Source organism: Bacteroides sp. OF03-11BH (genome assembly GCF_003604005.1).
In the GTDB taxonomy this organism is placed as follows: Bacteria; Bacteroidota; Bacteroidia; order Bacteroidales; family Bacteroidaceae; genus Bacteroides; species Bacteroides ovatus.
On sequence record NZ_QTMW01000007.1, the window covers coordinates 1 to 115,343 of the forward strand.

Consider the following 115,343-nt stretch of genomic DNA (forward strand, 5'->3'; position numbering starts at 1 on the left):
ACACTTACTTTATTTATCCAAATTTTGCCGTTTTTTTGCGAGTTCTTTGTATATTTGTAGATAACAACCCCTAATAAGTAAGATCATGAAAGAAGAAGATTATAGCAAGGCAATAGAAGTATTCTCCGGATCCCCCTGGGAAGCCGAGATCATTAAAGGGTTATTAGAAAGCAACAATATCCGTTGTGTAATCAAAGATGGAATTATGGGGACATTAGCACCCTATATCGCTCCTTCCGTATCCGTCCTCGTGACAGAGGAAGAATACGAAGCAGCTACCGAGCTTATCAGAAGCCGGGACGAAAAAGGTAGCGATTGATACGGTCCAGTCCTTCTTTGATATTCTCCAATGAGTTTGCATAGGAGAAGCGTACATATCCTTCACCTCCCGTACCAAAGTCCACCCCGGGAGTAATGCCGACATGCGCATGTTCGAGTACATCGAATGCAAAGCGATAAGAGTCGGTAGTAAATTTGCGTGCGTTGGCAAAAATGTAAAATGCTCCTTGAGGTTCTACTTTAATCTCAAACCCCATTTCCCGAAGACGAGTAATCATGTACCGGTGACGCTCATCATAAATCTGTTTCATCCGTTCCACATCCGAATCAGCCTGCCGCAATGCAGCAATCCCAGCCTGTTGGGCAACGCTGGACGCACAAATAAATAGATTTTGCTGCAACTTCTGCAAAGAACGCATACAAGATTTAGGTGCAATCAAATAACCCAGCCGAAGACCTGTCATCGCAAAACGTTTAGAAAATCCGTTCAAGACAAAAGCCTGATCGGTATATTCAAGAATGCTGTGCGCACGCCCTTCATAAACAAGTCCGTGATAAATCTCATCCGAAATAACAGGAACTCCCAGTGCCGCCACTTCCCTCAAGAATTTTTCATCCAGCAACATTCCGGTCGGATTCATCGGAGAATTAATAAAGATAGCCGCTGTATGTGGATTCACACATTTACGAATAGCTTCTATGTCGTATTGCAAATATTCCTTAGACAAAGGAACCAAAACGGGTTTAGCCTGGGTAGCCAATACAAAATTACGGTAACAAGCATATCCCGGATTGGAAAGAATCACTTCGCTATCCGTGTTGCAGAGCAACATCAACGCAAGAAGAATGGATGGAGAAGAGCCGGAAGTCACCACAATGCAATCCGGATCTACCGTCACTCCATATTCCCGTAGATAAAAAGCAGCAATTTCCCGCCGGAGTTCCGGGTCCCCCAAAGAATGTGTATAGTGAGTAAGATGACGATCATAAGCCGCTTTTGCTGCTTCCGACACACAAGACGGTACATCAAAATCGGGTTCACCAACTTCCAAATGAATAATATCAACACCTTGTTTCTGTAATTCGTTTGCCCTCTCCAACACATCCATTACGATGAAGGAGGTCATCTGTTCTACTTGTGGATTTGTATGTTTCATTGTTTATCTTTTCTCTATCTAGCTGCAAAGATAATTCTTTTCAGCCTGTTTTGGTAGCATATCGGCAAAAAGCTCTATATTTGTGCTTTCAAATCGTTAGTAAGGATGAAACAGGAATTTACACGAATCGCAGTAAAAGTAGGAAGCAATGTATTGACACGCCGCGACGGAACGCTGGACGTTACCCGTATGTCGGCACTTGTTGACCAGATAGCGGAATTACATAAGTCCGGGGTAGAAATCATTTTGATTTCTTCGGGAGCTGTTGCTTCCGGACGCAGTGAAGTGCATCCGCAGAAAAAACTCGATAGTGTAGATCAGCGCCAATTATTTTCTGCTGTGGGTCAGGCCAAACTAATCAACCGTTACTACGAACTTTTCCGTGAGCACAATATACCTGTCGGCCAGGTACTGACAACGAAGGAAAGTTTTGGAACTCGCCGCCATTATCTGAATCAGAAAAATTGCATGACGGTAATGCTTGAAAATAATGTCATTCCTATTGTCAACGAAAACGATACGATTTCCGTCAGTGAGCTGATGTTCACCGATAATGATGAATTGTCCGGACTCATCGCTTCGATGATGGACACGCAGGCACTCATTATCCTAAGTAATATTGATGGGATTTACAATGGTTCTCCTTCCGATCCAAACTCTTCTGTTATCCGGGAGATCGGTCACGGCAAAGACTTATCCAACTATATTCAGACAACTAAGTCCAGTTTCGGACGGGGGGGGATGTTGACGAAAACCAATATTGCCCGCAAAGTTGCTGATGAAGGAATTACAGTGATTATTGCCAACGGGAAGCGGGATAATATTCTGGTAGATTTATTACAGCATCCTGAAGAAACTCTTTGTACACGTTTTATACCATCAGACGAACCGGTATCCAGCGTCAAAAAGTGGATTGCCCATAGCGAAGGGTTTGCCAAAGGGGAAATTCACATCAACGAATGTGCGACAGAAGTTCTAAACTCTGAAAAGACTGTCAGCATCCTCCCGATTGGAATCACTCATATTGAAGGTGAATTTGAGAAAGATGACATTGTACGTATCATGGACTTTCAAGGAAACCAGGTTGGCGTTGGAAAAGTGAACTGTGACTCCAAACAGGCACAAGAAGCGATTGGCAAGCATGGAAAGAAACCAGTAGTACATTATGACTATCTATACATTGAATAATTAATAATAAGAATTTCTGTTTTATCCGATTTTAGACTAAAATTAGCTTGTTTCTGTACGGTTTTCACCACAGAGTACACAGAGGTGAATCTTGTTCATGACTGCACGGTAATAAACTGTTTCATCCTATTCTAGCAAGGGGATATTCTCACTGCAATGAGAAAAAGTTCTCATTGTAATGAGTATTTCTTCTCATCCCTATGAGTATTTTTTCTCATAGGGATAAGTATAGTTGAGAATGTTTACGGAAGTTTTTTTGAATTATAATTGTATGAGTTTACCTCATTTCTGCACCCAAATGAAGCTCTTATTCAGGTAGAATATTAGCTTCTTTAGTGAAGATAAGCGCTTTTATTTTCAGTTATATAATGTATTATAGATAGACATCTGCAACATAAATACAGGGACTTTATTTGCAAAAAACTATTAATAGCAGTATATTTGCCCTCTAAACAAACAATATAATCCCCATGCTACTAAAACATTGGAACCTTATACTCATATTTTTAACATTCTCAATTATATCTTGTGAGAGCAGTAAGAATGAACCTGAAGTAAACAGTACACCGTCATTTCCTGTCGGCAGAGAGTTTAATGTCAGTTTAAATATAGCTCCTTTTCTTGAAGTAGCCGAACAACCTTTAAGCCGTTCCACCTCCACGGTGGCTGACGGAATATATGCAGTTAATGTTTTTTGGAAAGGAAAAGGCCTGACTTCTTTTCAGCCCTATGCTTCAGGCCTTTTCGATAATCCATATCGAGTAAAAATCGGGTTAATCGAAGGATATGTGTATCGCTTTGACTGCAGCTTCCTGGGATATAAAGACCGCCCATATTATACAATACAAAGTGACAACATACTTTATGGACTTCCTTTTTCATCTACTCTGCAGAAAGAGGTGAACGGGTTAGTCAACAACGATCTAAAGATTTCAATCAATCCCCTGAATATCAATGGGGCATTTCACCAACATATTTACAAAGGAGAAATGCATATAAAATGCGATAGTACTAGTACTCACCCTACCGTCAAACGCTTTTTCGGCAGTGAGCAATTGGACTTTTCAAATCCCAATATGAATACCTCCGTTTCAATGACATTGAAACGTGCTTATTATTCTATACAATTCGTTACAGACGAACTTGCACCGGGTGACTCCATCAAAATTAAAGCAGCGGACGTTGCTCCATTTTATCTACTATATTCCAAAGATGGAACATCCCGGACGGAGGAACGAATTATCTCTATGTACGATATATCCGACTATTATACGGCCAAACTTAAGGAAGAAGAAACAATCGCTTTCACTATTTCCTACCGCCCGGCCAATGAAGAGAAATGGTATTCTCTATATACCAATCAGAGTATTAAAATGAAAAGAAACAAAAAGAACATAATCAAAATAGTCAAGATAGATGAGCATATAGGGGATGCTACTATCTCTTTTGGTGAAGAAGCAGAAATGGAAGAATCAGAACAAGAAATAGGGAAATAATTATCATACTCAACAACTACTAAAAAAGATTCATATGAAAATCAAACATCTTATGATCGCAGGCTGTCTATTCACAGCTTTTACTCTACAATCATGTATTAAGGAGAAAGATCTGTATCAGGCACCTCCTACTACGTATTCCGAACTTAACTTACAACTGGACGGAGACTACCTCTCAACCGAACTGCCCATGGCACGTGCTACAACTCCAACCAAAATTAATGAAAGTGAAACATTAGTGGGAATCGCCATTACCATGACACCCAAAGAGGGACAGAATCCATCTTCAAAACCATACGCTTATGGTATTTTCCAGTTAGACAAGGCGAAAGATCCCAATAACCTAAAAATAAAAGTTATTGATGGATACACTTACCGCATCTCTTGCTCTATGATTGCAAATGCAAAGGACTCAATCATAAAAGACGAAAAAGGCTTCTTCGGAGCCCCTTTCGATTTGGAACGTAGCGGAAAAATCAAAGGGGAATGCCTGAACAAATTCCTGACTGCCGAACAAGCAGATGGAATCAAATTCTTATACAACATTGAAAACCCGAGAATACAAACGAGAAACGGATCACAAGACGCCTGCAACCGCCCGTTCATCGAACGTTATCATGGATTAAACGATAAAGTGGAAGTGACAGATGGCATGCAAAATCACATAATGCTCTATCGCCGTTTTTTCGGAGTAAAATTCAAACAAACAGGTTTAGAGAAAGGACGTCTTAGAATAAAACTTGAAGACGCACCAAGCATCTATTTGAATGCTAATGCAGATATTCATAAGACTGTTGAATCTGAATTAAAAATGGTCAGCATGAGAAATCTCACTGCCAATATACCTACTGGTGATAATCAACATTTAACAGAGAATGTAAAAGTGGAAGTATTTTGGGAAGAGACTCCAGGAGCAGAAGAAAAGACAATCATCAGTAGCAGTATCACATTCAAGAGAAACTATACCCATTCTATCGCACTAACCAATATTGAACATATAGGAACACCTAGTGACATAGGAATTGAAGTCGAATCAGGAGAAATGGGAGAAGATATTGAACAAGACATTCCATGGCAATGAGATAATGCCAAATAGGAGTTCGAATAACAAGCACTATACCAATATAGTGCATAAATGAAAAATACGAGATTCAGAATTGAGTCTCGTATTTTTTTAGTATTAATCTTGTAAAAAAACCAGTGAATAAGTAAAGAGCAACATTTATTTCTATTTTCAACAAGTTTTATTCACATCATTCACTATATTTGCATAGTTTATCTTTCCATTTAATGCAAAAAAGGAGCAAATGACTACAAATTTAAACGAGACCTTTGCCGCTGTACAAGTAGCAAGTCGGGAATTAGCCCTGCTGAATGATAATGTCATCAATCAGATTTTAAATGCAGTAGCTGACGCAGCAATTGCAGAAACACCTTTCATTCTTTCAGAGAACGAAAAAGACCTCGCACGGATGGACAAAAATGATCCGAAGTACGATCGGTTGAAACTGACGGAAGAACGTTTGAAAGGTATTGCCGCAGATACACGCAATGTAGCAACACTCCCCTCTCCTTTGGGTAAAGTGTTGAAAGAGAGTGTTCGTCCCAATGGAATGAAGTTGACGAAAGTCAGCGTTCCTTTCGGAGTCATAGGAATCATTTATGAAGCACGCCCTAATGTTAGCTTTGATGTTTTCTCCCTTTGTCTGAAGAGCGGAAATGCCTGCATATTGAAAGGAGGAAGTGACGCCGATTGTTCCAACCGGGCCATCATCAGTGTGATTCACAAAGTATTGAAGAAGTTCAAAATCAATCCGCACATTGTAGAATTACTTCCAGCTGATAGAGAGGCTACGGCAGCGTTACTGAATGCTGTGGGCTACGTAGACTTGATTATCCCCAGAGGCAGCAGCAGTCTTATTCATTTCGTACGCGAGAATGCAAGGATTCCTGTCATTGAAACAGGAGCAGGTATCTGTCACACTTACTTCGATGAATTTGGGGATACAAACAAGGGAGCAGACATTATTCATAATGCAAAGACACGTAGAGTTAGCGTATGTAATGCATTGGACTGCACCATTATACATGAGAAGAGACTGGCCGACCTCCCTCTGATTTGCGAGAAACTAAAAGACAGCCATGTCATTATTTATGCTGATCCGCAAGCTTACCAGGCATTGGAAGGCCGCTATCCTGCCGAGCTCCTGGAACATGCAAAAGCAGAAAGCTTCGGCACGGAGTTTCTGGATTATAAAATGGCTGTCAAGACTGTAAAGAGCTTCGAAGATGCCTTAGGACATATTCAGGAAAACAGTTCTAAACATAGCGAGTGTATTGTTACCGAGAACGGGGAACGTGCAGCTTTATTCACCAGAATCGTGGACGCAGCTTGCGTATACACCAATGTGTCTACCGCTTTCACTGACGGGGCACAATTCGGATTAGGAGCCGAAATCGGAATCAGCACGCAAAAGCTACACGCACGCGGTCCGATGGGACTGGAGGAAATCACTTCTTACAAATGGGTCATTGAAGGAGATGGACAAACGAGAAGAAATTGAGACTATACCTATATGTTAAAAATCAAACAAGGTTTTGAGCGAAGCTAATTAAAAATTAAAAAATAAATGATATGAAGAAATTTACTTGTGTACAGGACATTGGCGATTTAAAATCAGCCCTTGCAGAAGCATTCGAAATCAAAAAAGAGCGCTTCAAATATGTAGAACTGGGACAAAACAAGACTTTAATGATGATCTTCTTCAACTCTAGTTTACGTACCCGCCTCAGCACACAGAAAGCTGCCATCAATTTGGGAATGAATGTAATGGTACTGGATATCAATCAAGGTGCATGGAAATTGGAAACTGAACGTGGCGTAATTATGGATGGTGATAAACCGGAACATATATTAGAAGCCATTCCGGTTATGGGATGCTATTGTGATATCATTGGAGTACGCTCTTTTGCCCGTTTTGAAGACTGTGACTTTGACTATCAGGAAACTATTATCAATCAATTCATCCAATACTCCGGACGTCCTGTCTTTTCGATGGAAGCGGCAACACGCCACCCATTACAGAGCTTTGCCGACCTGATTACCATCGAGGAATACAAGAAAACAGTACGTCCCAAAGTAGTTATGACCTGGGCTCCTCATCCACGTCCATTGCCACAGGCTGTTCCTAATTCCTTTGCTGAATGGATGAATGCAACGGATTACGAATTTGTCATCACTCATCCCGAAGGTTATGAGCTTGATCCGCAATTTGTAGGTAATGCAAAAGTAGAATATGACCAGATGAAGGCCTTCGAAGGAGCCGACTTCATATATGCCAAGAACTGGGCTGCTTATTCTGGCGACAACTATGGACAGATATTAAGCAAAGATCGTGATTGGACTGTCAGCGACCGCCAAATGGCAGTTACCAACAATGCTTATTTCATGCATTGTCTTCCGGTTCGTAGAAATATGATTGTGACAGACGATGTCATTGAAAGTCCGCAATCTATTGTGATTCCGGAAGCTGCCAACCGTGAAATCTCGGCAACTGTCGTTCTGAAAAGGTTATTGGAAGGACTGAAATAACCCCAAAAAATAAAGTGCTGATAAATCAGCACTTTATTTCTCTATTTCTTTACCTGCTTCCTGCCAGAAATTAAATCCCTTATCAAGCTCAAAAACTTTATATCCCTTCTCGCTCAAAATTGCCGCAGCCTTCTTGCTTCGTTTTCCACTGCGACAATATACAGCCACCGGTTTGTCTTTTTGCAACAAAGAATCAGCCATTGAAGCAAAAGAGTCATCCATCACATTGATGTTGATCGTCTTCGTGATATGCCCCTCCGAATATTCCGCAAGTGTACGAACATCCAGACGTTGTATATCCTCATTCTGAATAAGAGAATCAAACTCCTCTACATTCATTGATTGAAAATCCCCTTTCTGCTGACAAGAGAAAAGGGAAGAGAGAAATAAAAATATTCCCACGATTAATTGATTCAATTTAAACATATACACTCCATTATTCAATTCTGTCCCGGAGTATAGTCAAACCCAGGATCACAGTACTTATCAGATTCTATCGGAGAACCATCCTTATCGTACGTATAATATTTAAACTTTACCTTTATCGTCCGACCCGGATTCTCTTCATCTATATATTGCGCCAAAGGAACAGAAATGTAAGCACGCCGATTATAGTATTCTCCATCACTGTTCGCATCATGGTATAACAACATATTCACAATGCCATTTGTTTTAAGTTCGGACACATCTTCCACTATACCGAAAACATGTCCCTTGCCCGTACTGACCTTGAGATTCAAAATCATATTCAGATAATCCCTTCCAAGCCAGATACTGACCATCTCTACCGGATCTAGCTTTATACCGTCCTTGTAAATCGGATCATCTTCCGGTTTAGGTACCGGCGTTATGAGCGATTGCAAAGAATATATAGTAGCAGTGTTCTCACCGGAAAGCACCTCATAGTTACTCATTACACGTCTGGAAGTGTTTGGAGAGATAGTAGAACCCGTACGGTCTTCCGAAACAGTCAAGACTTCTCCCTTATCAGGAATAAGCGTTTGTATGCGACCGTCTTCTCCGGCCTCTACAGTCACAAATTCCAGTTTCACCGAAGGATAATAATAGTCATCATCTCCACAGGCAGTCATCAGGAAAAGCAATCCCCACAACCAAACAACATGTAATTTTCTTCTTTTCATCGGCAAGCTGCTAAATAATTAACTAACGGATTGGAATACATTAATAACAACTTCTCACGCAAAAAGTCTTCATCCTTATTCGGAATCTTGATCTTTGCCAATTGTTGTTCAATATAGTTCATAAACTGCTGTTTCTCTTCTTCCGTGTAATTGGACACGAATTCCGTTGTGCCATTCAGCCAATCATACGCCACATAATTTCCCGGATATATCCGGTAATTACGATGGATGCGGCGATCAAGACAGGCAGAAATACGGGCAAACAAATCCGGTTTCGGCAACGAACGGTCCAAGCTTTGCAAGTCATCATTCAAACAAGGAGCAACCTGAAAATGTACCCTGCCTTTATATCCGAAAAGACCTGTCTGCATATTAATCAAATCGTCCTGTGTCGTCTTTTTATATCCTTCGATGTCTCTCTTCAGCTGAAACTCTTGCGCTTTCAGAAAATCACACGGATCATATTCGTATGAAATAGCAAGCGGAGCAATATTCATTTCCATCAGGCGGTCTATCAAATCGCCTTCACCTCCCATTGCCAACATTTTCAATACACTGTCTTGTGTACGGTCATTCGAATCTTTTGCACGTCCTTCACGCTGCGCAATCCAAATAGACTGATTCTTCTCTGAAATGGTGTAATGCATATAACGGGACATACGCGCTGAAGATTCCAACATTTGCCGCATGGTCAACGCCCGCTGTACAATAAATGATTTATTGACACGCACCAGTTTCTTAATCCAGGGATAAATAAGCAAATTGTCGCCAATCGCAATTTCTACCGTATCCATTCCCTGGTCAATCAACAAAATAGAGAGAAAGCCCGAATCAAGAATAATATCTCTATGATTCGATATATACGTATAAGCTTTACTTTTATCCGGTATGGCGGTATGATCCAGTGTCAGTCCGGCAGTATGATCTGCCGCTATCTTCCACAAAATGCCATAACAAAATGCCTCCTGAAAATCAAGCTTAGTCTTACAGGCACGCATTTTTTGCGCCAGAAGTTCAAATGGAACGTTCGGTATAGCACCGGTAGCAGCTTTCTGAAAAGCCGGATCGGCAATCAGTTCCTCAAAGATTTGAGGAAGTTCCTCATCATTGTAAGGACGAATTTCATTAAACTCTGTCAGATCCATAAGTCTCAAGTATTATGTGCTCAAGTATTAAGTAATAAGTATAAAGTATTAGACTGCGTACAAACCGCATGGTTAATACTTTATACTTGATACTTAATACTTAAAACTTGTTTTCAATAATATCAGTCATCACATCCTTTATATCCAGTCCGGCTGCACGCACTTGCTGGGGAATAAAACTGGTAGTAGTCATTCCCGGAGTAGTATTTACTTCGAGAAGATTCAGTTTTTCACCGGCAGTTATAATGTAATCTACACGGATAATGCCGGAACAACCTAATATATCATAGATAGCTGAAGTCAGCATCTGTACGCGTTTGGTCAATTCATCCGAGATACGCGCAGGAGTGATTTCATCTACCTGTCCATTATATTTAGCATCATAATCAAAGAACTCATTGTGCGTCACTACTTCCGTAGGTGGAAAGATGACCGACTTCTCTTTTGTCTTATAACAGCCGCAAGTCAGTTCCGTTCCGTCCATAAACGCTTCAACAATCACCTCTTCCGCTTCTCCGAAAGCTTTAACAATGGCCGGTTGTATTTGTTCTTTTGTCTTCACTTTCGTAACTCCGAAACTCGAACCTCCCAGACTAGGCTTGATAAAACAAGGCAGGCCAATCTTTTCCACTACTTCCTCGTCAGAAACCGATTGTCCTTGGCGCAACAACAATGATTCGGCAATGCGCACTCCAAAAGCCTTCAGATATTGATTGCAGGTAAACTTGTCATAAGTAATGGCAGCCGCCAACACTCCACAACAGGAATACGGAATACGCATCATATCAAAATAGCCTTGCAGCCTGCCATCCTCACCCGGCGTACCGTGGATGGTGATATAAGCAAAGTCGAACACAACCTTCTCCGTTCCGTTCGTAAAACTAAAGTCGTTTCTATCCACCGGCACTTTGTTTCCGTCCGGTAATTGTACTTCCCAGCGACGGCCTTCCATCTCCACGATATACAAATTATACTTTTCCTTATCAATAAAGGAATAAATACCCTGTGCGCTACGCAGGGAAACTACGATTTCAGAGGTATCTCCTCCTGCTACGATAGCGATGTTGCGTTTCATTCTAATTCTCTATTACTTATATAGCCTCTCCACTTCTCGATAAGCCGGGTCATGTCATCCGGAAGTTCGGAAGTAAAATACATCTCTTCACCTGTGACGGGATGCACAAACCCCAATGTCATAGCATGCAAAGCCTGTCGGGGACAAGTGTCAAAGCAATTATTTACAAACTGTTTGTATTTACTAAAATGGGTTCCTTTCAGTATCTCATGACCGCCATAGCGTTCGTCATTGAACAACACATGACCGATATGTTTCATGTGGACACGAATCTGATGAGTACGTCCTGTCTCAAGTATACATTCCACAAGGGTTACGTACCCCAGTCTTTCCAGTACGCGGTAGTGTGTAACGGCATGTTTGCCCACTGTCGGATCGGACATCACCGCCATTTGCATCCGGTCTCTCGGATTACGGGCAATATTACCGACAATCGTTCCTTCATCCTGTTCCATAACACCCCACACCAAAGCACGATATTTGCGTTTGGTAGTCTTATTAAAAAATTGAATTCCCAGATTTGTTTTGGCATCCGGTGTCTTGGCAATCACCAGTAAGCCTGAAGTATCTTTATCGATGCGATGAACAAGTCCCACGTGCGGGTCATTGGCATCATAATCCGGTATATCCTTCATGTGCCAGGCCAGCGCATTGACCAGCGTGCCGTGATAGTTTCCGTGTCCCGGATGCACGACCAATCCCGCCGGTTTATTCACAACCATCAGATAAGGGTCTTCATAAACGATAGTAAGGGGAATATTTTCAGGAATAATTTCATTTTCATAACGGGGACGGTCCATCATCACCGTAATGACATCCAGCGGTTTCACTTTGTAGCTACTCTTCACCGGTTTGCCATTGGCCATAACGAATCCGTCTTCGGCAGCCTTCTGAATACGGTTGCGCGAAGCATTGACAATACGTTCGAACAGATATTTGTCGACTCTGACCATCGCCTGTCCCTTGTCTACAACCACGCGGAAGTGTTCGTAAAGCTGGGATTCGTCACCGACAGGTTCTATATCATCCAAATCATTCTCCAGTTCATCCGGAAGTTCTTCCTCTATCATGCGAGTCCGTTTCTGTTATTTATCTATTAAAACCAACTATCATCTTGAGTAGGTGATGATTCCGACGTAACCGGTTTCTCCGTATCCACGGAAACATCAACCGAGTCCTCTTCTTCCGACATATCACCGGAGCCGTCTCCCACCATCAATGTCAAAGAAGCTCCCAAAGGAATCTTTTCTCCGGCAGCCAACTGACGTCCCTGATACTTCACGCCGTACACCCAGTCTTTCTCACCATTTACCAATTGAATCTGATTCAGTTTAAAACCGGCATTCAGTAACTTGGCCTGTGCCTGGCGGAGCGAGCTGTTGTCCGCCACATCGGGAATGGCACGTAAAGGGACATCCAGGGTATTGACTGTCAGGTATACTGTACGTCCTTCCTTCACTTTTTCACCGGCTCCCGGTTTCAGTTCAAGAATGATACCCGCTGCTTTATCTTTGACATATTTGGTATCAGAAATCACATATACCAAACCGTGATTCCGGAACATCTTCGTAGCTTCTTCCACTGTCATTCCCTTCACATCGGGAACTACCACGCTTTCACCATGATGTGTATGTATATCAAGCCATTTCAACACACCAAATATCATCACTACCATCACCACAATCATGGCGATAATATTCACCCAGAAATATTTATTGGTTTTAAAAGAAAAGAATTCTTTAATAGTCATACGCATTGCTGTTAATATGCGCCAAAGATACGACAAAATAGTTGAACTTTTAAAAAGTAGGCGATGAAAAATGTCCCTACCTATTATGCAAAGACGCTTATCATCGCCAGAATTGCTGCAACTATAATCCCCACTCCTATAGATTTCAACAACCTTATTATAATGATACGGGGTTTCATGTCCCGGATATACTCTACCATCGCGTATGTTCGTTTATGAGTTTTATTTAATCTCACAAAGAAAAGCAAAAAGTCATAAATAAGAGCAAACAATACCGCTTTTTAACATACTATCCCCTTGAAAAACAGAGAAACAAAAAAGGCGAAGATTAAATTCTCCGCCTTTTTTGTTTCCTGATGACAAGTGATTATCACTTTTGTCCGTTGTACTCATCAGAAACAGTCAGTTTCTTTCTGCCTTTCGCACGACGAGCAGCTAATACTCTACGACCATTAGCCGATGCCATTCTCTCACGGAAACCGTGTTTGTTCTTTCTCTTTCTGTTAGAGGGTTGAAATGTTCTTTTCATTACTGTATCTTGTTTTTATGTTATTATTCTACGTAATCGGGTTGCAAAAATAGGCACTTTTTTTAAATTAACCAAGAGATAACTCATTTTTGCTCAAAAGTTTTTGTGTTTTTTACCGATTTAGATTACTTTTGCAGTCGAATTCCTGCGAAAACAATTAAATAACAATAATATAATAAGAAAAATAGCAGTATGATTAATGCTCAAGACATCAAAAACGGAACTTGTATCCGTATGGACGGAAAGCTCTATTTCTGTGTAGAATTCCTGCATGTAAAACCAGGTAAAGGTAACACTTTTATGCGTACTAAACTGAAAGATGTAGTTAGCGGATACGTTCTCGAACGCCGTTTCAACATCGGTGAAAAGTTGGAAGATGTACGTGTAGAACGTCGTCCATACCAATTTTTGTATAAAGAAGGAGAAGATTATATCTTTATGAACCAGGAAACATTCGACCAACATCCTATCGCTCACGATCTGATTAATGGTGTTGACTTCCTGCTCGAAGGTTCAGTATTGGAAGTTGTTTCTGATGCTTCTACTGAAACTGTACTTTATGCAGACATGCCGATCAAGGTTCAGATGAAGGTGACTTATACAGAACCGGGCATGAAAGGTGATACAGCTACTAACACACTGAAACCTGCAACTGTGGAATCAGGTGCAACAGTACGTGTTCCTTTGTTCATCAGCGAGGGTGAAACAATCGAAATCGATACTCGTGACGGTTCTTACGTAGGACGTGTGAAAGCATAATTTGCAAAAACATATAAAAATAGCCGGGAGTCCAAGGACTTCCGGCTATTTTTATATTCATACAGTTCTATTATTTATATCCTGCAGCTTTCGCAATTCTTTTAGGAATTTCTGTATTGTCAATCTTCTCACCAAACAGTTGAGAACCTGCACCAATAGCAAATACAGGAACATAACCGGCAGAGTGCCCGCCACTTACCCAACCTATCATAGCGATTTCATCCATCACTTCCTTTGCACGTGCAGCCATCGGTTCGCTCTTAGAGTACATACTTTCAGCAAATACGACTTTATTCTTCACGAATGATTTCTCAAATTCATCACGCAACGTCTTTTCCTGTTCCCAAGAAAGAGGGAATTGTTTCCAGAAGCCCATTTCTTCGCCGAGGAATGTTTTCATGTCCTCCCAAGTGACTTTATTGCCTTTTGATTTTCTCAATTCACTGATACGTTGTGAAAGTCCGTCAGCAGAATGTTTCTGATATTGCAATGCTTTCAGGTTCAACGCATATTTTCCCGTACCGAGCACGATACCACCTGTTTCATGGTCTGCGGTAATCACAATCAGCGTTTCTTTCGGATGTTTCTTATAGAATTCATAAGCTACTTTGATGGCATTATCCATGTCTTTCACTTCGTTGAACACAGTAGCGGCGTCATTAGCGTGGCATGCCCAGTCTATTTTACCTCCTTCTACCATCAGGAAAAAGCCTTTATTATTGCCTTTAGTAAGAAAGTCAATAGCACTTTCCGTAATTTGTGCTAATGTCAAATCATTCTCTTTGCGGTCAATAGCATAAGGCAGACAAGAAGGATTGGCTCCCTCTTCCTGAATCAAGATCATCTTTTCTGCTTTTGCAGCTTTTGCCTTATAGTCATTGTAACCACGTGCTACTGTATATCCTGCCTCTTCAAAAATAGGGAAAATGCTCGGAGCTTCTTTCTTGTCATAAGTGGTGGTAGGTTTCAAGAAACCACCGCCTGCATAAAAATCGAAATTGGCTTTCGGCAAATCAAGAGCAATTTCATAATTCATATTACGATCGGGTTGATGTGCATAAAATGCGGCAGGAGTAGCATGATCCACACTGACAGAAGTCGTTACGCCCACCTTTTTTCCTGCTTTCTTTGCTTTTTCTGCGACAGTCTGAATAGCATTTTTATCTTCTCCTACAGAAATAGCGCCATTATAAGTTTTCTTTCCTGTTGCCAATGCAGTACCTGCAGCTGCAGAGTCTGTTACTGAATTTTTAGCAGAGAAAGTGGTTGCTACGGTAGCAACCGGAAATTGAGTAAATAACAAAGGCTCGACTCCAATACGACCATTTTGAATTTCCGCCTGATACATCTCCGTACCATTTACTTGATTGACTCCCATTCCATCTCCGATGAAATAGAATACGTACTTTGCCTGCCCGTTGGCTACAACGGAGATAAGGACAAAGAACAGTGTGTAGACTAACTTTTTCATTTTCTAGTATATTTATTTTAGATTAGTTGTCTACAAAGGTAGAAAAAAAAGAGAGATGCACAGTGGATTATTGAACACTAAAAGTAGATATTTGCTTTATACACAAGCATTATTGGCTCGTATATTACGAAGTAATAACATATTGCTATCTGTGAATAACATTATAGGTTCATTACATTCTGCTCGAACATATCTTTATCTCCGGCAGCTTTATTACGCATCCGGCTACGATAATTATAGATAGTTGCCAAAGAATAACCGAGAAAATGAGCAATCTTGTTACTGTCTACTACTCCCAGACGGATAAGGGCAAAGATACGAAGTTCTGTTGTCAGAAGTTCATCGGATTTAGGATACACTCTTCCTTCTTCTACCAGCAAATTATTGAAAGCTGAAATAAAGTTCGGGAAAAGTTTCAGAAAAGACCTGTCGAACTCATTATAGAATTCATCCCGCTCATCCCGGATAAACTGTTCGGACTTGATAGCTTTAAACAAATCTTCGATACGCGATGCCATTGCCAATTTTGCCAATGAACGACGATAAGTTTCCAGTTTGTCGAGATAGTTGACACATCTGTCCAGATAGCGGGCGATATAGACTTCTTTTATTTTTCCGGTTTGCTCCAGTTCCGCGTTGACCGCAGACATTTGTTTATTAGCCAGACTAAGATTCCGCCGCATAACAGACAACTTCTTCATCCAACGATATAGATAGAAAATAGCAATCAGAAGAAACAAAGACAACAAACTGACACTAATCAACATAGCGCGGGAAACGGCACGTTCTTTTTCTTCTTTTAATTTATACGCCTTGTCGATAATCGGAAAAAACTCCGTCACCTCAATAAACCGCAAACGGGCATTACACGCCACAGCATCTTCCATCGAGCAACTCAAGTATTTGTAGGCACGGTCAATATCTCCTGATTCATACATCAGATGCGCGAGTTTCTGCAATGAAGCATACTCCCTCACCGGAGTTTCCAGATCCGCAATGGCAGTCAGAATCAGATAGTAAACTTCTTTTTCGATATCTTTCTTCATACTATAAGCTTCGGAAAGAGTATAATAAATATATACTTTCTGACGTTCATCCTGAATTTCTTTCAAAGCATTGTTCAGCATATCCACAGCGACATCGGCTTTCCCGTTCATTATGCATTTTTCGGCTAAAACAATCGTTTTGTTTGCCTCTGGAGGCATCGCAGCAATAATGGAATCTCTATATAAATCGGTTTTCTTCAAATACTTTTCTTTTTCATTCTTATTGGTCGTATAATCTGCTAACCACCCGTAGCAGGCACGATACGTCTGATAATAAGATAACCGAGTCCACTCATTCAATTTTTTAGGATCAATCCTCTCCAACTGTTCAATGGCTTCTATATACATTCCCATTACTCCCATTACCGTAGCACGATTAATGATGATCTCATACTCCAATTCCGGGCGGTTCAACAATGGAAGGATTTCCATCTCACGGTTAATATAATATAAGGACGAGTCTGCCTGATAATGCAAATAAGCACCAAAAAGAGAGGCATATAATTCATATTTTCGAACAGGATCAGTAGAATGGGCAAGTTCTAATTTCAAGTTATTAATCTCTTTCTCTTTCCGAATCTGGAAAGTCTCTTTCTTGCTTATAACTTCATCCAGCTTTTTAAGAGCAGCCGCATTATCCGTATGCATTGCACACAACGAAAAAGGAAAGAGCAAAAGAAGAAATAGCATATAAAGGGTTAGATTTTTCATAAGGTTCCTTTTTAAAGATGTTACAAATATAAGAAATATAGTAATGAAAACGAAAAATATGGGTATAACTATTTTCATTTTCACTTGTATTTTTCGGCATAAGGTATTAGAATATCCAACTAATTATCAGCAACATAGTCAGATAACAGGTTTATATTTCCATTCTAATCTCACAAAGGTGCACAGCATCCCCCTACATTTGCATCATCGGTTCTCCGAGCAAACAGTTAAAAATCTAGCTACCATGAAACGAAATTTGTTATTTGCTATTTTACTATTACTTCTATCGGGTTATCATCAAGCATTCGCCGCAACCAATATAAAGAAAGTGGCTCCTACCTTTTGGTGGGCAGGAATGAAGAATCCCGAACTACAAATACTTCTATACGGCGATGGCATATCATCCGCAGAGGTAAGTATTTCTTCTAATGACATCACCCTGCAGGACGTGGTGAAACAGGAAAATCCTAATTATCTGATCTTATATTTAGATCTTTCAAAAGCTATCCCTCAGCACTTCGACATTCTCCTGAAACAAGGTAAAAAACAGACTAAAATACCATACGAACTTAAACAGCGCAAAGAGAATGCTTCAGCAGTAGAAGGCTTCAACTCCAGTGATGTACTTTATCTCATTATGCCGGACCGCTTTGCCAACGGCAACCCCTCCAATGATATAATTCCCGGAATGTTGGAAGCAAACATAGACCGCAACGAACCTTTCGCCCGTCATGGCGGTGATTTAAAAGGAATAGAGAAACATTTGGATTATATTGCAGACCTCGGAGTTACGAGTATATGGCTTAACCCGATTCAGGAAAATGACATGAAGGAAGGCTCTTATCATGGATATGCCATCACCGATTACTATCAAGTAGACCGTCGCCTCGGAAGCAATGAAGAGTTTCGCAATCTCGTAAAAGAAGCCAATGCTAAAGGGCTAAAGGTAGTCATGGACATGATCTTCAACCATTGCGGTTCGAACAATTATCTATTCAAAGACATGCCTGCCAAAGATTGGTTCAACTTTGAGGGAAACTACATGCAGACCAGTTTCAAAACTGCCACCCAAATGGACCCTTATACTTCCGATTATGATAAAAAGCTGGCCATTGACGGTTGGTTCACACTGACTATGCCGGACTTCAACCAACGAAACCGTCACGTAGCCACTTACCTGATACAGAGTAGTATCTGGTGGATAGAATATGCGGGTATCAACGGAATCCGCCAGGATACACATCCTTACGCCGACTTTGAAATGATGGCGCATTGGTGCAAAGCGGTCAATGATGAATATCCTTCATTCAACATTGTCGGTGAGACATGGCTGGGCAGCAATGTACTGATCTCCTACTGGCAGAAAGACAGTAAACTTGCTTATCCGAAAAACAGTTATCTTCCTACTGTCATGGATTTCCCACTGATGGAAGAAATAAATAAAGCTTTCGACGAAGAAACCACCGAATGGAACGGAGGACTTTTCAGACTCTACGAATACCTCTCACAGGATATTGTCTACGCCGATCCAATGAGTCTGCTGACCTTCCTCGATAATCACGATACTTCCCGTTTCTACCGTTCGGAGGAAGATACCAAGAACCTGAACCGATATAAACAAGCCTTGACATTCTTACTGACTACCCGTGGAATTCCACAAATATATTATGGAACTGAAATCCTGATGGCAGCCGACAAAGCAAATGGAGACGGATTACTCCGATGTGACTTTCCGGGAGGTTGGCAGAATGACGCCAAAAACTGTTTTGAAGCAACCAACCGTACTCCGCAACAAAATGAAGCCTTCTCTTTTATGCAAAAACTGCTCCAATGGAGAAAAGGAAATGAAGTCATCGCCAAAGGCAAACTAAAACATTTCGCACCCAATAAAGGCATTTATGTTTATGAACGCAAATACGGTAACCAATCAGTCGTTGTCTTTCTGAATGGAAACGACCGGGAACAGACTATTGACTTACATCCTTATCAGGAAATACTCTCCACCTCGTCTGCTCATGATTTGCTCACAGACAAAAAGATTGAATTAAGAAATGAATTAACACTTCCAAGCCGTGGGATATACCTTTTAGCCTTCTAAGCAAGTTCACTACGACTTATATTTATCCAATGAAATCAGATAGATAAACAATTATAAAACAAGATACTAGCATTTATACAAACTTGTATTTTTATTCTAATCAAACAAAAAAGTGAAGGTGGTTGCTACATTTGCAATATCCGAAACAAACAGGAATAGAAATATCGGTTAGCTTACAATTTAATACCATAAATAGAATGAAAAAGAAAAAGTTTTTTTCGATCATCGCATTCCTTTGCATCTCATTCATTGCGAATGCACAACAGAAACTGACCTCACCGGATGGCAATCTGGTTCTGACCTTTCAGGTTAACAAAGAAGGCGCACCAACCTACGACTTGACTTACAAAGGCAAGGTGGTAATTAAGCCGAGCACTCTCGGACTGGAATTGAAAAAAGAAGATAATACCAGAACCGACTTTGACTGGGTAGACCGCAGAGACCTCACCAAGCTCGATTCTAAATCCAATCTTTATAATGGCTTCAAGCTGAAAGATGCGCAAACGACTACCTTTGACGAAACCTGGCAACCAGTCTGGGGAGAAGAAAAGGAAATCCGCAATCAGTATAACGAACTGGCAGTCATTCTGTTTCAGCCAATGAACGACCGTTCCATCGTTGTTCGCTTCCGCCTGTTCAATGATGGTTTGGGATTCCGTTATGAATTTCCGCAACAGAAATCACTGAACTACTTCGTTATCAAGGAAGAACATTCCCAATTTGCCATGGCAGGCAACCATATCGCATACTGGATACCGGGCGATTACGACACTCAAGAGTACGACTACACCATCTCCCGTCTATCGGAAATCAGAGGTTTGATGCAACAGGCGATCACTCCAAATTCTTCTCAAACCCCATTTTCACCGACAGGTGTACAGACGGCACTGATGATGAAAACAGATGATGGTTTATACATCAATCTGCACGAAGCCGCTTTGATTGATTATTCTTGTATGCACCTCAATCTGGACGACAAAAACATGATATTCGAATCCTGGCTGACACCGGATGCAAAAGGGGATAAAGGTTACATGCAGACTCCGTGCAACTCTCCGTGGCGTACGATCATCGTCAGTGATGATGCACGTAACATTCTCGCCTCCCGCATCACCCTCAACCTGAACGAACCTTGTAAGATTGCAGACGCCGCCTCCTGGATTAAACCGGTGAAATATATAGGCGTATGGTGGGACATGATTACCGGAAAAGGTTCCTGGGCTTATACAGATGAACTGACCAGCGTGAAACTTGGCGTTACAGACTACTCCAAAACCAAACCGAACGGCAAACATTCTGCCAATACAGCTAACGTGAAACGTTACATCGACTTTGCCGCAGCCAACGGATTTGATGCAGTGCTGGTAGAAGGTTGGAATGAAGGATGGGAAGACTGGTTCGGCAACAGCAAAGACTATGTATTTGACTTCCTGACTGCATATCCTGATTTCGACGTACAGGAAATCCATCGTTATGCTGCAAGCAAAGGAATTAAAATGATGATGCACCATGAGACTTCTGCATCTGTTCGCAACTACGAACGTCACCTGGATAAAGCTTACCAATTCATGGTAGACAATGGATATAACTCGGTTAAAAGCGGTTATGTGGGTAATATCATTCCACGCGGAGAACATCATTACGGTCAATGGATGAATAATCATTACCTGTATGCCGTGAAAAAAGCCGCCGATTATAAAATCATGGTCAATGCACACGAAGCAACCCGTCCAACCGGTATCTGCCGTACATATCCCAATCTGATCGGTAATGAATCCGCACGTGGAACAGAATATGAATCATTTGGAGGAAATAAAGTATACCACACGACGATTCTGCCTTTCACACGCCTGGTCGGTGGTCCGATGGATTACACTCCCGGCATCTTCGAGACTCACTGTAACCAGATGAATCCGGCAAACAACTCCCAGGTACGTTCAACCATTGCACGCCAACTGGCATTGTATGTCACCATGTATAGCCCTTTGCAGATGGCTGCCGATATTCCGGAAAACTACGAACGCTTTATGGATGCTTTCCAGTTTATCAAAGACGTCGCTCTCGACTGGGACAAAACAATCTATCTGGAAGCAGAACCGGGAGAATACATCACAATTGCCCGCAAAGCAAAAGGAACGGACGACTGGTACATAGGCTGCACAGCCGGTGAAAACGGCCACGACTCCCAATTAACGTTCGATTTCCTGGAACCGGGAAAACAATACGTCGCTACCGTATACGCAGATGCCAAAGATGCCGACTGGAAAGATAACCCGCAGGCATACACCATCAAAAAAGGTATCTTGAATAATAAAAGCAAACTGAATCTGCACGCTGCCAATGGCGGTGGATACGCAATCAGTATCAAAGAGGTGAAAAACAAATCAGAGGTTAAGGGATTGAAAAGACTATAAATAAAGGATAGTCTTAAAAAAAGTGTTTTCAATAGGTATTTTTAAAGAAACTTTTAAGAGAGAGAAATAATATTACTATATTGTTAACTTTAATTTTTTAAATGCATGAAGCAAGTTAAATTTAGAATCGTTCAAACGATTCTCCCCTTGTTAATAGGGATGTTTTTATCACTGGGCGCTTATGCACAGCAAATCACAGTCAAAGGACATGTGAAAGATGCTATGGGCGAACCCGTGATTGGCGCCAATGTCATTGCCAAGGGTACCACAACGGGTACCATCACTGACTTTGACGGTAACTTCACATTGAATGTTCCTCAAAATTCTATTCTGTCCATTACATTCGTCGGTTACAAAGCAGCAGAAATTAAAGCAGCTCCTTCGGTAATGGTCACACTGGAAGATGACTCTCAAGTATTGGACGCCGTAGTCGTTGTAGGTTACGGAACAGTAAAGAAAAACGACTTGACGGGATCAGTTACTGCCATCAAGCCGGATAAAATCAGCAAAGGAGTAACCACCAGCGCACAGGATATGATAACAGGTAAAATAGCCGGTGTGAATGTAATTTCCAGCGGTACTCCGGGTGGAGGAGCTACGATTCGTATTCGCGGTGGTTCATCATTGAACGCCAAAAACGATCCGTTGATCGTTATCGACGGACTGGCAATGGATAATAGCGGTGTGCAAGGTTTGACTAATCCTTTGGCAATGGTAAACCCGAATGACATCGAAACTTTCACTGTTTTGAAAGATGCTTCGGCCACCGCCATCTATGGTTCACGTGCTTCTAATGGTGTGATTATCATCACTACAAAGAAAGGGAAAGCAGGCAGCAAACCACAGGTGAACTATGAAGGTAACGTTTCCGCCGGTATACTGCAAAAGACAATAGACGTAATGGATGCCAATGAATTCAAAGGATACGTATCCAAACTTTATGGTGAAGGAAATGCTCCAAGCCCCTTCGGTGAAGCAAACACTGACTGGCAGAAAGAAATTTTCCAGACAGCCGTTAGTACAGACCATAACGTGACTGTAAGCGGTGGTTTGAAAAATATGCCTTATCGTGTTTCTTTCGGTTACACCAATCAGAATGGGATCCTGATGACATCTAATTTCGAGCGTTATACCGCCTCCGTCAATCTGACACCCTCTTTCTTTAAAGATCACCTGAAGTTCAATATCAATGCTAAAATGATGTGGGCCAACCAACGTTATGCTGACGACGGGGCTATCGGCGCAGCTTTGACCATGGACCCGACCCAACCTGTATATGACTCTTCGGACATGTACAAAAACTTCGGTGGATTCTACCAACCGACCAGTGACGGTAGTTCATATAACGATCCGGAATGGCCGCTTACACTGGAAAGTAATTCAACCGCCAACCCTGTTTCCCTACTGAAACTAAAGAAACATACTTCCAGAAACACCAGTTTTATCAGCAATGTAGAAGTAGACTATAAATTCCACTTCCTCCCTGACCTGCATATCCATGCTAACGTAGGCGGTGACTACTCGGAAGGTAAGGAAAAGAATGTAAATTCACCTTATGCCCCGGGCTCTTATTACTATGGTTGGAACGGGACTGACTACGGCTACAAATATAACCTGTCGGTGAATGCCTATGCACAATATTCCAAAGAAATCGGGGATCATTATGTCGACGTAATACTGGGTGGTGAAGAGCAACATTTCCACTATACCGGATATAAAGTCGGACAAGGAACAAATCCGTTAACAGGCGAAGCCTACAATCCGAATCTGCGCTCACAAACAGCCTGGGGACATCACAGTACATTAGTTTCTTATTTTGCCCGCGTAAATTATACATTACTTAGCCGTTATTTGCTGACAGCCACTTTCCGCCAGGACGGTTCTTCCCGTTTCTCTAAAGACAACCGTTGGAGTAGCTTCCCTTCTGTTGCTTTGGGATGGAAACTGAAAGAAGAAAATTTCCTGAAAAACGTAGAAGTATTGTCAGATCTGAAACTCCGCCTCGGATGGGGTATCACGGGTCAGCAGAACTTAGGCGACGATTATGATTTCCCTTATATGGCACTGTACCGCGTCAACGCAGCCGGAGGTTATTATCCTTTCGGGGATACCTATTATGGCACTATGCGTCCTAAAGCTTATAACGAAGACCTGAAATGGGAAGAGACAACGACTTATAACGCAGGTTTCGACTTTGCTTTCCTGAACGGACGTATCTCCGGCTCGATGGATTACTATTACCGGAAAACCGACGATTTAATCAATACCGTAAAGATTGCGGCGGGGACTAACTTTAATACCCAACTGATCAGCAACATCGGTTCATTAAAAAATACGGGGCTTGAATTCACCATCAATGCCAAACCTATTGTAACCAAAGATTTTGTCTGGGACTTGGGATATAACATCACTTGGAACAAAAATGAAATCACTAAACTGACCGGAGGAGATGATTCTAATTACTATGTAGAAACCGGAGGTGTATCTACTGGTATTAGCGGTGCAACCTGCCAGGTACAGAAAGTAGGTTATCCGATGAACTCATTCTTCGTTTACCAACAAGTGTATGATAAGGATGGAAAACCGATTGAAAACATGTTCGTAGACCGTAACGGAGATGGTGTCATCAACGCTTCGGACAAATATATCTATAAAAAACCTGCCGCTGACGTATTGATGGGACTGACTTCCAAATTCACTTATAAAAATTGGGATTTAAGCTTTGCCCTCCGTGCCAGCCTGAATAACTATGTGTACAATGACGTACTGGCCAGTAAATCCAGTGTCGGCAAGGGAGGAATCTTTAATCATGGATACTATTCCAACCGCCCGACAGCTGCCGTGAATCTGGGATTTGAAGGAAAGGGAGACTATTATCTGTCCGATCGTTTCGTTGAGAATGCTTCATTCTTGCGTTGTGATAACATAACAGTAGGTTATAGCTTCAAAAATTTACTGAAGTCCCAGGCTTATAAAGGTATCAACGGCCGTATTTACGGTACTGTACAGAATCCCTTCGTTATCACCAAGTATACAGGACTCGATCCTGAATCGGTTATCAGTTCAGGAAATGATGCCGGAGTAGCAGGTATTGACAGGAACATTTATCCTCATCCGATCACTATCCTGTTCGGGCTAAGTCTTCAGTTCTAAGATTGTAATTTATTAAAAAGTAGACTATTATGAAGTTCAAATATATAAAATCAATAGTTTCAGCAGCGTTGTTCCTTAGCCTGACCACCGGAATGACCTCCTGTATCAATGACCTGGATATATCTCCAATCGATCCTCAGATGACTGCCACCTTCGACCAAGATATGTACTTTACCAAACTATACGCTTCACTGGGACTTACCGGACAAAAATTGAGCGAAGATCCGGATATCGCAGTAAAGGACGAAGGTCAATCCTGTTTCTATCGCGCTCTTTTCACTAACAATGAATATGGCACTGATGAGATGATATGGACCTGGCAAGAAAATGCCGGTATCCCCGAACTAACTTATATGCGTTGGAACTCCTCTCATCAGCAGACAGAAATATTATATAATCGTTTAGCATATAATATCACACTCTGCAATTTCTTCCTGGATCAGATCGCCGGAAAAGAGGATGCTACCTCCGTTCAGCAACGTGCCGAATCCCGTTTTCTCCGTTCCTTATTTTACTATTATCTGATGGACACCTTCGGAAAAGCTCCTTTCACCGAACACTTCTCCAAAGAGAATCCTCCTCAAAAGACGGCCTCCGAACTGTTCGCTTATATTGAAAGCGAACTGGAAAGCATCGAAAATGATATGAGCGAACCGCGTCAAGCTCCTTTCGGACGTGCCGACAAAGCTGCTTGCTGGTTGCTGCGTGCCCGTTTGTATCTCAATGCCGAAGTATACACCGGACAACCGCGTTGGAATGATGCTATCACCTATGCCGGCAAAGTGCTCGATCCCTCCAATGGATACGGATTGTGTGGAAATTACGAACAACTTTTTATGGCAGACAATGATGAAAATCCCGATGCTAAAAAAGAAATCATCCTTTCTATCCGTCAGGATGGTGTACAAGCAAAGAGTTACGGAGGAAGTTACTTCCTGATTGCTGCAACGCAAAAGAGCGACATGCCGAATCGCGGAACAAATGACCCTTGGGAATGTATCCGTACACGCAAAGCACTGGTTGACAAGTTCTTCGCAAACAGTGAGGATATTCCTTTCACCGAATATACCGATAATAAATGGCAGAATGTGAGAGATGTGCAGGCTGCTGCAAAAGATGAACGCGCCTTGTTCTATACAACCGGTCGCAAAGCCGAACTGGAAAGTGTAGGTAAATTCACCGACGGACTTTCATTTATGAAATGGAGTAATCTGCGCTCGGACGGACAACCCGCTCACGATGCTAAAATTCCTGATACGGACATTCCGTTCTTCCGTTTGGCGGAAGCTTATCTGATTCGCGCGGAAGCCTATTTGAGAGCAGGCGGCGCAAATGCACAACAAAATGCCTGGTTGGATATCAAAGCCCTCAGAGACCGTGCCAAAGCAACAGAAATACCCTCTGCCAATAACCTGACATTAGATTATATTCTGGATGAACGTGCCCGCGAATTGTATCTGGAAGGATTCAGACGCACAGATTTGATCCGTTATGGCTATTTCACCTCAAGCACCTACCTCTGGGATTGGAAAGGCGGTTCCTTTGAAGGAAACGGTGTGAGTTCGATCTATAATCTCTATCCGATACCGAAAACAGAAACGCTGACGAATACAAATATGACTCAGAATCCGGGATATTGATAGAACCTTTATTCACGTTTTAAAGACTGAAAACAATGAAAAACCTATATAAACTATTTACATTGACAATGGGGCTACTAGCTCTGTCCGCCTGTGAAGCAGACCGTGACAGCAACCCTGTGTTGAACGAACCGGATACGTTCGTACTGAATGTGCCAGCTTTTGCTTCCAACAACGTGTACGACCTTAAAAACTCCGAATCATTGGAATTAACCTGTACACAACCGGATTACGGGATTCCGATGGCAACCACTTATTCAGTACAAATTTCACTGGAAGAAAATTTCGTTGACGCTCATGCAGAGACAAATACGGAAGCTAATTATACAACTTTGGGTACTACCCATTCTTCTGCCAAAATGGAAGTGAAAGCTTTAGAATTTGCATTGGCACTGGGAGACTTGTGGAGTGCATCCTCCGATGAAGAATTTCCGACCACTCCCATACCCGTTTATGTACGCCTGAAAGCGGAACTGACCAATAGTGGTCGTGGCATCGCTTTTTCGAATGTAATTGAACTTCCCAAAGTATTGGGATATAAAGCTGTACCGCCTCTCGAATTACCTTCCAGTATATTTATCAATGGCTCGATGGCAGGTAGTAATTGGAGCAACTGGGTGCCTTTGGCAGCAGTAAACGGAATGTCCAAGTTCTTCGGTTTATTCTATTTCGGAGGCACTGATATGTTCAAGTTCGGTACTAAAGAAGGAGAATACATCGGATTCAACGATCCACGTCTGACAATAGCCTCGGATGCATTCACCGGATCGGATGATGGATTTGGCGGACAAAATATCAGCGTTAATGTCACAGGCTGGTATACAGTGATCATGTCTGTAAGCATCAAAGGGACTGATTATGCCTTTACGCTGGATATTGCTCCGGGCGAAGTTTGTCTGATAGGCAATGCTATAGGAGATTGGACATTCGGCGATAAAGGCAAATTCCAAGCACCAACAACGGCAGATGCAGACTTTGTTTCACCGGTATGCACCGGAGGCGGAGAATTGCGTATGTCCGTCAAAGTTCCGGGAGAAGACTGGTGGCGTACGGAGTTCGCTATACCTAATGGAAAAATCGTGTTCCGTGAAAACAAAAGTGTGATTGACAGTTGGTCGGAAATAGGTCCTGAATATGCGATAAACGTTAAGGCAGGGCAGAAAATAAATCTGAACTTTGTTCAGAAAACAGGTTCCGTTACTCAATAATCGTTAACTTTAATAACTGAATATCATGAAAAGATTATCATATATGGCGTGTCTGTTGCTTGCTTCGGCAGCTTTCACCGCTTGCGATGAAGATTTTAAGGACTGGGCTGATCCCCAGTCCAATCCCCAGGAAGAAGCTATAACTGCAATGGTAGATATAACTCCGGTTGCCAGTATGAAACTTGAAGAACAGCCGGGCGATTCTGTGGTAATCGCCTCTGTTTCTTCGATTGCAGAAAACTTCTCACTCACAGCTTGTAATATAGAATTAGTTGCCGAAGGGCAGATATTAAATCTACCGTCAAAAGTAAAAGATGGGAATATAAAAGTCAGGTTGACAGAACTTGACCAAAAAGTGGCAAGTTTGTATAAGTCACAAAAATCTTTAGAGCGCGAAGTCACTTTAAAGCTGACACCGGTAGTCATGACAACCAACGGTGAAGCAACTTCACTGACTGAATACCCGGAAATGCAATCTGCCATCACTCCGGTCGCAACTCCGGCTGTGGATACGGAATACTATATAGTAGGTGATCTAAACAGCTGGCAGATGGACAAATCGACAGCCACAAAGCTCGAAGTAGACAAAGACAATCAGTATCTCTTTTCAGTAGTCGTCGAGTCGGAAGAGAAGTTTGATTTCAAGATTGTCCCGGGAAGTGCGATAGAAGCTCCGGATGCCTGTCAAAGAGCCTTGGGTGCTTCCAAAGTAATAGAAGATCCGGATCCGGGATTATTGGCTTTCAGGGATAAAGAAGGAGCCGACCCGGATAATCTCACCTGCGCCGGCGGAAAGAAAATGAAAATTACGATTAATGTAGAAGATTATACATACACAATCAAGGAGGATCTACCCGAGCACATGTACATCAATGGATCTCCGTACAGTCTTGGGTGGGATTGGGCAGTAGCTCCTGAAATGGTTCCTGTCACACAGACTCCCGGAATGTTCTGGAGTATACAATATTATACGGCGGGAGACCAAATCAAGTTTGCTCCGGTTAGAAAATGGGAAGGAGACTTTGGTTATGACGAAGAAATCTTATCTCCGGAAGCAATTGATTTCGCCGAATTAACATCCTCAGGAGGCAATATTGGCATTGGTAAATCCGGATGGTATCTGGTAATTGTCGCAGTGACTACAGAAGGAAAAACAATTTCATTCCGTTTGCCGGAAGTTTACCTGTTGGGAGGTGTAATTAACAATTCGTGGAATTGCGATGAAACGACCTTGTTCAGGATTCCGACCGATAAAACAAGCGACTTCATATCACCGGCAGCAACCGTTACAGGCATGGCACGTATTTCTACTACGGCTGTAGATGCCGGAGGCTGGTGGAAGAGCGAATTTACACTTGATCTGGCTAATGAAGGCGATGGTACTATCGTTTACCGTGAGAATAAGAACGTATCGGATAATCTAAGCGAACTTGGCTACGAATGTAATGTAAAAGCCGGTCAGAAAGTCCATATTAACTTTACGACAGGCAAAGGTAAAGTCGAATAACTATCAGACACTCTTAAACAGCACAACGAGTAGAATCAATTACGATCATATCTCAAGTCTCCCTCTTCGGGAAAGAGGAGATTTGAGATATGATCGAAATCTGACACACTCAAAGCTAAATATAGTACCACTACATTGGAAGAAGAATTCTAAAATAAGGCTTATGAAAGACTTTAAATATATTTGGCTCCTTTTATTGCTGATACTCAACAGCTTTGGAGCTTGTTCAGATGATGATCCGTTGATGCCGGGCGAGCGTCCTTCGTCCGGAACTGATCCTGCCCCGGAAGAACAAGTTCTCCACGACGGATTTAATTTTGATCCGGCTATTCCTAAAGCGGATGAACCACTGACTATCACCTTCAAAGCACCCGAAGGAAGTAACTTCTATGGTTACGCTGACGACTTGTACTTACACTCCGGAACAGGAGCAAACTGGACAGGTGCACCTACATGGGGAGATAATCAGAATAAATACAGACTGAAAAAGACAAAGGACAATGTGTGGAGTATCACCCTTTCCTCATCTATCCGCCATTTCTATTCTGTTGCTCCATCTACTCCCTTACAGACCATTAACCTGATTGTACGTGATGCGGAAGGTAGCCAACAAACCTACGATTACGCAACTTTAGTAGAAGATAGTCAAAACGGATTTATCTGGGAAGAACCGCAAAAAGCCCCTCTCCCCATATCCGGAGAAGAAAAAGAGGGTATTCATATCCATTCGGCCACTTCGATAACGCTTGTATTATATGATAAGGACAGTCAGGGCGGTCATAAAGATTGTGTATTTGTAACAGGTAATTTCAACAACTGGAAACTGGATAGTCGCTACATGATGAAATATGACGAAACAAACCATTGCTGGTGGATCACTCTGGAGGAATTGACTGCCGGTGAAACACAGTTCCAGTACTTTGTGTACAGTGCTTCGGATGGCGGTACTTACTTGTGCGATCCTTATTGTGAGCAAGCATTGGAAAAGGGAGTGGATACCAACTTTCCCACTGGCGCACAAGCACCTTACGTATCAGTCGTAAGCACAAACCCACAACCCTATCAATGGAGTGCCGGAGAATTTGAGATGAAGAATAAAGAAAATCCGGTTATCTATGAGCTCTTGTTGCGAGATTTTACTTCCAGTGGAAATCTGGCAGGAGCAATGGAAAAGCTGCCTTACTTAAAAGAACTGGGAATAGATGCTATCGAACTGATGCCTGTACAAGAATTTGCAGGTAATGACAGTTGGGGATACAACACCGGACTATACTTTGCACTGGATGCCTCGTATGGAACTCAAAATGAATATAAAGCTTTTATTGACGCCTGCCATCAGAATGGAATCGCCGTTATTTTCGATGTAGTCTACAACCATACGAACAATGATAATCCGTTTGCCCGTATGTACTGGGATACGTTTAATAACCGCCCTTCCACTAAGAATCCATGGCTGAACGCTGTAACACCGCATCAGAAGTATGTTTTTTCACCGGATGATTTCAATCACACTTCAGAACAAACAAAAGCTTTTGTCAAACGCAACCTGAAATATCTGTTAGATACTTACCACATCGACGGTTTCCGTTTCGATTTCACCAAAGGTTTCACACAGAAACAGACAACAGGTGATGATGATTTGGCGGCAACCGACCCTGCTCGTGTATCAGTACTGAAAGAATACTACGAAGCCGTAAAAGCTGTCAAAGAAGATGCAATGGTTACCATGGAACATTTCTGTGCAAATGAAGAAACAACTTTAGCCACAGAAGGAATTCATTTTTGGAGGAATATGAACCATTCTTATTGTCAGTCGGCTATGGGCTGGAAAGATAATAGTGATTTCTCCGGATTATATGACACCACCCGTCCGAATCAATTTGTGGGCTATATGGAAAGTCATGACGAAGAGCGGTGTGCCTATAAACAGATTGAATACGGAAATGGAGCCTTAAAAACCAACCTGTCCGAACGGCTCAAACAGTTATCATCCAACGCCGCATTCTTCTTTACGGTTCCAGGTCCGAAAATGCTTTGGCAATTCGGCGAAATGGGGTATGATATTTCAATAGACGAAAATGGACGTACCGGAAAGAAACCAGTCCTTTGGGAATATCAGACAGAGCGTAAAAGCTTGGTAGATATTTATACAAAACTAATCACTCTACGGACAACACACTCCGATTTATTCAACGCTTCTTCTCAATTTACCTGGAAAGTCAGTTATAATGATTGGGATAATGGACGTACACTGACATTGAAAGCTGTGAATGGGAAACAACTTCATGTGTATGCGAATTTCACCAATGCATCTATCGATTATACTATTCCTGAAGGTACATGGTATCTATATCTGGAAAATGGGAATCCCGTGGAGGGAGAAAAAAAGATCAGTGTTCCTGCACACGAGTTCCGCTTATACACCAACTTTGCCGAATAACGAGCGGGTGTTTTGAGCAGAAAGGAAGATTTAACTAATAAGCATTGAAGATTCTCTAACGACAAAGGCACAAAGATGGCAGGTTATTTTTCTGCTACTTCTTTGTGCCCTTGTTTTATATTTTGTTCCGTATTATGCCTGACCTTTTATTTTGTTGAAACATAATTAGACCTGTGTCTCTCCCTCGATATACTCTTCCAAAAAGAGATTCTCTCCGTCAAACACGGCATAAGAGAAGAAGTTAATCCAGTCTCCCAAAATCAACACACGGGAGGTGGCGCTCAACATCAAATCCAGTTCAATGTGACGATGTCCGTAAATAAAGAAGTTGATATTGGGATGGCTTTTCAAGTAGTCTTTGGTATATAGTACCAAGTGTTCCTTGTTTTCTCCCATATAATCCGGTTCCTTTCCGTCCGCCCGTTTTTGTCGGCTGTGCTTAGCCCATGTTAAACCCAATTCAACACTCCAGCGGGGATGAATAGCAGAAAACATCGTTTGCAAAGTTTTGCTGTGGAACATCGAACGAAGTAGCTTGAACTTCTTGTCCGGATCACCCAAGCCGTCACCATGAGCAAGATAAAACTCCTTTCCGTAGATTTCAGTAGTCAATGGTTCGCGATGCATGATGACACCACACTCTTTGGTGAGATAGTCTCCACACCAGATGTCATGATTACCTATAAAAAAATGCACCTCTACACCCATATCTGTTAGTTCGGAGAGCTTCCCCAAGAAACGGGTGTACCCCTTAGGAACTACCAGCCGGAATTCATACCAGAAGTCGAACATATCTCCCAGTAGATAAATGGCGGAAGCCTTATGCTTTATACTATCGAGGAAGTTCACCAAACGCCGTTCTTGAGTACGCCCGTGCTCAATAGCACGAGAACCAAGATGTGCATCGGAAAGAAAATAAATGTTCTTCATTTAATTACCAGTTACGAGATCTAATAACGAATTACAACTTATAAAATCAGAGCACTGCCTGACATAGAACGATTAAAGAAAACCTAATTCCAATTTGGCTTCTTCACTCATCATGTCTTTATCCCATTCAGGTTCGAAGACCAGATTGATGGTGGCGGAATTCACTCCTTCTACTGACTCCACTTTTTGGCGAATATCCTCCATAATAAAATCAGCAGCCGGACAATTGGGAGCTGTCAGCGTCATATCGAGTGCCGCTTCTCCACTATCGGAGACGTCAATCTTATAAATCAGTCCAAGATCGTATACATTGACCGGAATCTCCGGATCGTACACTGTCTTTAGCATAGCTACAATCTTCTCTTCTATTTCAATTTTTTCCATACGTCCTTATTTATTATGTATCGCAAAGATAGAGATAAAAAATGAAACATAAAAAATTAGGCACGGAATGCGTATCCCGTGCCTAAAGAATATATCATTTACTCTCTATCTCCGGTTACTAAAAAACACACCGGAACAGTAAATTGTTGTAATGAGTAGTCTTAATCTACTTTCTCACCGAAATCTGTCTGTTGTTGCTCCACTTCTTTCAGTTTTAATTCATTCAGTTCACGACGGCGGCGTTCCAACTCCAGTTCAGCATCACTCTTCTTGTCCATGGAGAACGATTCGGATGGCTTAGGCAACGCTTCTTCTTTCTTATCAAATATCAATGGATACATTGGAGCGGAAGATGTTAGTTCCAGTTCACCGCTTACGGGCATCTGTGATCCCTCAAACAAAACACTGGCTCTTACCTTAATCTTTCCGGGAGTCGTGGTCGACTGGATCAATACGGGAGCACTGCCCCATTTCACCGGAGCAGGATTTGCCAATACATTAGCTCCGCCCAAAATACGTCCCTCTCCTTCTACAAAGAACTTGATATAATAATTATTCAAACGCTTTACATTTCCATTCTTATCTGTGATTTCTGCCACAACAGTAACAAAATCAGATCCATCAGCACGCAGTCCGATTCCTTCGTTGTCTACTCTCAAACGAATCTGTTCTGCACGGCGGGCGGGCATTACTTTATGTGTAGCCACCACCTTGCCATCCATCAGTCCCTCTGCCAGGAAATAGACGTCCGCATCATGCTTTTCACGAGTCATCTTCTTATCAACCATAAAGTCAAATATCCCGGGGAAAGTTATTACCGGAGAAGGCATTCCTTTTCGTGTCTTGTCTTTTTTATAGGTATAAGTTTGCCCATCTTTATTCACAGTCAAACGAACTTCATCGCAGTTGGAATACACCGTTACATCTCTGCTTGAGAACGGTGTCATCTCGTGAGCGATATAAACCATCGGTCCGCTTTCTGCCAAACTCTCGGAAACGACAGCCGGACGTTGCGCCTTAAACATATAATAGGAATACTTAGGCTGACGGAATACATCCATCAATCCACCATAGAACGGGTCCGGATGGTATCCCCGCTGATGATCGAACGAATGCCACAAGCATCCGCCCACATGGCAGGGAGACTCTTTATACAAACCATCATAGCAAATGTAATTATAATAAGGAGAAGCGTAATGAGCAGCCTGTATAAGCATAGGCTGTTCTCCCCAGTTACGGGCTGTGCGACTTGGAGAATTGTGCGAACTCCAATCATCGACATTATCTCCCCACTCGCGTGTAAAATATGTAATTTTAGGATCACGTTTTGAAAGATCCATCGGATGGGCAAACTGTACCGGAAAATATTGCGAGCCCTTGGCTTGCACATCACAACCGGAATAGCAGGACGGATAAGGATATTCCTCATCAACAATCCCTTTCACACGCCCGGCAAAATCTTCCGGATACCATGTTTCATTCAAGATCGGTTCCCACAGCCATACACAAGGATGGTTACGGTCACGACGAACCATATTACGTATATCATTATAAACCCGTTTGGCAAAAATGGGTTCGTTATTCCAGAATTGCCATCCCGGAGTATTCACGATAACAAACAGACCAAGTTCATCACAAGCATCCATAAAAGCAGGATCTTGCGGACAATGTGCATTACGGATTACTTCCAGCCCCAAATCTTTCAGTTTCTTGGCGTCACGCCAGTGAATACTATTGGCAACCGCATTTCCTACAACTGCAAAATCCTGATGCCGATTAGCTCCCATCAAAGGTTTACCATAAGGTTTTCCATTCAGCCAGAAGCCATCTTTTCCCTTAAATTCGATACTACGGATACCGACACGACGACGATAACCATCTACTACATTTCCATTCTTATCATAAATACGCACACACAGATTATACAGATAAGGTGATTCAGGAGTCCATAAATGCGGCTGCTTCACTCTCATCTTTCCATTATGACTTGTCGCAGTCCCTTTACGGATATTCAGTTTCACATCTGACGATGCCACTTCTTTTCCTGCACGGTCTACTAAAGAATAGGAAATTTTTCCTGCAAAGCCCTGTTTGTCTTCATTACGTATATGCGCTTTCAAGAGAATATCTGTCGATTGCTCCGATACACGATCGGTGGCAATAAACAGTCCGCCTCCTGCTATTTCGTTCTCGTAATTCGGATCCGTGATAAACACATAATTATGTGCAATCAGCCAGCAATCCCGATAAATACCTCCCAAGTAGGCATAATCTAACACATCTTGTGGTTTTCCAGGCGCATAGGTCGGATCGTCGCTATTATCAGCCCACACCGCAATCACATTGTCCTCTCCCCACTTCAATGCATCAGTCACATCTACCGATACGGGAAGATAGCCTCCAAAGTGCTCTGCCAATAATTTACCGTTTACATAAATCTTACTTTTACCCATAATGGCTTCAAAGTGGAGAAACAGTTTCTTTCCTTTCAATGCTTCGGATGGAGTAAAGTGTTTACGATACCATACTTCCCCCTGATAATTGATGCAACCACTAGCCTCAGTAGGAAGATACTCAATACCATTAGGTAAAGACACCACCTGCCAGGCTTTGTCGTTAAATTCTTTTGCTTCGGCACCCACCGCACTTCCTTTATAAAAACGCCAGGCAGGATTCATCGAGTACACATCACGCCCGGTATCCGGCAACCGGAAGAAACCGGCTGTTGAAAATTCCGGCTCATGGGCATAGCCCATAAAAAACAGAGATAAAAGCAGTAAGCTAACAAAGATTCGTCTCATATAAAGTTTTATTTTACGATGAATGTCATGTTGTATGTCGCAATCAACCCAAAGATGTCTTCGACACACAAAGATAGTATATTCCAGATACGAATCCCCCTATTTGTCCTCTTCATATACAAAACAAGGATAAATAAGGGGATTCAAACTAATACCTGTCAGTTATTATTCATCCGGTTGAATGAGTAAAGGTACTCTAGCACTGTCGGTTCCTGTATTTTCAACATACTTGTAACCAGAGCCAGCTATCGCTTGATTCATGGATGCAATTTTATCAATCAGGGCAGCAGCATCGCTTACCTTAGTTGAAGTTGGTAAGTTTCCACCCGGATTCGAAACTCCGTCGGACATAAAATAACATTCGTTTGCTGTCACTGATCCCGTTGATATTCCACAAATGGTAACAGAAGCAGTGCCAGAAAGCACAGAAGTTGAATAACATCCTGTCAAAGTTCCACCATTTTTCACCAAACCGCCAATATTTCCGGACGCTTTGGCCACTATTTCACTAGCAGCAAACGAAGCGGTTACAGGTCCTTCGTTTCCTCCCACCAGACCACCGGCATTCACAGCTGTAAATGCAGTAATAGTCATCAAAGAATAACAGCCAGTTATGGTTCCCTGAACATTCCAACCCACAAGTCCTCCGATGGCACCTTCACCATTACCTCTATATACAAAGGATACCTCCTTGTCAATCGAAGAACCTTGTATTTGTGCCTTAGACCACCATCCGTTCACACCTGCCAATCCACCAGCATTTACTTTACCACCGGCAACAGTCAGTACCACATTACCTTTTACCTTACAATCCTTTATCATTGACGCACCAGTCTGATTATGTCCGGTAATAGCCCCCAACTTAGCATCTGTTCCATTGACAGTCAACGCTCCTCCATCAATGACGCAATTCTGAATCGTTCCGGTATTTATTGCTGCAAATGCTCCAGCTGCGCCTGACACTTGTTTCACCGTTACATCTTTAAGGGTTAAATTTTTAATGATACCATTATTAGTTATAAACAAACCGGCATCGTTTCCTGTTGCTTCAATTGTAAGACCGGAAATAGTCTTGCCATTGCCGTCCAATATACCTTTAAACTCCGTAACCGGTACCCATGCCTCTTTAGTCGACATATCAAGATCAGCATCTAATGTAATTACCGTAGCAGCATTCGTCATAACAGTCGGTTCACTTGCCAAATTTATCAACCCGTCTTCTTTCTTGACTAAATACTTACCCGCTTCAGTCTCCTCATATCCCAAGTCTGCCACCAGCATAAATGATATACCATATCGCTTTCCAGCCACATATTTATATTCATCTCCTGCTACCACCGATTCGGCATTATAAAGTTCACTGATCTTTCCTTTTTTCTCTATTGTTTCCGTAGAGGAAGAATCTCCCACTTTTTCTATCGTAGCAGTAAAAGTTAATTCTGTATCCTTTGTCATGTCTGCTATCGGAAAGAAACTCAAATAACCGTATGCAACTTCATTCTTTGCCATTTCCAAACTTGTCATAGACAAAGTCAGACTATTACTTTTATCACCATACGTTTTCTCTTCTCCCGAAACTGTCAACGTTTTTGGGAAAATAGCAGCATCAGCCGAAACAACCACCTTTGTCACTTTATAGGCATCCGGTCTTCGATTGGTGAATTTAAACTGATAAAGAGCTGTCAAATGTTCAAACTTAAGATTGGTGACGGTAGTCCCATTCACCGTGCCTTTAGCAAGCATGTGCATCGTATTCTGCAGCTCTGCTTTTTGGGCACTTTGCGTAGCATCTCCCAACGTAAAAGTGAAAACATTCCCTGAAGTCGGAACATCTTTTTTCGGATAGATTCCCCAAACAGTAGCTCCCTCTTCAAAGTTACCATTCCCTGCAAATTCCACATTTCCAGACGGTTCACTCTCATCATAATTTATGGTTGTGAAATCATAGCCATTTGTTCCATTCCAAAGTGTAACCTTATCATCGGCATTCCACATAAAGGAACTACCGTCATCTTGTACGTTGGCACGTGTAGACGATTCTTTGTCCGTATTTTCATACCCCCGGATAGAAGCAACAACCACATAAGTCTGTGATTCTCCCCGTTGCAGTTCATCCCCACCTTCAATGAAAACATCTTCTTTACAAGAGCTTAGGGTGGCTGCACTTAGCAGCCCGATCCCTAATAAAGAATAGATTTTATTCATGATTTATTTTTTTCTGTTATCAGTTATTTAAATATCACCACCATCTCCAAAATCTGATCCACCGAAGCCAGGTTCTTTCACAGCCCCCTGTAGAATCAACGGACAGTATATATTAGTTCCGGCATCCTCATTCACTTTAAAGCTAAAACCAAATTCTGGATCCTTGGCTTCTATTGCCAAATTCATCTGACGTTTCTTATCCTTGAGTTGAGTAGCTGTTACCTTACTAATTCCATTTACAGATCCGCTTCCTACAGGATTAGTCACCGTCTCGCCTACGAAATAACACTGGTTGATTCCTGTTGAATTCGAAGCGACGAAAGCTCCCAATTTATTACTTCCAGCATTATTAGTCACATTTATCTGCGTGGTCGAGTAGCAAGCCGTCACAGTAGCATCAGCATTATTAATGGTATTCTGTGCAATGAAACCGCCAGTATTATTATAGATAGTTCCACTAATTGAACCGGCTACATAACAGGCCAGAACCGTACCGTTACTATTAGCCCCTATAAGTCCTCCTACTTGTCCGGAACAAGAAACCTCAAGTTTGGCTAATGAGTAACAACCTTTGACTTTACCGGAGTTGTTCCAGCCAACAAGTCCGCCGACACAGGATGCACCACTAGAGTTACTAGGATGCTTGATTGTTACATCTGCACCGACATACGAATTTATAATAAGAGCCGTTCCATTAAAATGCTCACCAACCAAGCCACCATAATTAGAATTACCAGCACCACTCAAATTAAGGTTAATAGTTCCACTGATAACTTGACAACCTTCTATTCTTCCTTCGGAGTTTCGACCGATCAAACCACCAAAAACTACCGGTTTTATAACGGTTGCAGTCACTCCCTTGACTGTACAATTCTGAATGACACTCGTTGAACTTTCGGCAGCCAATGCTCCTGCTCCCTCTGTGATATCAGCAGAGAAACTTACATTTTCCAAAGTCAAATTCCGGATAGTTCCCGTATTGGTAGCAATAAAACCTTTATTAGCTATTTGCAAATTGCGGATGGTAACACCATTACCTTCAAATACACCTCCAAACGCACTAATAGGTTCCCAAAGTTCATTACCCATATCAATCACTTTTATTCCATCCCCTGCCGGTTCATCGATATATTCTTTTTCTAAAGTAACAGTTGCCTTACGGTATTCATCCGCAATTTTATTCCATCCGAATAATCCAGTCTTATTATAGATATGAATATTTCCATCATCATCGATCATATAGCCCTCATCAGGAATTCTGAAACGATAATCTACCTCAAAATCCATTTTATAATGCTTGCCGGCTGCAAACTGATTGGCAGTAGCATCCATATCAAGTCCGATGTTATCCTCCAAATCTTTGACTTTTACTTTTTTCAGCAGGATAATATCCTGTTCCACTTCATTATTCAAAACGCTTACTGTAATATTCAGTTCGGTCGTACTTTTCATCAACCGGGTATCACCATAGGTTGTAGGTAATATATTCAAATACCCGTTTAATGTTTCATTCTGCGCCAATGCTTGTCCACTCATGTCAAGTGTCAGTTTGTTACGCATACCTGAAAGACTCTGTACCACTCCGTCTTCGTCGATCTTCAACTCTGCGGGAAATACATCATCATCACTCTCCAGCGTAATATAGCGAATCTTCAGTTCCCGGTCCGACGTGTTTTTCAAACCAAACTGTATCAATGCAGTCAATGGTGAAAACGTTAATGCAGGAATCTTATTATCAGTCACATCCCCGGTGGCAACCATATAGGTAGTGGCTGCCAGTTCTGCTGTTTTTCCAGTCTGAGTAAATGTCTCCGGCATAGAAAAGGTAGCCAGGTCATTAAATGTTTTTGCTTCTTTCCGTGGAAATACCGCAATCAGCTTATGGCCATTTTCTACAGCAGCTTTTCCTGTGAATTCAGCAGATTTGTCAGGTTGGTTGTCATTATACCCCGGGGTGATAGAGAAATCATAGCCGGCTCCGAAGTTGCGATTCCATAATGTAACAGCATCTCCTTTATTCCATGTATACACTCCATTCTGCAAATTGCTGCGACCCAAAGGGGCGGACTGTTTAATAGAAGCTATAAATGAATAATCAGTCAGATTCTTGTCGGTTTCGTTCCCTTCACCGTTATTTTCATTCACTATCTTGTCCTCTTCGCAAGAGGTTAGTGCCATTGCGCCCAGCAGTGCAACGCTCAATAAGTGATAAACCTTTTTCATAACTATATAAAAGTTTGTTCGATTAAATATCTTTATTTCAACAACCATTAATACATTGGTTTGTTACGCGTTGGAGTACCACTTCCAAAATAGTCGTAGGTTGGCTTCTTATAGAAACGTATCCAGTCGATTTCCATACGTGGCGTATCATTGCTAGACTTACTTTCCTGATAAGAAATATGCTTAAAGTCGTTTGCCCAACTACCATCTTTAGCAGCCTGTTCTGCCGCAGCGTCACCAAGCGCCCATTCATTACATCCGGCAAATGTCAATAGTAAATGTAACCCTTCCGTATTGTATTTGTCCGTAAACGGCCAATGTGTAGACGAGTTCCATGAAGCCGTTCCATTAGCTATTCCGGTATAGCTGCCGTCAGTCCTCATGCGTACATTCTCTTTACCATTAATACCTAAAGCAATCTCGTTATTATCTCTCCATTCCATCCAATAGATATCGAATTCATCCATATCCGATATTATCAACTGTCCTGAAGACGGTTTATACTTATCACCGGATGAAGTGGATATATCATTCCAGTGGAAAGTCTGCCAAGCGCCATTCGGATTCGCATTGGTAGCCGGATTTTCCAGAAGATCAACCTCACCATAGGTAGACCATTGCACACCTCTGATATTTCCTTGGAACCAGACTGCCGAGTTGAAAGAGTGTTTCTTTCCACGCACACGGATTCTAACTTCCACACGAGTGCCCGGCAAAACGCGTACATTGCTGGATTCCCAAGAATCAGCACCCGTAGGCACACCATCAAACTTACTTGCATAGAGGGAGGAAACTCCAAAATCTCTTGTTCCCGTAATTTCCCCTGTCACACTGATTCCCGGATCATACGCACACCACATTTTCAAATATCCATCTTGAGTCATCGTTGCATATTTCTCATTTACAACCGCTTGTACTTTCTGTGTGTTAGCCACATTCTGTGCCGCCATAAAACGTGGAGGACGATTACCATACTGATTGGGGAGTCCGGTACCTTCTGTCAAAGCATCAATCGGATGGAACTCATAAGAATTCAGGAATGTCCATCCTTCAGCAGCTAACGCTTCATTCGGATGCGGATCACCCTCCTTTATCAATAGTGCTGACGCAGCTCTGACCTCATCCCATTTTTCTACAGCCTTTTTATTGCTGGCTGATACAAATATCTGATCCGGATCTGTATAAACCCATTGCTCATTGGTTAACTCGGTGCCCGGAGTCAAACCTGCATCCGTATCAGTAACCTTAATTTCCAACTCGTCCCCATATACCGGATGAATTTCAGAATCGGTAGCAAAAGACATAGACACAGAAGTGAAAGTATTCGGTCCTTTCTCTCCTTTCACCCATATAAGTTCAGATTCAGCTGTTTTATACCCGGCTTTCACCACCAATTCGCTCGGCAGATTCTCATATTTATCCGCATCTTCACCCGCATCAATATGAACGACTACATCTTCCTTAGCTGACGCTCCTACCGTAGCGACCAGAATAAATGAGCCATACTCTTTCACCGTATTGTCCGAATTGTTCTTCAATGACAAGATGGTGTAGTGTTTATCAGATACCACAATCGGACGTTCAGCCGCATTGATCTTGTATCCTCTGACATAAGCGGTGATAGTACCCGATATAGGATATTTAGCCAGATCGTTCTTTACCTTAAATTCGGTAAATCCCTGTTTCTCACCTTTCTTCATAAAAAGATGACCGGCAAAGCCTTCAAAGACATCAGATACAGGGACATCCTTTCCTTCTACATTCTTACCTGCAAAAGTCAGAACAACGTCTATATCTTCTTCGAGTGCCAACTGATTGTCTTGCTGATCTACCTTCACAGTAAAGGTCACATTATCTCCGATAGCAGCACTTTGAGTACTGATTTCGGCCACCAGATTCCGGGCTTCTCCGATAGAGATAACCGTCTCGGTGTCATTACAGCCTGTCATTACAAGGATAAACAGGCAAATTGGTAATAATCTATAGAAATATTTCTTCATAATCTATCCTATTATATCATTATTAATGATTACCATTTCGGGTTTTGTTTCAACTTTTTGTTCAATTCCAATTCTGAAGGAGGGATCGGTAACAGATAATCCCTATCTGCATGGAATTGATATCCGCTTGGCAGAGTCCCGGCCATCGGATCCGCCCATTTGTTATCATCAAGGGTCAGACGCTCTCTGATTCTTTTCTGATTATCCGGACTGTAAGATTTGAATAAAATAGATTCATCACCTACATAAGCACCTTTACCACGCTTTCCAACAATCAGTTTATCGGCTTTCCAACGCATGAGATCATCCAGCCGGAAACCTTGCAAAGCAAGTTCAGAACGGCGTTCACGACGGATTTCCTGTAAAACAGGAGTCAATGTATAACCGAAATCGGTGAAATTAGCATCCTTTGCCGGTGCCAGATATTTCACTCCTGCACGTTCACGAAGCGCTTTCAATGTCTTATTCGCTATATCATCGCTCCACATTTCCAGTTCAGCAGCAGCTTCTGCATAAGCCAAAAGACCTTCGGCATAACGAATAATAGGTAAAGCAGTCTCACCATTACCACTTACAAAGGTGGTATCTATTCCCAAACGGATGTGATAACCCGTCAAAGAACGTGTGTTTCCATCTCCTGCCAATTTAGGAGGACTAATAGTATTCTTCTTCTCATCCGTATATTCTTCCAGATGCATTGGGGTCGCAGTAGTGGCAGAAGCAAATTTGGCACCTTCATTCATCACCGTTTGAATCAATCTAGGGTCACGGCCTTCAAATGTTTCCTTAAAATCCTTAAATTTCTCATTTGTCGGATCAATAAATGTTCCATCGGCATTCAGATAATTATCCACCAGGCTTTGAGTAATTCCGGCAGCTCCTTCCGAGTCGACAACACCTGCCTTCAGATTACCGTTGACATCATGAAAGACTCCTTCATCACTCGAATATTTCCTCCACAATAGCACTTCGCCCATTCCTGACAAATCTTTGCTATTGAACAATGCCGCAAAAGCATCTCCCGGATTTTGCCCGGTTTTATACAGATCAATGCCACAACCGAACAGTTCATTTCCCCAGTTAATAACTTCACCCAAGAAATAATTTGATTCGTTAGTGGAAGATGCAAAATCATCGCTGCTGTGATACTTTTCCCAAGTTCCTTCATACAACGCCACATTCATTGCCAAAACCATGGCAGCTTCTTTATTGATACGAATTCCGGAATATTTACCGCGCGAATGCAACAGATTCTTCGCCTCAACCAAATCACTCAAAATAAATCGGGCTACCTCATTACGTGTCTTTGCGGGAATCTGTAATCCTGCGATTGTCGCATTCTCATCCCAAAAAGCATCCATTACCGGAATAGAACCGAATTTCTTCAATAAATCGAAATGCCAATAGGCACGTAAAAAGTAAGCCTCCCCTTTCAACGACAGTACATCTTCGTTTTCCTGTGCTTCGGGTACTTTATAATTATGGAAAAAATAGTTCACTTTACGCAGGTTCTGATAACCAGTCTGCCAATCGGAAGCTCCGCTAAACTGGTTATTCTGTCCATGCAAACGGGCATCATACTTTTCTGCAATAATATTGTCACTATTCTTTTCTTCACTGCGAACTCCCAAACCGAACTTACTAAAAGACGGCAACGTCATATATAGTCCGTTAATATAGTTTTCAACCTGTATGGCACCTGTCAGAAAATTACCGGCTTCCGGCTTGGTTATCGGTTCCCTATCCAGAAAATCAGAACAGGATGAAAATGGTAATATTGAAGCGGCTACAAAAGCCATTATATATATTCTTTTCATATCTTATGGTTTAAAAGGTAAATTCAATACCAAATACGTAGTTTTTATTCAACGGATATACCTTTCCGTTACCATTTTGCTTCATTGGGGAAGTCAATCCCGGAGCAGTTTCGTTACTACCCCCAGCCCATGTATTTACCTGATTCAAGGTTTCAGGATCGAATACGTCCGGCAAATTGTCAATCGTGAAGAGATTATCACAAGTGAAATACACTTTCAAGTTCTCCAATCCCATCTTCTTAACCAGTTTAGGCTGGAAGTTATAAGAAATCATCAAGTTTTTGAGTCGCATATAAGCTGCGTTCAATAAATAACGTGAAGTGTTGTAACCTACGTTCGCATTATATTCAGGACTGTCGGGTTTTGTCAGACGCGGCAGGTAAGCCCCCGGGTTGTACACATTATAATAATCCAAATGTTCTTTAAAGAAGTTGGAATCACCGCTAAACAGATAAGTACTTGCAGCCATCGGGAAATCACGTTTCATGACTCCCTGGAACAATGCGGAAACTTCAAAACCTTTATAACCGGCATGTAAGTTCAGACCGAAGGAGTAACGAGGAGTCGTATTACCGATAATTTTCAAATCACCGTGATCTTTCAATGTACCCGAACCCGGATCAATTTTACCATCACCGTTCGAATCGATATATTTCAAATCACCACGTTGCCAATCCTTATTCGGTTTGAAGAAAGACATGTCTACTCCTCTCAGATATTCATCCACTTCCTGGTTGGTGAGAAACAGATCATTTGCTTCATATCCCCAGATTTCACCTAAATCCATTCCCTGGTAATAACCTTTGTTACGAACCAGACCGGTGTGGTTGTTATAAATCAATCCTTCCGGATTATTGTATTTGGTTACCACTGCTTTGTAGTCAAAGATATTGAAACCGATTCCATAACTGAAACCATTCTTCAGCTGGTCAGACCAGTTAACCGACAATTCCCATCCACGGTTACGTAGTGTTGCATTATTTACTTTAGCACGTTGGTCAACAGCAATACCGCCAATATCAGGAATTGCTTCAGCCGGGCCAATCATGTCTTTGGTCGTACGTTGGTAAATATCCGCCGTAATCGTCAAACGATTGTTAAGCAAAGTCAGGTCGAAACCTAAGTTGGCATTATCCACTTTTTCCCATGTAATGTACGGGCTTACCATAGAAGGTGTTAAAGTGACTGTACCACGTACCGGAGTAGCCGAAGTGACACCGGAAAGCAACCATGCATTTGAATAGTCCGGTCTCAATGTCATGAAGTTCAGATAATCATATAGTCCGGCTCCATTCTGATTGCCTAAACGTCCGTAAGACAAACGCACTTTCAACTGTGAAACAGGCAAGCTCCATTGCTTGAAGTAGTCGGTACGGGCAATGTCATAACCGGCAGAGAAAGAAGGGAAAAATCCCCAACGATTGCCGGAAGCGAAACGTGACGAACCATCATAACGTCCGCTAAATTCCAGAAAATAGACATTCTGGTAGTTCCAGTTCAAACGGGTATAGAATCCCATGGTTGCCCAATGGTCACGCGCTTCACTATTATAGGCTTTTCCGTTTGCATTGTCAAAAGAGAATGTATCATCGCTCATCACTCCGTCTTTATACGCATACATGCTTGAGTTTTGCTGCACTTCCATCTGGAAACCGGCCATTGCCTTAAAGAAATGGTCACCCCATTGATTCGTATATGAAGACGACACACTGGGAGACAAATAATAGTTGAATTGATTTCCACGAGTCATTGATCCCCACAAAGAATTCGAATATTCGATACCGGGATAAGAATATCCCTGCCGGGGAGCGGTAACATTCTCTATGGTTCCGTCGGGCCGTGTGGTACGGGGCTGCTTCTGCAAGAATTCATCATTCTGCACATCAAAACGAACTTTCATCTCTCCGATAATGTCCCAGCCTTTCAGAGGCGTAACAGTAGCTGCAAAAGTCATGGCATCAGAAATGCGGTTCTGCGAATAGCCCACATTGTCCAGATACAAAGCTTCATTCCATGAAGGAAGATTATAAAGCCCGGAAATAGGAACTTCAGTCACCATATTAGGCTGCGAACGAGCTATCTGATGATAAAGAATAGACATATCGGGGAGCGGGCGGGAAATCAGATTCAACGTGATATTGTTATTGAAGTTAAACTTCAACCAGTCATTCGGCTTGATCTGAAATTTGGTATTCACGTTGTATTTATCCAGAGAGTCTTCTACACGATCCAGCAAACCACCCTGGTAAGTATAACCCAGACCGACATAATAAGTCACTTTGTCCGATCCACCGGAGATACTTAGATTGTGTGAATGACGCAAAGATTTGTTTTTATAGAAATAATCAAACCAGTCGGTATTGGCATACTGCGATTCACCGCCACGCCAACCGGTATTCTCCTGATTGGCGGTAATACCGAGCAGACCTTCACCATAGGGGTTCTGCAAAAACTGATTCATCAAATCAATAGTCTCCTGTGAGAAGTATGGAGACTCACCAATTGCCGAACGGTACGCATTTTTATAATTGGCAAACTCTACAGAGTTCATCATCTCGGGCATGTTGATAGGTGCACTCATACCCACAGAACCGCGATAAGTCACCCGGGCTTTATCCTGTTTACCGCTCTTGGTCGTTACTAACACCACACCATACGCAGCACGAGCACCATACACGGCTGCTGCAGAAGCATCTTTCAATACACTGATACTTTCTATATCGGCAGGATTTACATTCTGCAAGCTCTGTTCCACACCATCCACCAATACATAAGGCTCTCCACCATTAATAGAACCGATACCGCGAATATTAAATTTGATTTCTCCGCCAACTTCACCACCGGTACCGCTTTCAGAAGCATCCGAAGCAAAGTTCAAACCAGCCACATTACCTTGTAAGGCGCTGGTTACATCCGTCACAGGACGGGTAGCGATTGCATCCGCATTAACTGTTGCTACAGCCGCTGTAATAGTATTACGTTTCTGTGTTCCCATACCGACTACCACCACTTCATCTAAAGTTTTGGAGTCTTCCTTCATCACGAACCGATTTCCTGTTAGCTTAGTGATTTTCACTTCCAAAGGAGCATAGCCCACATAGCTGACAGTTATCGTTGTACCTACTTTACCGTTAATTTTAAAGTTTCCATCCAAATCGGTAATGGTACCATCAGTAGAACCTTTCACCATAACGGTTGCTCCGATTACGGACTCGCCACGTTCGTCTACCACCTTACCAGTGATAGTGCCCTGTTGAGCAAAGAGCTCCACAGGGAAGAACAGTAAAAGCATTGAAAAGAGACACACCAGTTGCATCCTAATCTGCATTTTCTTCATAACATTATATTAAAGTTAATACTAAAAGTTTTTTTGAGTTCCATTTGCCAATAGCCCACACTATCCGGCATTGAAATACACCACAAAAATAGATTGATTGGCAGAATGGCGAGTTCATAAAATCGCCAAAATGTTTCCAAAAACATCCATATTCCGTTTTTGAACGTCTTTGTGGCGGTTTTTGGAAATATTTCTTTTGTTTTAGCGGAATTAATCATACTTTTGTTTCACTAATCTCCCCTTAATAATCTTGACTGATGAAAAAAAGTATTTGGATAAAACACTTTTTCTGCTTACTGGCTTTTCTTATCGTAGGCACATTTCCAGCAATAAGTATAGGTAACCATTACGACTTTAAACTGATTGGTTCCCAAAACGGAATGCCGTCTATCATCAGCTGTATCTATACCGAACAAAAGGGATTCATCTGGATCGGTACTCCGACAGGACTAATCAGATTTGATGGAACGGAACTCAAAAAGTACACCGCACAACCTGATAATGAAAATTCCCTGCCTAATGACAGTATCCTGCAAATTATTGAAGATAATCAGCAGACAACCTGGATACTGACCACCACAGGAATCGCCCGTTATTCTCTTATTCACGACAACTTCTTTATCCCCAAACTAAATAATCAGCCCATCATTGCCAAATCGATCTGCAAAATAGCAGACGGGCTTCTGTTCGGAGGGATCAACAAGATATATAAATATTCTTATGCCACCAACACGATTTCTCTCATACGGGAATTCAAGACCGACGAGCCGTTCATTATACGATCCATACAAATGTGGAAACCCGATACCATATTGTGTCTAAGCTGGCAACAGGGAATACTGCAAATGAACCTCAAGAATTTCGAGATAACCCCATTTCCTTTCCAATACGGGAACGACAACGTAGGAATCATCATAGACTCCCAACAAAGAATATGGCTGTCAACCTACAACAATGGCGTCAAGTGTTTCTCCGCCCAGGGAAAATTGATAGCCAGCTATACCACTCAAAACTCCCGTTTGAGCAGTGACATCGTATTGTGCATGACCGAATTCAAACAAAAAATATGGATGGGAACAGACGGGGGAGGTATCAATATCCTCGATCCCACAACCGGCAATATTACCGTACTCGAACATATCTCCGGAGATAATCATTCCCTTCCCACAAATACAATACTCTGCCTGCATAGCGACTCTGCCGGAAATATATGGGCGGGAAGTAAACGTGAAGGGGTTATCAACATTCGTGAAGTATCCATGAGAACTTACACTAATGTTGTGTTAGGGCACAACAAAGGATTAAGTCAAAGTACGGTATTACAACTATATCAGGAACCGGCTTCCGAAGAACTCTGGATCGCTACGGACGGAGGAGGTATCAATAAATTCATTCCTTCTACAGAAACATTTGTGCACTATCCCGACACTTGGGGAGACAAGATGGTCTCCATCACCGACTTCACACCCAACGAATTGTTAGTATCTGCCTTTTCCAAAGGTATCTTCATATTCGATAAAAAGACAGGAAAGAAGCGTCCTTTCGCTATTATGAGCCCTTCATTAGAGCATCACATCCGCTATAGCGGACAGCCAATCAACTTATACCGGGATACTCCCAATTCGATCTTAATATTAAGTTCGCCTCCTTACCGCTACCATACTTCCACCCGGCAACTCACTCCTGTCCCTTGTGCCAAAGAAGTGAAAATAAAAGGCTTGTTGAGTTCCATTGGATATGATTCCACTGCCATTTACCTGAACGATCCTTATAATATATATAGACTGGATCGTAAAAAAGACACAGTGGAGATATTTGCAAGTGCTCCACAGGGATTCTTCAATGCTGTATCCAGGGATGACAAGGGCGTATTCTGGATTGCAGGCACCCGTGGCCTGTACACCTATCACCCTGATACCCGCAAATTCGAAAGAATTCCTACCACCTTATTTAATGAAGTAAATACCGTGTTATGCGACAATAAAGGAAAAGTGTGGATAGGAGCTGAACAGAAACTCTTTATATGGCTCACCGATACCAAACGTTTTGTATGGTTCGGAGAAGCGGATGGAATTTCCCCCAATGAATGCTTGGCCGAGCCCCGTCTCATTTCCCCCAAAGGCAACATCTATATGGGAGGTGTAAAAGGATTACTATGTATCAATGCAGACACTCAAATAGAAAAGAGTAGTGACTCTCCGGAAATACGCCTTGCCGAACTAACCATAAACGGAGAGAACAGGATGTATCAGCTCAATCAAGACAAGATATCCATCCCCTGGAACAGTAAAAACATTAAGATCCGTGTCATGACTTATGGTGCGGACATTCTCCGGCTCAAAGTCTATCATTTCCAAATGGGAGACCTTAAAACCGAAGGCTACAACCCTGAATTGATGATCCCATCTCTTGCTCCGGGAAGTTATCCCATCATGGTGAGCTGTAACACACAGGAAGGAAATGAAACAACTCCCCAGTTTCTTTTCACATTAAACGTACTGCCACCCTGGTACAGAAGCTGGTGGTTCGTTTCTCTCTGCATCATTGCTTGCATAGGCATTGTGGTACAAATTGTTTTCGTTCTGCTTCGACGCAAAGAAAACAAGATGAAATGGATGATGAAAGAACACGAGCAGAATGTGTATGAAGAAAAAGTTCGTTTTCTGATTAATATCAGCCATGAACTGCGAACTCCGCTCACACTCATATATGCCCCGCTAAGCCGCATATTAAAGACACTTCCTTCTACAGATGCCATTTATCCACCGTTGAAGAATATACATAAACAGGCTCAACGGATGAAAGATCTTATCAACATGGTGCTGGACGTACGTAAGATGGAAGTAGGAGAAACCAAGTTGAAACTCCAAGCCTATCCATTTAACTCATGGATAAAGGAGATTGGTGCCGATTTTACGGACGAGGGAGCTGCCCAGGAAGTGCAAATAGATTATCAGCTCGACGACAGCATAAAAGAGGTGGTATTTGACAAGGGTATGTGTACAATCGTAGTCACAAACTTATTGACGAACGCACTGAAACACAGTCCTAAAAACACAACCGTCACTATCCGTACCAGCAAAAATGACTCATACGTCCGTGTTTCCGTTTTGGATCAGGGAGAAGGTATGCAAGAGGAAGACATGGAGAAAGTATTCATCCGTTTCTATCAAGGCAAGCAGGAAATTGGCGGTAGCGGAGTCGGACTTTCATACGCCAAGATGCTGGTAGAATTGCATAAAGGTAAAATCGGAGCCATGAACAACGAAGCGGGAGGAGCCACTTTCTTCTTCGACTTGCCTTTGGGATTGGAGTCGGGCGAAGTCATCTGCCAGCCGAAACCTTACATCAATGAATTGATTACACCGGACGTAGATCATGAGATCAACGCTCCCGAGACACTCGACTTCTCTACGCAGAATTACACAGTGCTATTGGTAGACGACAATCATAACCTGACAGATTTCCTCTCCAAAGAATTGAAATCCTTATTCAAAGCAATTTATATAGCACATGATGGCCAGGAAGCTTTCGAAATAGCGCAAAAGCAAGTTCCGGATATTATAGTGAGCGATGTGATGATGCCGGTTATGAATGGATACGAACTGTGCAAAGCGGTAAAAGAGAATATCGGCATCAGTCATATTCCTGTGATTCTGCTCACGGCACGCAATGATGAACAGAGCCGACTGTATGGGTATAAAATCGGGGCGGACGCTTATCTGGGAAAACCTTTTGAGATAGACACTCTTGTTAAGATTATACAGAACCGGCTATACAACCGGGAGCAAACGAAAGAGCACTATCAACATATAGGCAACTTCCCTCAACCGCTGGAGAGTACTTTCAGCCAGGCGGATGAAACGTTCTTGTTAAAGTTTAACAAGCTCATTTCCGAGAATATCAGCAATCCGTCTTTAGATATTCCTTTTATCTGCAGAGAGATCGGAATGAGTAAAACATCTCTTTACAACAAGTTGAAGGCTATCACCGATATGGGGGCAAATGACTATATCAACAAATTCAGGTTGGAGCAAGCCATTACTCTGATAAAAACCACCGATCTGACATTTACTGAAATATCAGATCAGATAGGTTTCACTACTTTACGTTATTTCAGTACTGCATTCAAACAGTACACAGGCTTGACGCCCACGCAGTATAAAAATGAATGCAGGAGTGAGAATAAATAAGATATTCTCACTTAAATAAGGTAGTATTACTAATTAGAGTAGGCCCTCATCTGCAAAGCTGAAAAATCCGTCTTCACAAACGATGACGTGATCTATCAGACGGATATTCATCGTTTCCGCCGCTTTATGGATATGCTCTGTCAAACTCCTGTCCGGTTGGCTGGGATGAATATTTCCCGAAGGATGGTTATGCACCACCGCGATTTGTGTAGCTCTTTGCAGCAATGCTTCCCGGAGAATGGTGCGCACATCGGTATAAGTTCCGTCTATGCCACCAGTACTTATACGTACCTTATCAATTAGTTTGGTTGCCTGGTTCAATAGGAGCACCCAGAATTCTTCCTGTTCCAAGTCACACATGATCGGTTGGAAAATATCATAGATATCTTTTGAGCAAGTGATTCGAAGTCTCTCTTTGGTTTCTTGCAGCTTTCTTCGTTTGCCTAATTCCAAGGCTGCCATCACTGTAATGCTCTTTGCGGGTCCCATACCTTTGAAAGAGGAATAGTCACACACTTCCCATTTTGCCAATGAATTCAGATTGTTATCACAAGACAGGAGCAGGCGTCTCATCAATTCGACAGCACTTTCTTCCGTATTTCCGGAGCCAATCAATATAGCGAGTAGTTCGGCATCACTCAATGCGGCTGCTCCCTTCTCCATCATTTTTTCCCGTGGGCGGTCTTCCAGTGCCCACTGGTTGATGGATAGTTTGTGTTTACTTTCCATTATTAATCAAATTAAGTCACAAAGATACTCCTATATAACTGAAAAAATGAATTTTGGAAGCTATAAGTCTATTTTTAGAATCCCTTTACTTCCAAATATCGTAGTTTTGCGCTATCAAGATTAATATATAAACATCTAATAAATATGAAAAAGAGAATAAGCATCTTATCCATCTTACTACTATTAGGAATGACAGTATACGCTCAAACGGATATCCCGCAGGTGATTCCCTCCTTACAACATTGGAATGGGGCAAAAGGCAAACTGACACTACCGGAAACAGGAAAGATTATAATCGCTCCGGAAGCAGAAAGCCTGTTGAAAGAAACTGCGGAAATAATGGCAAAAGACTTAAAAGATATGTTCGGCTGGAATTATCAGGTAACCTCCGGAAAACCGAAAAATCATTCTATCTATCTGTCAGTGAAAAAATCGCCTTCATCATTGGGAGAAGAAAGCTATGAACTGGATATACGCAACCATGTAACCATCGAAGCCTCCACCGTAAAAGGAGTATTCTGGGGAACTCGCACACTGTTGCAAATGATCCATAACCAGCCTTTTGGACTCATGAAAGGAAAAGCATTGGATTATCCGCAGTATGCTCACCGCGGACTGATGATTGACGTAGCCAGGAAATTTTTCACAATGGACTATTTGCAGGATTACGTAAAAATTCTCTCGTTCTATAAAATGAATGAACTGCAAATACATCTGAATGATAATGGTTTCGTTGAGTTTTTCGATAATGACTGGAACAAAACATACGCCGCCTTCAGATTGGAAAGCGACCGTTTTCCGGGACTCACATCCAAAGATGGTTCCTACACCAAAGAAGAATTCCGCAACTTCCAGCAAATGGCCGCACGATATGGAATCAATATCATCCCAGAAATTGATGTTCCGGCACACTCACTCGCTTTCACTCATTACAATCCGATACTGGCAGCCGACAAAAAAGAATATGGTATGGATCATCTCGACCTCTATAAAAAAGAGGTATATGATTTCCTTGATACTTTGTTTGACGAATATCTCTCGGGAGATCACCCGATATTTGTCGGACCGGACGTACATATCGGCACTGATGAGTACAACCTCAAAGAAGCGGAACAATTCCGCTATTTCACTGAATACTATCTGAAGTATATCACCAAATATGGAAAAAATCCGCGATTATGGGGAAGTCTGAAACACATGAAAGGAAATACCCCCGTAAATCTGAAAGGAAAAACGGTCAATGCATGGAATTATAGCTGGCTAGACTTAGAAACCGCACTGCAGGAAGGAGCCAAAGCGATTAATACATGCGATGCATTTCTATATATCGTACCAGCCGTGAATTACTACCATAACTTTCTGGATCATCAATGGATATATGAGAGTTGGTCACCACGAATGATGCAAGAGGGAGAAATGATAGAGCAGTCTACTAATTTATTAGGAGCCATGTTTGCTGTATGGAACGACCGTGTCGGAAATGGAATCAGCCAACAGGATGTACATATACGCACCTTTCCTGCCATGCAGGTTATGAGCGAGAAACTTTGGAAAGGAGAAAACACAAGAAACATACCGTTTGAAACCTTCGAAACGTGGTGCAGGACAACACCGGAAGCACCGGGCGTAAATCTACAGGCCAGCATAGATGACAGAAAAGACCTAACGCTTTCCGGCCAGGAAATTATCCTGCAAGGTAACGACTCGGTTCTTACCTCTATACCCGAAATCGGTTATCCATATAGTGTGGAATTTGAAATCTACGCAGATCCAAAGCCCAATATCGATGCGGTCTTATTCAAAGGTCCCCATTCTGTTTTCACCGCGAACTGGCAAAATACGGGTAAATTCGCATTCTCGCGCGACGGCTATGAATTCATCTTCCATTCCTATCGTTTGCCTGTGGAAAAATGGACAAAGGTTCGTGTAGAGGGAGATGCCAAAGGGACCTCACTTTACATAAACGGAGAGCTACAAGAACGTTTGGAAGGACGAATCGGTGTAGTTTACAATCAGAAAAGCCTGCGTAAAGACAGCATTTGGTATCAGGAAACACTTATCTTCCCATTGAAACAGATAGGCGACAAATTGCTGGGGTTTAAGGGAAGAATAAGAAATGTGATTTGCACTCCACTAAATGAAAAAAGATATAGCCTATAAAAATTTCTTCGATTGCATCCATTACTTTTTTTCCATGAAAGTATAACTTGTCTGACACCCGGGTGTCAGACAACATTCCTTTTAAACAAAAATAGGAATGGTAATAGGCAAATAAAAAATGGATTACTTATAAAAATTCTTTTGGAAAGCCTCAAACTCATCCTTCCCTCTGATACAACGCTGCCACCATGCGCGCCAAAAGCCTGTACCATAGCCGATAAGCTGTATAAATGCGGCGGCAATGGAATAAACGCCAATAGACAGACTTTTATTCTGAATAGTAGAATCAATGCATACGAGTAATGCATAGAGAATGATAGGCGTGAAACTGAAGAGGCAGAAGGGGGTTCCTAATAATAGAAGCGCCACTCCCAATGTAAATACGGCTGGAAGCAAATGCACCAGTTTCAGAGAATCCGGATATTTCTTATAAAGATTAATACGGGCAATGCCGGAGTTATGCACCTGCTTGAAGAATTTTTTCAAGTCAGTCCGACGTTTATGATATACCCAGGCATCAGGAAAAAGACGACAAGTGTACCCATTCTTAAAGATACGGATACTGAAATCAATATCCTCCCCAAAACGCATCTTTGAAAAACCTCCCAAAGCCTCGTACACTGCCCGGCGAACTCCCATATTAAAACTACGGGGATAGAATTTGTCCATCTTCTTTTTTCCGCCACGGATACCTCCGGTCGTGAAGAAAGAGGTCATGGAATAGTTAATTGCCTTCTGAATATCAGTGAAAGAATCGTGTGCACGGTCGGGGCCACCAAAAGCATCGGCAGGAGAAGTGGTGAGCTCCTTCTCTACCGCATCGAAGTAGCCTTCGGGAAGGATGACATCAGAATCCAATATAATAAGGTATTCGCCTTCGCTACGTTCTGCTCCGTAATTACGGGTTTGTCCCGGACCGGAATTGGGTTTAGAGAAATATTTTATATTCAACCGATCTGCATACCGGTCTACTACTCCTTTACAGGGAATGGAAGAACCATCTTCAACAACAACAACCTCAAAACCCTTAAAGTGTTGTACAGTAAGACTTTGCAATAATTCATCCACTTCATCGGGACGATTATAAACGGGAATTATGACGGAGTAACGCATATCAAAAACGGGATATAACTATTTGATATGCAAAGTAAGACAAAAAAAAGATGGACTCGAAATCGAGTCCATCTTTTTTTTGTATATCAGCAATAAAATTATTACTTATTCAGGATATCCATTGTATCCGATGCGATCAACAGTTCTTCATCTGTTGGGATCACTACTACTTTCACTTTAGAAGCAGGAGTAGAAATGATTGCTTCTTCACCGCGAACCTTAGCATTTACTTCGTTATCAAGTTCGATACCCATGAATTCCATATCCTTACAAACTTCACGACGACATTCCATCTGGTTCTCACCTACACCACCAGTAAACAGGATAATATCCACACCGCCCAATGCAGCAGCATAAGCACCGATATATTTCTTAATACGGTAATAGTACATCTTCTCTGCAAGGATAGCTTTCTCATTGCCAGCCGCACAAGCAGCCAAGAGTTCACGCATATCGCTTGATACACCCGAAATGCCCAGTACACCGCTCTTCTTGTTCAACAGATTGGAAACACCGGTTGTGTTCAAGCCTTCTTTTTCCATGATAAATGTTACTGCACCGGCATCAATATCACCGCTACGAGTACCCATCATCAAGCCTTCCAATGGAGTCAAGCCCATAGTAGTATCCATACATTTACCATCTTTGATAGCAGCGATAGAACCACCGTTACCAATGTGGCAAGTGATAATTTTCTGTCCTACCGGATTTACACCCAAGAATTCACATACACGTTTTGACACATAACGATGAGAAGTTCCGTGGAAGCCATAACGACGTACACCATACTTTTCATACAGTTCGTGAGGAATAGCATACATGTAAGCATAATCCGGCATTGTCTGATGGAAAGCCGTATCGAATACACCTACCTGCGGAATGTTAGGAAGAATAGCAGAAACTGCATTTACCCCTTTCAAGTTAGCAGGATTGTGAAGCGGAGCCAAGTCATTGCAAGCAGCGAAAGCTTCCAGCACTTCCTTGTTCAGCAATACAGATTCGCTGAAACGCTCGCCTCCGTGTACCATACGGTGACCTACTGCATTGATCTCATCCAAAGATTTAATAGCGCCGTATTCAGGATTAATCAGCGTGTTCAGGATAAACTCTACTCCTACTGTATGTTCAGGAATATCTTTCTCCAATATTTTCTTTTCACCATTCGGCAAAGTAAGTTTCAAGAATGATCCTTTCAGACCGATTTTTTCGATACCACCTTGTGCAATCACCTCTTTGGTGGTCATATCGAACAATTTATATTTAATAGATGAACTTCCGCAGTTCAATACCAGAATCTTCATGTCGTTGTCGATTTATACTTAATAGTTTATATCTAATACTTATTTATTCGCTTTTGCTGCAATGGCCTGATTAGCTGTGATAGCAATCATGCGATATACATCTTCGATAGAACAACCACGAGACAAGTCGTTTACCGGACAGGCAATACCCTGAAGAATCGGACCAACAGCGTCAGCATGTCCCAGACGTTGAACTAATTTATAAGAAATATTACCAACTTCCAAACTTGGAACGATCAGCACATTTGCTTCTCCGGCTACTGGAGAACCCGGCGCTTTGCTAGCACCCACTTCCGGTACAAGAGCAGCGTCAGCCTGCATTTCACCATCCAAATCAAGAGTAGGAGCCATCTCTTTTGCAATCTTAGTAGCTTCTACCACTTTATCCACTACTTCGTGTTTAGCGGAACCCTTGGTTGAAAAGCTCAACAGAGCTACTTTCGGATTTTCAATACCGGCAACGGCTTTCGCAGTCTGCGCAGTACAAATAGCAATCTGTGCCAGCTGATTAGCGTCCGGAACCGGAGTTACAGCAACGTCACCCATGACCAAAATGCCATTCTTTCCGTATTCAGGAGCATGAGTCAAAAGCAACATAGCACCAGACACGCAAGTGATTCCCGGCGCAGTCTTGATAATCTGCAAAGCAGGACGCAATACATTACCAGTAGTGTTACGGGCACCAGCCAACTGACCGTCAGCATCACCGCTCTTAATCATTAAACAACCAAAGAATAAAGGATCATTCGTTAACTTGCGGGCTTCTTCGATAGTCATCCCCTTCTTTTTACGAAGTTCACACAACAACTGCGCATATTCTTCGTGTTTCGGAGAAGTTTCAGGATCAATGATAGTAGCTTTACCGATGTTTCCCAATCCCCATTTTGCAGCAAGTTCATTAATTTCTGCCGGTTTACCCAGTAAAATTAGATCGGCTACTTCGTCTGTCAAAATCATATTGGCAGCTTTCAATGTGCGTTCTTCAGTTCCTTCCGGAAGAACAATACGTTGGCGATTTGCTTTCGCACGCGCCACGATTTGGTTGATTAAATTGAGCATAGATATATTGAATATTATTATAAAACGTCCTTACAATTTGTAATTTGCGGTGCAAAAGTACTCAATTTTGCAATATCCACATTACAATTTCGCCTATTTTTCTCTTCCAAGTCTAAAATATTGTAATATTTAACACTGTACTCCTATTTTTCATACCTTTGCAGCGTTTTCAAACAAAATCAATAGGTTATTAGTTATGATACGTCAGTGCGCCATTTTATTTGGCTGTTTGGCTTTGGGTGAATTAATAGTTTATCTTACGGGTATCAAGCTCCCCTCCAGCATCATCGGTATGCTGCTGCTCACCCTCTTTTTAAAATTAGGTTGGATTAAGTTACACTGGGTACAGGGATTGTCCGACTTTCTGGTTGCCAACTTAGGATTCTTTTTCGTTCCGCCCGGTGTGGCTCTTATGCTATACTTTGATGTCATTGCGGCAGAGTTCTGGCCGATAGTGACAGCGACCATTATCAGCACCGCGCTTGTACTTGTCGTTACGGGATGGGTACATCAAATCGTCCGCAAGTTCAGGCTGGCACGTCAGATTAAGCTGGCGCGCAAACTTCACCTGACGGATTTCCATCTGTCGGAGAAACTGCACCTTAAAGATAAAATCAACTTAACGAATAAAGACAAATGAGCTTCTTAGAGAATAATTTCTTCCTGTTGGCTATCACCTTCGGGATTTTCTTCTTTGCCAAATTGCTTCAGAAGAAAACAGGACTGGTATTATTAAATCCTATATTGCTGACCATCGCCCTATTAATCATCTTCCTTAAAATGACAAATATCTCATACGAGACCTATAATAAAGGAGGACATTTGATCGAGTTCTGGCTCCGCCCGGCTGTTGTTGCTTTAGGCGTACCTTTATATCTTCAATTGGAAATGATAAAAAAGCAGTTACTGCCTATCCTTCTGTCTCAACTGGCAGGCTGCATTGTCGGAGTTATTTCAGTAGTGCTGATTGCGAAGTTCATGGGAGCTTCCCAAGAAGTAATCCTGTCTCTGGCTCCCAAATCGGTTACGACTCCGATTGCGATGGAAGTAACCAAAGCCATTGGCGGTATTCCGTCACTGACGGCGGCAGTTGTTGTGGCAGTAGGTTTATTAGGAGCGATCTGTGGTTTTAAGACCATGAAAATCATGCGTGTAGGCAGTCCGATCGCCCAAGGGCTTTCGATGGGGACAGCCGCTCATGCTGTCGGAACTTCCACCGCAATGGATATCAGCAGCAAATATGGAGCATACGCCAGTCTGGGACTGACACTGAATGGAATCTTCACTGCACTGCTCACACCTACGATCCTTCGATTATTAGGTGTCTTGTAAAAACAAAATCTCTTGATTTTCCGTTATATAAAGAGTTAAACGCAAAAAGCAATTTTATGATTCCATTTAAAGATATCACATTAGCAGACAAAGACACAATCACCTCATTCACGATGAAAAGTGATCGCCGCAATTGCGATCTTTCATTCTCCAATCTTTGCAGTTGGAGGTTCTTATATGACACTCAATTCGCAGTGGTCGACAACTTTTTGGTATTCAAGTTCTGGGCGGGAGAACAACTTGCTTATATGATGCCCGTAGGCACAGGAGATTTGAAAGCAGTATTGTGGGAACTGATAGAAGATGCCCGCAAAGAGAACCAGCATTTCTGTATGCTGGGAGTGTGCAGCAATATGCGCGCTGATCTCGAAGCTATCCTTCCGGAACAGTTCACTTTCACAGAAGACCGCGACTATGCGGATTATATTTATTTGAGAAGTGATCTATCTACGCTGAAAGGGAAGAAATTCCAAGCGAAAAGAAATCATATCAACCGGTTCCGCAACACTTATCCGGATTACGAATACACACCGATTACCCCGGACCGTATTCAGGAATGTCTGGATCTGGAAGCAGAGTGGTGTAAAGTGAATAACTGTGACCAACAGGAGGGGACAGGCAACGAACGTCGCGCCCTGATTTATGCTCTCCACAACTTCGAGGCACTCGGACTGACGGGAGGTATCTTGCATGTGAACGGTAAAATTGTCGCATTCACATTCGGTATGCCTATCAATCATGAAACATTCGGCGTACATGTAGAAAAAGCGGATACCAGTATTGAAGGTGCGTATGCCATGATTAATTATGAATTTGCCAACCGGATTCCCGAACAATATATCTATATCAACCGGGAAGAGGATTTAGGTCTCGAAGGTTTGCGCAAAGCCAAATTGTCTTACCAACCGGTGACGATTCTGGAAAAATACATGGCTTGTCTCAAAGAGCATCCCATGAATATGGTTAAATGGTAAACTCTTTATAAATATGATGATAAAGGAGCAAGTAAAAGCATTGTGGAAAGTCTGTTTTGACGATAGTGAAGAATTCGTCGAGATGTACTTCAGACTACGCTATAAGACAGAGGTGAACGTTGCCATCAAAAGTGGTGATGAGGTAATCTCTGCCCTTCAAATGCTTCCTTATCTGATGACTTTTGGTGGAGAGACTGTACAGACCTCCTATATTTCAGGAGCCTGTACGCATCCCGATTTTCGAAGCAAAGGAGTCATGCGCGAGCTTTTATCACAGTCTTTCGCCCGGATGTTACGGAATGGAGTACACTTCAGCACATTAATACCGGCAGAACCCTGGTTGTTTGATTATTATGCCCGTATGGGATATGCTTCGGTATTCAAGTATTCAACTAAAGAGATCGTTTTGCCCGAGTTTATCCCTTCTAAAGAGATAGCGGTCAGTGTTGTTTCAGAATATCAGGAGGAGGTCTATTCCTATTTGAATAAGAAACTTTCCGAACGGGCTTGCTGTATTCAGCACACATCGGAAGACTTTCAGGTTATTATGACCGATCTTGCCATTAGTGGAGGTTATTTATTTGTAGCCAGACAGGAAAACGAAATCAAAGGAATAACCATTATATATAAAGGAGACAAACATATCATTATCAATGAGCTTTGCGCTGAAAATAAAGATGTGGAATATAGCCTGTTGTATGCTATCCGGCAACACACCGGATATAAGTGCATGGTTCAAATCTTGCCTCCCGAAGAGAAACAGCCTCAACATCCGCTAGGCATGGCACGTATCATCAATGCCAAAGAAGTGCTGCAAATCTATGCCGCAGCTTTTCCCGAAGATGAAATGCAGTTGGAATTATCGGATAAACAATTATCTGTCAATAACGGTTATTATTACCTGTGTAAAGGGAAGTGCATGTATAGTACCGAGCGACTGCCCGGTACGCATATACAGATGAATATTAGCGAATTAACCAATAGAATACTTCAGCCGTTAAAGCCATATATGAGCTTGATGCTGAATTAAATTTTAGGCACGGCTTACACGGATTACGCTGTTGACTTATATTAAGGCATGCCTCTAAGAGCTGCGAAACCCGTGTAATCCGTGCCTGTATTTATTTATTCAAATAACGAACCCGTTCGCAGGCTGCCAATAGAAACGCACCTACTCCAAAATTCGAAGTGGAGTTTGCGTCTACCACCTGACCGGGTATCGCTTTCTCACCAATCGGTTGCACATAACCAATCTTGCCATCAGGCTGCAAAGCAACTGTTGAGAGATATTTCCATGCTTTTTCAACCACCGGCTGATATTCTGCAGCATCTAGGAAACCGTTATTGATTCCCCATTGTAAACCATAGGTAAAGAAAGCCGTCCCACTGGTTTCCGGTCCCGGTGCATGCAATGGATCGAGCATACTGCGTGTCCAGTAACCTTCCGGCTGTTGACAAGCAGCAACCGACTTAGCCAGAGTACGGAAACGATCTATATATTCCGGACGATACTTATCTGTTTCAGGAAGTTCTTTCAAGACTTTTGCCAATCCGGCCAATACCCAGCCGTCTCCACGTGCCCAAAAATCCTTTTTGCCGTTCACACTTTTGTGTTTAGGATACACGTATTTTCCATCCCGGTAATAAAGTCCGGCCTCTTCATCATACATAATACTATCAGCATAGGCGAGGTATTCATGCAGTTTCTCCAAATAGAGCGGATTCTTAGTAATGTTATACATCTTTGTCATGACCGGCATGACCATATATAAGCCATCTGCCCACCACCAATAATCATGATTGGGGGTACTCATCTGATATTCCATCACTTCGCGGGCACGGGCTATTTTCTGTGTATCCGGTTCCATATTATAGAGATCGGCATACGTCTGAAAACAAATCTGATAGTCACCGAAAAGCACATAATCATCACTTTCACCGTAACTGTACTTCCAGTTTTCCTTATGATCTGATTTTGCCCCTTTCCATTCATTGTATTCCGCCCAGGCTTTCGAGTATTCCAAGTACTCCGGCTGCTTAGTCAAAAAATAAGCTTCCATATTTCCGGTGTGATAGGCGGCATTATCCCAAAAAGAACGTCCGTGTTCCGGATGATTCGTCTGCCAATAATTATTCACTTTATGAATAGTGTTTATCACTTCTTCAGCAGAAGCATCCTTCTTATCCGTACAACTTGCACAGATTGCACCGCCTAGAAAGAGTGCAGAAAAAAGAGTTACATATAGTTTCTTCATATCTTTATTTATTTGTATCCATATTCGTTTCCAATACATATATCATTTGAGGCTCAATTTCCGCTGTGCGTTCACCGTCTCCCTGACGGGTGTGTTGTACAAAGAGATGCAGTTTCCGCTGCTTTTTCCAAAGTTCCGTATCATGAGAGGGTTCCCAGGCATCCACCGAAAAATCCGTCAGATCCGTTATCGTCCACTTACTCGTACCCACATCAGTCGCATGTGCCATCGACACACGGCTTCCCCGTTCTTCGTCACGGAAAATATAAAAGACTTCTCCACCTTCTACCACAATACGCGGACGGGCAATAGGGATCATTTTCGTACCTCCACCCTTCAAGGTAAAAGGTGTCTGGCGATCGGTTATCTGCCGTTGATGCCACATCTTCCCGTCATTCCAGACGATGCGGTATTGAGGAACATCACTGTCGGATTCCCGCCAATAAGTAGCTATATACGGATTTCCTCCTGCATCAGCACTCATGCTCGTCTGATTAATCAACTCACAGTTTTGAGGTAAACGACAGGCATACTCCGCATTGGACAATTTGATCGGGAGTTCATATCGTTCTCCACTCGTCTTATACCAAGTTACCCCATTATCAAAAGAACGGGCATAACAAATATCATGGTTTGTTTCCACATGCCAGGTCTCGCGCCATACCCATGAAAGATGAATCGTCCCTTTCTCATCAACATATAACTGCCAATAGGCATTCCGTTTATTTTCTCCGTCGATCAGTATATCCTGCACACGAGTCCATTTGTGTTCTTTCAGCGAATAACGGTTCATTACCAGATTTCCACGACCCGAAGAACCGGAGCGGTAAACAAACAATAAATCTCCTCCGGATAAAGGATAGAACTCCGGATAGGTGACATTTCCTTCGTCAACTCCGGTCATGGGCATTTTATCCCCCAGTTCCAAAGAACCGGGAGCAATGCTCCGGCAGTAATTCAATGGATGTCCGTGATGGTCAAAAGATACGTGCATGTATCCTTCTCCATCTATCATCATACTAATTATATTATGAGCATCCTTCACATTTCCCTGATATTGGGTGCGATGTAATGTCCATTGTTCCGAATCCAGTTTCCGCTTTCCAAGTACCAGATAGCCATCGTTATCGTAATAACTGATATATTGTTCATCACCGTGTGTAACCAGCGAATTATTCCGAAAGACCGTCGTATTGACCGAAGTACAGCTATACCCCTTTCCCACTTCAACCAAATGCTGGGAACAGGCAATAACGGGAACGAGCATTATTCCGCAAAGTAGTAGCAGTATCCGTTTCATATTTATTTTTTATTTGTCAAAGATAGAAAGGTTCCATTTTTCATGCCAAGGGATAGTTATTTTCCCATCTTTTACCAACACAGGCAGCCATACATAACGGGAATCTTCCAAATCCTTCTTCTTCCAACGGTCGAACATGGCAATATATGCATTCTTCTTTCCGACAACAGGCTGGACATAAGTACTCTGGGCATAAAACGTTTTATCCGCATCCGGTCCCGTACAAGGATTTCCGATTGTCTTCCATGTTCCCATAATAGAATCGGCTACTGCGATCTCGGCTATATTAGGATCCCAGCCAGTACAACCGGAACTTAACATATAATATTTACCATTATATTTAAATACTGCCGGAGCCTCTCTCGATTCTTTTACGAAATTGCGTGTAAAACGTCCGCTCGGTTTCAGATAATCATCAGTCAGAAGGCTGATATACATCGTTTCATTATTTTCTGAAGAATAAAACTGATAAGCACGTCCATCATCATCCACAAAAACAGTCTGATCGCGGCTCATCGCATTGTTCGGACGAAAACTTCCCTGATAAACGAACGGACCGACAGGAGAATCGGAAACTGCCACTCCGGCACAAGCCTTACTGTAATCAGCACTTTCCACATGGGCCCACATTACAAATTTGCCCGTTTTCTTATTATAAACCACTTTCGGACGTTCCAATACTTTGGAGGGATGCAGGTCATGATTCGGATCGTCTTTAACTGCCGGAAGTACAATACCCTCAAATTTCCAATTCAGCAAGTCTTTAGAAGAGTAACAACCTACTCCGGTCACATCCGTACGATAACACTCCCACGTAGCCCAGTCAGGCAAAATGGTTTTCCCTTTCTTGTATTCGCCATACCAATAGTAAGTGCCGTTATGATATAAAAGTCCACCACCATGGGCATTGATCGGATTCCCGTCCGTATCTTTCCAAACTTCACCGGGGATAAACTCCGTATACTTCTGTGCATGCACTGATACAGGCAGTAATGATATACAAACCACCCCTAATAATATAAACTTAATTATTCCACAATGTCTATTCATATTCATGATATTAAATAAGATTTCTTGTCTACAAAGATAGATGATACATAAAATATAAAGGTCTACTTATATGTCAAAAAAGGGCTAAAAACAATCATTCTCTATTAAATGTATGATATTATGGAGAATTTGTACTTCGAACTTAGTCCTCATTTATTATATAATACGATATAAACGAGGATTCCACTTATTAGCCCACTCCATAAAAGAGTTCGCTCGCTTTCAATCAAAGTCAATTCTCTGATCGAGCAAGTCATTTATATATACACATAAAACACCTTTCTTATATTCCATCCTCAAACGAACCTCCCCATATTTCTGCGGAGTATACCACTTGCCACCGGTTCCACGAGCCTGTGTTTTCCAACAATCCGATGTTCCCAATACATTTGTGCTGGTATATACCTTCCCTTTATATCTGATTTCAGGTTTCATCGTTTCTCCGTTTAGATAATATTCCAGATCACCGAGTTGCAACAAGCAACCTTGATAATTATCTGCGCCAAGAGTAATCGTCTGTTCCAGCACAAAAGGTTTTTCAGGATCAAATCGTATTTCTTTGCCGGATGCCGCTATCATCTTCTTCTTTTTTCTATCGGGGAATCCTTTGAAGTCGCAGGCTATTCCTGTAGAATAGCCTTGTGGATGTTGTAAACTGACAATCCAATCATAATAGTTGCCATACATCCAAGTCAGCCGCAATGGGGTACCCTCTGAAGCCGGTATCATATAAGGACGGACATTATTCAGTTGCGAGTCTTTTGTGACTGCCTCCTTAGAAATAACCTCTCCATCTTCACTCATGATAAATCTTACAATCTCATACACCTTACCATATTTTCCCTCTACCGGTAATGAGCAATATACCTCATTAACATTCGACGGATCGATAGCCATACCGGCACTATAACACTTTTCTAAATTCGGCGTCTGATGAAAATGTCCACCGGCATTAATAAGAAAAGTCTTTTTCCACTCGTGTCCGTTCCATTTTGCATAGTAATAATCATGAGATTCTTTATTATCGCTGATACGTACCATTGCTATCACCGGATTTCCGTTCCTGTCCGAAGCTATTTGCCATACCCAGTCACGTTCAGAAGGATTATCCACTACCGTAGACGGGTATTGTTTCGCATAATCACCTGTCTTGTTCACCTTAAATGTGCCGTCGGCAATAGTAGAAAGTACGGTTCCCCTGACATCAGTCAACTGCAATGTTTTGATATCGATATAATTAAAATAAAGGAAGTTGGGAAGTTCATTATCCGGATGTCCCGTGGTGTAAGTCAAATAAATCTTATCTTTCCCGTTAGACATGTATTTCGCATACGGACGGGCGCCGGTAGATTGTACGATTTGATACGGTCCCCATACTACATCCACCTCATCTTTGTCGTCCGGTAATGAAAGCTTGGCAATAGTCGGATGCCAACCGATTCCACGCCAGCATAAATAAATATGTTCAGGATCATCCGACAGAATAAACGGAGAAGGATAAGTCGTATTATTTTTTGTTTCAATCCTCTTTTCTTCACCTAAAGTAGTAATATCCCCCGGTATTCGGGAGACTCTGTAATAAAAACAAGGTTCATCCGTATGTCTTGAATAGAAAATCATGATTCTTTCATCGGGCAATACAAGAAAAGTGGGATTGTTATGATCGTCCGGCTGAAAATACGAACGGATCAATACTTCTTCCTGTTCCTTCTTTTGAAAGTCATACTGCATCGCCTTTATATTACCATGAATATCGATGTAACCGATATATGTCTTATTTATAGTTCCCTCCTTGTTTTCATAATGCAAGGCTCTCGGATCGGCAAACCAACACCAAGCTCCTTCAGCTGCAACTTGATACCCACCGCCAGTAGGATTATTTTCTGCATTTTGGGCATTCAAATGAAAGCTACACAGATATAAAACGACAAAAATCCAAACAATCTTCTCTTTCATGATAGCAATATGTTTCTTAATTAAATATCAGTTACTTGAATGGGATTCATTACTCAAACGAAATAGTTTTTATTTCACCGTTTGATAAACAAACCGTCACCTGTTTCTTATCCTCTGACACATGGACAGATTTCACCGGTGTCAGCTCTTTTGAAGTAAAACCTCTTTTCTCATTCTTCTTCCATAATTGAAGTGTCACATATATTTTTTCACCGGATAACTGATCGGAAACCATATTTAATGCACATTTCTCACTTACAGGATGCACTCCCTCCGGATATACCGTATATGTTTTCTCCCAACCTGTCAATGGTATCATTGCCAATTCATATTTTCCGTTAGAGAGTACCGGAATATTCTGTTTACCCACCTTACAACCTGTTTCCTTTATATCGGAATCCAGACGAGGCAGGGAATAATGTCCCAAACAAATCTCCGCCGGTTCTGAAACAGTCACCTTATCTACCCGCAGAATTCCATCCGGCAGAGGAATATCCGCCAACTGATACTTCACAGTGCTATCCGTTTCGAGCACAGCGTCACGACGATAAATTCCATTTTCGAAACTTTTGAACGTATACAACCGCAACACTTCCCATTCCCCTTTTTTATTCCTTGTTCCATAATTCATGGAAATCTCCCCATTCTTCCCATCTGCCATCCAGGGGAACTCTGTATGGTAAGCCAGTTTATTATAATTTTCGGTACTCCGGATTTTGCCACAGTCTCATGACACCATGAACGCATTTCAGATCCGCCACAATTCGGGTAATTGGTTATCAATAGATTAGTTCCCTGCTGGAACTTATTATACACTTCCCCTTTTTTCAGTTCTTTCTCCCAAGGACCGTTATTTTCTGTAGCCGACCAATAGTTAGAGTTTTCCGGCAACAACAAACTAAGAAAAGCTTTTCCGCACCAATAAACACTACCCCGGCAACTATAAATCTGAACAGCAGGAGCAAAAGGTCCGTAGAAACCCATTGTCGGAACACCATCTTCCAGAAATTCCGGACGTTCTAAAAATTGCAACAACGTAGAAGAAGCTATCCTTCTCATCCATCCATAATTCACATTACCACTTTTGTCATATTCATACAAAGACAAAGGAGCAGTAACGGCAAAACGATAACAAATACTCCGTCCCCACATATTCATCCTGCCATCACGGCTGAACAGAAATGGATAATTATCAACCATGTCATGCTGATTTTCCATAAACTGCCTTGCATATTGAGGGTATTGTTTCTTCCCGAACATTTCCGCCCAAATAGGTCCGTAAGTCTGATAAGCCCACGCACTATAATAGTCATAAGCCGGAGCGTCATTGTACCAGCCTTCGCCCCGATAGCGTGCGAGAAGTTTTTGCAGGTTCGACTCCAGATAGCTTTCATTCACGGCATATCCCTGATCTTTCAGAAAACTCAAGATAAAGACATTGAAAAACATCCAGTTGGAACCAATAGTCGGTCCCTCTCCATAACTCAACATGGTAGCAGCCAGTGAATCTTTCTGTTTCTTAGTGAGAGGATTCCATAACACTTCCTGTGCAGCTTTCATCGAGATTGCCAAAGAGCCCAGTTCCAACAATGTCTGACTGGGACCTCCCGTACGATGCGGAATATAGCTCCTACTTTCAGGGTTAGAGATATTTATCAGTTGATAACGATAATAGTCTGCCACTTTTATCCCGTTCATCTCCAGTTCTGGATTATCTTTCAAAAGAGGAGCAGCTACAAATAGAGTCCGTGCCAGACCTTCCAGCTTTGCTACCGGAATTTCTCCCGTATTTCTCGGATATGTTTTATCCAGCTGTTTCGGAAAATACATTTGATCGTCTAATGTATGTATATAGTTAAATGCACCTTTTAATAAATACTCGCCTGCCTGTATCCAGTGCTGACGAGTCATTCCCGTATAAGGGCTTTTCTGATAATCCGGCTGCCGGACGGTGAATATGTTTTCCTGCGCAAAGACCACAGAGAGTTTTAATGATAAAATAGCAAACAATAAAAATAATGCAAATCTTGCTTTCATGGTAATGATATGTTTATAATGTCAGATTCATCGCAAAAGTAAAGCTTTATATACAAACATTCGTCTGAATATCATTCATAAAAGCCCAAAATTAAGTCAAAATGCCACTTTTTATCAGCTGAATGATAAATAACTGCCTTTAACAGATAGAAAAGTCGTGCTTCATAAGCCGACTTTTTTTATCTTTGTAATCTTGAAACATAGCCATGACTACCAATAGTTTGAGAAACATACGGATTCTGCTCTGCTTATTTTTCTGTTTCAGGATGACACCGTTCATATATGCCGGTGAATTCCTGTTCACCACCATCAATGCGTCGCAAGGATTGAGTGATAACCAAATACGTTATATCCTCCAGTTGCCCGACGGAAGAATGGTATTCACCACCAGCGGTAATGTAAATCTATACGACGGTGTACATTTCAGCTATCTTCACCGCACCACGGAATACGTATATCCATTAAACCAATATAACGGGCATTACCGCATTTACCAGAGTGGGGATTCTCTGTTATGGATTAAAGATACTCACAAACTGATGTGCATTGACCTGTACAGAGAGGAATACATTCCTGATTTAGATGCTTACTTTAAGAACAGAGAGATACAAGCCCCCGTAGAAGACCTTTTTGTAGACGATTCAGGACACATCTGGCTACTCATAGCTAACGAATTACTGGAATTAAACAACAAGACCCGTATAACCTTGCCCGGCAAGTATTCCGGAAAATTGCAGGACCTGAATGCCGACAGTACCTCCCTATATTTATTCTATGACACAGGCGAAGTGTCCTGTTACCACATAGCCGACCAAAAAACCGTATACAACATAGCCGCTTATCCTGCATCCGAACAGGCTGAATATCAAAATACTTCTCTCGTCGTCAAAAGTGCAGACGGCTTCTATCAACTACGCAACGGGCGTAAAGGCGGTTTATTCTATTTCAATAGCCACAAGCGCACATGGAAAAAACTCTTCGAACAGAACTATACTCTCAACACCCTTATCATTACCCCTAATGGTGAGAAAGCCTATATCAGTTGCGTTCACGGGTTTTGGATGATTGACCTCCACACAGGAACACAAAAATACATCCCCCTATTGGAAACCGGAAACGGACAGATTGTCTCTACCGAAATCAGCACTATCTTTCAAGACCGACAAGGAGGGTTATGGCTCGGAACTTTCAATCGGGGATTATTATATCATCACCCGTCCATGCATAAACTGACTCATATAGGTCGCAATGCATTTCCCGTCTCCCCGGAAGAAGAAATCAATATTGAATCTTTCGCCGAAGATAAAGATGGAAATATCTATCTGAAAGCTCATTCCCGAATTTATCGACTGACAGCTAATGAACAAAAATCCTATGTATTAAAGTCAGCAGCTATCCCGTCTGTCTCTCCTGAAATACTGAATCGGTTGAACCCCAACAAGAACCATCATTTCAGAAATAAAGTATACAATACATTATATACCGACACACGCGGATGGACATGGGCAGGAACTCCTGACGGACTGGAACTTTTTACCAGCGAAAACGACTCTGCCCCACGTATCTTCTATCGTGAAAACGGATTGAGCAATAACTTTATCCAGGGCATTATTGAGGACAAATATCGAGACATCTGGGTAACGACCAGTAACGGTGTCACACGCATCCACATAAATCCGGAGAATAAGAACATCAGTTTCACCCGGTTCAATCAGTTGGACGGTGCTTTGGACGGCGAATACATAAAAGATGCCGTATTCAGTTCTTCCGACGGCACTCTCTATTTGGGTGGTATTGATGGCTTTAGCATATTCCATCCCGACAAGGACTCCATTCATCCGATGCTTCCTGATCCGCCGGTTTTCACAGCCTTACGCTTGTATGGAGAGAAAGTGAATACAGGAAAAGAATATGGCAACCGCATCATCCTGTCCAAGGCTGCTCCTTATACAACCGAAATCGAACTGGACTATAACCAAAACTTCCTGACTTTCGAATTTTCGGCATTGAATTATATCAATCATGAACGCACATACTACCGTTATCAACTGGAAGGTATCGACCCGCAATGGATGAGTACATTTGCAGGAAGACAGGGAAATGCGACCGTGGGGAAAGGTCTTCTTCAAGCTGTTTACACCAATTTACCACCGGGAGATTATACATTCAAAGTCATGGCTTCGGACAATCCTCTTCAGTGGAACGGCAAAGTGACAGCAATAAAATTAACCATCCATGCACCGTGGTGGAAAACAACCACGGCTTATATCCTGTATGCAGTCATTTTATTACTGATTGCTTTCACCGGTATCCGGTTGTATATCTATTGGAGCAGAAAGGAAATGGAACGCAAGCATAAAGAAGAGATTCTATTACTCCGTATCCGCAACCTGATCGAACAAAATAATTCTCTAACCTGTGGCATAGAAGAAACGTCTCCCGACCATCAGCAACAGGATACGGAAGAATCTGCATTTCTGGCACAAGCCATCAAACTGGTGGAACAGAATCTGCACGTCAATGGCTATTCGGTGGAGCAACTAAGCCGCGACCTCTGTATGGAGCGAACGGGATTATACCGCAAACTGGTGACTATGCTCGATCAGTCTCCCAGCCTCTTTATCCGTAACATTCGCCTGCAACGGGCAGCACAACTGATAACAGAGGGCAAGCTAAGCATTACGGAAATTGCGGAACACACAGGTTTTAGCAGTTCCAGTTATTTAAGCAAATGTTTTCAGGAAATGTATGGATGCCGCCCGTCAGAATATGCCGAAAAAGTGAAAAAATCAACGTGATTACTGTTTGTTTCAACCTGATTGTTGTCTGTTTTACTTGCCTCTGCCCTACTTTTGCTGCATCATAAAGCACTTAAAACCATGAAAATGAATCTTATTAGAAAAGCCGGTTTCTTGCTTGTATGTGCAACAATGGTTGCAGCAGGCAATGGTACAGCACAAAATGTACAGCGTACCTCACAAGGCATCAAGTGTGCCACACAGGGGATGGATGTCAACGTAGAGTTTTATTCACCCACCATTGTCAGGGTTTATAAGACGCCCAGTCAGAAATCTTGCAATAAAGAAAGTCTGGTCATTGTCAAAACGCCCGAGTCGACTCCTGTTTCTTTCGGTGAAAAGGGGAAAAATGTGACATTAAGCAGCCGTCTTATCCAAGTGGAAGTGAACCCGGAGACTGGTGGTATCCATTTTTTCGATTCGTCCGGCCAACGTCTGTTGACGGACAAGGATTACGGAACACAATTCACTCCTTTCAATGATGCAGGTGTTCCGTCTTTCAATGTCCGCCAGGCTTTTTTGCTGGATAAAGACGAAGTAATCTACGGTTTGGGACAGCAGCAGACGGGTAAAGTGAACCAACGCAATCAGAAACTGTTTCTCCGCAATCAAAATATGAGTATCTGCATTCCATTCATTCATTCCGTCAAGGGATATGCCCTTTATTGGGATAATTACTCTCCTACTACTTTCCTCGACAATCCGCAAGAGATGTCGTTCGACTCGGAAGTAGGCGATTGCGCTGATTATTATTTCATTTACGGCGGCAATGCGGACGGTGTAATAGCCGGAGTGCGCGAGCTGACCGGTCAGGCCCCGCTCTATCCGCTCTGGACACTGGGATTCTGGCAATGCCGCGAACGCTATAAAAGTCCGGACGAACTCTGCGAAGTAGTAGACAAGTACCGTGAACTGAAAGTACCACTGGACGGTATCATCCAGGACTGGCAATACTGGGGATGCAATGAAAACTGGAACTCGATGAAATTCCAAAACCCACGCTATATCAACAAAATGGGTGATCCGGAATACATGAAATTCCTCCCGAACGGAGAAGACAGAAATGCTAATTATGGAACGCCACGCATCAAAAGTCCGAAAGAAATGATCGACTATGTACATAAACAGAATGCACATATCATGATTTCAGTATGGGCCTCGTTCGGTCCGTGGACAGAGATGTACCAGAAAATGGATAGCCTGAAAGCATTGCTTCACTTCGAGACATGGCCTCCCAAAGCCGGAGTAAAACCTTACGACCCGTTCAATCCGACAGCACGCGATATGTATTGGGCAGAAATGAAAAAGAATATCTTCGATCTCGGAATGGATGGCTGGTGGCTCGACTCTACCGAGCCGGATCATCTGGAAATCAAGGACAAAGATTTCGATACCCCCACTTATCTGGGTTCATTCCGCAGAGTGCACAACGCTTTTCCTTTGATGTCCAACAAGGGTGTATACGGACATCAACGTGCCACCACTTCCGACAAGCGGGTATTCCTGCTCACACGTTCGTCTTTCCTAGGACAGCAACGTTATGCGTCACATTCATGGAGCGGCGATGTAGTCTCCACCTGGGAAGTGATGAAGAAACAACTGGCGGCAGGACTAAATTACTCACTATGCGGCATACCATACTGGAATACCGACCTAGGCGGATTCTTCGCACGGAAATACAACAATAATGTACACAATATCGCTTATCATGAATTGCACGTGCGCTGGTATCAGTGGGGAGCATTCCAGCCGATCATGCGTTCACACAATTCCAGTCCGGTAGCTGTGGAAATATACCAGTTCGGCAAGAAAGGAGACTGGGCGTATGACGCACTCGAAAAATATACTCACCTGCGCTATCGCCTTTTGCCCTATCTCTACAGCACTTCATGGGAAGTTACCAACAAAGCGGGCAGCATCATCCGACCACTCATGATGGATTTTCCTAAAGATAAGAAAGTACTCGAGATGGATACAGAGTATATGTTTGGCCGTAATTTCCTTGTCCGCCCCGTAACTGATTCGCTTTATACATGGCAGGACGACAAACAGAACGGCTATCAGAAGAATATGAATAAGATAGGAAAGACAGATGTTTATCTACCCGCAGGTGCCCAATGGATTGATTTCTGGACCGGGAAAAGCCTGAAAGGCGGACAAACCATCCAGCGTGAAGTGCCTATCGACATCATGCCTGTCTATGTCCGTGCTGGTTCTATCCTACCCTGGGGACCGGCTGTACAATATTCCACCGAAAAGAAATGGGATAATCTGACACTTCGCATTTATCCGGGCGCCGACGCTGAATTTACTCTTTACGAAGATGAGTTCGACAACTACAATTACGAAAAGGGAGCATACACTACCATTGCCATGAAATGGAATGATAAAGACCGTACCCTGACGATTAACGACCGGCAAGGTAACTACAAAGGAATGCTGAAAAATCGTAAATTCAACATTATCATTGTAGAACCGGGAAAAGGTTGTGGTGACGGTGATGCTACGACATTCGATCAATCTGTTTCTTATAGGGGAAAGAGAGTAGACTTAAAATTATAAAGTTTCAACTTTATTCCCACCATCTCACACTGGGGAAATAAACAGTAACCAATCGGTAAATTTCCCTCTAACACCTGTTTTTCAATTTTACAAGTACAGCCTTCACCCTTCACAATGCCCTATTCATCGGCATTAGCGGGTGAAGGCTGCTCTTTCATCCGCCTTTCACCCTCCGTTTTCTTAACCCTGTATAATTCTTCTCCACCTGTTACTTCTAAAAACATATCTAACCTGTTTCCCACTCATTACTAACCAACTTCTTTTTCATTAATAACAAACTTTCTTTTGATTACTGGTAAACTTCTTATTACCAGTATGTAAACTTGTTTTTCATTAAATGCAATCTATAATTGCAAGTTGCGTTTATAAAAACAAAAGCTTTGATTATATAAATGCAAGTTTCATTTATATAATCAAAGCTTGCATTTATAGTTTTCTTATGATGCAAAGAAAGTTTGGTTCCTATACAAAGGAAGTTTATCCCTTATAGAAAAGAAGTTTTCCTATAATAGTCTGGAAGCTATCTGCTAACACTTCTTCTGCCAACTATAGATAAAAGATTTAGCAGACTAGACAATCTGTGAAAACCAGGGTAGAAAGGTGAAAGGAAAGTGAAAGCCTGCCCTTCACCCGCTAATGCCGATGAATAGGGCATTGTGAAAGGTGAAGGGTATTTTCTTGAATTTCCATAAGATCCCGCAACGATTCAAAACGAAACTTTCCGGGAACTATCGTTTCAAATAAGTCTTCTAAAACGAATGTACTCTTCCTTCAACAATGGCAAATCTATACAGAGAGAAATTATCAATCAGCCATTATCTTCACATCAGGCGACGGAACACGGAACCAATACTCCACCCATCGTTTTTCTTTATCGGGCATTGAGAACGATAACTTAATCAGATTGTCGTGGAGACGTTCAACACTAATTTCATTCTCTGTTCCCGGAACGAAAACAGGATCGGACGATTTTCCCAATATCTCGACATACACGCTGTCTGAAGGCAAACGATACTCTCCCTGGGAAAATATAATGGCATTCGATTTCGCATCCCTGCCACGTGTCATGATGTTTATAAATGTTTTATCGGCAGAAATTACTTTTAAGACCGGTAATAATGCAATCCGAAAATCATGTGCACCGGGCTGCACAAGACAGCTTTGCCATACTCCCTCCAGACTCTTATTAGTGACTTCCTGACCGCTAGGGACAGTAAGTTCAGGAATATTCATATTCGGAGTATTGCCATTTTGCTTTTTCGACAGGCTGAACATTACAGGAATAGTGAAACGCACTTTGACAGCCTTGCCATCCGCCATTCCGGGTGACCATTTAGGCATTGTTTTCACCACGCGCAAAGCCTCTTCATCCAACAGGGGATCAACTCCTCTCACTACCTTTCCCTGTCCCGGTGTTCCATCTTCCATCACTACGAACTGGATAATCACCCGACCGGAAACTCCTTTCTTCTGGGCTTCGACAGGGTATTTTACGTTAGTTGCCAAGTATTTCATCATGGCTTGCATGCCTCCCGGAAACTTCGGCATCTCATCGGGAATTAAATAAACTCCCTCACTATCTATTCTGGGGACTGACTCTTTCTGTGCAAACAATGGCAAACACAGAAACAACGCAATGAAAAGACTTACTAGTTTGGTATGCATGGTTTTCCATTTTAAGGTTGAACAATAAACGAAGATAACATCTTTACGCTAAAAGACCAACAAAAAAATCGTTTATTTTCCTCATACACAGCAGTTATTTATTGCACAATAAATACTGTTGCCACCAAGCCACAAGTAAATAACAAATAAAAATGTGAGTTCGGGATAAGGGTATTTATCCCGAACTCACATCCAAAAGAAATATCATCTAGTTGTTCACCAATACAACACCTCCCTGTGGAAGGATTTCCAGTTGCACTTTTCCGCTTTCTTTTACTTTCAACGTCACAAGTTGAGGTTCTCCTTTTTTATCATCCTTATACAGAGAAACGGTTTTTCCGGCAAACATATCTAAATCCAGTTTCAACTTTACGATTTCTTTCCCGGCATTCACAGCAGCCAGATACCAGGTGTCACCGTGGCGACGTGCCAAGACTACATATTTTCCCGGATATCCGTCAATGAAACGTGTTTCATCCCACGTGGTAGGAACCGTTTTCATATAGTCCACACAAACAGGGGAAACATCTTTCAGGTTGTTGGGAGCAAGCGCAAAATTCTGTACCGGATTCTGGAATAATACGGTAGTGGCTAATTGAAATATATCAGTAGTACGGCGGGTAGTTCCTCCGTCATTGTTGCGATTCAGCCGTTTGTTCAGGAAACAACCACCGAATTCCATGCAACCCACCGCGTTGCGGATAAACGGATGCAGACAGGCATTGAAAGCCTCTTCATCACAGAAGTGCTGGCCGAAAACCATATTTTCGGAGGCCAGTACAGCCTCGCTGCCTACATAGTTCGGGTACATACGTTCCCATCCGCGAGGGATGGTGCAACCGTGGAAGATTACCATCAGACCGTGGTCGTCAGCATCACTCAAAATATCTTCATACAGGCGCATCGTTTCCTGCTTGTCGCCACCAAAGAAATCAACTTTGATTCCTTTCACTCCAAGACTTTGCAACCATTTCATTTCACGTTTGCGGATAATAGCATTGTCCATGTGATTCACCGGCCCCTGCTCAATATCATTCCAATAGCCGGAAGAGCTATACCATAAGAAGAGTTCAACTCCTTTGCTTCGTGCGTATTCTATCAAAGATTTCATGCGGTCACGGCCGATGTTCGTATCCCACCAGTTATCGATCAAGGCATACTCATACCCCATTGCAGCTGCAAAATCAATATAGCGCACCTGATCGTCATAGTTAATACTACCATCCTGCCAGAGAATCCAGCTCCATGTGCCGCGTCCGAAACGGTAGTCATGCTTCGTTTCATAAAGAGGACGTACGACATCCCAGATAACGGTTGTTTCCACAATCGGTTTCAAGGTTTCGCCAACAGTTATGGTACGCCAGGGAGTAGCACCGGGAAGGGCAAACGCCGGAGCAGAAGTTCCGTTACCGTTATTTTCTGCTGCCATCGGGAAAGCAACCGTATACAGATTACCTTCGCTTACATCGCTCAAACGAGAACCGCAATAACGACTGTCTACACCTGTTTCGCTGACTAATACCCAACCATCGTCACCGATACGGAACAGACAAGGGAACGTGTAGCCATGCCCGTACTGCGAACGGTCACTCATGGGAGCATCTGCCTTATACTCTTCCTCATAACTGGGTTTGGTACGCTTCCAACCTATCATGGCATCGCTTTGCGGACATAAGAAAGTAGTTGTTTGTTGCGGAAAGCGAAAGCCGGTTTCTTCGGCAGTTACCGTTACACTTCCTTTTCCATCCTGACGCGGAAGAGTATAGCGAAAAGCTACATCGTGATTGCTGACACGAAAGACTACATCTATTTTCTGCCCTTTCGAATTCTCAAAATTACAAATCAGTTCGTTTGCCTGATAATGCACTTTGGAGGTTTTAATACGATCCTGATGATAGACAGTGTCAATCGGAGTAACAGCGTGTCCTGTCAGTTTCATTCCTTTTACAAAGTCACCGATATTCGTATTCATACCCAAAGGAGATTTCTCCAACATTGTCTTTCCATTGTAGGTAATCGAATAACTTGGCTTTTCGGCTGGAGAAGCAGATACAACCAATTGCAGTTTTTCATCCGGCCCTTTCACTACCACTTCCTGTGCTATCAGAGAAGTCAGACAGCAACTAGCCAGCAGGGTACTTATTATCTTCTTCATATTATTTATGTCGTTATTATCTTCACTTTTTTCTGTTATTTCTCATTTGCCTTCTTTATGCGGATCACCGTAAAAGAATAGGCAGGTAATTGATAGTCAAACTTTTCTGCTACTTCCATTGTGTCTTCAACAGGTAGCGGGGTATCGGTCGGTTTGCCGGTCAGTACGGTTCTTTTTGCAGAAGACTGTATAGCACCGATTCCGGAAAGGTCGACATTCGTATTCACCTCTACGGGAAGTAAATTGACCAGCTTCACAATCACGTCGCCACTTGCCGAGTCACGGACAATAGAAGCGGCAATGCGTTTCCGCACTTGATCGTCTCTATTATCAAGAGTGATCTTTGACGGCAAATATTCGTTTCCGGCATTCTGTCCGTAGAGTTTCTGAACATAGTAGCCGGTGGTAGGTTTCACTTCCCGGTTATTGAAGTAAATCAAATCCGGATTCCACTGGGTATGTCCTTCTTTTGCGAGAAGAGGGGCATAGGAAGTCATGTGTACAACATCTCCATTACGTTCCAAGGCAGCAAGATAAAGAGCTTCTGTCAGTGCTGTTTCGATATTCGCCTTTCGTCCCGGTATGTGAGTTGCATATTCGCCCAAGTATACTTTTGTCTTTTTCGAACGATCGTATTTGTCGTAGAAATCCTGGTTGTTCAGGAACCATCCCGGAGTCTGGTAATAATGTTCGTCGACCATCGGAATACCCAGTTTGTCCGCCAGCTTCCATCCTTCCACGTAGTCTGTACCCTCATTGAACGGTCCCACTGTACCGACAACAATCATTTCAGGATATTTTTCTTTGATGGCATTGAAGATCATTGTGAAGCGTTCTTCGAAGATATCAGTGATAAGATCTTCATTTCCGATACCGATGTATTTCAGATTGAAAGGTTTCGGATGCCCGGCTTCGGCACGTACCTTTCCCCATTTGGTCTTCTTAGCGTCACCGTTTGCCCATTCTATCAGATCAAGAATATCCTGAATATAAGCTCCCATTTCGCTCATCGGGATACCACCTTGTTGTCCTCCTCTCAAGTCGCCGTGACAGGCAGAGTTCTGGCAAGGAACACCGGCCGCCAGCACTGGAAGCGGTTCCGCACCAATATCTTCGCAAAACTGGAAATATTCAAAATAACCCAATCCCATGCTTTGATGGTATCCCCAAAGGTTACGCTGTGCTTTTCTTGCTTCCAACGGACCTACTGTATTTTTCCATTGATAAATGTTTTTCAAGCCATCACCATGAGCCACACAGCCACCGGGGAAACGGATGAAACGGGGATGAATATCAGCCAACACTTGAGCCAGATCTTTGCGAAGCCCGTTCTTACGTCCTTTAAATGTATTCTGCGGGAATAGGGAAATCATGTCCAGATTCAATTCACCAACAGATTGAGGGATGATTTCGAGATGAGTGTCCGCAGTAGCTTTAGCAGTTATCACCGCTTTATATGTTTTCCATTGACGGGAAGACACTGTTAGAGAAGTTTCTCCACACACATTTCCTTTTCCATCTACCAGACGAACCTGCAATTTATTTGATTTACCCTGCGGAACCCGGGCGAAGATGGAAAAATCATATTTCTCTCCGGTGTTCAGTGCGATTCCATCAAAACCTGTATTTTCTAATGCAGCTCCCGGTTGTTCTACATTCAGCACGGCATAATGTGGGTTATTGATATGAATAGGGTCGGTAGTATCAATAGTGAAAGTCGTTTTCTCTCCTTTCAGTGCCCAGGAATGAGTGCTGTTCCAGTTCTTATCTCCTTCCCTGTCCGAAGGGTCGTACTCGAAGTCGCGGTTTTGGATAAGTTCTGCATAGAGTCCTCCGTCTGCCGAATAATTGATGTCTTCAAAAAAAGCGCCCAGCAATACATCACTAATGGCTTTTGCGCCTTCCGGTTGTACAGTGACCGTTGCTTTTACAGGCTTCAAACCGGCAAAACGTTCTCCATCCTGTATCGGACGTTCTCCATGTAATGAGTTCCGATATTGATTCCAGCCATAATTTTTATCCAATCCATCCACCAAGGTCCAAACTACCCGGTTGATATTTCCTTTCTGCTCTTCTCCGGCAACAATAGCTTTCACTCTCACTCCGTCAAAATCCGGCGTAGTACGGGGATATTTCTGACTGGTCCAGTTGATTAAATCCTTGGAAGTAGCCTGGCCGTATCCATCATGGTCATTCAGTTTCCAGGTACAAATCCATTCGCCATCGGACGATTGTTTCAAATAAGGATCGAGCATTTTCTTCTGTGATCCCCAGCGGCTATAATCGCACCGGAGATATCCGTAGTTCCGGCCAATTTCAAACCAGTTTTCTTTATCTGTACTCCAGGCAAAACGGAGTCCGCTGCGTCCGTCGTCTCCGGAAGTTGCAAAAGAAAACAGATAAACCGAATCGGGTGTACTCGTCATTTCTTTGATTGCAGCTAAAGTGAGCTGCTGGAACGACAAAAACAAGACAACTAAAAAGAGGAATAATTTTCTCATGGTATATATTGCATTAAGATTATCAATCGCAAAGTTAAGATTTTCATCATTCTAACAAGCGTGTTTCATATAATAATTGTCAATTATACACTTAAAAATATATAAGAAACAAGTAAACAAGGGTAAAATATACACTTTTCCCCATATCGTATACTGTTTTCCTGGATTACAACTAGTTGAATCCATCTTATCAGAATAACTCAAAAGAAAACAAAAGGATGGGAATACTCACTGGGAAGCGAAGATTACCCGCCTGAAAAACAATTGGTTTAACAAATCAGGGACAGGTGTTTTTCTCCTGTCCCACGAGATATTTTAGTTCAGAAACCTTCGGGTTTGCCATAGGCCTTGAAGAGGCGTTTCAACTCTTTTGGGGTAATCGGTATGACAGTGCCATGGCGCGGATGGAAATCCATACTGATAGCATGGTCAATCACTTTGAAATGTTCCAGATCGGAACTTTCGGTAAACTGGTATTTACCTTTCGTATATACATCATACATCAAAATATACTTATCGGAACCAACCAGCGGGAAAATACCCGAACCTTCTACCGGATCCTTCGTCTGCTGTTTATAGTCATCCGATTCTGTCCATTGGCCGGAGGTTAGAGAGGAGGTAGTGGCCTTTTTAATTCCATTTCCATTCCCTTCCGTTTTGTAGAACAAATGATAGAGTCCATCTTTGTAAATAATGTCGCCGTCAATACATGATTTTTTGTTTTCCGGAAGAAACAGTGGCTTCGGTTCTCCTTCTATATCGGTAAAATCTTTGTCGGCATAAGCATAATAAATGATATCGGGACCATTGCCATGTTGCATGGACCAGTAAACCATGTACTTTCCTGCTTCCCTATCATAAATAGTTTGTGGAGCCCACACACGTTTCAGATCCTCCTGATTGGGATATTTTTTCTGGATATTCACGATATTGGAAGTCCAGTGTACAAGGTCTTTTGATTTCAATAATATCATGGCACGGTTAGAACTCCATCCATTGCCGGACACCATATCTGTCACCACCATATAAAATGTCTTCCCATCTTCACAGCGCAAGATATGGGGATCACGTACTCCACCTGTTGAACTAATCACACGGGAATCAAGTACCGGCTGATTTCCATTCAAGGCTTTATAATTATATCCATCGAGGCTAACAGCCATCCGGACGGCTTCTTCACTCATGCGATTGCCGGTGAAGTAAACAAACAGGTAAGCAGATTGCTGGCAATACCCAGTCAACACTCCCACAAATAGGAATGCGAAAAGAATTATATTTTTCTTCATATTCATCATCATTTCAATGCTTTTTCATCCATTGTTTTATTCTTGTTCATTCACTGTTTAGTAGTTGAAATCAGCAGGTTTCACATATACACGATATTCCTTAATCATACCCGGATACCCTTTTTCGGCACGAGGCAGATAGCGGAAACCGGTCACATTTTCCACTTTGCTCAAGTCAATTACCAATTGATGAGGATAAGGAACATTGTCCACTGTCATCCAGAAAGTGGATTCCTGCAAGTCGAATATCTTGTCGGCTGTACGGTTGCCACTACGCGTTTCTTCACTATCGGCATAACGAATCTTCCAATGTTCGCGGGATACCGGTTTACCATCAGCTCCCAGGACATCAAACTCTGCTATCGCTGCGATGTTATCATTTGCTTGTGGAGAAAGTGCTTCCAGACAGAAATAACGTCCTTTCACCGGAGTGGCAAATCGCACTTCCTGCCAGCCGTTACCCGGAGTGAAAGCTCCTTCATGGCCCACTTTCTCACCCGTCAGTTTCAGTTTTTCTCCATCCTTGCGGTGTGTTTCGGGAGCTTTTTCACGAAGCACATCGAGAATTGGTTTCTTCAAACCTTTGATGGAAGCCCGGGTAGGACCTTTCAAATCCAGAACGAGGATTTCATTCTCTCCTTCTTTCAGCCAGCACCCCGGCATAAAGAGAGTCTGCTGCGGACCGATTTCCCAGAAACGCCCCATTGCATGACCGTTCACCCAGACCATACCTTTTCCCCATGTACTCATATCCAGGAAAGTATCTCCTACTTTATCCAGTGTAAAGGTGCTCTTATAATAGGCAGGCATAGTCGGTAATATCTTTGTATCGCTATATTTCTTATCTTTTATAAAGGAATAATCTACCGGGAAGTTATATACAGTCCAGTTTTTCAATTCCTTAGTCTGGTTACCCGAAATAAGTTCCACCTTTTCGGTGATCCCTTTGCGGTCGTGGATGGATTTGTCAAAGTTAACACGTCCCATTGCTTCCACAAGAATATCCAGTTGTGTGCCTTTTTTCAGCGCGGGCAAGGTCGTTGTAAATTCTCCCTTACGACGGTCCAAGCGTGCCAGCAGTTTACCGTCGGCATATATCTGCGCCCAGTCGTGCACTTCCGTAATTTTCAAAGTGGTGCCTGCAAGAGTCGTTTCGGGCAATGTGGTACGATACAGAATCGTTCCCCATCCCTGGTTGAATTGTTCCATCGGTTGAATATCCACCGTTTGTTTTGCCTCCGGCAGATTTGAGAAAAGCGGAGCCACTTTATGGAAGTGAAACTCGGGGATTTCAATAACAGGCAGAGCTGCGGGCACTGCGGGCAACGTCTCACCTGCCGGAAGATAGTTTTTCAACAAGTCACGAAGCAAGAAAAACTTGTCGGTCGTCCATCCGGGTTCGCTAATCGGAGCATCATAATCGTATGAGCTGCACATGGCGGAATAAGCCGGGTTGTTCGCACCTCCCCAATGTCCGAAAGTCGTTCCTCCGTGAGTCATATACAGACTGAAAGAGATGTTCCGGTCGAGCATATCCTTGATGCCCTGTACCATATCTTTTGCAGGACGTGTCTCATGTTTGCGTCCCCAGTGGTCGAACCATCCGCTCCAGAACTCGCTACACATCAACGGAGTTTCAGGACGAAGTTCTTTGAGTTTTTTAAATTGCTGGTCGATATTGGCACCTGTTCCAAAGTTCACCGTCCAAATCAGGTCATCGAGCGCGTTATTGGTGAAGTTACTGCTCCAGTCACATTGAAACAGAGGTACATCGGAAAAACCGGATTCACGAACCAGGTCGCGCACGGCAGAGACATAAGGTTTGTCGATTCCATAAGAACCGTATTCATTCTCTACCTGTACCATGATGATATTTCCCCCTTTATTCACTTGCAGCGGAGCCAGTTGCTTACCGACCTCTTTCATAAAGATGCCTACCCGTTCCATATAATAGGGATCGAGCGTACGCAAGGCTATATCTTTTTTCTTCAACAGCCACCAGGGAAGTCCCCCCATCTCCCACTCCGCACATACATACGGACCAGGACGGACAATGACATACATACCGTGTTTCTGTGCCGCACGGCAGAAAGCTGCAATATCATTCTGACCGGAAAAATCAAACTTTCCTTCTTCCTGTTCATGGATATTCCAGAAAATATAAATACAAATAGTATTCATGCCTAATGCCTTGCACATCTCAATGCGATGTTCCCAATAAGCTTGCGGGATGCGGGTGTAATGCAACTCGGCAGCCTTCACCACAAACGGTTTTCCATCCAGCAAGAATGTGTTCTTGCCTGCCTCAAACTTCCGTGCAGTAGTTTGCGCCTGTGCAGTACTAAAGAAAATAACTGTAAAAAGTACCAGTAAAGCAATCAATCTGTTTTTCATGGTTTATTCAAAAATAGAATTTTAATAGTATACGGCAAAGGTAGGCGATTCACCTAAAAAGGAGGGCATAATTATCATTCAAAAAGGGTTGGAAATAAAGCAAAATAGCGCCAAATAGCAGATAAAACAACAATGGTCGGAAGATGAGAGGCATTTTACCATGCTCATCTTCCGACCATTTGTCCGGTATGTGATTACAATAAAATCAGTTTTCTTTTGTCAATAGACTTTCCAGTTCTTCCGCATTCAGGCGGAGATAGAATTGTCCGCGATAGGCTACGGAGATAGCGCCCGTCTCCTCTGAAACAATAATGGCATGTGCATCCGACTGTTGAGAGATTCCCATCGCTGCGCGATGCCGCAAACCAAGTTCCTTCGGTATATTCAAATCATGGGAAACAGGAAGGATACATCCCGCCGCCTTGATACGTTTTTTGCTGATAACCATCGCTCCATCGTGCAACGGGCTATTCTTGAAAAAGATATTCTCGATTAAACGCTGATTGATTGCCGCATCAATCAATTCGCCCGTACGAACGACCTCATCTAAAGGAGTATTATGCTCAATGACAATCAATGCGCCAACTTTTTGTTTCCCCATGCTTAAACAAGCCATTACCACGGGCATGATATCATCGTGCTTCAACGATTCTTTCTTCGATCCGCTAAAGAGACGGGCCAATGCACTGACATGCCGGTGAGATCCCAAAGTCAAAAGGAAACGGCGTATCTCATCTTGGAAAAGCACAATCAACGCTATTACACCCACATTCATCAATGTGTCGAAAATAGAACCCAACAGTTTCATCTCCAGCACTTGTGTCACCACCAGCCAGATCAGAATAAAAACCAAAATTCCGGTGAATACCTTGATGGAGCCGGAAGCTTTCATCAGTTTGTAGGTATAGTACAAAACAAAAGCTACCAGCAGGATATCGATAAAATCTTTTATGCCAAACTCAAAAAACATGCACCCTCCTCTTATTTGTCATATCCACTCTCTATTTTTAATTTCTCTGTGATCCGGACAGCTTCCACCGCCTCACGCACATCATGTACACGCAGGATGTGCGCTCCTTTCATTAACGCAACAGTGTCCAATACGGTTGTCCCGTTTAACGAATCTTGCGGGGTTCCTCCCAATAATTTATAAATCATTGATTTCCGCGAAACTCCCACTAAAACGGGAAGTTCGAATATGTGGAATTCTTCCAGATGCGCCATCAGTTCATAATTATGCTCCAATGTTTTTCCGAATCCGAATCCCGGATCGAGAATGATATCTTTCACTCCCAAGTCGCGAAGTTGCTGCACTTTACGAGCGAAATACAGGAAAACGTCTTTAATCAGGTTATCATAAGACGGTTCTTTCTGCATACTTTGGGGTGTTCCCTTCATATGCATCATAATATAGGGCACTCCCAAGTCGGCTACTGTCTGAAACATCCGGTGGTCCATTTCACCGGCAGCTATATCATTAATCATAGCAACTCCATAATCTTTCACACATTCTTCGGCTACATCAGCCCGGAAAGTATCAACAGAGATAATAGCTTCCGGATGATTATGGTTCAGGATTTCCAGACCGGTACGTAGTCTGTTCATCTCTTCTTCAGCAGAAATATGTTCGGCATTCGCCCGTGAAGAATAGGCGCCTATATCAATTATCGAAGCACCTTCATCAAGTATCTGACGGGCCCGGGCAGCAATGTCCTCTTTGGTCTGCATCCGGCTGCCGGAATAAAAAGAATCGGGAGTTACATTCAATATTCCCATCACCTGCGGAGTAGCAAGATCGAGCAACCGCCCTTTTACATTTATATAAATAGGAGATATAGGTTTCATCATTGACAACATTCCTTTTAGATCGCCTACAAATGTAGATAAAAAAAGCAAGTATTCGTACTAAAAAGAAGAAATAAACGTATATTTGCAAACTATAGAAGAAACCGAAAAATTCATACCATGAGCCGATTAACCCTATTTCACGTAGGATTTCTTTTCCTCATTTTGTTCTTTACCACTACTGCTAAAGCTCAAAAAGAGGCTGAAACTTTCAATGTTGACTCTACTCTCTATGAATATTATCAACGTTGTCAAGAATACTTATTAGAGCCTGTTGTACTTAATATGTCCGACACTTTATTCCGAATGGCTGGCGAACGGCAGGACGAACGAATGCAGGCAGTAGCCATAGCCACTCAACTGGATTATTATTATTTCCAGGGAACCAATGAAGACAGCGTAATCCACTATACCAACAAAGTAAAAGAATTCGCCAAGGCCACTCATCAGCCTAAATACTATTACTTCGCATGGGCGAACAGATTAATCACCTATTACCTAAAAACAAGCAGAACAAACATAGCACTTTATGAAGTGCAAAACATGTTAAAAGAAGCTCAAGAAGAGGATGATAAGACCGGCCTCTCCCGTTGCTATAACATCATGTCGCAAATCTACACCATCAAAAGATTCGATTCAATGGCGTTCGAGTGGCGATTGAAAGAAATCGAACTGACTGAAAAATACAAGATCGAAAACTACAACATCTCCCAGACCTATGCCCAGATAGCCAACTATTACATCAACCAGAAAAAGCAAAAAGAAGCATTAGCTGCTGTGGAAAAAGCCATTGCGACTGCCAATTCCTCTACGCAACAAATATCTGCCAAGTTGGAATTTGTAAACTACTACAGCAAGTTCGGCGACTTTCAAGCTGCCGAAAAATTACTGAAGGAGTGTCAGGCGGCATTTGAACAGGACAAAAGACTGGAGTCTATCAAAAAGAGACTGTATAATATAGAATGTTTATACTACCAGCAGACCAAACAATATCAGAAAGCGCTGGAAGCCGCAAAGATGCAGGAAAAAGAAGAACGTCGTTTAAGCGAAAGCATACTTAGCAGCATCCATTACCGCACACAGGGAGAAATCTACCAAAAGATGGGAAATATGAACCTGGCGGTCAAATATCTGCAAATGTACATCAACACGGATGACTCTTTGAAAATAGCCAATGAACAAGTGTCCAGCAGCGAATTCGCCACCTTATTAAATGTAGAAAAGCTCAATGCCGAAAAGAAAGAACTCATGCTTCAAGCACAAGAGAAGGAGTTGCATAATAAAACAACCTTGATTATTTCATTGATTATTTTATTAGGTATCTTATTCATATTCCTTTATAGAGAAAATTTCCTGAAACGCAAACTGAAAGTTTCGGAAGCCGAACTTAAAACAAGGAATGAAGAACTTATGGTATCGAGGGAAGAATTGCGTAAAGCCAAAGATATAGCGGAAGCAAGCAGCCGGATGAAAACAACGTTTATCCAAAGCATGACGCACGAAATCCGCACACCGCTCAACTCTATCGTAGGCTTCTCGCAAGTATTAAGCGACCATTACAGCAATAGTCCGGAAACACAGGAGTTTGTCAATATCATCAAAAGTAACAGCAACGACTTGCTTCGACTGGTGACTGATGTGCTCACGCTGTCCGAACTGGATCAATATGAACAACTGCCCACTGACGCCGAAACAGACCTTCATGCGATCTGTCAACTTGCATCTGAAGTTGCCAAAGATAACACGCAGAAAGATGTGGAGGTTTTATTCGAACCTGAAAGAGAAAGCCTGCTCATACGCAGTAATTCGGAACGTATATCACAAGTATTGAACAACCTGGCACATAATGCCGCTAAATTTACGACTCATGGCAGTATTCGCATCGTTTATTCCGTATTGGAAGCTGAAAAGAAAATTGAAATCAGTGTGACCGATACAGGAACAGGCATCCCGAAAGACCAACAGGAAGCAGTATTTGAACGTTTCTACAAAATGAACTCTTTCACGCAGGGCACCGGGCTCGGACTTCCGATATGCCGGAGTATTGCCGAAAAGTTAGGAGGCAGCCTCCGAATCGACACTTCTTACACAGAAGGATGCCGGATGATCCTGACTCTTCCTTTGATATATGCCTAAGCAAAAAACTGCCCGAACTCCCATCAAATCCGAAAGAATAGCCTATCTTTGCAACGTTTTAAATAAAAGATCAGGTTATGAAACTTTCTGCTCTTTACCAGATTTTTCTGGATTGCCAATCAGTAACTACTGATAGCCGGAACTGTCCGGACGGTTCTTTGTTTATCGCCTTGAAAGGTGAGTCGTTCAACGGTAATGCATTTGCCAAATTAGCACTGGACTCCGGATGCGCGTTTGCCATTATCGATGAAATACAGTATGCCGTAGAAGGCGATCAACGATATATACTTGTAGACGACTGCCTGCAAACCATGCAGCAGCTTGCCAACTATCATCGCCGCCAACTCGGAACGCGAGTGATCGGCATTACGGGCACTAATGGGAAGACAACCACCAAAGAGTTAATTTCCAGCGTTCTCTGCCAAGCCCACAATGTACTCTATACTTTAGGTAATCTCAACAACCACATCGGCGTACCGACTACCCTGCTACGGTTAAAACCGGAACATGACCTTGCCGTCATTGAGATGGGCGCCAACCATCCGGGGGAAATCAAGTTTCTTTGCGAAATAGCCGAACCGGATTATGGTATTATCACTAACGTAGGCAAAGCTCATCTGGAGGGATTCGGTTCTTTCGAAGGAGTTATCAAGACCAAAGGAGAGCTTTATGATTTCCTCCGCAAGAAAGATGCCATCACCTTTATCCATCACGATAACCCCTATTTGATGAATATCTCACAGGGACTGAACCTGATTTCTTATGGAACAGAAGATGATCTCTATGTCAATGGCCGGATTACCGGCAATTCGCCTTATCTTGCTTTCGAATGGAAAGCCGGTAAAGACGGTGAAGCCCATCAAGTCTGTACACAATTGATCGGAGAATATAATTTCCCCAATGCCCTGGCTGCAATCACTATCGGACGTTTCTTCGGAGTGGAAACAAAGAAGATCGATAAAGCTCTGGCAGAGTATACGCCACAGAACAACCGTTCCCAACTTAAAAAGACAGAAAATAACACGCTTATCATCGACGCATATAACGCAAACCCAACCAGCATGATGGCTGCCTTGCAAAACTTCCGGAATATGACAGTTCCCCACAAGATGCTCATATTAGGAGATATGCGCGAACTGGGTGCTGATAGCCCGGCCGAACACCAGAAAATCGTTGACTACATCAAAGAAAGTAATTTTGAGAAAGTATGGCTCGTGGGAGAACAGTTTGCCGCAAGTGAACATTCTTTTAAAACTTATGCAAATGTGCAGGAAGTTATAAAGGATTTGCAAGAAGATAAACCCAAAGGATATACTATTCTCATTAAAGGTTCCAATGGAATCAAACTTAGTTCAACGGTAGAATTTCTATAAAGCCGGAATGATAAACGGTGAACGGTAAACGGTGAATAATGGATATGATATAGTCAACCATTATTCACCGTTTACCGTTCACCGTTTATCATTCACCGTTGTTGTTCATAGGTTGCCTTTTACTGCTTATTTATTTTCATCCTCGGTCGTACGACATAATAGGCCACTAAACTAGCCAGAACCGCCCCTGTTGTATTGGCCGCAAAATCCAACCAGTCTCCACCCCGGTAAGTAGTACAATATTCCTGCAACAATTCCACACAACCACTAAAAAGTACAGGGCAAAGGAATGCGCCTACCCATGCATGCCATATCGGAGCATTGTCCCTGCGATGTGCACGCAAAAATTCCAGCCACAGCATCCCCGACATACCCAAATACATACAAACATGAACCAGTTTGTCGAGGTTGGGAATTTCATCTAAATCCGTCTTAGGCGGTTTAAAGAACGACAGATAAATCACTGTCAGAATGATAAAAAGCGAGATTGGATATTTCTTAATATAAGATAGCATATCTAAATAATGTTACAATTTTCGTGCAAATATAAGTATCATTTTCTATATTTGCGCTCTAATACGTATATTTTATAACGATTTGTAAGATAAAACAAGATTTATGGCAAAAAATGATAGAGCAAACTTCGGCAGTAAATTAGGAGTCATACTCGCTTCTGCCGGCTCTGCAGTCGGATTGGGTAATATATGGAGGTTTCCCTATGAAACAGGAAACCATGGAGGCGCTGCTTTTATATTGATCTATTTAGGCTGCATTCTTCTTCTGGGATTGCCTATTATGATTGCCGAGTTCCTGATAGGACGCCGTTCGAGAGCTAACACAGCTAGAGCATATCAGAAATTAGTACCTGGAACACATTGGCGTTGGGTAGGACGCATGGGGGTATTGGCAGGCTTCCTGATACTTAGTTATTATGCTGTAGTAGCAGGATGGACACTCGAATATATTTTTGAAGCTGCTACTAATGGCTTTGCCGGAAAAACCTCCGGAGAGTTCATATCCTCTTTTCAACAATTCTCCAGTAGCCCATGGAGACCGGTTGTATGGTTGGTGGCATTCTTGTTGATTACTCATTTCATCATTGTGAAAGGGGTAGAAAAAGGAATCGAAAAGTCCTCCAAGATCATGATGCCTACCCTGTTTATCATTATCCTCATACTGGTTGTTTGCTCGGTCACTCTGCCGGGAGCCGGTGCAGGTATCGAATTCCTGCTCAAGCCCGACTTTAGCAAAGTGGACGGAAATGTATTTTTGAGTGCCATGGGACAAGCGTTCTTCTCATTGAGTTTGGGAATGGGATGCCTTTGTACGTACGCCTCCTATTTCAGTAAAGAAACCAACCTGACCAAAACAGCTTTCAGCGTAGGAATCATTGATACCTTTGTGGCGATACTAGCCGGATTTATCATCTTCCCGGCAGCTTTTTCCGTAGGCATACAACCTGATTCAGGTCCGAGTCTGATCTTTATCACCCTGCCTAATGTATTCCAACAGGCATTTAGCGGAGTTCCCATACTGGCATATATATTCTCTGTCATGTTTTATGCGTTGTTGGCAATGGCTGCTTTAACTTCTACCATTTCCCTGCACGAAGTAGTAACCGCTTATTTACATGAGGAGTTCAACCTCTCCCGTGGAAAAGCAGCAAGGTTAGTCACCGGCGGTTGTGTCTTCCTCGGAATATTCTGTTCACTATCACTGGGAGTCATGAAAGGATTTACCGTTTTCGGACTGGGCATGTTCGACCTCTTCGACTTTGTAACAGCTAAAATCATGTTACCACTGGGCGGATTGTGCATCTCCCTCTTTACCGGATGGTATCTGGACAAGAAGATTGTATGGTCGGAGATTACCAATGACGGTTCATTAAAGGTACCGGTATACAAACTCATTATCTTTATATTAAAATATATCGCACCAATCGCCATCTCACTGATATTTATCAATGAACTGGGATTAATCAAGCTATAATGTGGAAAGACTTCCTTTATTATACTAAAACAGAACGACAAGGCATTATCGTCCTTGTCGTTCTTATTTTAGGAGTATATGCCGCCCCTAAACTCTTCTCCTTTTTCACACACGCTGAAGATACCGACTGCAGAGAGAACGAGAAGTTCGATAAGGAATACAACGACTTTATTTCCTCCCTCCGGGAAACCAAACCTCACCAAAAGTCCGGTCATTCTTTTCAATCATCCCCTCAAAGGGAAATCAAGCTTGCGATGTTTGACCCGAACACCGCAGACTCCACTACTTTTCTTTCGCTTGGATTACCATCCTGGATGATAAAGAATATCCTGCACTATCGCTATAAACAAGGTAAATTCCGCCACCCGGAAGATTTCCGAAAGATATATGGACTCACGGAAGAACAATACCAGACTCTTCGTCCTTATATACAAATTACAGAAGATTTCAGTTCGACAAATAAAGACACGGTACGATTGTTAACCGCACCAAGCATACAACGGGACACCCTTGTGAAATATCTCCCGGGAACTGTCATCAGTCTCAACTCCGCAGATACCACCGAACTGAAGAAGATTCCGGGAATCGGAAGCAGCATTGCCCGGATGATTGTGAATTACCGCGAACGGCTGGGAGGCTTTTTCCGAATAGAGCAGTTACAGGAGATTCATCTAAAGGCAGAGAAACTCCGTCCGTGGTTTTCCATTGACACCCATCAGACACGCCGCATCAATGTAAATAAAGCCGGTATGGAACGAATGATGCATCATCCATACATAAACTACTACCAAGCAAAGGTTATCATAGAATATCGGAAAAAGAAAGGATTCTTAAAAAGTCTGAAGCAATTATCTCTCTATGAGGAGTTCACTCCTATTGATCTTGAACGGCTAGAGCCCTACATTTGTTATAATTAATAAAAAAAAGATGCATTCCTATCACACCAGACAAGAATGCATCACACACAAACAAAACAAACACTCTACTATCATCTTCACAGACTTCCGTAGAGAAGCGACTATAAATATATAGCTAAAAGATAGAACACTTGCAAGGCTCTACCTTTTTGGTATACATTTTTAGAAATTAGGTTCTCTAATTAATCTTTTTTAATCATACCATCCACCATATGAACGGTCCGGTCCGTAATTTTGGCAAGCCCCTCGTCATGCGTCACAATGACAAAAGTCTGCCCCAGCCGGTCCCTCAAATCGAAGAACAGTTGATGTAAATCTTCTTTATTATGTGTATCCAGACTACCGGATGGTTCGTCTGCCAGAATAACTGCCGGATCGTTGATTAAAGCCCTCGCTACCGCTACCCGTTGTTTCTCACCTCCCGACAGTTCATTCGGTTTATGAGAAGCCCGGTCAACCAGCCCCATGAAATCCAGAATCTTCATAGCGCGTTCATGCGCCTCCTTCGAAGCTACCCCCGCGATTAGGGCGGGAATCATCACATTCTCCAATGCCGTGAACTCCGGCAGTAGTTGGTGAAACTGGAAAACAAAACCAATATTCTTATTACGAAATGCAGATAGTTCTTTCTCTTTCATCCGGCTCACCACTGTTCCGTCAATCTGTACCACACCTGCGTCCGGTTCATCTAAAGTGCCCATTATCTGCAATAACGTAGTTTTACCCGCACCGCTCGGGCCTACGATACTAACAATTTCTCCTTTGTTGATTTCCAGATCAATGCCTTTCAACACCTGTAATGAGCCGAAACTCTTCGTAATCCCTTCTAGTTTTATCATAATAGCCTTATAATCGTTTAATGACATATTCAGCCAGATAACACCCAAACACGGCCGGCATATAACTAACTGTTCCACATGTCGATTTCTTATTCTGTTCATCCTCCGTCAGCAATACCGCTTTCGGATCGGCTTGCTCCGTACTGAATACCACCGGAAGTTTCCGTTTCATTCCCATCTTCTGCAAACGCTTTCGCACAGCCTTACTCAAACCGCAATGATACGTCTCCCAAAGATCGGCAAAACGAACCTGAGTAATGTCACTCTTCGCCCCTGCTCCCATACTGGAAACTATCTTTATACGACGTTTCATCGCTTCATAAATCAGAAAGCATTTCGGACTGATCGTATCAATAGCATCTACTATAAAATCATATTTATCGGCATCCAGCAGTTCCGGTATATTTTCATCCTTCAGGTAAACAGGAAGGACAGTCAGCTCAATCGCCGGATTTATATCTTTATAACGGGCTGCCAACACTTCCGCTTTCGTCCTCCCCAGCGTGGAATGCATGGCCGGCAACTGACGATTCATATTAGTAGGCTGCACTGTATCGGCATCTACAATCGTCATCCGCCCGACACCTGCACGGCAAATCATCTCGGCGGCATAAGCACCTACTCCACCCAGTCCCACGACCAATACGTGCGCGTTCCGGATGCGTTCCATCTTTTCCTCTCCTAACAGGAGTTCCGTTCTCTGTTGCCAGTCGTATCTTTCCATTAGTTTTTCTTTAACCATTTATAGAACCATTTGCCGACCTTCTCATAATGTTGAGACTCATTATGTCCACGAGGATCGGAGAATGACACAATTTCCTGCGGTTCGCCAAACTGGTCGGGATACAGGATTATCAAACTATTATTAGAGAAATATTTTCCTAATTGTGCCGGGAGACGTTCAAAAGAGGGATCATAAGAGATAGATCCGCGACGGGCAGAGATAACTACCAATAAATGGTCATAATTCACCTGCCCTGTCAACAGCAAGAGATCCTCCCACTCCTCCAATATGGAGAATTCCGTCGGAGTACCTGCATGTCGCTTTTTCACAAGTTGCTGAACACGCATCAATGTACGCTCATTGGCAAAAAAATGCACCCGACAGCCCAGGATACTTCCCATACGGCAGAAGTGTTCCACCCATTTAGAGAATCCCGATTCATATTCAGCCTTTGGCGGAACGGCAATATTGATTCGACGCAGGGTATTAACAGGCATCAGGAATTTGGCAATCATCACTTCACGATGCGTACCTTTCAACAGACTTTCGGCCAGATGTCCGAAGAAAGAGTCGACAATATTTGCTTTCCGGTGCAGACCGATCACAATATCCGTAGCTTCATACTCCTTGATTGTATGGATAATCCCCGAAGCAATATTCAAGTCATAGCGACTCACCATCGTAACAGGCACATCAGCGGCAGCGGCAATCATGGCCGCCTTCTCCAGATTACGTTTACCCTGCTGCTCTTTCTTCTCCGAACTATTATTGTCATTGATAACGTTCAATGCCACCAATGCATTTTTCTGCTTGGCATCCTTTATTACTAAAGCCAGATTAATCAAATCTTCAATCGTCTCCGGGTTAGCCACCGGAATCAAGATTTGTTCCGTATTTACTTTCTTAGCTTCTTCTTCCGCCTGCACATTTTCATCCAGAGCAAAACGACGTGCCGAACGTTCGGTTACCAAAGAACTGATGACACAAGTGAAAAGTATCATCACTACCGTACCGTTCAATACATCATCATTCAGCAACCGTTCTCCATTCTCCATAATGATTTCATGACCGATCAACACTGCTGCCAGTGTAGCTGCGGCCTGCGCATTACTTAAACCGAATATCATGCTCCGTTCATTCGACTGCATCCGATAGATCTTTTGTGTGATCCAGGCAGCCAGCCATTTACTAAAGGTTGCCACCACTGTCATCACAATAGCCACTTTCAATGCTTCACCTCCGGTAAACAGGCTTCTTACATCAATAATCATTCCGACACCAATCAGAAAATAGGGAATAAACAGTGCATTTCCCACAAATTCCAACCGGTTCATCAAAGGAGATACATGAGGAATCAGGCGATTCAATACCAAGCCCGCCAGGAAAGCTCCTAAGATTCCTTCCATTCCTACAAATTCCATCAATCCTCCTCCGAGGAAAACCATCGCCAGCACAAATACAAACTGCATCACGCTGTCATCGTACTTCCGGAAGAACCAGCGTCCGATACGGGGGAAAAAGAACACAATCAGAAATCCGAGGAAAGCCACTTTTGCCACAAGAAATACCCAGAACCAGCCATCGACAGTTCCCTTAAACATGCCTCCTATGACAGCAAGAATAATCAAAGCAAGGGTGACGGTGACAGCAGTACCACCAATGGTGATATTGACACTGCGCAAACGAGACAGTCCGTAACGACTAATAATAGGATAAGCAATTAAGGTGTGAGAAGCATACATACTTGCCAACAATACCGCCGTGAGAAAACCATATCCCAGCATACTCATACTACTCCATATTCCCAACACCATAGGAATCAGAAAAGTGAGCCAGCCGAACACGAAACTTTTCGTCCGGTTCTTCTTAAAGTCCTCCATATCCATCTCAAGACCGGCAAGGAACATGATGTAATAGAGCCCTACTTTGCCGAACAGTTCAAAACTACTGTCTCGGTCGAGTACATGAAAGCCGTGTTCGCCAATCAAGACACCCGCCAGAATCATGCCTATAATATGAGGTATATGGAGACGCCCCAAAATCATCGGAGCAAAAAGAATGATAATTAGTACCAAAAAGAACACCCAGGTCGGATCAGAAATCGGCAGCGTTAAATTGAGATCAAACAGGTTCATAGGCTGTGTTTTTTAGGAATTTTCTGCAAAGGAACAAAAAAGTTTGCAGAATCCAATGAATGTCTAATGGTCATTTCACTCCAATAACCACGTCCAACTATACGGAAGCATGAGTAATCCGCCGAAAAACTGAAATATTTCTCTCAAAATCGATGTTTATATGCTAAATTGTTATAATTTTGCAGCCAAATCTTTTCTATTCGACAGGATAAGGAGAGAAATTCAATATTCACAATTTAACAAAAGAAAAAGATGAAAGTAGCTATTGTTGGCGTAAGCGGAGCCGTAGGACAAGAGTTCCTGCGCGTGCTCGATGAGAGAAACTTCCCGATGGACGAGTTAGTTTTGTTCGGTTCTAAACGTAGTGCCGGAACAACATATACTTTCCGCGGTAAACAGATCGAGGTGAAACTCTTACAACACAACGATGACTTTAAAGGGGTAGACATTGCTTTCACTTCTGCCGGTGCAGGAACATCTAAGGAGTTCGAGAAAACAATTACCAAGTATGGTGCTGTGATGATCGACAACTCCAGCGCTTTCCGTATGGATGCCGATGTGCCTTTGGTGGTGCCTGAAGTAAATGCAGAGGATGCATTGGAACGTCCGCGCGGCGTTATCGCCAACCCTAATTGTACGACTATCCAGATGGTAGTTGCACTGAAAGCCATCGAAAAGCTTTCTCATATAAAAACCGTGCATGTGTCTACCTATCAGGCAGCAAGTGGTGCGGGTGCCGCTGCCATGGACGAATTGTACGAACAATATCGTCAGGTATTGGCAAACGAACCTGTGACTGTAGAGAAGTTTGCCTATCAGTTGGCTTTCAACCTGATTCCGCAGATCGACGTGTTTACAGAAAACGGTTATACGAAAGAAGAGATGAAGATGTATAATGAAACACGCAAGATCATGCATTCTGACGTAAAAGTTAGTGCAACTTGTGTACGTGTTCCTGCATTACGTGCTCACTCTGAAAGTATTTGGGTAGAAACTGAACGTCCAATTTCCGTAGAAGAAGCTCGTGAAGCGTTCGCTAACGGTGAAGGTCTGGTGCTGCAGGACAATCCGGCTGAAAAAGAATATCCGATGCCGTTGTTCCTGGCAGGTAAAGATCCGGTATACGTAGGCCGTATCCGCAAAGACCTGACAAACGAAAACGGATTGACTTTCTGGATTGTAGGTGACCAGATCAAGAAAGGCGCTGCACTGAATGCTGTGCAGATTGCCGAATATCTGATTAAAGTAAAAAATATCTAATACAATAGACTGGATATAATATCCGGTCAATGATAGATAAGCCAAATAAATCAACCGGTTTGCAATGTGATAGTAATCGCAATGCAAGCCGGTTTTTTATTCTCCAAGCTGCAATTAGAGGGAAAATACCTATTCGTAGGTAACGAGTCACTAGTTGTAGGTATCAGGATTTGCCAAAATAACTATTTATAGCGATTGATACAAACTCGTTTTTTATCGAATTTTGCGCAAAACTTATCTATGAAGTATTGTCTTTTTAATATAGCATTCTGGGGGCTACTATTTTTCAATTTATTTGAGGCCGCAGCTAATTCAAACATCTATACAATCTCGGGACGTGTGACCGAGGCAAAAACGAATTCCCCTTTGCCTGGTGCTTCTATTCTCATTAAAGGTACCTATTTGTGGACCGTATCCAATCAGAAAGGAGAATTTACGATACAAGGAGTACAGGAGGGAAAATATAATCTGGAGGTTTCTTTTCTTGGTTATGTACCGGCAACAATTCCCGTAAATGTGCGCAGCAATATCAATAACCTTCCTATCATACTCAAAGAAAATACACTTGCACTGGATGATGTAGTCGTTACTGCACAAGCACCTAAAAATGAATTAAACACGACGCTCACCATCGGAAATCATGCATTGGAGCATCTACAGGTATCCAACGTGAGCGATATCTCCGCTCTCCTTCCGGGAGGAAAGACTAAAGTGCCGGATCTTACCGCCAATAATATCTTCTCATTACGCGACGGAGGGTCAACAGCTGGTAATGCCACATTTGGAACAGCCGTAGAAGTGGATGGGGTTCGTATTGGAAACAATGGTTCGTTTGGCAATATGAGCGGAGTGGATACCCGGAATATCACTGTTGCAGATATTGAATCGGTGGAAGTCATCACCGGAGTGCCTTCGGCAGAATATGGAGACTTGAATAGTGGTATGGTCAAGATTCACACCCGGAAAGGGAAAACACCCTGGAACATATTGCTGTCTATCAATCCTCGCACCGAACAGGTTTCATTTGCTAAAGGATTGGATTTAGGAAACGATAAAGGAGTCATCAACATAAACGGTGAGTGGACCAAGGCTACTCAAAAGTTGGTATCTCCCTATTCTTCTTATACAAGAAGGGGATTCTCTGCCGGATATAGCAACACGTTCCTCAACGTATTAAGATTCGACATCGGTGTTACAGGCAATATCGGAGGAATGAATACCAAAGATGATCCTGATGCCTATTCGGGAGAATACAACAAAGTGAGAGATAACGTATTCCGGACAAACACTTCACTGGCCTGGCTGCTCAACAAATCGTGGATAACCAACCTCAAGTTCGACGCATCGATATATTACAATGATAATAACTCCCACGCGCATACGTTCTACTCGTATGCATCGGAGCAACCGGCTGTTCATGCCACGGAGGAAGGATATTTTATGGCAAACAAACTGCCATATACTTACTTTGCCGACCAAATCATCGACTCCAAAGAACTGGATTATGCCGCATCGTTAAAATATGAATGGAACAGACGGTTTAAGACTGTAAACAGCAACCTGAAAGCGGGTGTTCAATGGAAAGCAACAGGCAATGTGGGTGAAGGAGAATATTACAAAGACCCAGCATTGGCTCCGAACGGTTATCGTCCCCGTCCTTACACTACTTATCCATATATGCATAATGTTTCGCTTTATGCAGAAGAAAGTCTGTCATTTCCTGTGGGAAATACCATGCTTAGACTGATGGCAGGGGTACGTTGGGAACATTTGTTTATCAAGGGAACGAAATATAAGAACCTGAATACTCTTTCACCACGTTTCAATGCCAGATGGCAGTTGAACGAACATATCGCTATCCGTGGCGGTTGGGGAATTACCGAAAAGCTGCCCTCTTTCTACACCTTGTATCCCAAACAGGAATATCGGGACATACAGACCTTCGGCTTTTCCTATAATAAGATTGAATCATCTTATATATATTATAGTCAGCCCTACACGTTATTGCACAATGAAAACCTACGCTGGCAACGGAATCAGAACGCAGAAATCGGTCTGGACGTCAACATTGCCCGTACCCGGATTTCATTAGTCGGTTATTTCAACCGTACCAAGCTGCCGTATAAATACGCAAGTACTTATACTCCGTTCTCCTATGATGTGCTCCAATTGCCGGATGGATTCACTATGCCGACTAACCCGCAAATCAATGTAGATAACCAGACAGGGATGGTTTACATACGCGACAATGCATCCAGTTACTGGACTCCTATGGATGTCAAAGTGACCGACCAGACTTTTGTAAAGTCAACTTCTCCCGACAATGGAATGGACGTGATTCGTCGCGGAGCGGAAATGATTGTTGATTTCCCGGAAATTACTCCGATTCGCACGCAATTCCGGGTAGATGCCGCTTATACTTATACGAAATACATCGACAACTCTTTATCGTATTATTATCAGAATGGATGGTCGCACACCAGTCTTGCCAATCGTTCTTACCAATATGTAGGTATCTACGCCAACGGCGACAACTTATCGACTACTGCCAACGGCAAGCGTACCCACTCGCTGGATGCCAATATCACAGCCATCACCCGTATTCCGAAAGCCAGACTGATTATCTCGTGCCGACTGGAAGCTTCGCTTGTGAAGCGTTCGCAGAACATCTCCGAGTATCAAGGAAAAGAATATGCTTTCAATGTGAGCGAAAGCAGTAATACCCAAACCGGGGGAAGTATCTATGACGGTAACTCTTATACCGCTATCTGGCCGGTAGCATACCTCGACCTGAATAATGAGATGCATCCTTTCACATCAGCAGAAGCCGCGAATCCGGCATTCTCCTACCTGATACGCAAATCGGGCAATGCCTATACATTTGCAGCAGACGGATATGATCCTTATTTTTCTGCCAATATCAATATCACCAAAGAGATTGGAGACTATGTATCTCTTTCTCTCAATGCGATTAATTTCACCAACTCACGGCCTTATGTAAAATCTCATGCAACGGGTGTAAGCGCTCTCTTCACCCCGGATTTCTATTATGGACTTACTTGCCGTATCAAATTCTAACTATATGAAACAATTCATCTACATATTATTACTAACAGTGACTGGCATCTTTGCGGGATGCACAGATATCGATAAAGAGAATCCGTATGACAACCAGTTGCACAGCCTGCAGGTTACTGCCGTATATCCGGACGGATACACGGATCATCTCCGGGAAGGAGTGACCGTAAAGATTGAAGATGTCGACCGTGGAAATTCTTACAAGGCTAAAACCGACAAGAATGGAGTGGCGCAATTCTCTTTGACCAAAGGTATATACCGCGTACAAGTCAGCGACAAAGGCGGAAAGGATATTTTCAACGGATTAGCTGATAATGTCAAACTAACCAGCGGAGACATGTCTCTTAATCTCCCGCTCATTCATTCCAAGGCCGGGACGATCATTATTAAAGAGATTTACTGCGGAGGATGCACAAAGTTACCGCTGGAAGGAAATTATCAATCCGACAAGTACATTATCCTGCATAATAACGACTCGGAAGTGCAATATCTGGATAGTTTATGCTTCGGAGCACTCGACCCTTACAATTCACAAGCCACTAATGTATGGGTGACACAGGATGAAGCAACCGGAGCAACTATCTTCAAGGACTTTGCTCCCATCGTTCAGTGTATCTGGCAATTTGGCGGTACCGGTAAAACGTTCCCGCTTCAGCCGGGAGAAGATGCAGTGATTGCCATCAACGGAGCGGTTGACCATGCGGCACAATATCCGCAATCTGTCAACCTGAACAAACCCGGATATTTTGTATGCTATAATAATGTTTATTTTCCGAACACACAGTATCATCCGGCTCCGGGCGACCAGATCACACCGGATCATTACCTGAACGTAGTGTTGAAGACTGGCCAGGCGAACGCCTATTCATTCTCGATATTTTCTCCTGCCGCGGTTATTTTTAAAGCCAAGGATACCACGATACAGGACTTTGTTCTTAAAGAGGGAAGTATCATACAAAAACCGGGAAGCACTACGGATCAGGTGATAGCGGTACCACTCGATTGGGTGATTGATGGCACGGAAGTATATTATGGCGGTTCCTCCAACAATAAAAAGCGTATTTCTCCATCCATCGATGCGGGATATGTCACTCAAAGTGCCACATACAACGGACGCAGTTTATACCGTCATGTGGATGAAGAAGCGACACAGGAAGCGGGTTACGAAGTACTGGTAGATACAAACAACTCTTCTACCGATTTTTATGAACGGGAAAAACAATCTTTGCATGAGTGAGATGAAGAAAATATATATAACAGGTCTTTGGATTCTATGTCTGACATCCGGAGTTTCGGCACAGACTTATGACATCATCGAACGGCGTAACTCCTGGAATGCCGGGGCAAATGTCACAGGTATCATGATGGACAGTATTTCTGCTTCCTATGCCGAACTGTACGGAAAGAATAACCACGGTGATTTCCGCAACTATTACGAAGCAAAAGAAGCATGGAGTGCCGGAGCGGTAGCAAAGTCCATCACTCATCTGAAAGGTTATTCACTGACGGGTTCGTTCTCATTCGATCATACTTCAGGCAAGGATATGAGCGGTTCGATGTTTATCCACCCAGGATTTTATCCCGTAGACCTCCTGGAGTTCACACCCGGACGTAAAGACTTGCAAACTTACACTTTCATGGGTGGTATTGCAACTGATATTTCACCCAACTGGCGATTAGGAGGAAAGATAGACTTTGCCGCTTCCAACTATTCCAAACGAAAGGACTTGCGGCATACCAATTACCGACTGGATTTGAAAATAGCCCCCAGCATCATGTATCATTCGGGAGATATGGCGATCGGCTTTTCCTATATTTTCGGTAAAAACAGTGAATCTGTGAAAGCAGAAGTCATCGGTACAGCCGAAAACTCTTACAATACTTTTCTGGATAAAGGACTTATGTATGGAGCTTACGAGGCATGGGACGGGAGTGGAATCCATCTTAGTGAATCGGGCGTCAACGGTTTCCCCATCAAAGAATTGTCGAACGGGGTAGCCTTGCAACTTCAATGGAAAGGATTTTACGGAGATGCTGAATACACGTATTCTTCAGGTTCTGCCGGTGAAAGAGATGCTATCTGGTTTAAATTTCCAACCCACCGGATTACCTCCCATTTGAGTTATCATTTCAAACAGGGAAAGAAAGAGCATTTTCTGCGACTGAATTTGCAATGGTCACATCTGGTCAACAATGAAAATGTGATAACCAAGGAAACGGTAAACGGGATAACGATCACTCACGTACACGGTTCCAATCGTATTTTTGAGCAGGATGTTTTCTCCGTCCATCCCGAATATGAATGGATTAGTCCCCGCACGGAACTTCGCCTGGGAACGAATATATCAACATTCAGACGACTGACCACACAGATGTATCCTTATGTAGCTTCGGAAAAGATGCTTTGTAGCCGGACTTATATCTCCAGCGTATTTCATCTGGGGAAACTCGACCTGAAAGCGGCTGCATCCTTTGCCATAGGAAACTTTACCGAGAAAAACAGGACTACGGCAACAGATACGGAACCGGGTGACCCGCCTTATCGACTGACTGATTATTACAATCTGAAAAATGAATATACAACTGCCCCACAGACGACTTTTCACCTCGGATTGCGCTATCATTTCAACTATGGAGTTTATGCGGAAGTACAGGGTAGTTATACGCACGGTTTCAACCTGCAATATATAGATGGTTCGAACCGTTGGAACGAGACTATCAAATTAGGATATACTTTTTGAAAACAATGAATATATAAACTAAATTATTAAGCAATGAAAAAGAGTTTGACATTTATCTTCGCAGCAGCGCTTTTGGTATCTTGCCAACAGGAAGAGAACGAAGCTACGACTCCTGCAAACAGTCGCATTACTATCTCTCCTATTATTACACGTGCTACGGAAGTTAACTTTGAGACCGGAGATAAAATCGGTGTTACAATCACCCAAAACGGTGACTTCGTATATGCAGAGAATAAACAGATGACATACAGTGACGGAGTATTTGCAGGCGATTTACTCTGGTACCCGGAAGGAAATGACAAATCGCAAATAGTAGCCTATTATCCCTATAAAGAGGGTAATACTCCGGCTTCATTTACTGTAGAAACCGATCAGACTAGTGGATATGGAGCGTCAGATTTTATGGCAGCAAAGAAATCGGATGTACTTCCGACTACCAACGTTATAAGCATGAACTTCAAACACATGTTTACTAAATTAGTGATTAATGTAACAAAGGAAATAGAAGCTAACATCTCGTCCATCACATTGAAAGGTTCTATCCCGACTGCAACTCTTGATTTGAGTGCTCTCACAGTGACTGCTGATGCAAACGCCTCCGCAACAAGCATTGTTGCACAAGCCGTTAAAGCGAATGAGACATACCGCGCCATTATCGTTCCCCAAACAGTAGCCTTGACGCTTGAAGTAGCAACATCTGACGGCAAGACCTTGTCACAGAAGCTCACATCTACCACTTTGGCACAAGGAGGACAATACAGTGTGAACATTCGCGTGTTACCTGACGATATAGAAGTCAAACTTAGTGGTGACATTGAAAACTGGACAGATGAGGGTGAAATTGGAGCTGATAATGAGATTCCTTTCGAGGAACATCTCGATCAGAACTATTTCCTGTATGATAATGTAAAATATAAGACTGTAACTCTCTCAAACGGTACGACATGGATGGCTGAACCGCTTATTTATTTACCGAAAGGGTATACTCCTTCAAGTGATCCAACTGCTGATAGCCATGTTTGGTATCCGTATGAAATCACAGCCGACGGTGCAACCGTAGCTACAACAAAAGAAAGTGCCATAAAAGAATTAGGTTATCTATATGATTTCCAGGCTGCACTGGGTGGTAAAGAAATTACTGATAGTAATCTGACCTCCTTTGAAGGAGCACAAGGAATCTGCCCGAAAGGATGGCACATACCGACACGTCTGGAGTACTTTAATCTGGTAGGAAAAACAACGAATGATGCCGACGGCAAGGTACCGGCTGATGGTGATAAAGCTCTTTTTTATGATGCAGCTTATGATGGAGCCAAAATATCATCACTGATGGATGCAGGATTCAATTACCAATTCTCCGGTGTTCGTATGGCAACAAGTCTTACAGGCGTCGGCAGCTACCAAAAAACTGCAATAGCAGATGACGCCAAGATTCAAGCTGCGTGGCATGGAAAACCGGCAATGAATTATCTCATGACTTCGACCGCCTACAAACCCATATACAATAGTACCAGCGGCCTACTAACCAATATACAGTTCTTTGGATTAATGAGTACAATCAATGCAACCAAGTATCCGGAAGGCAGATTATCATTATCTTATGTTAGCATTAAAGCCGGTATGCAAGTTCGTTGCATAAGGGATCAAGCCGGCAACTAAAAGACTAATATTTGTTTCATGCCTTGAAACCTTTAGTTTCTCGGTGAGAAACTACCAGTTTCAAACTGGGAAACTAAAAGTTTCAAGTAAGGCTACCCCCCTCGCCCGTAAGGCGAACTACGATAAGCTATAAACAAACGAAAAACAGATTACAAACTATATAAAAACGAAGCAATAACAATGAAAACAAAAAAGCTAACAATCGCAATTGCCATCATGGCAATGACTTTTATCGGAACTTCATGTGGTAACAAACAACAGAAAAGCGCATCAGAAGCGACTACAGAACAGTCTGCATCTTCCGCCTTGGAAATTGATTCTCTTCTTGCCAATGCCGAAAGCCTTGCAGGACAAGAAGTGACCATTGAAGGCGTCTGCACACATACCTGCAAACATGGCGCAAAGAAAATCTTCCTGATGGGTAGCGACGATACCCAAGTGATCCGTGTAGAAGCGGGCACTTTGGGGACATTCGATCCTAAATGCGTGAACTCCATCGTTCGTGTTACCGGAACACTGAAAGAACAACGCATTGACGAAGCCTACCTCCAGAACTGGGAAGCGCAACTCAAAGCACAGGCTGCCGAGAAACACGGAACCGGTGAAGCCGGATGCGACTCTGAAAAGAAAGCACGTGGTGAAACAGCCAACAGCCCTGAAGCCCGCATTGCAGATTTCCGTGCAAAAATAGCCGACCGCAAGGCAGAAACAGGAAAAGAGTATTTATCTTTCTATTTCATGGAAGCTGACTCGTATGAAGTGGAGTAGTAACATCCGTAAGTGGAGTCGGCTCATACACCGTGACTTATCATTTTTCTTTTCCGGAATGGTATTGATATATGCCATTTCCGGAATTGTAATGAATCACCGTGACACTATTAATCCGAACTTCTCCATCACACGGAAAGAGTATAAGATAGCAGAAAAGCTACCGGATAAAGCAGGAATGAATAAGGAGAAAGTGCTCACTCTCCTGGAACCATTGGGAGAAAGCGGCAACTATACCAAATATTACTTCCCGAAAACGGACGTAATGAAAGTATTCCTGAAAGGTGGCTCCAACCTTCTAGTAAACGTAAAGACAGGGGAAGCGGTATATGAATCCGTCACCCGCCGCCCGCTTATCGGAGCAATGTCCCGTTTACATTACAACCCGGGACAATGGTGGACTTACTTCGCGGATATTTTCGCCATCGCTCTTATTATCATTACTCTCTCCGGCATCATCATGCTGAAAGGGAATAAGGGCATTATCGGCAGAGGAGGGATCGAAGTCATTGTCGGAATCTTGATTCCCATTCTTTTCCTTTTCTTCTTTTGAATAGAATAACAGATTAAATCAAATGGAACATATTATCGAATGTAACAATCTGACGCACTATTACGGCAAACGGTTGATTTACGAAAATCTTAGTTTCACAGTACCCAAAGGACGCATCCTGGGACTGTTGGGAAAGAACGGTACAGGCAAGACCACCACTATCAATATCTTGAGCGGTTATCTGAAACCCCGTTCAGGGGAATGTCGCATCTTCGGACAGGAGATTCAGACAATGGCACCGGCTCTGCGTCGCAATATCGGACTGCTCATCGAAGGTCATGTGCAATATCAATTCATGACCATCACCGAGATAGAGAAATTCTACGCAGCTTTCTACCCCGGTCAATGGAAAAAGGAAGCGTACTATGAACTGATGAATAAGTTGAAAGTCGCTCCCGGACAACGTATCTCACGTATGTCATGCGGACAGCGCTCACAAGTTGCCCTCGGACTTATCCTTGCACAAAACCCGGAACTTCTAGTATTGGACGACTTCTCACTCGGACTCGATCCCGGTTATCGCCGCTTGTTTGTCGACTATCTCCGTGACTATGCCCGCTCGGAAGGGAAAACCGTCTTCCTGACCTCACATATCATTCAGGATATGGAACGACTCGTTGATGACTGTATTATCATGGACTACGGAAAGATACTGATTCAGAAACCAATCGTCGAATTACTGGAAAAAGGACGTCGCTACACTTTCACTATTCCCGAAGGTTATGAACTTCCTGCGTCTGATGATTTCTATCATCCTTCTGTCATGCGAAACCAGTTGGAGACTTTCTCCTTCCTGCAACCGGCAGAGACAGAAGCAAAACTGAAATCAATGTCAGTACCTTACACTAATTTTCATAGTGAACAGGTAAATTTGGAGGATGCATTTATCGGCCTGACAGGCAAATACTGATTAAATTAAGAATAAAAATTGGCTACTCGTAACCCACAAATCATAATTCATAAATCATAAATCCTCAAAAATGTACGCTATATTTTATAAAGAATGGATAAAGACACGGTGGTATTTTCTGCTTGCCGTGCTCGCCACACTCGGTTTTACAGGCTATTGTATGCTTCGCATCAACCGGGTGGTAGAAATGAAAGGGGCTGCTCATGTATGGGAAGTCATGCTGCAACGCGATGTTATCTTCATTGATATGTTGCAATATATCCCCCTGATTGCCGGAATCCTGATGGCAATCGTGCAGTTTGTCCCCGAGATGCAACGCAAATGTTTGAAACTGACTCTCCATCTGCCTTATCCGGAACTAAAAATGACGGGCAATATGTTACTCTCCGGACTCATATTGATTCTTGTCTGTTTTGCTTCTAATTTCCTGTTGATGGAAGTATACCTGAACGGAATACTTGCCCATGAACTGAAGAACCACATATTGCTCACCGCTTTAACGTGGTATCTTGCCGGGATTTCCGGCTACCTGCTCGTCGCATGGATCTGCCTTGAACCGGCATGGAAACGTCGTATTCTGAATCTCATTATCGCTGTATTGTTACTACGGATCTTCTTTCTGTCGCCCACACCGGAAGCATACAACAAGTTCCTCCCTTATTTAGTGGTTTATACTTTGTTGACAGCTTCTTTCTCGTGGCTTTCTATCGTACGATTTAAGGCCGGAAAGCAGGACTAAACAATTAAAAATTAAAGATTAAAAATTAAAAGATTGAGAAATGAGACGTTTCAGTACCATACTATTATATGTAACCATCGCTTTCCTGCTTCTTTGGCAGTTGCCTTGGTGTTACAATTTCTTTGTCGTAAAGCCGGAGAAGACTCCCTTTACCCTATATAGTTTCGTCATTGGCGATTTCGCACAGATGGGACAGGAAGAGGGAAAGGGAAGCGTGCGTCGCGACTTGGCAGGAAACATTTATTCGGAAGCTGCTTTCGACAGCATCCTGCCTATGTTTTACTTCCGCCAGTTGATGTCTGACGAGCGTTTTCCAGATACCATTCAAGGAATCGCAGTGACTCCCAAAATGGTGCAGACGGAAAACTTCAACTTCCGCAGCGTTCCTTCGGATATCAATGCGCCTTCTATCGGACTTTACCCGCTAATGGAATCCATGTCAGGACGTGTGGATTTAAAAATGCCGGATGATGTATTCCGCATCACCTCCAAAGGGATCGAATTCATCGACATGGCTACCAACAGCGTGAAGGAAGATAAAAGCCTTCAGTTTACCGAAGCTATGACTAAGAAAGATTTTCGTTTCCCGGCAACGGAGATTGTAGGAAATCCGACGGTGAAAAAGGAGTATGACGAAGGTTACCTTCTATTGGATGCCGACCGCCGTCTGTTTCATCTGAAACAGGTGAAAGGGCGTCCGTATGTCCGTGCCATCACCTTGCCTGAAGGACTGACGTTAAAGCATCTGTATCTGACCGAGTTCAGAAACAAAAAGACGCTTGCTTTTATGACCGATGTCAACAACGCCTTCTATGTGTTGCAGAATCGGACGTATGAAATCGTAAAAACAGGAATCCCGGTATTCAATCCCGAAACGGATGCACTAACCATTATCGGTAATATGTTCGATTGGACGGTACGTGTGACTACTCCGACCTCTGATAATTATTACGCATTGAATGCCGACGATTATTCATTGATTAAAAAATTAGAGAACGCATCGTCTACTCATTCCATGCCCGGTATTACTTTCACATCTTATACTGATAAATATGTAATGCCACGTTTCGAATAGTATTCCCATATTGAATGTAACAGTTGTAAGGGACTATCAAAAGTCAATCTATTAAATATGACTTAGGGTAGTCCCTTACTGTTTTCTTCCCATGCGTGTATAGGAAACAAAAAGAATTACAATCTTTTCTTCTGTAAGTATGGGCTTTTTCCGGCAAGAAAGTTTATCTTTGCCGACTCATTCAAATATTCAGACCGCAATTGCTTCTGCATTATACACAAACAAATACGGTAAAACGAAAAAACTCAAATTAAAAACCGTATGAAAGTTTACAAAGCATTTGCTTTCCTAAGTATCTTCATCATATTGTTCTATAATTGTTCGCTCCCTACTGATGACGAAGAAAAAGGAGATTCAGAGGAAGAGGATACAGTTACCTCCGAACTTCCCTGGGAAGGAGAGATGGACAAATTCACCATCAATTCTAAAGAAGGAATCCATCTGAATGATCCATACGAAGACGCCGGAACAGCTTATGTCACCATTCCTTCCACCTCTGTAAAAAATACCCGTTGGGAATTTGGAGTTCACCTCACCTTTAATCCTTCCGCTAACAATTATGCACGATTTTATCTGACTTCTTCCTCAAACATTCTTTCCGAGAATTTAAACGGTTATTATATTCAGATAGGAGGAGCCAAAGATAATGTAACTCTTTATCGTCAAAACGGAGACCAATCTAAACTACTGGCTTCGGGAAGAGAGTTGATGAAAGGAGACTCTTCACCGAAACTATATATAAAAGTAGAACGTGACAATAATGGTTACTGGACTTTTTGGACACGACGTGAATCCGAGAATGAATACGTAAAAGAAAAACAAATAAAAGATACCGATATACAAACTTCCCGCTACTGCGGTATATACTGCATTTACACCAAAACCCGCTGTAAAGGATTTACATTTCATCACATACAGCTATCTAATAACGTAGAAACGGACACTACACCTGATGAAACACCCGATCATCCCGGAACAGACATTCCAGATAATCCGAACACCCCCGAATTACCGAAAGATGTGAGAGGTATGCTTCTTTTCAATGAAATCATGTATAATAATGCCACTGATGGTGCAGAATATATAGAAATCTACAATCCGACTGAACAGGCTATCATTTTACCGGTACTTTATCTATATAAGATGTATAAAGACGGGGCAATATACAATACTACCATCCTTCAAAATGAAAGTCCTTCTACTCCCCTAACCATTCCTGCCAAAGCATATCTTTGCTTCACGAAATACTTCAACAGAGTCGTTCAGAAACATAAAGTCGGTGGAGAAAATATAATAATTATACCGAACTTCCCGGCACTGAACAATAATGGCGGGTATCTGGCACTTTCAAGTAGTAAAGAGACTGCACCAGGACATACTTTTGACACTTGTTGTTTTAGAGATGAAATGCACACCATTGATAAAATAACCGGCGTTTCACTCGAAAAGAAATCCCCGGAGTTACCCTCTCTCAATAAGAATTGGCATTCATCAAAACATGCAACCGGAGGCACACCCGGAATAAAAAATATGTAAGAGTATGCATATCTATGATAAATTCCCTACATTTGTAGGCAAAGTAAACAAGTTCCGGATATTTATCCTCAAACGAATTTAAACAGCAGATATGAGTCCAGCCGTTATATCTATTACTATTGTGGCATACTTTATAATCCTGTTCACTATCTCTTATATAGCAGGACGCAAAGCCGACAATGAAGGATTCTTTGTAGGAAACCGTAAATCAGCCTGGTATATCGTTGCCTTTGCCATGATCGGTTCCACCATTTCCGGAGTCACTTTCGTTTCCGTTCCGGGTATGGTACAGGCAAGTAGCTTTTCTTACCTGCAAATGGTGCTGGGATTCATAGTAGGACAAATTATCATTGCGTTTGTACTCGTTCCTCTCTTTTATCGTATGAACCTGGTTTCCATATATGAATATCTGGAGAACAGGTTCGGAAGCTCTTCCTACAAGACGGGAGCCTGGTTCTTTTTTATTTCAAAGATGCTAGGGGCAGCCGTCCGACTCTTTCTCGTATGCCTGACATTGCAGTTTCTTATCTTCGATCCTTTCCATCTTCCATTCCTGTTGAACGTAATTCTTACGGTATTTATCGTATGGCTTTACACTTTCCGCGGTGGAGTGAAATCATTGATATGGACGGATGTTCTAAAAACATTCTGCCTGGTAGTGTCGGTTGTACTTTGCATCTATTATATTGCTTCCAGCTTGCATCTGAATTTCAGTGGTTTGGTTAGTACGATTTCAGACAGTGACTTTTCCAAGACATTCTTTTTTGACGATGTTAATGACAAACGATATTTCTTCAAGCAATTCCTGGCAGGAGTATTCACCGTTATTGCCATGAATGGGCTCGACCAGGATATGATGCAGCGCAATCTTAGCTGCAAGAACTTCCGGGACTCACAGAAGAATATGATTACCAGTGGAATCTCACAGTTCTTTGTCATTCTGCTTTTTCTGATGCTGGGAGTACTGTTATATACGTTTACAGCACAGCAAGGCATTGGGAATCCGGAAAAAAGCGACGAGTTGTTTCCGATGATTGCTACCGGAAATTATTTTCCCGGCATAGTCGGAATATTATTCATTATCGGACTGATAGCCTCCGCCTATTCTGCAGCGGGTTCTGCCTTGACGGCACTGACCACTTCCTTTACTGTAGATATTTTACATGCACAGAAAAAAGGAGAGGCGGCACTTAGCCAAATACGCAAACATGTACATATCGGTATGGCAGTTGTGATGGGAGCAGTCATTTTCGTATTCAATCTGCTGAACAACACGAGTGTGATTGATGCGATTTACACACTGGCCAGTTATACGTATGGCCCTATCTTAGGACTGTTCGCTTTCGGCATCTTCACCAAGAAACAAGTTTATGATAAATATATTCCGTTGGTAGCTATCGCTTCTCCTATTCTTTGCTATATCCTGCAAAGAAATTCGGAAGCATGGCTCAACGGTTACCAAATTAGTTACGAGTTGTTGATAATCAATGCCCTGTTCACATTCCTTGGACTTTGTTTGTTCATCAAAAGACAAGACAAAGAAACATCTTACACAACTCATACTACAAAACAAAAAGTAAAATAATGAAAACAACAATCAACTGTTTTCTTCCTTTCAGCCGGTTGGAAGAAACTGTGCAAACAGTTAAGGAGTTACGTGCATCGACGCTGGTAGACAAAATTTATTTATTGGCATCGCCAATTACCAATGTCTGTATTCCCGGATGCGAACTCATCTCTGTAGAGAAAATGCAGTCTACACAAGCAATGCGAGCTATTGCAGAACATTCTGATAAAACATATACCTTGCTCTATACCAAACACACTGCACTAAAAATAGGCATGTTCGCTCTTGAAAGAATGGTTCAAGTAATGGAAATGACCCAAGCTGGCATGGTATATGCAGACCATTACCAACAGATAGACGGTGTGCAAAAAACAGCTCCGGTCATTGATTACCAACCCGGTAGCCTGCGTGACGACTTCAATTTCGGCTCGGTTTTACTGTTCAATGCCAACGCATTCAAGGAAGTTATAGAAAATACGGAAGAGGAATATCAATATGCAGGCTTGTATGATTTGAGACTCAAAATATCCCAAAAGAGCAAACTGGTACATATCAACGAATATCTATATACCGAAGTAGAAAGTGACAAGCGGAAAAGCGGTGAGAAGCAGTTCGATTATGTAGACCCTAAAAACCGTCAGGTACAGATCGAAATGGAACAGGCATGCACCAACCATTTGAAGGAAGTTGGCGGATATCTTTATCCTATCTTCCGTCCTGTAGACTTTTCTTCCCACACTTTTGAGTATGAAGCTTCTGTCATTATACCCATACGCAACCGTATTCGCACAGTCAAAGATGCCGTACGCTCGGCACTGAACCAGCAAACGACCTTTCCGTTCAATGTCATTGTCATCGACAATCATTCGACAGACGGGACCAGTGAAGTTCTCCGTGAACTTAGTTCGGACAAGCGGCTGATTCACGTCATTCCCGAAAGAGATGACCTCGGTATAGGCGGATGTTGGAACATAGGTATCCATCACGAGAAATGCGGAAAGTTTGCCGTCCAACTTGATAGCGACGACGTGTATAAAAACGAACATAGCCTGCAAATCATTATTGATACTTTCTATAAACAGAAATGTGCAATGGTAATCGGCACTTATATGATGACTAACTTTGATATGCAGGAAATTGCCCCCGGCATCATCGATCATAAGGAATGGACACCCGACAACGGACGAAATAATGCATTACGTATCAACGGTCTGGGAGCTCCCCGTGCATTCTACACGCCCATTCTTCGGGAAATCAAAGTCCCGAACACAAGCTATGGAGAAGATTATGCCCTTGGATTGAAAATTTCACACGATTATCAGATAGGTAGAATATACGACGTGATTTACCTTTGCCGCCGTTGGGACGGCAACTCGGATGCTGCACTGCCTGTTGAGAAAATCAACCAGAATAATCTATATAAAGACCGGCTTCGTACGTGGGAATTGGAACAGCGCATCCTGCAACAAAGAACGACATTAGAGAAAATTCAGCAAAAAATCGAACAGTTATTCCAAAAGCAAACTCTTTCTTGGGAACTAGCCAAAGAGAATTACCAAGCACTGGAACAGTATCGGTCACGAACAAAAAAAATATCCAAGTGGTTTGGTAACAATTGTTTAAGTGCGAAACTATTCTTTAATCCGAAACGTATTCTTTCGGCTACCGCACAGACAGATACTGCCTCCATTCACTCACGGCCTTGCTTCCTCTGCCAAACAAACCGACCGCAGGAACAAGAGTTCATCAGTTATGGAAATTATCAGATACTGGTTAATCCCTATCCCATATTTAAACACCACTTTACAATTGTAGATAAGGAACACAAGTCACAATCCATAGCCGGGCGTTTTAAAGATATGATAGAACTCACCGACATTATGGAAGAATACTTCCTTTTGTATAATGGACCGGAATGTGGAGCTTCCGCTCCCGATCATGCCCATTTTCAAGCTTGCAGTAAAGAGGAAAGTATGCAGGGATCATATTACGATCACATAGAATTAATAGATAACGACAAGGTGCGAATTAGTTATGAAGATTTTCCGTACAGTTTCATCAGGATTCAGGCGAAAAATAAGAAAACAATGTCGAGAACCTTTCATCTGATTTACGACATCTTAGCTGCCAATAATAACGGAAAAGAACCAATGATGAATATTCTTGCCTGGTATGGTTTGGAACGCACCAAAGAGGATTTTAGAGAGCGCTACGAAGAAGAATTTGAATCAGTGGCCGAACACCCTTACAATTGTGTTATCTTCTTACGCAGCAAACATCGTCCTGATTGCTATTACGCAAAAGGAGACGAACAAATTCTCATCAGTCCTGCTATTGCTGAAATGAACGGCATATTCCCTATAGTACGTGAAGAAGATATGAAGAAACTGACTCCTGAAAAAGTATATGATATCTATCGGGAAGTATCGATATCTAAAGAAAAGCTACAAGAAATAATAGAACGCATTAAAGCCGCCTTATGACAGAGCCTCAAATAGCAGTTGGCATTCTTTCCGGGAAAGAGATTGAATTCTCTTTCCCGGAAAAATTTAATTCTTCTGTCGGAACGGAAATTTCCGGGACACAGAAAGTTATTTATCAGGATGGGAAGATTCATTGGCAAGGGAAAGAATATAATGAATTATCTTTCACTCCCCAACAAGGTGCACATGCTTTCTTTGAACTGAAAGATGTAACCATCGGAATCAACTTCCATTGGGAACGCAAAGAAGTCCAGAAATTCAAAGGGGAATTAAAGATTATCATCGAAGGAGAACAACTAACCGCCATCAATGTGATTTCCATTGAAGAATATCTTACCAGTGTAATTTCATCCGAAATGAGCGCAACAGCTTCTTTAGAACTACTAAAGGCTCACGCCGTCATCTCCCGAAGCTGGTTACTTAATAAGTTGAGAGTTGAGAATGGAGAGTGGAGAGTTACTGTGCAGCCGGATAGCGCAGCCCACTCTCCACTCTCCACTCTCCATTCTCAATTTATAAAATGGTATGACCATGAAGCGCATAGAAATTTCGATGTATGTGCCGATGATCATTGCCAGCGTTATCAGGGAATTACACGAGCCTCAACACCACAAGCCATCGAAGCAGTCTCCGCCACGCGGGGGGAAGTGCTGATGTATAAAGGAGCGATTTGTGATGCCCGTTTCTCTAAATGTTGTG

Annotated in this window: 77 protein-coding genes and 1 pseudogene (1 of these 78 running past the window's edge); 40 read left to right on the forward strand and 38 right to left on the reverse strand. The window is 42.6% G+C overall.

Annotated features, from left to right (window positions below; genetic code table 11):
* The first annotated feature begins 85 nt into the window (after window positions 1-85).
* Window positions 86-319: a DUF2007-related protein gene (locus DXA54_RS07155; protein WP_004299777.1), complete on the forward strand. Its 234-nt coding sequence runs from the start codon at window positions 86-88 to the stop codon at window positions 317-319.
* Here DXA54_RS07155 and DXA54_RS07160 read toward each other — a convergent pair.
* The gene (locus DXA54_RS07160; RefSeq protein WP_008649595.1) at window positions 288-1,436 is read right to left on the reverse strand and encodes a pyridoxal phosphate-dependent aminotransferase; all 1,149 of its coding nucleotides are present in this window, start codon (window positions 1,434-1,436) and stop codon (window positions 288-290) included. The genes DXA54_RS07155 and DXA54_RS07160 overlap by 32 nt on opposite strands.
* Window positions 1,437-1,541: 105 nt before the next feature.
* On the opposite strand from DXA54_RS07160, the gene proB reads away from it, so the two are divergent.
* From proB to DXA54_RS07185, 5 genes are all read left to right on the forward strand, one after another.
* Window positions 1,542-2,624: a glutamate 5-kinase gene (gene proB / locus DXA54_RS07165; RefSeq protein ID WP_008649592.1), complete on the forward strand. Its 1,083-nt coding sequence runs from the start codon at window positions 1,542-1,544 to the stop codon at window positions 2,622-2,624.
* 470 nt (window positions 2,625-3,094) lie between these two features.
* Window positions 3,095-4,120, forward strand: coding sequence for a hypothetical protein (locus tag DXA54_RS07170; protein WP_120079139.1), 1,026 nt, complete (start codon window positions 3,095-3,097; stop codon window positions 4,118-4,120).
* Window positions 4,121-4,154: 34 nt separating this feature from the next.
* Complete coding sequence (locus tag DXA54_RS07175; protein WP_004299773.1) at window positions 4,155-5,201, forward strand: hypothetical protein; 1,047 nt, start codon at window positions 4,155-4,157, stop codon at window positions 5,199-5,201.
* Between the two features lie 226 nt (window positions 5,202-5,427).
* On the forward strand, window positions 5,428-6,684 hold the full coding sequence (locus DXA54_RS07180; RefSeq protein ID WP_004299772.1) for a glutamate-5-semialdehyde dehydrogenase: 1,257 nt from the start codon (window positions 5,428-5,430) through the stop codon (window positions 6,682-6,684).
* Window positions 6,685-6,755: 71 nt separating this feature from the next.
* On the forward strand, window positions 6,756-7,712 hold the full coding sequence (locus tag DXA54_RS07185; RefSeq protein WP_120079140.1) for an acetylornithine carbamoyltransferase: 957 nt from the start codon (window positions 6,756-6,758) through the stop codon (window positions 7,710-7,712).
* Window positions 7,713-7,745: 33 nt separating this feature from the next.
* On the opposite strand, the gene DXA54_RS07190 is transcribed toward DXA54_RS07185, so the two are convergent.
* The 7 genes from DXA54_RS07190 to rpmH all read right to left on the reverse strand — a co-directional run bounded on the left by DXA54_RS07190 (window position 7,746) and on the right by rpmH (window position 13,353).
* Window positions 7,746-8,138, reverse strand: a complete 393-nt coding sequence (locus DXA54_RS07190) for a rhodanese-like domain-containing protein (protein WP_120079141.1) — start codon at window positions 8,136-8,138, stop codon at window positions 7,746-7,748.
* A gap of 14 nt (window positions 8,139-8,152) precedes the next feature.
* Window positions 8,153-8,854 carry a hypothetical protein gene (locus DXA54_RS07195; RefSeq protein ID WP_004299769.1) on the reverse strand — a complete coding sequence of 234 codons (702 nt, stop codon included), beginning with the start codon at window positions 8,852-8,854 and terminating at the stop codon, window positions 8,153-8,155.
* Window positions 8,851-9,999, reverse strand: coding sequence for a 1-acyl-sn-glycerol-3-phosphate acyltransferase (locus DXA54_RS07200; protein WP_004310509.1), 1,149 nt, complete (start codon window positions 9,997-9,999; stop codon window positions 8,851-8,853). The genes DXA54_RS07195 and DXA54_RS07200 overlap by 4 nt, the downstream gene beginning before the upstream one ends.
* Window positions 10,000-10,099: 100 nt before the next feature.
* The gene (locus DXA54_RS07205) at window positions 10,100-11,074 is read right to left on the reverse strand and encodes a D-alanine--D-alanine ligase (protein WP_004299767.1); all 975 of its coding nucleotides are present in this window, start codon (window positions 11,072-11,074) and stop codon (window positions 10,100-10,102) included.
* Complete coding sequence (locus DXA54_RS07210) at window positions 11,071-12,144, reverse strand: RluA family pseudouridine synthase (RefSeq protein WP_004299766.1); 1,074 nt, start codon at window positions 12,142-12,144, stop codon at window positions 11,071-11,073. The genes DXA54_RS07205 and DXA54_RS07210 overlap by 4 nt, the downstream gene beginning before the upstream one ends.
* 26 nt (window positions 12,145-12,170) lie before the next feature.
* Window positions 12,171-12,824 (reverse strand): PASTA domain-containing protein, encoded by a 654-nt coding sequence (locus DXA54_RS07215; RefSeq protein ID WP_032842956.1) that lies wholly within the window; start codon window positions 12,822-12,824, stop codon window positions 12,171-12,173.
* A 370-nt stretch (window positions 12,825-13,194) separates the two neighbouring features.
* Window positions 13,195-13,353, reverse strand: coding sequence for a 50S ribosomal protein L34 (rpmH, locus tag DXA54_RS07225; RefSeq protein ID WP_004299762.1), 159 nt, complete (start codon window positions 13,351-13,353; stop codon window positions 13,195-13,197).
* A 192-nt stretch (window positions 13,354-13,545) separates the two neighbouring features.
* Here rpmH and efp point away from each other — a divergent pair, with 192 nt between their 5' ends.
* Window positions 13,546-14,112 carry an elongation factor P gene (gene efp, locus DXA54_RS07230; protein ID WP_004299761.1) on the forward strand — a complete coding sequence of 189 codons (567 nt, stop codon included), beginning with the start codon at window positions 13,546-13,548 and terminating at the stop codon, window positions 14,110-14,112.
* Window positions 14,113-14,182: 70 nt separating this feature from the next.
* Here the strand turns inward: efp and DXA54_RS07235 are convergent, their stop codons facing one another.
* Window positions 14,183-15,583, reverse strand: coding sequence for an alkaline phosphatase (locus tag DXA54_RS07235; protein ID WP_004299760.1), 1,401 nt, complete (start codon window positions 15,581-15,583; stop codon window positions 14,183-14,185).
* A gap of 161 nt (window positions 15,584-15,744) precedes the next feature.
* The gene (locus DXA54_RS07240) at window positions 15,745-17,340 is read right to left on the reverse strand and encodes a DUF6377 domain-containing protein (RefSeq protein WP_004305037.1); all 1,596 of its coding nucleotides are present in this window, start codon (window positions 17,338-17,340) and stop codon (window positions 15,745-15,747) included.
* 244 nt (window positions 17,341-17,584) lie between these two features.
* Here DXA54_RS07240 and DXA54_RS07245 point away from each other — a divergent pair, with 244 nt between their 5' ends.
* The 7 genes from DXA54_RS07245 to DXA54_RS07275 all read left to right on the forward strand — a co-directional run bounded on the left by DXA54_RS07245 (window position 17,585) and on the right by DXA54_RS07275 (window position 31,800).
* On the forward strand, window positions 17,585-19,438 hold the full coding sequence (locus DXA54_RS07245; RefSeq protein ID WP_004299758.1) for a glycoside hydrolase family 13 protein: 1,854 nt from the start codon (window positions 17,585-17,587) through the stop codon (window positions 19,436-19,438).
* A 197-nt stretch (window positions 19,439-19,635) separates the two neighbouring features.
* Entirely contained in the window at window positions 19,636-21,852 is a 2,217-nt protein-coding gene (locus tag DXA54_RS07250) for a glycoside hydrolase family 97 protein (protein WP_004299757.1), read from the forward strand.
* Between the two features lie 105 nt (window positions 21,853-21,957).
* Entirely contained in the window at window positions 21,958-25,005 is a 3,048-nt protein-coding gene (locus DXA54_RS07255) for a SusC/RagA family TonB-linked outer membrane protein (RefSeq protein ID WP_004299756.1), read from the forward strand.
* A 29-nt stretch (window positions 25,006-25,034) separates the two neighbouring features.
* A complete protein-coding gene (susD, locus tag DXA54_RS07260) occupies window positions 25,035-26,645 on the forward strand; it encodes a starch-binding outer membrane lipoprotein SusD (RefSeq protein ID WP_008649576.1) in 1,611 nt (536 codons plus the stop codon).
* 35 nt (window positions 26,646-26,680) lie between these two features.
* On the forward strand, window positions 26,681-27,853 hold the full coding sequence (locus tag DXA54_RS07265; protein WP_004324583.1) for a SusF/SusE family outer membrane protein: 1,173 nt from the start codon (window positions 26,681-26,683) through the stop codon (window positions 27,851-27,853).
* A 25-nt stretch (window positions 27,854-27,878) separates the two neighbouring features.
* Window positions 27,879-29,360 carry a DUF5115 domain-containing protein gene (locus tag DXA54_RS07270; RefSeq protein ID WP_032842945.1) on the forward strand — a complete coding sequence of 494 codons (1,482 nt, stop codon included), beginning with the start codon at window positions 27,879-27,881 and terminating at the stop codon, window positions 29,358-29,360.
* A gap of 163 nt (window positions 29,361-29,523) precedes the next feature.
* Window positions 29,524-31,800: an alpha-amylase family glycosyl hydrolase gene (locus DXA54_RS07275; protein WP_004305044.1), complete on the forward strand. Its 2,277-nt coding sequence runs from the start codon at window positions 29,524-29,526 to the stop codon at window positions 31,798-31,800.
* Between the two features lie 165 nt (window positions 31,801-31,965).
* On the opposite strand, the gene DXA54_RS07280 is transcribed toward DXA54_RS07275, so the two are convergent.
* The 8 genes from DXA54_RS07280 to DXA54_RS07315 all read right to left on the reverse strand — a co-directional run bounded on the left by DXA54_RS07280 (window position 31,966) and on the right by DXA54_RS07315 (window position 47,497).
* Window positions 31,966-32,730: a UDP-2,3-diacylglucosamine diphosphatase gene (locus DXA54_RS07280; protein WP_004299751.1), complete on the reverse strand. Its 765-nt coding sequence runs from the start codon at window positions 32,728-32,730 to the stop codon at window positions 31,966-31,968.
* A gap of 72 nt (window positions 32,731-32,802) precedes the next feature.
* A complete protein-coding gene (locus DXA54_RS07285; RefSeq protein ID WP_004299750.1) occupies window positions 32,803-33,114 on the reverse strand; it encodes an iron-sulfur cluster assembly protein in 312 nt (103 codons plus the stop codon).
* A gap of 161 nt (window positions 33,115-33,275) precedes the next feature.
* Window positions 33,276-35,915, reverse strand: a complete 2,640-nt coding sequence (locus tag DXA54_RS07290; protein WP_032842943.1) for a glycoside hydrolase family 2 protein — start codon at window positions 35,913-35,915, stop codon at window positions 33,276-33,278.
* 165 nt (window positions 35,916-36,080) lie between these two features.
* The gene (locus tag DXA54_RS07295; protein ID WP_008649573.1) at window positions 36,081-38,120 is read right to left on the reverse strand and encodes a GLUG motif-containing protein; all 2,040 of its coding nucleotides are present in this window, start codon (window positions 38,118-38,120) and stop codon (window positions 36,081-36,083) included.
* Window positions 38,121-38,147: 27 nt separating this feature from the next.
* Entirely contained in the window at window positions 38,148-40,343 is a 2,196-nt protein-coding gene (locus tag DXA54_RS07300; RefSeq protein ID WP_032842940.1) for a hypothetical protein, read from the reverse strand.
* Window positions 40,344-40,390: 47 nt separating this feature from the next.
* On the reverse strand, window positions 40,391-42,343 hold the full coding sequence (locus DXA54_RS07305) for a DUF5006 domain-containing protein (protein ID WP_008649571.1): 1,953 nt from the start codon (window positions 42,341-42,343) through the stop codon (window positions 40,391-40,393).
* Between the two features lie 29 nt (window positions 42,344-42,372).
* Window positions 42,373-44,160 (reverse strand): RagB/SusD family nutrient uptake outer membrane protein, encoded by a 1,788-nt coding sequence (locus DXA54_RS07310; RefSeq protein ID WP_004299745.1) that lies wholly within the window; start codon window positions 44,158-44,160, stop codon window positions 42,373-42,375.
* Window positions 44,161-44,170: 10 nt separating this feature from the next.
* Window positions 44,171-47,497: a SusC/RagA family TonB-linked outer membrane protein gene (locus tag DXA54_RS07315; protein ID WP_120079142.1), complete on the reverse strand. Its 3,327-nt coding sequence runs from the start codon at window positions 47,495-47,497 to the stop codon at window positions 44,171-44,173.
* A gap of 257 nt (window positions 47,498-47,754) precedes the next feature.
* Between DXA54_RS07315 and DXA54_RS07325 the strand changes: the two genes are divergently transcribed.
* Window positions 47,755-51,690, forward strand: coding sequence for a response regulator (locus DXA54_RS07325; RefSeq protein ID WP_120079143.1), 3,936 nt, complete (start codon window positions 47,755-47,757; stop codon window positions 51,688-51,690).
* A 33-nt stretch (window positions 51,691-51,723) separates the two neighbouring features.
* On the opposite strand, the gene radC is transcribed toward DXA54_RS07325, so the two are convergent.
* Window positions 51,724-52,419 (reverse strand): RadC family protein, encoded by a 696-nt coding sequence (gene radC, locus DXA54_RS07330; RefSeq protein WP_004299741.1) that lies wholly within the window; start codon window positions 52,417-52,419, stop codon window positions 51,724-51,726.
* Between the two features lie 144 nt (window positions 52,420-52,563).
* Between radC and DXA54_RS07335 the strand changes: the two genes are divergently transcribed.
* On the forward strand, window positions 52,564-54,579 hold the full coding sequence (locus DXA54_RS07335; protein WP_004310642.1) for a family 20 glycosylhydrolase: 2,016 nt from the start codon (window positions 52,564-52,566) through the stop codon (window positions 54,577-54,579).
* A 123-nt stretch (window positions 54,580-54,702) separates the two neighbouring features.
* Here the strand turns inward: DXA54_RS07335 and DXA54_RS07340 are convergent, their stop codons facing one another.
* The 3 genes from DXA54_RS07340 to pta all read right to left on the reverse strand — a co-directional run bounded on the left by DXA54_RS07340 (window position 54,703) and on the right by pta (window position 58,052).
* The gene (locus tag DXA54_RS07340; RefSeq protein ID WP_004305053.1) at window positions 54,703-55,692 is read right to left on the reverse strand and encodes a glycosyltransferase; all 990 of its coding nucleotides are present in this window, start codon (window positions 55,690-55,692) and stop codon (window positions 54,703-54,705) included.
* Between the two features lie 101 nt (window positions 55,693-55,793).
* The gene (locus DXA54_RS07345; RefSeq protein WP_004305054.1) at window positions 55,794-56,993 is read right to left on the reverse strand and encodes an acetate kinase; all 1,200 of its coding nucleotides are present in this window, start codon (window positions 56,991-56,993) and stop codon (window positions 55,794-55,796) included.
* Window positions 56,994-57,032: 39 nt separating this feature from the next.
* Window positions 57,033-58,052 carry a phosphate acetyltransferase gene (gene pta / locus DXA54_RS07350; protein WP_004305055.1) on the reverse strand — a complete coding sequence of 340 codons (1,020 nt, stop codon included), beginning with the start codon at window positions 58,050-58,052 and terminating at the stop codon, window positions 57,033-57,035.
* A 196-nt stretch (window positions 58,053-58,248) separates the two neighbouring features.
* Between pta and DXA54_RS07355 the strand changes: the two genes are divergently transcribed.
* From DXA54_RS07355 to DXA54_RS07370, 4 genes are read left to right on the forward strand one after another with little or no spacing between them, the layout of a single operon-like run.
* A complete protein-coding gene (locus DXA54_RS07355) occupies window positions 58,249-58,692 on the forward strand; it encodes a CidA/LrgA family protein (protein ID WP_004305056.1) in 444 nt (147 codons plus the stop codon).
* Window positions 58,689-59,384 carry an LrgB family protein gene (locus DXA54_RS07360; protein WP_004305057.1) on the forward strand — a complete coding sequence of 232 codons (696 nt, stop codon included), beginning with the start codon at window positions 58,689-58,691 and terminating at the stop codon, window positions 59,382-59,384. The genes DXA54_RS07355 and DXA54_RS07360 overlap by 4 nt, the downstream gene beginning before the upstream one ends.
* Window positions 59,385-59,440: 56 nt before the next feature.
* Window positions 59,441-60,358: a DUF2156 domain-containing protein gene (locus tag DXA54_RS07365; RefSeq protein WP_008649570.1), complete on the forward strand. Its 918-nt coding sequence runs from the start codon at window positions 59,441-59,443 to the stop codon at window positions 60,356-60,358.
* 13 nt (window positions 60,359-60,371) lie between these two features.
* Window positions 60,372-61,388, forward strand: a complete 1,017-nt coding sequence (locus DXA54_RS07370; RefSeq protein ID WP_120079144.1) for a GNAT family N-acetyltransferase — start codon at window positions 60,372-60,374, stop codon at window positions 61,386-61,388.
* A gap of 91 nt (window positions 61,389-61,479) precedes the next feature.
* Here DXA54_RS07370 and DXA54_RS07375 read toward each other — a convergent pair whose 3' ends face one another.
* The 5 genes and pseudogenes from DXA54_RS07375 to DXA54_RS07395 all read right to left on the reverse strand — a co-directional run bounded on the left by DXA54_RS07375 (window position 61,480) and on the right by DXA54_RS07395 (window position 68,956).
* Window positions 61,480-62,613, reverse strand: a complete 1,134-nt coding sequence (locus DXA54_RS07375) for a glycoside hydrolase family 88 protein (protein ID WP_004305060.1) — start codon at window positions 62,611-62,613, stop codon at window positions 61,480-61,482.
* A 4-nt stretch (window positions 62,614-62,617) separates the two neighbouring features.
* A complete protein-coding gene (locus tag DXA54_RS07380; protein ID WP_004322201.1) occupies window positions 62,618-63,913 on the reverse strand; it encodes a BNR repeat-containing protein in 1,296 nt (431 codons plus the stop codon).
* A 9-nt stretch (window positions 63,914-63,922) separates the two neighbouring features.
* Window positions 63,923-64,963 carry a glycoside hydrolase family 43 protein gene (locus DXA54_RS07385; protein ID WP_004305062.1) on the reverse strand — a complete coding sequence of 347 codons (1,041 nt, stop codon included), beginning with the start codon at window positions 64,961-64,963 and terminating at the stop codon, window positions 63,923-63,925.
* 222 nt (window positions 64,964-65,185) lie between these two features.
* A complete protein-coding gene (locus DXA54_RS07390; RefSeq protein WP_008649565.1) occupies window positions 65,186-66,919 on the reverse strand; it encodes a BNR repeat-containing protein in 1,734 nt (577 codons plus the stop codon).
* A gap of 49 nt (window positions 66,920-66,968) precedes the next feature.
* Window positions 66,969-68,956, reverse strand: a pseudogene (locus tag DXA54_RS07395) (DUF2264 domain-containing protein).
* A gap of 206 nt (window positions 68,957-69,162) precedes the next feature.
* Between DXA54_RS07395 and DXA54_RS07400 the strand changes: the two are divergent.
* Both DXA54_RS07400 and DXA54_RS07405 read left to right on the forward strand, forming a co-directional pair.
* Window positions 69,163-71,754 (forward strand): helix-turn-helix domain-containing protein, encoded by a 2,592-nt coding sequence (locus DXA54_RS07400; protein ID WP_004305065.1) that lies wholly within the window; start codon window positions 69,163-69,165, stop codon window positions 71,752-71,754.
* 81 nt (window positions 71,755-71,835) lie between these two features.
* Window positions 71,836-74,316 (forward strand): glycoside hydrolase family 31 protein, encoded by a 2,481-nt coding sequence (locus tag DXA54_RS07405; RefSeq protein WP_004305066.1) that lies wholly within the window; start codon window positions 71,836-71,838, stop codon window positions 74,314-74,316.
* An 804-nt stretch (window positions 74,317-75,120) separates the two neighbouring features.
* Here DXA54_RS07405 and DXA54_RS07410 read toward each other — a convergent pair.
* The 7 genes from DXA54_RS07410 to folP all read right to left on the reverse strand — a co-directional run bounded on the left by DXA54_RS07410 (window position 75,121) and on the right by folP (window position 86,165).
* Entirely contained in the window at window positions 75,121-75,981 is an 861-nt protein-coding gene (locus DXA54_RS07410; RefSeq protein WP_004299723.1) for a TonB family protein, read from the reverse strand.
* Window positions 75,982-76,189: 208 nt separating this feature from the next.
* Window positions 76,190-78,136, reverse strand: a complete 1,947-nt coding sequence (locus DXA54_RS07415; RefSeq protein WP_008776462.1) for a glycoside hydrolase family 97 protein — start codon at window positions 78,134-78,136, stop codon at window positions 76,190-76,192.
* A gap of 35 nt (window positions 78,137-78,171) precedes the next feature.
* Window positions 78,172-80,637: an alpha-L-arabinofuranosidase C-terminal domain-containing protein gene (locus tag DXA54_RS07420; protein ID WP_120079145.1), complete on the reverse strand. Its 2,466-nt coding sequence runs from the start codon at window positions 80,635-80,637 to the stop codon at window positions 78,172-78,174.
* A 320-nt stretch (window positions 80,638-80,957) separates the two neighbouring features.
* Window positions 80,958-81,935, reverse strand: a complete 978-nt coding sequence (locus tag DXA54_RS07425) for a glycoside hydrolase family 43 protein (RefSeq protein ID WP_008649558.1) — start codon at window positions 81,933-81,935, stop codon at window positions 80,958-80,960.
* Between the two features lie 45 nt (window positions 81,936-81,980).
* Window positions 81,981-84,317, reverse strand: coding sequence for a beta-galactosidase (locus tag DXA54_RS07430; protein WP_055167523.1), 2,337 nt, complete (start codon window positions 84,315-84,317; stop codon window positions 81,981-81,983).
* Between the two features lie 205 nt (window positions 84,318-84,522).
* Window positions 84,523-85,287, reverse strand: coding sequence for a diadenylate cyclase CdaA (cdaA, locus tag DXA54_RS07435; RefSeq protein ID WP_004309664.1), 765 nt, complete (start codon window positions 85,285-85,287; stop codon window positions 84,523-84,525).
* Window positions 85,288-85,298: 11 nt separating this feature from the next.
* Window positions 85,299-86,165 carry a dihydropteroate synthase gene (gene folP / locus DXA54_RS07440; protein ID WP_207903493.1) on the reverse strand — a complete coding sequence of 289 codons (867 nt, stop codon included), beginning with the start codon at window positions 86,163-86,165 and terminating at the stop codon, window positions 85,299-85,301.
* 117 nt (window positions 86,166-86,282) lie between these two features.
* Between folP and DXA54_RS07445 the strand changes: the two genes are divergently transcribed.
* Together DXA54_RS07445 and DXA54_RS07450 are read left to right on the forward strand one after the other, a co-directional pair.
* Window positions 86,283-88,298 (forward strand): sensor histidine kinase, encoded by a 2,016-nt coding sequence (locus DXA54_RS07445; RefSeq protein ID WP_008649552.1) that lies wholly within the window; start codon window positions 86,283-86,285, stop codon window positions 88,296-88,298.
* Window positions 88,299-88,375: 77 nt separating this feature from the next.
* On the forward strand, window positions 88,376-89,671 hold the full coding sequence (locus DXA54_RS07450; RefSeq protein WP_008649550.1) for a UDP-N-acetylmuramoyl-tripeptide--D-alanyl-D-alanine ligase: 1,296 nt from the start codon (window positions 88,376-88,378) through the stop codon (window positions 89,669-89,671).
* Window positions 89,672-89,790: 119 nt separating this feature from the next.
* Here the strand turns inward: DXA54_RS07450 and DXA54_RS07455 are convergent, their stop codons facing one another.
* Window positions 89,791-90,186 carry a VanZ family protein gene (locus DXA54_RS07455; RefSeq protein WP_008649548.1) on the reverse strand — a complete coding sequence of 132 codons (396 nt, stop codon included), beginning with the start codon at window positions 90,184-90,186 and terminating at the stop codon, window positions 89,791-89,793.
* 103 nt (window positions 90,187-90,289) lie between these two features.
* Between DXA54_RS07455 and DXA54_RS07460 the strand changes: the two genes are divergently transcribed.
* Window positions 90,290-91,660, forward strand: coding sequence for a sodium-dependent transporter (locus tag DXA54_RS07460; RefSeq protein ID WP_004309661.1), 1,371 nt, complete (start codon window positions 90,290-90,292; stop codon window positions 91,658-91,660).
* Window positions 91,660-92,577 (forward strand): helix-hairpin-helix domain-containing protein, encoded by a 918-nt coding sequence (locus tag DXA54_RS07465; protein ID WP_004309660.1) that lies wholly within the window; start codon window positions 91,660-91,662, stop codon window positions 92,575-92,577. Before DXA54_RS07460 ends, DXA54_RS07465 begins: the two co-directional genes overlap by 1 nt.
* 182 nt (window positions 92,578-92,759) lie before the next feature.
* On the opposite strand, the gene DXA54_RS07470 is transcribed toward DXA54_RS07465, so the two are convergent.
* The 3 genes from DXA54_RS07470 to DXA54_RS07480 are packed head-to-tail and all read right to left on the reverse strand — an operon-like array spanning window position 92,760 to window position 96,275.
* Window positions 92,760-93,416: an ABC transporter ATP-binding protein gene (locus tag DXA54_RS07470; RefSeq protein ID WP_120079165.1), complete on the reverse strand. Its 657-nt coding sequence runs from the start codon at window positions 93,414-93,416 to the stop codon at window positions 92,760-92,762.
* 7 nt (window positions 93,417-93,423) lie between these two features.
* A complete protein-coding gene (locus DXA54_RS07475) occupies window positions 93,424-94,158 on the reverse strand; it encodes a ThiF family adenylyltransferase (protein WP_032842925.1) in 735 nt (244 codons plus the stop codon).
* Window positions 94,140-96,275 carry a cation:proton antiporter gene (locus DXA54_RS07480; protein ID WP_004305091.1) on the reverse strand — a complete coding sequence of 712 codons (2,136 nt, stop codon included), beginning with the start codon at window positions 96,273-96,275 and terminating at the stop codon, window positions 94,140-94,142. Before DXA54_RS07480 ends, DXA54_RS07475 begins: the two co-directional genes overlap by 19 nt.
* Before the next feature lie 252 nt (window positions 96,276-96,527).
* On the opposite strand from DXA54_RS07480, the gene DXA54_RS07485 reads away from it, so the two are divergent.
* The 14 genes from DXA54_RS07485 to DXA54_RS07550 all read left to right on the forward strand — a co-directional run.
* Window positions 96,528-97,535 (forward strand): aspartate-semialdehyde dehydrogenase, encoded by a 1,008-nt coding sequence (locus DXA54_RS07485; RefSeq protein WP_004299708.1) that lies wholly within the window; start codon window positions 96,528-96,530, stop codon window positions 97,533-97,535.
* A gap of 240 nt (window positions 97,536-97,775) precedes the next feature.
* A complete protein-coding gene (locus DXA54_RS07490) occupies window positions 97,776-100,613 on the forward strand; it encodes a TonB-dependent receptor (protein WP_120079146.1) in 2,838 nt (945 codons plus the stop codon).
* 4 nt (window positions 100,614-100,617) lie between these two features.
* Window positions 100,618-101,850, forward strand: coding sequence for a DUF4876 domain-containing protein (locus DXA54_RS07495; RefSeq protein ID WP_074556751.1), 1,233 nt, complete (start codon window positions 100,618-100,620; stop codon window positions 101,848-101,850).
* Window positions 101,843-103,354 (forward strand): DUF6850 family outer membrane beta-barrel protein, encoded by a 1,512-nt coding sequence (locus DXA54_RS07500; protein ID WP_120079147.1) that lies wholly within the window; start codon window positions 101,843-101,845, stop codon window positions 103,352-103,354. Before DXA54_RS07495 ends, DXA54_RS07500 begins: the two co-directional genes overlap by 8 nt.
* A gap of 33 nt (window positions 103,355-103,387) precedes the next feature.
* The gene (locus DXA54_RS07505; RefSeq protein WP_055235230.1) at window positions 103,388-105,013 is read left to right on the forward strand and encodes a fimbrillin family protein; all 1,626 of its coding nucleotides are present in this window, start codon (window positions 103,388-103,390) and stop codon (window positions 105,011-105,013) included.
* Window positions 105,014-105,193: 180 nt separating this feature from the next.
* The gene (locus tag DXA54_RS07510; protein WP_004309654.1) at window positions 105,194-105,781 is read left to right on the forward strand and encodes a hypothetical protein; all 588 of its coding nucleotides are present in this window, start codon (window positions 105,194-105,196) and stop codon (window positions 105,779-105,781) included.
* Window positions 105,768-106,334, forward strand: a complete 567-nt coding sequence (locus tag DXA54_RS07515) for a PepSY-associated TM helix domain-containing protein (RefSeq protein ID WP_004305100.1) — start codon at window positions 105,768-105,770, stop codon at window positions 106,332-106,334. The genes DXA54_RS07510 and DXA54_RS07515 overlap by 14 nt, the downstream gene beginning before the upstream one ends.
* Window positions 106,335-106,356: 22 nt before the next feature.
* Entirely contained in the window at window positions 106,357-107,244 is an 888-nt protein-coding gene (locus DXA54_RS07520; RefSeq protein WP_004309652.1) for an ABC transporter ATP-binding protein, read from the forward strand.
* 70 nt (window positions 107,245-107,314) lie between these two features.
* Complete coding sequence (locus DXA54_RS07525; protein WP_004299700.1) at window positions 107,315-107,983, forward strand: hypothetical protein; 669 nt, start codon at window positions 107,315-107,317, stop codon at window positions 107,981-107,983.
* Between the two features lie 40 nt (window positions 107,984-108,023).
* Window positions 108,024-109,058 carry a DUF4857 domain-containing protein gene (locus tag DXA54_RS07530; RefSeq protein WP_004309651.1) on the forward strand — a complete coding sequence of 345 codons (1,035 nt, stop codon included), beginning with the start codon at window positions 108,024-108,026 and terminating at the stop codon, window positions 109,056-109,058.
* A 261-nt stretch (window positions 109,059-109,319) separates the two neighbouring features.
* Entirely contained in the window at window positions 109,320-110,594 is a 1,275-nt protein-coding gene (locus tag DXA54_RS07535) for a hypothetical protein (protein ID WP_004309650.1), read from the forward strand.
* 91 nt (window positions 110,595-110,685) lie between these two features.
* Window positions 110,686-112,179 (forward strand): sodium:solute symporter, encoded by a 1,494-nt coding sequence (locus DXA54_RS07540; RefSeq protein WP_008649527.1) that lies wholly within the window; start codon window positions 110,686-110,688, stop codon window positions 112,177-112,179.
* Window positions 112,179-114,644 carry a DUF4922 domain-containing protein gene (locus tag DXA54_RS07545; RefSeq protein WP_008649525.1) on the forward strand — a complete coding sequence of 822 codons (2,466 nt, stop codon included), beginning with the start codon at window positions 112,179-112,181 and terminating at the stop codon, window positions 114,642-114,644. Before DXA54_RS07540 ends, DXA54_RS07545 begins: the two co-directional genes overlap by 1 nt.
* Window positions 114,641-115,343, forward strand: the 5' portion of a protein-coding gene (locus DXA54_RS07550; RefSeq protein WP_008649523.1) for a SpoIID/LytB domain-containing protein. Its footprint extends 647 nt past the window's final position; only the first 703 of its 1,350 coding nucleotides appear in the window; its start codon is at window positions 114,641-114,643; its stop codon lies beyond the right edge, outside the window. The genes DXA54_RS07545 and DXA54_RS07550 overlap by 4 nt, the downstream gene beginning before the upstream one ends.

Excerpts from the sequence above, each read along its gene's own strand:
- susD (WP_008649576.1), top strand. The coding sequence starts at position 25,035 with ATGAAGTTCAAATATATAAAATCAATAGTTTCAGCAGCGTTGTTCCTT.
- DXA54_RS07400 (WP_004305065.1), top strand. The coding sequence starts at position 69,163 with ATGACTACCAATAGTTTGAGAAACATACGGATTCTGCTCTGCTTATTT.
- DXA54_RS07315 (WP_120079142.1), bottom strand. The coding sequence starts at position 47,497 with ATGAAGAAAATGCAGATTAGGATGCAACTGGTGTGTCTCTTTTCAATG.
- DXA54_RS07385 (WP_004305062.1), bottom strand. The coding sequence starts at position 64,963 with ATGAATAGACATTGTGGAATAATTAAGTTTATATTATTAGGGGTGGTT.
- DXA54_RS07485 (WP_004299708.1), top strand. The coding sequence starts at position 96,528 with ATGAAAGTAGCTATTGTTGGCGTAAGCGGAGCCGTAGGACAAGAGTTC.
- DXA54_RS07390 (WP_008649565.1), bottom strand. The coding sequence starts at position 66,919 with ATGAAAGAGAAGATTGTTTGGATTTTTGTCGTTTTATATCTGTGTAGC.
- DXA54_RS07180 (WP_004299772.1), top strand. The coding sequence starts at position 5,428 with ATGACTACAAATTTAAACGAGACCTTTGCCGCTGTACAAGTAGCAAGT.
- DXA54_RS07305 (WP_008649571.1), bottom strand. The coding sequence starts at position 42,343 with ATGAAGAAATATTTCTATAGATTATTACCAATTTGCCTGTTTATCCTT.
- DXA54_RS07430 (WP_055167523.1), bottom strand. The coding sequence starts at position 84,317 with ATGAAAAACAGATTGATTGCTTTACTGGTACTTTTTACAGTTATTTTC.
- DXA54_RS07515 (WP_004305100.1), top strand. The coding sequence starts at position 105,768 with ATGAAGTGGAGTAGTAACATCCGTAAGTGGAGTCGGCTCATACACCGT.
- DXA54_RS07510 (WP_004309654.1), top strand. The coding sequence starts at position 105,194 with ATGAAAACAAAAAAGCTAACAATCGCAATTGCCATCATGGCAATGACT.
- DXA54_RS07525 (WP_004299700.1), top strand. The coding sequence starts at position 107,315 with ATGTACGCTATATTTTATAAAGAATGGATAAAGACACGGTGGTATTTT.
- DXA54_RS07495 (WP_074556751.1), top strand. The coding sequence starts at position 100,618 with ATGAAACAATTCATCTACATATTATTACTAACAGTGACTGGCATCTTT.
- DXA54_RS07245 (WP_004299758.1), top strand. The coding sequence starts at position 17,585 with ATGAAACGAAATTTGTTATTTGCTATTTTACTATTACTTCTATCGGGT.
- DXA54_RS07530 (WP_004309651.1), top strand. The coding sequence starts at position 108,024 with ATGAGACGTTTCAGTACCATACTATTATATGTAACCATCGCTTTCCTG.
- DXA54_RS07415 (WP_008776462.1), bottom strand. The coding sequence starts at position 78,136 with ATGAAGAAGATAATAAGTACCCTGCTGGCTAGTTGCTGTCTGACTTCT.
- DXA54_RS07380 (WP_004322201.1), bottom strand. The coding sequence starts at position 63,913 with ATGAAACGGATACTGCTACTACTTTGCGGAATAATGCTCGTTCCCGTT.
- DXA54_RS07300 (WP_032842940.1), bottom strand. The coding sequence starts at position 40,343 with ATGAAAAAGGTTTATCACTTATTGAGCGTTGCACTGCTGGGCGCAATG.
- DXA54_RS07535 (WP_004309650.1), top strand. The coding sequence starts at position 109,320 with ATGAAAGTTTACAAAGCATTTGCTTTCCTAAGTATCTTCATCATATTG.
- DXA54_RS07425 (WP_008649558.1), bottom strand. The coding sequence starts at position 81,935 with ATGATGATGAATATGAAGAAAAATATAATTCTTTTCGCATTCCTATTT.
- DXA54_RS07365 (WP_008649570.1), top strand. The coding sequence starts at position 59,441 with ATGATTCCATTTAAAGATATCACATTAGCAGACAAAGACACAATCACC.
- DXA54_RS07155 (WP_004299777.1), top strand. The coding sequence starts at position 86 with ATGAAAGAAGAAGATTATAGCAAGGCAATAGAAGTATTCTCCGGATCC.
- DXA54_RS07270 (WP_032842945.1), top strand. The coding sequence starts at position 27,879 with ATGAAAAGATTATCATATATGGCGTGTCTGTTGCTTGCTTCGGCAGCT.
- DXA54_RS07470 (WP_120079165.1), bottom strand. The coding sequence starts at position 93,416 with ATGATAAAACTAGAAGGGATTACGAAGAGTTTCGGCTCATTACAGGTG.
- DXA54_RS07480 (WP_004305091.1), bottom strand. The coding sequence starts at position 96,275 with ATGAACCTGTTTGATCTCAATTTAACGCTGCCGATTTCTGATCCGACC.
- DXA54_RS07405 (WP_004305066.1), top strand. The coding sequence starts at position 71,836 with ATGAAAATGAATCTTATTAGAAAAGCCGGTTTCTTGCTTGTATGTGCA.
- DXA54_RS07505 (WP_055235230.1), top strand. The coding sequence starts at position 103,388 with ATGAAAAAGAGTTTGACATTTATCTTCGCAGCAGCGCTTTTGGTATCT.
- DXA54_RS07450 (WP_008649550.1), top strand. The coding sequence starts at position 88,376 with ATGAAACTTTCTGCTCTTTACCAGATTTTTCTGGATTGCCAATCAGTA.
- DXA54_RS07250 (WP_004299757.1), top strand. The coding sequence starts at position 19,636 with ATGAAAAAGAAAAAGTTTTTTTCGATCATCGCATTCCTTTGCATCTCA.
- DXA54_RS07295 (WP_008649573.1), bottom strand. The coding sequence starts at position 38,120 with ATGAATAAAATCTATTCTTTATTAGGGATCGGGCTGCTAAGTGCAGCC.
- DXA54_RS07540 (WP_008649527.1), top strand. The coding sequence starts at position 110,686 with ATGAGTCCAGCCGTTATATCTATTACTATTGTGGCATACTTTATAATC.
- DXA54_RS07290 (WP_032842943.1), bottom strand. The coding sequence starts at position 35,915 with ATGAGACGAATCTTTGTTAGCTTACTGCTTTTATCTCTGTTTTTTATG.
- DXA54_RS07545 (WP_008649525.1), top strand. The coding sequence starts at position 112,179 with ATGAAAACAACAATCAACTGTTTTCTTCCTTTCAGCCGGTTGGAAGAA.
- DXA54_RS07520 (WP_004309652.1), top strand. The coding sequence starts at position 106,357 with ATGGAACATATTATCGAATGTAACAATCTGACGCACTATTACGGCAAA.
- rpmH (WP_004299762.1), bottom strand. The coding sequence starts at position 13,353 with ATGAAAAGAACATTTCAACCCTCTAACAGAAAGAGAAAGAACAAACAC.
- DXA54_RS07445 (WP_008649552.1), top strand. The coding sequence starts at position 86,283 with ATGAGCCGATTAACCCTATTTCACGTAGGATTTCTTTTCCTCATTTTG.
- DXA54_RS07185 (WP_120079140.1), top strand. The coding sequence starts at position 6,756 with ATGAAGAAATTTACTTGTGTACAGGACATTGGCGATTTAAAATCAGCC.
- efp (WP_004299761.1), top strand. The coding sequence starts at position 13,546 with ATGATTAATGCTCAAGACATCAAAAACGGAACTTGTATCCGTATGGAC.
- DXA54_RS07370 (WP_120079144.1), top strand. The coding sequence starts at position 60,372 with ATGATGATAAAGGAGCAAGTAAAAGCATTGTGGAAAGTCTGTTTTGAC.
- DXA54_RS07340 (WP_004305053.1), bottom strand. The coding sequence starts at position 55,692 with ATGCGTTACTCCGTCATAATTCCCGTTTATAATCGTCCCGATGAAGTG.
- DXA54_RS07265 (WP_004324583.1), top strand. The coding sequence starts at position 26,681 with ATGAAAAACCTATATAAACTATTTACATTGACAATGGGGCTACTAGCT.
- DXA54_RS07345 (WP_004305054.1), bottom strand. The coding sequence starts at position 56,993 with ATGAAGATTCTGGTATTGAACTGCGGAAGTTCATCTATTAAATATAAA.
- DXA54_RS07175 (WP_004299773.1), top strand. The coding sequence starts at position 4,155 with ATGAAAATCAAACATCTTATGATCGCAGGCTGTCTATTCACAGCTTTT.
- DXA54_RS07475 (WP_032842925.1), bottom strand. The coding sequence starts at position 94,158 with ATGGTTAAAGAAAAACTAATGGAAAGATACGACTGGCAACAGAGAACG.
- DXA54_RS07285 (WP_004299750.1), bottom strand. The coding sequence starts at position 33,114 with ATGGAAAAAATTGAAATAGAAGAGAAGATTGTAGCTATGCTAAAGACA.
- DXA54_RS07160 (WP_008649595.1), bottom strand. The coding sequence starts at position 1,436 with ATGAAACATACAAATCCACAAGTAGAACAGATGACCTCCTTCATCGTA.
- DXA54_RS07235 (WP_004299760.1), bottom strand. The coding sequence starts at position 15,583 with ATGAAAAAGTTAGTCTACACACTGTTCTTTGTCCTTATCTCCGTTGTA.
- DXA54_RS07355 (WP_004305056.1), top strand. The coding sequence starts at position 58,249 with ATGATACGTCAGTGCGCCATTTTATTTGGCTGTTTGGCTTTGGGTGAA.
- DXA54_RS07195 (WP_004299769.1), bottom strand. The coding sequence starts at position 8,854 with ATGAAAAGAAGAAAATTACATGTTGTTTGGTTGTGGGGATTGCTTTTC.
- proB (WP_008649592.1), top strand. The coding sequence starts at position 1,542 with ATGAAACAGGAATTTACACGAATCGCAGTAAAAGTAGGAAGCAATGTA.
- DXA54_RS07240 (WP_004305037.1), bottom strand. The coding sequence starts at position 17,340 with ATGAAAAATCTAACCCTTTATATGCTATTTCTTCTTTTGCTCTTTCCT.
- radC (WP_004299741.1), bottom strand. The coding sequence starts at position 52,419 with ATGGAAAGTAAACACAAACTATCCATCAACCAGTGGGCACTGGAAGAC.
- DXA54_RS07335 (WP_004310642.1), top strand. The coding sequence starts at position 52,564 with ATGAAAAAGAGAATAAGCATCTTATCCATCTTACTACTATTAGGAATG.
- DXA54_RS07170 (WP_120079139.1), top strand. The coding sequence starts at position 3,095 with ATGCTACTAAAACATTGGAACCTTATACTCATATTTTTAACATTCTCA.
- DXA54_RS07310 (WP_004299745.1), bottom strand. The coding sequence starts at position 44,160 with ATGAAAAGAATATATATAATGGCTTTTGTAGCCGCTTCAATATTACCA.
- pta (WP_004305055.1), bottom strand. The coding sequence starts at position 58,052 with ATGCTCAATTTAATCAACCAAATCGTGGCGCGTGCGAAAGCAAATCGC.
- DXA54_RS07490 (WP_120079146.1), top strand. The coding sequence starts at position 97,776 with ATGAAGTATTGTCTTTTTAATATAGCATTCTGGGGGCTACTATTTTTC.
- DXA54_RS07200 (WP_004310509.1), bottom strand. The coding sequence starts at position 9,999 with ATGGATCTGACAGAGTTTAATGAAATTCGTCCTTACAATGATGAGGAA.
- DXA54_RS07275 (WP_004305044.1), top strand. The coding sequence starts at position 29,524 with ATGAAAGACTTTAAATATATTTGGCTCCTTTTATTGCTGATACTCAAC.
- DXA54_RS07375 (WP_004305060.1), bottom strand. The coding sequence starts at position 62,613 with ATGAAGAAACTATATGTAACTCTTTTTTCTGCACTCTTTCTAGGCGGT.
- folP (WP_207903493.1), bottom strand. The coding sequence starts at position 86,165 with ATGATGAAACCTATATCTCCTATTTATATAAATGTAAAAGGGCGGTTG.
- DXA54_RS07465 (WP_004309660.1), top strand. The coding sequence starts at position 91,660 with ATGTGGAAAGACTTCCTTTATTATACTAAAACAGAACGACAAGGCATT.
- DXA54_RS07325 (WP_120079143.1), top strand. The coding sequence starts at position 47,755 with ATGAAAAAAAGTATTTGGATAAAACACTTTTTCTGCTTACTGGCTTTT.
- DXA54_RS07455 (WP_008649548.1), bottom strand. The coding sequence starts at position 90,186 with ATGCTATCTTATATTAAGAAATATCCAATCTCGCTTTTTATCATTCTG.
- DXA54_RS07360 (WP_004305057.1), top strand. The coding sequence starts at position 58,689 with ATGAGCTTCTTAGAGAATAATTTCTTCCTGTTGGCTATCACCTTCGGG.
- DXA54_RS07210 (WP_004299766.1), bottom strand. The coding sequence starts at position 12,144 with ATGATAGAGGAAGAACTTCCGGATGAACTGGAGAATGATTTGGATGAT.
- DXA54_RS07205 (WP_004299767.1), bottom strand. The coding sequence starts at position 11,074 with ATGAAACGCAACATCGCTATCGTAGCAGGAGGAGATACCTCTGAAATC.
- DXA54_RS07420 (WP_120079145.1), bottom strand. The coding sequence starts at position 80,637 with ATGAGAAAATTATTCCTCTTTTTAGTTGTCTTGTTTTTGTCGTTCCAG.
- DXA54_RS07255 (WP_004299756.1), top strand. The coding sequence starts at position 21,958 with ATGAAGCAAGTTAAATTTAGAATCGTTCAAACGATTCTCCCCTTGTTA.
- cdaA (WP_004309664.1), bottom strand. The coding sequence starts at position 85,287 with ATGTTTTTTGAGTTTGGCATAAAAGATTTTATCGATATCCTGCTGGTA.
- DXA54_RS07500 (WP_120079147.1), top strand. The coding sequence starts at position 101,843 with ATGAGTGAGATGAAGAAAATATATATAACAGGTCTTTGGATTCTATGT.
- DXA54_RS07460 (WP_004309661.1), top strand. The coding sequence starts at position 90,290 with ATGGCAAAAAATGATAGAGCAAACTTCGGCAGTAAATTAGGAGTCATA.
- DXA54_RS07215 (WP_032842956.1), bottom strand. The coding sequence starts at position 12,824 with ATGACTATTAAAGAATTCTTTTCTTTTAAAACCAATAAATATTTCTGG.
- DXA54_RS07190 (WP_120079141.1), bottom strand. The coding sequence starts at position 8,138 with ATGTTTAAATTGAATCAATTAATCGTGGGAATATTTTTATTTCTCTCT.
- DXA54_RS07280 (WP_004299751.1), bottom strand. The coding sequence starts at position 32,730 with ATGAAGAACATTTATTTTCTTTCCGATGCACATCTTGGTTCTCGTGCT.
- DXA54_RS07410 (WP_004299723.1), bottom strand. The coding sequence starts at position 75,981 with ATGCATACCAAACTAGTAAGTCTTTTCATTGCGTTGTTTCTGTGTTTG.